The sequence below is a fragment of the Arthrobacter sp. Y3221114 genome (assembly GCF_059092625.1).
Genome location: NZ_JBNHHW010000009.1, coordinates 1 through 112,010, shown reverse-complemented (window position 1 = coordinate 112,010; position 112,010 = coordinate 1). Strand labels below are relative to the sequence as shown.

Genomic DNA, 112,010 nt, shown 5'->3' with positions numbered 1-112,010 from the left:
CGGCTGGCTTGCCAGGCGGCCAGCCGGAGTATCGACGCCGGAACCGGTGCAGGGGGCAGCCCGGACCTCCACTCTCTCGCTGCCGTCTCCACCAGGGCCCTCGACAAACCGGCGATCAACACGGTGTCGGCGGCCTGAAGGCAGACATCGGCGACCCGGATCTCGACCGTCGGGTGCTTGTGGGACAGCCGTGCGTCGAGATAAAGCATGGCGTGATCGAGTACGACGCCGCTGTCCAGGGCCTGCCTGAGCGAGCGGTGATAGGCGGCCGCCGAGCCGAATACTTCCGTTGGTCCGGTGCCCGGCCAGCGCAGCCAAGCCTGGGTTCTGTAACCGGCGTACCCCGTGTCGCGGCCGTGCCAGAACGGGGAGTTGCTGCTGAGGGCGGCGAGGACGGGAAGCCAAATCCGGATGCGGTCCAGCACAGCCACCCCTTCCTCCTCGGAATCCACACTGACGTGGACGTGGCAACTGGAAGTCAAGGATTCTTCGGCGGTCAGCCCGAACTGTGCCCTCAGCGTCTGGACGCGGGCATCAGGCGCTGGATGCGGTGCGGCCGGGGACGGCGATGTGGCCAGCGCGACGGCCCTGGCTCCGGAGGCGCGGGCACAGGCGTCGGCCAAGGCTCTTCCGGCCAAAATTTCCGCTGCCAGATCGGACAAGGTGGAGCGCGGCGGGCCGATAACCTCGATCTGTTCCTGTTGTAGTTCGGTCGCGAGCGTCGGGCCGGTGGAGGGAGCGGCAGCGGCGGCGCCCGTATGTCCGGGTTCCTGGCCTTCTGCCGTAGTGCGGCGGTACCGGTCCATCACGGCTGCAGCGCGCGGCACCGACAGACCGGTGGCGGGGTCGACCAGCAGTAACTCCTCTTCGACACCGAATGTGCGCATGCAACCACCTTTCGCAGGGTCTCTCGCCGTGGAAACGGCCGGGATGTCTCTGCAAGCCCGGCCCCACCAAAAGAGTACGGGCGGGAACCATGGTGGTCCACAGCGGCAACCGTCACGGCCCCACCGTGCTACCTACCGACCATCAACAGCGATAACCCTGCGGCGGGCGTCCAGGCCGCGTCGTGGGGGAAGGCCTCGAACATTCGGAGTTGCGGTCCGGCGCGGTTGCCCCTATGGCAGGTCTTCCCGGGTGATCGCCGCCCCAGTCTGCCGGGCGTCGACTTCCGGAGCCCCTGCTGGCCGTGGAGTGCGCTGTTGTTCCATGCGGCCCTTGGAACGTGCGGCGAGTTCGTCATGCCGGATCATGAACCGGATGATGCTCGGGCGAAGCGCACGGAGATTGACCAGACCGCTGCCGCAAAGCCAGCAGACCAGGCGGTAGCTGTGGTTCACCTGAACCAACCGGTCCGTGCCGTGGTCCATTAGCCAATCGGGCGACAAGAACTCATGCATCGGTGGCAGCAGATATTCGGCAGGCAGTAGCCGTGCGAAGGAACCTCGCGGCTCAAAGCACCGTTCCAACTGGAGCATCATCCACCATTCTTCGGAGAGGTAGGCAGGACCACAGGTTTCCAGAAAGCACCGCAAGTGAGCCTCCAACCTGAGTGAACGGTCGGCTCGAATCGGTCTTACCTGACGTTGTTGGGCGAAGAAATCCCGGAGCGCGTCGTCAATTCTTGCCTTGGGCCTCGCGTATCTTGTCACTGTCGGTCCTCTTGATGTGTGTTTCGCTTCCGATCGGTTAGATCGATGACCGGGTTGCTAAAACGGCGGCGCGGCGTCGTCCCATGGACCGTCCGTGACTCCGTCGCCGCCCCTGTCGCCTGGGGGACTGTTGGCTCCGTCGTCCGGGCTTTCTGTGGCATCTCCTTCGCTCGGCGCCGAGGGGAGCGTGAGTGCCCAGCCGTCGTCGGGGGTGGTGCTGTGGGTGTGTCCAGAGCGGGTGGTGAAGTGGAGGGTGCCGTCCGGGTCTTGGGTGACGGCGGTGCCGGCGTGGTGTTTGGTTTTATGGTCGGGTTTGCATCTGGCGCTGAGGTTTTCGGGAACGGTTTTGCCGCCGTCTTCCCAAGCGATCGTGTGGTCGATGTCGCAGTGGTCGGCGGGGACGGTGCAGCCGTAGTCGCGGCAGTGGCGGTCGCGCAGCCGGACGAGGCGTTTGAGCCATTCGGGCGGGTGGCGCAGGTCTTTCGCGGCGGCGGCTGCCTTGCCGTAATCGTCGGTGAGCACGATCAGCCAGGACTTGGCCAGCGCCGCAAGGTCCCGGGTCATGCCCGGCGGGATGGCCCCGTAGCCAGTAAGTTCACCGGGTTCTTCGGAGAGCCGCAGCAAGGTTGCAAGGGGCGCAGTCACAGCGACGGACGCGGTCACGTTCCCGCCCCCGCAGGTACAGGGCCCCTGCCTTGCGGTCCCGGTCTCTCTGGCCACTCGGGCGGCGCCTGGCGCTGTCCCGAATTCGGCCGCCGTTCCGGAATCGGTGGCCAATCCCGGGCCGGTTGCCGCTTGGTTGGCGACTGCTTCGCCGTTGGCGGCTGCTTCGCCGTTGGCGGTTGTTTCGCCGTTGGCGGTTCCGGTGGTTTTGGTGTCGGTGGCGGGCTGGTAGGCGTGGTCGGGGTAGCGGAGAAGCATGTCGGTGAAGACGTCGGCGCGGAGTTGGCCCAGGGTGCGGGTTTCGTCGACGGTCTGCAGTTTGCGGGCGTGGGCCTGCATCAGGTTGTAGGCGAGCAGGGCTTTGTCGGCGCTGGTGCGGATGTAGAGCTCGGCCATCCCGTCGTCCTGGGGCAGGTACTGGACGGTGCGGCGTTCCATCGCTGCCTGGTGCCGGGTTTCGAGGGGTTCGGGGTGCAGCCGGTCGCGGGCGGTGCGGGCCCGGGCCTGGACGGATTCGAGGGTGATGGTCCCGGCGCCGGGAACGACCTTGGCTTCGTACCCTGCCAAGACCTCGGGCGGCAGGCCGGCGCCTTTGCGGGCGATGGCGGTGGCGCGGTCCAGGTCGAGGTCGCCGTGGTCGAGGGCGGCGAGGGTGGCGGGCAGGCAGGTGGCGATCTGGTGGGCGTCGGCCAGTTCCGCTGCCGCGCGTTGGCAGGGCACGGCCAGGATGGGCGCGAGCTCGTGGGCGGCGTGCCGGCAAATCCCGTCCGGTGCCCCGGCGTCGGCGCCGGTGGCCGGGCGGAGCACCGCCAGGCGGTGCACGGCCCGCAACCGGCGGGACTGGGTCCAGGCCTCGTGTTTGCGCACGGCCTGGAGGTAGTCGAGGGTCGACCAGTCGTCCAGGGTTCCCGGGTCGGTGCCCGCGAGCAGGCCGGCCAGTTCCGCCGGTCCCAGTTCCTGCCAATCCTCCGCCCACCCCTGCCGATCCGGTACCGCAACCGCGGCGGCGACCGGAGAGTTTGTAAGCGCCGCGTCGCCCGTTCCCGGCCGCCCGGTGTCCGCGCAGACGGGTTCCTCAACGTCGTCGGCGGCGCCGTGCGTGGCAGCACCGTGGCCTGAGCCACCGGGCGAAGGGGCACTGACGGGAGAGCTGGAGATCACGTTCTCTGGCGGCCCCAGGGGCTTGTCGAAGTCGTCGGCGGTACCGTCGTCGGGCAGGGCAGGAATGCCGGAGTGTTCCTCCGGCTCCTGCGCCTCGTCCAACGGTTCCGCTGCCATACTTCAACGCTACGCAGCCGAAGCCCGGGGTAGAACGGACATTCGACGAAAGTGCATAACCTGCCGTCGTCCCTTGCCTGTGGAGGAAGAGTCGCCAGGCGAACGGTTCGATGCGGAGCCGTTTAAGGCCTGTGGAGGACAAGTCGCGTGCAGTGTCGGTGATGCGGAGGGCTCAGGAGAAAGGTCGGCGTAGCAGGACTTTCATGGGCGGCGCTGTGCCGAAGGAAGAGATCATCCCAGCCGACAGCAGGAGCCCGCCCCATAGGGGCGGGCTCCACGTGGCACCAAGCTTCAAAGTACCGGGCTCCACAGCACCGGGCTTCTCACACGTTCGGACTCACGGCCTCACGTCACCGCGGCTCCGGGCGCTCAAAGGCCCTCGCCGGCACTCCTGCCGGCAGCAGGTTCTAGAGGTTGCCGGTGGCGATGCGCAGCATGCGGCGCAGCGGTTCTGCGGCACCCCACAAGAGCTGGTCGCCCACGGTGAAGGCGCTGATGTACTCGGGCCCCATTTCCAGCTTGCGGATACGGCCTACCGGGATCTCGAGCGTGCCGCTGGCCGCCACGGGCGTCAGGTGTTCCATGGTGGCTTCCTTGGTGTTGGGAACCACGCGGGACCACTCGTTGTCGGCGTCAATGATCCGTTCGATTTCGGCCACCGGCAGGTCCTCGGTGAGCTTCAAGGTCAGGGCCTGCGAGTGCGACCGCATGGCGCCGATGCGGACACACAGGCCGTCGAACGGGATGCGCTTGTCGTCGCTCAGCCCCAGGATCTTGTTGGTCTCGGCCGGGGCTTTCCATTCTTCCTTGGACTGCCCGTTGCCCAGGTCCTTGTCGATCCACGGGATAACGGAACCGGCCAGCGGAACGCCGAACTGGGAGGAATCCAGTTCGGGGCTGCGCTGCTGGGCCAGGATCTTGCGGTCGATTTCCAAGATGGCAGAGGAGGGCTGAGCCAGTTCATCGGCCACCGCGGCGTTCAGCGTGCCGAACTGGTTCAGCAGCTCGCGCATGTGCCGGGCGCCGCCGCCGGAGGCCGCCTGGTAGGTCATGGACGTGCCCCACTCGACGAGGCCGTTCTTGAACAGGCCGCCCAGGCCCATGAGCATGCAGGAGACGGTGCAGTTGCCGCCGATGAATTCCTTCACGCCCCGCGCCAAACCAGCGTCGATCACATCGCGGTTCACCGGATCCAGCACAATGATGGAGCTGTCCTGCATCCGCAGGGTGGATGCCGCATCAATCCACAGGCCGTCCCAGCCGGCGTCGCGCAGCTTCGGATAGACCTCGGCGGTGTAGTCGCCGCCCTGGGCGGTCACGATGATCGGCAGCTTTGCCAGCGTCTCGATGTCGTACGCGTCCTGCAGTTTGCCGGCACCCGCAGCGAAGGCCGGGGCGTCGCCGCCGGCGTTCGACGTGGAGAAAAACACTGGGTTGATGAGGTCGAAGTCGCCTTCGTCCTGCATGCGCTGCATGAGGACGGAGCCGACCATGCCGCGCCAACCGATCAGGCCGACGGACTGGGCAGATGAAGTGGCTGCAGGGGAAGTCATGCATTCCATTTTACGGACGGGGTCAATTTAAGCGCTGCGAGTTACACGAGGTGGGTGCTGCGGGTTAGAAAGCGCGGGCGCTGGGAGTTACACAGCGCGAGTGGAACGCTGGCGTCACACGTACGACGACGGTGCCCGCCGCCGGCGATTCCCCGGCCAGGCCTTTCGCCGCTCCGGCCGCTACACGTCGGGCCTTATCCGGCCGCGCCTACTCCTGGCCGCGGACCCAGAGCGAGATGCGGTAGCGGGTGCCGTTGGCCGCGGTGTGCCAGTCCTCGGTGGGGGTGACGCCGTCGAACTTCCAGTCCGGGCCGAGCTGCGGGGCGTGCGTGTCGCCGTCCGTCTCCATGTCGATGACCGTCACCGAGGCCGCATTGGCATGCTGCTTGGCGAGGTTGAAGATCTCGCCGCCGCCCAGAAACCAGATTTCGTCGCTGCCCGGGCTGGCCGCCGCCTCCGCCAGGGCGTCTTCGATGGTTTCGACGACGACGGCGCCCTCCGCGGCCAGCTGCGCGCGCAGTTCGAGCCGCCGGCTGACCACGATGTTGGTGCGCCCGGGCAGTGGCCGGTACTTGTCCGGGAAGGACTCCCAGGTCTTGCGTCCCATGATTACGGGATGGTTCAGGGTGGTTCGCTTGAAGTGCGCCAGGTCCTCGGGCAGGTGCCAGGGCATGCCGCCGTCGCGGCCGATGACGCCGTTGCTGGTTTGTGCCCAGATCATGCCGACCACCGGCGCGGCGAACTGTCCGGACTGTCCGGCTCCGAGCACGGCTTCGGCGACGCTGTCCGGGTACGGACGCGCGGCAAGGTGGTCGGCGCTCATACGGCCACCGGTGCCTTAATGGCCGGATGGTGCTGGTAGTCGACCACCTCGAAATCTTCCAGCGAGTAGTCGAAAATGCTCTCCGGCTTCCGCAGGATGTTGAGCGTGGGGTAAGGATACGGGGCGCGCGACAGCTGCTCGCGGACCTGGTCCACGTGGTCGTCGTAGACGTGCACGTCTCCGCCGGTCCACACGAATTCGCCCGGCTCCAGGCCCACCTGCTGGGCCAGCATCAGGGTCAGCAGCGCGTAGGAAGCGATGTTGAAGGGCACGCCGAGGAACATGTCGGCGCTGCGCTGGTACAGCTGGCAGGAGAGCTTGCCGTCCGCCACATAGAACTGGAAGAACGCGTGGCACGGCGGCAAGGCCATGTTCTTGATCTCCGCCACGTTCCACGCGGACACGATGTGCCGGCGCGAATCCGGATTGTTCTTCAGGTCTTCGACCAGTTGGGCGATCTGGTCGATGTGCCCGCCGTCTGGCGTGGGCCAGGACCGCCACTGCACCCCGTAGACCGGGCCGAGCTCGCCGTCGGCGTCCGCCCATTCGTTCCAGATTTTCACGCCGCGTTCCTGCAGCCATTTCACGTTCGAGTCGCCGCGCAGGAACCACAGCAGCTCCAGCGCCACGGACTTGAAGTGCACGCGCTTGGTGGTGATCAGCGGGAACCCCTGGGCCAGGTCATAGCGGAGCTGGCGGCCGAAGACGCTGCGGGTGCCGGTGCCGGTGCGGTCGGATTTGGCCGTGCCGTGGGCCATGACGTCGCGCAGCAGGTCCTCGTACGGGGTGGGAATCGCGTTCACAGCGTCCAGTCTAGTTGAGGTGCCTGGCTCAGCCGGGCGGCGGCAGGGCGCGGCGGCTCACGGCCGGTGCGGCTTCCTGCGGACTGGACCGGCCGTTGCCGTGGCGGCCGTTCCCGTGCCGGCCGTGGGGCGGCGGCACCCTTTGGCCGATGTGGGCGGCGACGGACCGGTGCGGGCGAGACGGGCCGGGCAGCAGCGCCAGCACGATCGCGGCCAGGTACAGTACGGCGGCGGTGATCCGCAACGCGGTATGCGCGCCGGGGGAGAGCTGGTGCAGGTGCAGTACGACACCGCCGTCGAGGAACCAACCCCACGCCGCCGGATGCGAGGTGAGCAGCTGGGCAGTCAGGGCAGTCAGCCCGGCGGCGGTCATCCGGGCCAGCCGAAAGGCCGAGACCCGGCGCAGCAGGTTGTCCGCCTCCGGAGTTGCCTTGAGCAGCGGCGGGCGGCGGTGTACCAGCAGGAGGGCGGCGGCACCGAGCAGGGGGAGCGCCAGCCCGACGACGGCGAAGGCGGCCAGCAGGTCCGGCACGCGGCCGGGCGCAGCCAGGTTGAACCCGACAACAGCCGCCAGCAGCACCGCCCCGGCGGCCACGGCGGTGAGCATCGGCCGCGCCACCAGGCGCACGGTGGGCCACGGCTTGGCGGTTGGAACGGGCCGGACCGCGGGGCCGTGCCCGGCGATGGACGGGGCGGCGGGCCTGGTGTGGCCGCGCCACAGCCGGATCTCTCCGGCGGCAATGGCGCCGAGGAACAGGGCGGCCGGAACGGCTATCGCCAGTGGCAGCAAGGGCAGCGGCGAAGCGGGGGAAACGGCGGGTGCGCCGTCGACCACGGTCACGGGCGCGGCGAAGCTGGCCCAGCTCCCGAAGAGCAGCAGCGCCAGCACCGTCACGATGGTCCCGGCGGTGCGCGCCGTCGTCGTGATGTCCAGGCCCGCGGCGAAGCTGCCGCGGTATATGACAGGCGGGGAGGAAGCATCCCCCGGGGGTCCGGCCTTTGACAGGAGCGGCGGCCGCCAGAGGGCCATGGCGATCATCAGCGCGACGGTCGCTCCGCCGGCAAGCTGCTGGACGGGTTCCCATTCCGTCGCGGCGGGTCCGTCGGGGGATAGGTGGGGCCCTTGCACGTTGGCGAAGCTGACCGCCATGGTGCCGAGCGAGGCGAAAAGCAAGGTAGCGGTGCGGAACAAGCGGTTGATCAGGATCCGTCTCAGGATGGCGTTGTCCTCGCGGCTGAGCGGGTCCAGGGAGCGTCGGCGCACGATGACCGCAGTCGCTGCGGCGACGCCGGCGGCGAGGGTGAGGATGCCGGTCAGCAGGATCGGGGCGAAGTAGCCGCCGGATTGCCGGCCGGTGAAGTCCCCGGAAATTTCGACGGCGTCGAAGGTTCGGGTGCCGCTGAAGCCTTCGATGCCCGGCAGCTCCCGGGTGGCCGCCGCCGCCGCCACGGCCAGCACCGCCGTCGCGGCCATCACCGTGAGCAGCCCCCGCGGGAGGTAGTCGCGGATGCGCCGGGCGGTGATGTCGGCCCGGCGGACGCTGCCGCGGGGCCTCGGCCACGTGTATTGGCCGATGATGTAGATCCCGGGCAGGCTGACCAGCGGCACCAGGAGGATCAGCAGCCCGGCCAGCCAGGACGGTTGCGGGGCGTGGCCCGGGGCGTAGTAGTACGCAGGGATGCGCCCGACCTCCGACGCCGCGGACAGGCCACTGGCGAAGAACGCCACGAGCGCGGTCCAGAACGCGTGCATCCGGGCCGCGTCACGCGCGGAAGCATCGGATGCGCCCGAAGCCCTGGACGGGCCGGTGGCCGGAGCGCGGGCGGCATCGCTGCGGCCCGCGATGAACCGCAACACCGCGTAGATGATGACGGCGCCGATCAGCAACCCGGTAATGGTGCTGGTGAGCGAGTCCACGTTCCCCCTCGTGCTGCATCAATGGATCAACTATTGATACAAACAATCAGGCGGTCAAGAGGCTGTCGCTGTGCCCGTGACGGCGCTTCAGTCGTCGTAGGCCTCGAGGATTTCGAGCGCGACGATCCGCCCGCGCCGGTGCTTGGCGATGTGGCAGACCAGCACGGCTCCCGGCCGCAGGTAGGGGTCGTCCGTGGGCAGCTGCGCGGCGAGCTCGGGATCCATCCGGTCCGCCAGCACGTTGAACAGGTTCGGCAACACCGGCCGGTGGCTGCAGACGGCGGTGGGCTTGCCCTTGTCGAGCATCTGGACAAGGGCGGCCCGGGCCTTCTTCGGGTTGCGCTCGTTGTTGTGCTCGGTGATGGCTTCCACGGTCCGCAGCTTGGTCTGGGTGTGCAGCACGTACGGGGTGACGGTCTGCACGCAGCGCAGCCAGGGGCTCGAGACGATCCGCTTGGGTTTCCACGCGGACAGCATCCGGCACACCGCCAGCGCCTGCCGCCGCCCCGTGGCCACCAGCGGGCGCTCGCCCTCGGCTTGCGACCAGGCGGACCGCGGTTTGGCCTTGGCATGGCGGACGACGACGAACGGATAGGTATCGAGTTCGTCCCGCCGGTGCGCGGCCTCCAACGCGTCCAGCGGCTCCACGTCGGAACGGTTGGTCAGGAGTTCGCGGGCCCGGGCGGGCGGACACCACAGCACGCGGTCCACCTCGTCGCCGTCGGGCACGGGGTCCTGTTTCTCCAGCTTGGCGGCCCAGTACACAACCTGCTTGAGTCCGGCGCTGACGCGGTACCGGATGGTGGGCAGCGGGATGCCCAGCCGCACCTGGACGCCGATTTCCTCGTGGACCTCGCGGACGGCGCACTCGGGTGTGGTTTCGCCCCTGTCCAGCTTGCCCTTGGGCCAGGACCAGTCGTCATAGCGCGGCCGGTGGATCAGCAGCACTTCCAGCCGGCCCTGGCGGACGCGCCAGCACAAGGCACCGGCGGCGGTGATCTTGACGCCCGGGGGAGCGCCGGCGTCGCTGGTCTTGCTCTGCGTCATCAGCGGCGGGTGGCGGTGCGCTGGCGGGAACGGGAGGCGAGCAGCCAGGACTGGATATCGGACAGCGGGTTGCCGTCGTCGTCCTTGTGGTGCCTGGTCCACGTGCCGTCGCTGTCCAGGTGCCAGCTGGCGGTGGCGGGGTCCATGTAGCGGTCCATCAGGGCCAGCAGGTCGTTGATGTCCTCGCGGGAGTTCAGTTGCACCAGCGCCTCCACGCGGCGGTCAAGGTTGCGGTGCATCATGTCGGCGGAACCGATGTAGACCACCGGCTCGCCGCCGTTGGCAAAACCGAACACGCGTGAATGTTCCAGGAACCGGCCGAGGACGGAACGGACACGGATGTTCTCGCTCAGCCCCGGAACGCCCGGGCGCACGGCGCAGATCCCGCGGACAATCACGTCCACCCTCACGCCGGCCTGCGAGGCGCGGTAGAGCGAGTCGATGACGGCCTCGTCCACCATCGAGTTCACCTTGATCACCACGCGGGCGGCGCGGCCGGCCTTGCTGTTGGCAATTTCCTTCTCGATCCGGTCGATCAGTCCGGAGCGCACCGACCGCGGGGCCACCAGCAGGCGCTTGAACGTGGACTTCGGGGCGTAGCCGGAGAGCTGGTTGAACAGCTTGGACAGGTCCTCGCCCACCTGGTAGTTCGACGTCAGCAGGCCAAGGTCCTCGTAATAGCGTGCGGTGCGCGGGTGGTAGTTGCCGGTGCCGATGTGGCAGTAGCGGCGCAGCCCGTCACCTTCCTGGCGGACCACCAGCGAGAGCTTGCAGTGGGTCTTCAGGCCCACGATGCCGTAGACCACGTGGACGCCGGCCTGTTCCAGCTTCCGCGCCCAGTCGATGTTGGCCTGCTCGTCGAACCGGGCCTTGATCTCCACCAGCGCCAGCACCTGCTTGCCCGCTTCGGCGGCGTCGATCAACGCGTCCACGATCGGCGAATCACCCGAGGTCCGGTACAGCGTCTGCTTGATCGCCTGCACCTTCGGGTCGGTGGCGGCCTGCTCCAGGAAGGCCTGCACGGAGGTGGAGAACGAGTCGTACGGATGGTGCAGCAGAATGTCGCGCCGGCGCATGGCCGCGAAGACGTTCGCGGCCTTGGACGTTTCGCTTTCGTTCAGGTGGCGGCTGGTGTGCGCCAGCTGCTTGGGGTATTTCATGTCCGGCCGGTCGATCTGGTAGATCGCCTCCACGCCGCGGAGGTCCAGCGGCGCTGGCAGCGCGTACACCTCGGATTCATCGACGCCGAGTTCGCGCACCAGCAGCTCGCGCACGCTGGGGTTGATGTCCGTGGCCACTTCCAGCCGCACGGGGGGTCCGAACCGGCGGCGCAGCAGTTCCTTTTCCAGCGCCTGGAGCAGGTTCTCGGCGTCGTCCTCTTCGACTTCCAGGTCTTCGTTGCGGGTCACCCGGAAGGTGTGGTGTTCCAGCACCTCCATGCCCTGGAAGAGCAGGTCCAGGTGCTGGGCGATGACGTCTTCCAGCGTGATGAAGCGGGCCGTGCGGCCGGGGACCGAGCCGGCGCGGGGGCCGTCCACGGGGATCAGCCGCGAGAGCTGGTCCGGGACCTTGAGGCGGGCAAAGAGCTCCTTCTCGCTCACCGGGTTGCGCACGACCACGGCCAGGTTCAGGGAGAGCCCGGAGATGTACGGGAAGGGGTGGGCCGGGTCCACGGCCAGCGGCGTCAGGATCGGGAACACCCGCTCCCGGAACATCACGGAGAGTTCGGTGCGCGCCGCCTCATCCAACTCATCCCAGCGCACGATGTGGATGTGCTCGTAGGCCAGCGCCGGGCGGATCTGCTCGGCGAAAATCCGGGCATGGCGCTGCTGCAGCTTGTGCGCGGCGATCTTGATCTGCTCCAGCTGCTCGCTTGGGGAGAGCCCGGCGGCGGACGGCACCGCCAGCCCGGTGGCGATCCGGCGCTTCAAGCCTGCCACGCGGACCATGAAGAACTCGTCCAGGTTGGAGGCGAAGATGGACAGGAAGTTCAGCCGCTCCAGCAGGTAGAGGTCTTCGTCCTCGGCCAGTTCCAAGACCCGTGCGTTGAAGTCCAGCCAGCTGATTTCCCGGTCCAGGAAGCGTTCCAGGGTGAAGTCCCCGTCGGGCGCGAGCGAGGGGGCGAACTCCGGAATGTCGATGCGGTCCTGGGTGGCGCGGGCAGGAACCATCTCGGAGGACCCTAGGCGGGGAATGGCTGCGACTTCGGGTTCGATGACCATGCTCTCTCCTGCGGCGTTGGGGCGGGCCGGACATGCCTCATCGTAGAGGCGCCAGATAGCTATAAGGTTACCGACTATTGCGCGCCGGCCTGCCCCTGCGGTGCGTACATCACATCCGTATCCCAGCGGGTGAAACCAAGCCTGCGGTAGAGCCCCACGGCGGGCTCGTTGTCCGCGTCGACGTAGAGCATGATGGCGTGCTCGCCGGCGTCCTGCAGGTGCTTGATGCCGGCGATGGTCAGCGCCTTGCCCAGCCCGGTGCCCTGCGCCTGCGGCGTCACGCCCACGACGTAGACTTCGCCGATGGACGGGTGGCTGCCCGAGCGCGGGTGCACCTTGGTCCAGTGGAACCCCAGCAGGCCGCCGCCATCCTCGCGCTCGGCCAACAGGAAGCCGGCCGGATCGAACCAGTCCTCGGCCATCCGGGCCTGCAGGTCGGCGAGCGTCATGGCGCCCTGTTCGGGGTGGTCGGCGAAGGCTGCGGCGTTGGCGGCAAGCCATGCCTCCTCGTCCCGGCCGGGCACGAAGGAACGGATGGCGACGCCGGGCGGCAGTTCGGCGGCGGGCAAACCCGTCGGGTGGGTCAGGCGCATCCGCCACAACTCGCGGACCGGGGCGAAACCGAAGCGCGCGGCCAGCCGACCCGCGGCCTCATGGCCGCCGTGCGACCAGGCCTTCAGGTTGGGCAATTCGGTGTGGTGCTGAACGGCCTCGACCAGCCGGGTCCCGACGCCTTCGCCGCGGTAGGAAGGGTGCACCACCAGTTCCAGCACGCTTTCGGCGCCGGGTGCGGTGGCCAGGCTGACGACGGCGACGCCCGCCAGCGCGGTCGCGGTGGCGGGATCCGAGCGCTCCTCGCCGGCATACGTCGCCAGCACCATCACGTCGGCCGACTCGGGGGAACGCAGATTCACCCAGGTCTGTTCGGAGAGCGGGGGATTGCCGTCGGACTCTTCGGCGGCGGCGGTCAGCGCCTTGATGTCCGCGAGGGTCTCGGCGTCGGGGGCGCCCTTGATGGTCAGCACGGGCCAGAGGTCCGAATCCGATGCAGTCATGAGCACAGACTATCCGAGCAGCCTCTTGGCGCGGGAGGGCGCTGCGGTTCAGTGATTCGCCGTCTCCGTCAGCCGCTGACGTCGCTGGGTTCTTCTTCCGCCTCGCGCACCAGGGTGAAGCGGTAGCCGACGTTGCGGACCGTGCCGATTAGTTGCTCGTGGTCCGGGCCCAGCTTGGCCCGCAGCCGCCGGACATGCACGTCCACCGTGCGCGTGCCGCCGTAGTAGTCGTATCCCCAGACCTCGTGCAGCAGCTGGTCGCGGGTGAACACCCGGCCCGGGTGCTGGGCCAGGTACTTGAGCAGTTCGAATTCCTTGTAGGTCAGGTTCAGCGGCTGTCCGCCGACGCGCGCGCTGTAGCTGGCCTCGTCGATCACCACGCCGGAAGCGTGGATCTCCGTCCCGGTGTCCTCTTCGCCGGCATGGGCGCGGGCGATCACCAGCCGCAGCCGCGCCTCGACTTCGGCCGGTCCGGCGGTCACCAGCACCACGTCATCGGCAAGCCAGTTGGCGCTGACGGCGGCCATGCCGCCTTCGGTGAGCACCAGCATCAGCGGTGCCCCCAGCCCGGTGGCCTTCAGCAGCTGGGTGAGCGAGCGCGCCGCGGCCAGGTCCTTGCGGGCGTCCACCATGACCACGTCGGCCGGGTCGGTTTCCAGCAGGGCGGTCGGTTCGGCCGGCAGGATGTGGACCTTATGGTTCAACAGCTCGAGGGCGGGCAGGACGTCGATCGACGAGCCGGAACTGTTGGTCAACAGCAGAATGTGCGGCATGGTTCCTCCAGGGGGTTTTCGCGGCGCACATCATCGGGCTGGGCCCGGTAGGTCCTCAAACGCAGGCGCACCCTGCCGGACGGTGGCATAAGTATAGCGCCGCGCCCTGCGGCGCCGCGGTTTCTCGCCCCGCCCCTGCGTCATAGGGCAGTATGACTAGCGTGAAAACGTGGATCGTCGCCGCAGCCGCTGCCGCCGTACTGTGCGCCGTCATCGGTGCCTCCTACCTGTCCCTCCCGGTGCTGACGGCAGTGGTGTGCGTCGCCGCGGTGGTGATCGGGATCGGCTGGCCGGTGCTGCTGGGCGTGCCGGCCAAAAAGACCCTCGCCGCCGTCATCTCCTTGGCAGGAATTGCGACGGCGGTGCTTGCCGGCCTCGCGCCCGCCGGCATGCCGCTGCTGTGGATGGCGGTGGTGATCGCGCTCGGCGTGATGGCCGTCTTCCTGATCCAGCTGCTCCGCGGCACCGGCCAGCCCCGGCGGCTCGAATCGACCTTCGGCGCCAGTGCCGGCCTGGTGCTCACCTCGCTGGGCGCCGGCTGGGTCGCTGCCGACCGGCTCTCGGCCAATTCCAACAACGGCGGCATGATGCTGGTGACCGGGATCAGCATGCTGGTGGCCATCGGCGTCTGCCTGCTGCCCTGGCCAGACCGGATCGTGGCGCCGCTGGGCGTGGTCCTGGCCCCGCTCGCGGGGGCGTTGGCCGCACCCTTGTTCTCCACCGTCCCGATGCTGCCCGCCGCGGCCGTGGGAGCCGCCGCCGGCATCATCCTGGTCAGTTTCCGCCGGCTCGTCCTGGCCGACGGCGGTCCCACCCGGCTGCTGGCGATGCTCGCCGTCGGCGCCGCTCCGGTCATGGCCGCCGGATCGCTGGTCTACTTCCTGGAGCGGATGCTGCTGCGCTGAATGAGCGAGGTCACAGCGCGGGCGGCGTCTCGAACAGGCATCCTGCGGTCCGGGCCGTTACTATGGAGCCATGTCGTATCTCGGTCTTGAAATTTTCTACCTGTCCCTGCTGGTCCTCGCCGGCCTTGGCATCGCGGCCGTCGCCTCGCTGGTGGTTTACCGCCTGTTCAAGGGCCAGAAGTAAGCGACCCACGCTTAACAATGCCGATTGAACTCCCGACGGAGCTGACCCCGGAGCTGGTGCCGCTGTCCTGGCTGCTGGGCACCTGGGAAGGTGCCGGCCGCTTGGGCGCGGGCGAGGAGGGGGACGAACATTTCGTCCAAAAGGCCACGTTCACGCAGAACGGCCTGCCCTACCTGCAGTACACCGCCGAAAGCTGGCTGACCGACGAGGAGGGCAACCGGTTGCGCCCGCTGTCTGTGGAAACCGGCTTCTGGGCGCTGGACCGCAAGCTCAACGACGCCGACGTCGGCCCGGGCCTGGTCCCCGCCGAAATCGTGCCGGCCTTGAGGTCCGCGGACGAGGTCGAAGAGCTGCGCAACGCCGACGGCGGGTTCGACATCACCGCGACCATCGTTCATCCGGGCGGCATCTCCGAGCTCTACTACGGGCAGATCAAGGGCCCGCGCGTGCAGCTGAGCACCGACATGGTGATGCGCGGCTCGCAGTCCAAGGACTACAGCGCGGCCACCCGCATCTTCGGCCTGGTCAACAACGATCTTTACTGGCGCTGGGACGTGGCCGAGGCGAAGGGCAAGGACCTGGCCCCGCACGCTTCGGCGATCCTCGCCAAGCGCGCCTAGCCGGCCGGGAATTTGGCGCGGCCGCCAGGAGTTGACGCCGGTATGACCTACCGCAGCCCTTTGCTCCTGCAGCACGGCGCCGTCGAAGCCTCCGGGGCCGACGCCGGCGTCGCCGCCCACTACTCAGACCCGCTGCGCGAACAGCGCGCGCTGGCCCGCGGCGAGGCCGTCGCGGACCTTTCGCACCGCGGGGTGGTGACGGTGGCCGGCGAAGACCGGTTGAGCTGGCTGAACACGCTCTCGTCGCAGCTGCTGTTGAATCTGCGCCCGGGGCAGTCCAGCGAAGCGCTGCTGCTCACGGTGCAGGGCCGGATCGAATACGACGCCCGCATCGTCGACGACGGCGAACGCACCTGGCTGATCGTCGAATCCTTCGAGGCGGCGCCGCTGGCCGCATGGCTGGACAGAATGAAGTTCATGCTGCGGGTAGAGGTTGCCGATGTCTCCGCCGACTGGGCCGTGGTGGGGTCGGTCAGGCCGGTCCCGGCCTTCGAGGGCAGCCTCGTGTGGCAGGACCCGTGGCCGCAGATCGGTTCCGGCGGCTATGCCTACACCGGGATCGAGGAACCAAAGCACCCCGGCCTGGAACGGTCCTGGTACGAATACCTGCTGCCGGCGGCCGAACTGGAAACGGCCGTCTCCGGGCTGCAGTTGGCCGGCGTCTGGGCGGCCGAGGCGCTGCGGATCGCCGCCTGGCGGCCGCGCGTCGGGGCGGAGACCGACGAGAAGACCATCCCGCACGAACTGGACCTGATCCGGACCGCCGTGCACCTGGAGAAGGGCTGCTACAAGGGCCAGGAAACGATCGCCCGCGTGCACAACCTGGGCCGGCCGCCGCGCCGGTTGGTGTTCCTGCAGCTGGACGGCTCGCAGCACACGCTGCCGGTTCCGGGCAGCGACGTGATGCTGGGCGACAAACGCGTCGGCGCGGTCACCTCCGCGGCGCAACACTACGAGATGGGACCGATCGCGCTGGCCGTAGTCAAGCGCTCGGTCGATCCGCAGGCGCAGTTGACGGTGCTGGACGCCGGCGAGAGCTACGACGCCGCCCAGGAAGTCATTGTCACTCCCGACGCCGGCCAGGTGGTCGGTCGGCAGACCGGGTTCCTGCGCCCGCCGCGCTGAGCCAGGTTGCAGCCCGGGCCGCCGGGGTCAGGTCCGCTTCTGCAGGATCACCGATGTTTGGGTGCCCGCGTCCCAGAATCCCAGGCTCGCGGCCAGCGCGCGGGAGGCCCTGTTCTCTTCGTGCGAGCGCCACTGCGGAATGAGTCCGGAGGAGAGCGCCTCGTGGCCCGCGATCGCGGCGATCAACGCGCCGGCTCCGCGGCGCCGGTAGGCGGGGGCGGTCAGGACGCCCACGTGGCCGAGGATCTGCTGCCACTCCTGGTAGCCCGCACCCGCCATCGGGGTGCTCGCGTCCAGCAGCACGAACGACTTGTCCATGCCGGCCAGCGCCGCTTCGTGCTTGTCATCGGGCGGGCACATGTCTTCCAGGCGGGCGACGTCGCTGCCCGCGGTTGAAACCAATGCCTCCCGTTCCGGCTGCACCACCGGAAGGTCTTCGGCGTAGGACAGCACGGCCTTGCCCAGCCCGTGCCCGCCGTGCTCCCGGCTCAACTGCATCAGCGTCTGGTGTTCGGCCAGGTCGTCGTCCGAGTACCGGGCTGCCGCCGCAACGGCCCATTCCGGCCCGACCAGCGCCGACCGGCCGAACAACCGCACGAAGGTGAGCGTCCCGGCGTCCTCGTTAATCCGAGTCAGCCGATCGCCGGCAGAGGCGAAGGCGCTGTCGGAAAATCCGAGCAAGCGCGCCCACGCCAGCAGCACAATGTCAGCCGTCCCTGCGTCCAATCGCATACCATTCACACTACTGAACGCTCAGCCGAAGAGAACCCTTGCCTCGTCGTAACGATGCTGCGGGACGGTCTTTAAGTTGTTCAGCGCCGACTCGAAGCCCACGTGCACAACGTCGGTGCCTTTCAGGGCCACCATGCTGCCCCATCGTTTCTCCACCACCGAATCCACCGCCGCCATGCCCAACCGAGTGGCCAGCACGCGGTCGTAGCCGGAGGGGACCCCGCCGCGCTGGATGTGCCCCAGCGTGGTGGCTCGGGTTTCGATCCCGGTGCGTGTTTCCAGCTCGGGGGCCAGCCGTTCGCCGATGCCGCCTAGCCTCGGCCGCCCGAAGCTGTCCACCCCGCGCTCCGCATGCGGGCCCAGTTCGCCGTCGGGCACCCAGCCTTCGGCCACCACCACCAGCGGTGCGCGGCCGCGCTTCTGCGCGTGCAGCACCCAGTCGGACACCTGGTCCATGGTCACACGCTGCTCGGGGATCAGGATGGCGTGCGCGCCGGTGGCCATGCCCGCGTGCAGCGCGATCCAGCCCACGTTGCGGCCCATCACCTCGGCGATCATGCAGCGGTGGTGCGATTCGCCCGTGGTGCGCAGCCGGTCGATCGCCTCGGTGGCAATCTGCACCGCGGTGTCGAAACCGAAGGTGTAGTCAGTGGCTTCCAGGTCGTTGTCGATGGTCTTGGGCACGCCGACGATCTTCAGCCCGGCCTGGGTGAGCCGGTAGGCGCCGGCCAAGGTGCCCTCGCCGCCGATCACGATCACCGCGTGCACGCCCAGCCGGTCCAGCGTCTGCTGGATCTTCTCCGGCCCGCCGTTCGGTCCGTCGAACGGGTTGGTGCGCGAGGTGCCCAGGATCGTGCCGCCCTGCTTGGAAATGCCCCGCACCTGGTGCCGCGGCAGTTCCATGATGTCGCCCTCCACCACGCCGCGCCAGCCGTCGCGGAAGCCCACGAACTCGTGCCCGTGCGCCGTGATGCCCTTGAGCACGATGCCGCGGATCACCGCATTCAGGCCGGGGCAATCCCCGCCGCTGGTCATGATTCCAATCCTCATGGGTACTCCTTCTCGGGTGCTGGCCGGTCGGCGCGAGCACCCCATTGAGCCCGCCTCGATTCTATGCAGGAACCCCGGCCGGAGTCATTCCGGCGGGGAGCGGCGGCCTTGCTGTCGACCGGCCCGGCCCGCGGGACGGCGGCTCAAGCGGGCAGATGCGGGCACGGAACGCCGGCGCCGCCCGGTACGGGTCGACGCCGAGCACGGTGGCGCGGCCAGAGCTTGGCTTCCGGTGGCCCTCCATCATTTCGATGGTGGTGGACTTGCCGGCGCCGTTGGGTCCGAGCAGCGCGTACGTTTCGCCCGTGCGGATCCGCAGGGTGATGCCGTCCACGGGGCGGAAGATACCGCCCCGGGACGGCGGTACTCCTTCACCAACCGGTCGAGGACGACGGCGGTGCCCGGCCCGGCAGGATCGGCGCCGATGGGAGTGGGTTCGGCAGGTTCCGGCACGGAAGGCCCGAGTACGGCGGGATGTCCGGGGGCGGCGTGCCCCTGGCGTCCCGTGCGGCGCGGGCGGTGGCTGGTGTTCTCATGCTTCCAGCATGCCCGGGCGGCGTGCGTTGCCGGCACGTCCGTCCTGCCGATCCCGCTGTCCTCCGTGCGGTGGACAGCGGGTCAGGACTTGCTGGCGAGCAACTTCTCCAGCGCGATGCTGCCGTCGTACTTCGGCAGCAGCAGCCACAACACCAGGTAGGTGCCGACGCCGACGCCGGGGAACAGGAAGACCAGCAGGGTGGCTATCCGCACCCACGTCACGTCCCAGCCGAATTTTGCGGCGATGCCGCCGCAAATGCCGGCTACCCAGCGGTCGGGGCCGCGGCGGACGGGGCTGGAGCGGAGCACTCGGTAAAAGGTATCCATGGAACCATGCTTTCGTGTTCGGGAGCTGTTGTCACTGGCGGACCGTCGTCGGCGGCCCGCGCGGGTGGCGCGGGCCGCCGGGTTGTCGATCCTTGGCTGCCGGTGCTTGGCCGGCGATGATTGGCTGTCGGTCCTGGGCTAGCGGTCCCGGTTGCGGGTGGCGCTCAGGACGCCGGCGACCACCAGGGCGATCCCGGAGCCGATCAACAGGGCGATCATGACGTAGGCCCAGTTGAAGCTGATGTCCCACCAGGTTCCGGCGAGCACCAGCAGGCCGACGGCCACGGCGATCAGCCCCCAGATGATGGTGCCTGCGCGGGGACGGCGATCCTGGTCGTGGTTCAGTTGGCTGCTCATCGGATTTCCTCCAGTTCGCTGACGGTCATGATGTCGACGTTGCTGGCCACGCCCCGGACGGCCAGGATGATCTCCGGCGCCCCGCCGTCGTCGTTGATGATGTAGCTTCCCGGCTGCCAGACGCCGGACTGCCGTCCGCTGTCCGCGCCGGTGACGTATTCGACGTTGCCCAGCGCCATCTGCGTTTCCACCTTCACCGGGACGTCGTCGGGGATGATGACGGTGAGGGAGGAGGCCACGGCGTTGACCGGGACGACGGCGGGGCCGCCGAAACGGGAACCGGAGACGGCCCGCAGGTCCACGGTGCCGTCGCCCGCCACTACGCTGTAGCCGTCACCCTGGGCCGGCGCCGTGGCCGAGGTCCAGGTGCGGCTGGAGGCGATGGCGAAGTTGGAGGCGGTCCACTGCGTTCCCGCGGAGAAGGCCAGCGCCAGGACCAGACCCACGGCAGCCAGGAAACCGAGGACGCCGGAGGTGCGGCCGACGGCGCCCATCACGACGACGCCGCTGCCGATCACGATCAGCGCCGCGGCGATCGCGGTCGGTACGACGTTCCGGCCCAGGTCAATGAACTCCAGCGCGTTGAGTCCCAGGACCACGCCGGCGGCCAGCATGGCCGCGCCCAGAGTCAGGGCGATGGCCGCGCCCGAGGGACCGCGGGGGGCGGGTTTGTACGGCCGAGGCGCGGGCTGGGGATACGGGCGCGGCTGCGGGTAGGCCTGCCGCGGCGGGCCCGGGGGGCCGCCGCGGCCCGCGTCGCCGTACCCGGCCGCGGACGCCGGCATCGAACCGTAGGCGGCGCCGGCGGTGTGGGCCGGGCCGGCATGGCTGCCCGGGGCCGGTGCCGCGGGTGCGGCGAAGCCGGGGGAGCCGGCGGCAGTCTTGTTGCGCGTGGCGAGCCAGTAGATGAAGAACCCCACCGCCCCGAGCCAGAGGACGGCCCAGAGGAAGCCGCCGAAGCCCCAGCCGCCGTCGTTGTCGAACCCGAATATCCAGCTGAACGGGCGGCTGAACACGCCCAGGGCCGTGAAGATCACCGCGCCGGTCATGCCTGCCGTCCAGTTGCTGCGGCCGGCTTCTTCCGCATGGATCCGGCCGTCCGGCTCGGGCAGCAGGGCCCAGGCCACGCCGTAGAGCAGCACGCCGATGCCGCCGAAGACGGCCAGCAGGATGAACAGGCCGCGGACCAGGATAGGGTCCAGCCCGATCCGGTGCGCGACGCCGGAGGCTACGCCGCCGATCCAGCGGTCCTGCCCGCGGGCAACGCCCAGGTTGCGGAACCAGGTGAAGAACGCGTTGCTCTGCGCCGGGAAGCCGCCGCCGGTCGGCGGCGGGTAAGCGCCGGCGCTGTCCGACGGAGGCGGCGGGAAGCCCCCGCCGCCTCCGTCGCGGCCGGGGTGACCGGGCCCGTCGCCCCCGGCCGCGTCGGCATGGGCCGCATCGGTGTAGCCCGCGCCCAGCGGCATGGTGGGGTTGGTGCGCGGGAGGATGGGTTCGGTCGGATTGGCAGGCCCGTCGTCGTAGCGTGCCGCGTCGTCGGGCCGCGGGGCATCCGCGGGCTGTGCCCCGGCCCCATACCGCGAAGCGTCGTCGGGCCGCGGGGCAGCGCCGTCGTCGGCGCGGTCATCGGTCCCTGCGTCCCCTGCTTCGCCGGTTTCCGGCTGGACGGTCTCGCGCTCGCCGGGAGCCGGTGACTGGTTCGCTGCCGGGGCGGATTCCTGTGCGGCCGGTTGCTGGTCCGGTTCGTCTGTTCGGTCGGTGCCGTCGTTATCCGAGGGAATCGGTGCGTGTGAGGTCATGGTTTGATCATTCCAACCGGCAGCCGTCTCCTCTATGGGGTGCCACCCTGACCCTTCCCTGACCGGTTGGCCGGGGTTCCCCTGAATAAGCCCCCCACGGTAGGCCGGGTGCTCCCGCGCGTGCTTGGATTGACCCATGAGAGAACCGCTCGTCCGCTCCACCGAGGACCGCATCATTGCGGGCGTGTGTACGGGTTTGGCCCGGCACCTGAACACCTCGGTCGCGATCGTCCGGGTCGGCATGGTGGTCCTGGCGCTCGCCGGGGGAGCGGGTGTGCTGCTCTACGTCTGGCTCTGGCTGCTGGTGCCGACCGCGGCGGATAAGGCCCTGGCCGCCGAGCGCGCCTTCAAACCCCGCGACATCGCGGAGAACTTCGCGCGGGGATGCGGCGCGCCGCGTCCCGGCCAGGAGCCCAGGGGCCGGCCCGGCGGGCAGCCGGGCCACCCCCTCGGGATCCCCGCTTACTCCGACGGTCTGCCGGCCCCGCACGTCGGCCGCCCCGGCGGGCAGCCCGGAGCGCTTCCGCAGGGCCCCGGAGGGACGGGCGCCCCGCGGCTGATGCAGCGCGGCGGCAAGGAAATCCTGATCGGCGCGGCCCTGGTCCTCGCAGGCGGTGCCGTCGTCGCCCAGCTCGCGGGCATCAATTTGCCGTGGGGCACCTGGCTGCCCGTCCTCGCCATCGCGGCCGGCGCGGTGATCGCGTGGATGCAGCTGGACGATTCCCGGCGCAGCGGACTGATGGACCGCGCCGGCGCAACCGGGGCGCAGGGCGCCGTCCGGTTGCTGGCCGGGCTGGTCCTGGTGGTGGCCGGCATCGTCACCATGGTGTCCGGGTCGATTACCTGGGAGGCCATGTGGCCCACGCTGTTCGCCTCGCTGGCCGTGCTGGCCGGGGTCCTGTTGGTTTTGGCACCGTGGGTGCTGAAGTACTGGCGGGACCTGGAGACCGAACGCTCCGGCCGCATCCGGGAAACCGAACGCGCGGAAATCGCCGCGCACCTGCACGATTCGGTGCTGCAGACCTTGGCCCTGATCCAAAACCGCGCCGGTTCGGAACACGACGTCACCCGGTTGGCCCGCGCCCAGGAACGGGAACTGCGCGAATGGCTCTACCGGGACAAGCGGCAGGAAGAGGGCAACCTGGTGGACCGCGTGAAGGCGGTGGCCGCGGAAATCGAAGACGCCTACGGGCACCCCGTGGACGTCGTGGCCGTGGGCGACAGCGCCATGACCGACCGGCACGAGGTCCTGGTGCATGCCACCCGGGAAGCGGTGCAGAACGCGGCCAAACATGCGGGCGGCGGCATCTCCGTATACGTTGAATGCACACCGGGCAGCAGCGAAATCTTCGTCCGCGACCGCGGTCCCGGGTTCGAGCTAGCCGCCGTGCCGCCGGACCGGATGGGCGTGCGCGAATCGCTCATCGGCCGGATGGAGCGCCACGGCGGCCAGGCAAAAATCCGCAACACCGGCAGCGGCACCGAAGTCCACCTCAGCCTGCAGCACCCCCAGGAAGGAACCGCATCGTGACCGAACCCATCCGCGTGGTCGTCGTGGACGACCACGCCATCTTCCGTTCCGGCTTGAAAGCGGACCTGGACGGGCGGATCGAGGTGGTCGCCGAGGCCGCGACCGTGGAGCAGGCGATCGCGGCCATCCACGAGCAGCGGCCCGCGGTAGTGCTCCTGGACGTGCACCTGCCCGGAGGCAGGGGCGGCGGCGGGGCCGAGGTGGTGGCGGGCTGCGCGGATCTGCTGGGAGAGACCAGGTTCCTGGCCCTGAGCGTGTCCGACGCCGCCGAAGACGTAGTCACCGTCATCCGGGCCGGCGCCCGCGGGTACGTCACCAAGACAATCTCCGGCGCCGAAATCTCCGACGCCGTGGAGCGGGTGGCCGGCGGCGACGCTGCCTTCTCGCCGCGGCTGGCCGGGTTCGTCCTGGATGCCTTCGGCACGGCGGCCGTTGCCAATGTCGACGACGAACTGGACAAGCTCTCCGCGCGTGAACTGGAGGTCATGCGGCTGATCGCCCGCGGCTACCAGTACAAGGAGGTGGCCAAGGAACTGTTCATCTCCATTAAGACCGTCGAAACGCACGTCTCGTCCGTGCTGCGCAAGCTCCAGCTGTCCTCCCGGCACGAGCTGACCCGCTGGGCCGTTGACCGCCGGATCCTGTAGCCGGGGAGCCGGACCCTGTTGCAGGGGACGCAGGGGCACCGGACCCTGTTGTGCCTCAGGCGCCGGTGGTAGCTTGGTGGCACTGTCAGGACGACCGCGCAGGAGGATCCATGACCGACTCCCCGCAGCACGACGAACTGCCGCTGCCGGACTACGACCACATACCCCTGGGCACTCTTCCGTCCCGGATCACGGGGCTGGACGAGCAGGGAATGACGGAGCTTCTGGCCTACGAACGTGAGCACGGGAACCGGCTCCCGGTCGTCCAAGTCCTCGAGCGCCGGCTAGAGGAGTTGCGCGCCGGAGCAGAGCCGAGCGGCACCACCACTCCGGACATGCCCGAGGTCGGCCAAACCCAGGGCGGCTCCGCGGCGCGGCCGGAAACCTCGGGCCCGCAGGTCGTGCCGCCGTTCCACGGCAATCCGGCCCATCAATCGCAGCCGGAAAAGTAGCAGGCACGCCGCGGCCGGGCTGCCCGTCGGCAGCCCGGCCGGCACGGAGCCCGGCCGGCACTGTTTCCGGCGGCTACTTGGCCTTCGCCAGGAAGTCCTGCAGCCGGCCGACGCCGGTGGCGAGGTCTTCGTCGCCGAGGGCGTAGGACAGCCGCACGAAGCCGGACGGCCCGAAGGCCTCGCCGGGAACGACGGCGACCTCGACCTCGTCGAGGATCAGCGAGGCAAGCTCCGCGGAGGTCGCCGGACGGACGGTGCCGTCCGCCGTCGTGAATTCCTTGCCCAGCAGCCCGCGGACGTCGGCGTAGGCGTAGAACGCGCCCTCCGGCGTCGGGCATTCGACGCCGGCGATGGCGTTCAGGCCCTCGACCATGGCCTTGCGGCGGCGGTCGAAGGCCACCTTCATCTCGTCCACCGCGGTCAGCGGTCCGGACACGGCGGCCAGCGCTGCCATCTGGGACACGTTGGCCACGTTGGAGGTGGCGTGCGACTGCATATTGGTGGCGGCCTTGACCACGTCGCTCGGGCCGATCATCCAGCCCACCCGCCAGCCGGTCATGGCGTAGGTCTTGGCGACGCCGTTCAGGATGACGACCTTGTCGCCCAGCTCCGGCGCGGCCGTCGCGATGGAGGTGAAGGGCACGCCGTCGTACGTGAGGTGCTCGTAGATCTCGTCGGTGATGACCCACAAGCCCTTGGACGCGGCCCACCGGCCGATTTCGGCGACCTGTTCCGGCTGGTAGACGGCCCCGGTCGGGTTGGACGGGGAGACGAAGAGCAGCACCTTGGTGTTTTCGGTCAGCGAGCCTTCGAGCTGGTCGACGGTGACCAGGTAGCCCTGCTCCGGCCCGGCGAAGACCTCCACCGGGACGCCGCCGGCCAGCCGGATCGCCTCCGGGTAGGTGGTCCAGAACGGCGTGGGGACCAGGACCTCGTCGCCCGGATCCAACAAGGTGGCGAAGGATTCGTACACGGCCTGCTTGCCGCCATTGGTCACCAGCACCTGGGCGGGATCCACCCGGTAGCCGGAATCGCGCAGCGTCTTGTCCGCGATGGCCTGCTTCAGTTCGGGGAGGCCGCCGGCGGGGGAGTAGCGGTGGAAACGCGGCTGGCGTGCGGCCTGGATGGCGGCCTCCACAATGTAATCCGGGGTCGGAAAGTCCGGTTCGCCCGCCCCGAAGCCAATCACCGGGCGCCCGGCGGCCTTCAGCGCCTTCGCCTTGGCGTCGACGGCGAGGGTGGCGGATTCGGCGATGGACGCAATGCGCCGGGAGACGCGGGCGTTGGCAGGCATGGGGTTCCCGTCTTCAGTAGCGTGTAGGACTGTTCCATAGTCTAGGTGCAGCCCGTCGGGGATGTCCTGCCGGCGGCGCCGCGGCCCCCTGGCGCGCCCTCGGTTGGCGCCCGCGGGTCCTGTTGGCGGTCCTGTTGGTCAGCGGGCCGGCGGAAATGTTGCATAATGGATCAGTCGCCTTTTGGGCGGCAAACGGGGTTCGGTTCGACGTCGGCGCATCGCTGGCGTAAACTGGATCTTCGGTGTTGAAAACGCCATGATGTTCCATGCCCGCACGGCGGGGGGCATCCGGCGGTATTCGGCTCCATAGGGTAGTGGCGCAATTGGTAGCGCAGCGGTCTCCAAAACCGCAGGTTGCAGGTTCGAGTCCTGTCTGCCCTGCGCAGAACAGCCGCAGGCATAACTGCAGCAGTTCAGCATCCCAGCACGAAGCAGCGGTCCAGGCCGGCCGAGGCCGTCCGGGGGCCGGACACCGGACAGAATGAGTGAGGCCAGGTTGACCGATACGTCTGCCAGCAGTCCCCAGGGGCGCCCCACCGGACGAAAGACCGAGAAGCGCGGTCTCATCGCCCGGATCATTCTGTTTGTCCGCCAGATCATTGCCGAACTCAAAAAGGTCGTCACGCCGACCCGCAAGGAATTGCTGAACTACACGCTTGTAGTGATCGCTTTTGTGGCCGTCATGATGTTGATCGTCACGGCACTGGATCTGGTTTTCGGCCAGGCCGCGTTCTTCGTCTTCGGAGACGGCATACCCGAACAGTAACGTCCGCGTTGCGGCAGCCGTACGGATGGATACGACGACGGCGCAAAGCCGCCGCGAGTCAAGTGAGCTGAAGAAGAAAGCAGGAAGCTAAGTGTCCGACCAGGAACTCGAAGCCCAGAACTCCGAAGAGAACGCGGAGCTGGAAGCCGACGAGCAGGTTACCGAGACCGGCACCGACGAGGTGCCGGCTTCTGGCGTTGACGCCGCAGACGAGGCTGCCGGTACCGATCTGGCGAGCGAGCTTGACCAGGCCGCCGAAGACGCCCCCGTCCTCGACGAGGCCGCCGAAGCCGCCGCCGAGGCGGACATGACCGAAGCCGAAGCCGCCGACGAGGCCCCGGAAGGGACCGGGCAGGCCGAAGAGGTCGAGCAGACCGAAGAGGAAGCCCTCGAAGCATTCCGCGCCAAGCTGCGCCGCCAGCCCGGTGACTGGTACGTCATCCACTCCTACGCCGGCTACGAAAACCGTGTGAAGGTCAACCTGGAGACCCGCATCCAGACCCTGAACATGGAAGACTTCATCTACGAGATCCAGGTCCCGATGGAAGAGGTCGTGGAGATCAAGAACACCACGCGCAAACTGGTCAAGCGCGTGCGCATCCCGGGTTACGTGCTGGTCCGGATGGACCTGACCGACGCCTCGTGGGGCGCCGTCCGCCACACTCCGGGCGTGACCGGATTCGTCGGCAACGCCCACAACCCGGTGCCGCTGAGCCTGAAGGAAGTTGCTTCCATGCTGGAGCACACCATCACCGGCACCAAGACGGAAGCCGGCGGCAAGGCTGCCGGCAAGTCGGCTGCCGCGAGCACGCCGATCACCGTCAACTTCGAGGTCGGCGAGTCCGTCACGGTCAACGACGGGCCGTTCGAGACGCTGCCGGCAACGATTTCCGAAATCAAGCCGGAATCCCAGCAGCTGGTGGTGCTGGTGACCATCTTTGAGCGCGAAACCCCGGTGACGCTCTCGTTCAGCCAGGTCACCAAGATCCACTAACCAAGACTTCGTGCGGACCAGGACCCGCTTTGTCCGAATCCGCACGGCCGGCCGCCACGCCATGGCGGCCAACCACCGCCGGCACGCTCCTGTGCCGCCGGTACGTAATGTGAGAGAAGGACCCGATATGGCCCCCAAGAAAAAGGTCACCGGCCTCATCAAGCTCCAGATCCAGGCAGGCGCCGCCAACCCGGCCCCGCCGATCGGTCCGGCGCTTGGTCAGCACGGTGTCAACATCATGGAATTCTGCAAGGCGTACAACGCCGCCACGGAATCCCAGCGCGGAAACGTGATCCCGGTTGAAATCACGGTCTACGAAGACCGTTCCTTCACCTTCATCACCAAGACCCCGCCGGCCGCAGAGCTGATCAAGAAGGCTGCAGGCGTGCAGAAGGGCTCGGCTACCCCGCACACCAACAAGGTTGCGAAGCTGACCCAGGCGCAGGTCGATGAGATCGCCGGCACCAAGATGGAAGACCTCAACGCCAACGACATCAAGGCTGCGGCCAAGATCATCGCCGGCACCGCCCGCTCCATGGGCATCGAGGTCGAGGGCTAAGCACCTCGACCCCGGGTGGTCGTGCCAGGACGTTCGTCCTGCAGGACCCCACCAAGACAATTCAAAAAACGACGGCGACCCAGCTCGCCAGGGGTGGGAACACCGCCGTCGTTGTGGCAGGGCCGAGCGCGGTCCGCAGACCACAACTGCACAAGGAGAAAAAGCAGATGGCAAAGCGCAGCAAAGCATATGAGGCAGCTGTAGCCAAGATCGAGGCGGACAAGGTTTACGCTCCGGTCGAGGCAATCACTCTCGCCAAGGAGACCAACCCGTCCAAGTTCGACGCGACCGTTGAGGTGGCTTTCCGCCTCAGCGTCGACCCGCGCAAGGCGGACCAGATGGTCCGCGGCACGGTCAACCTGCCCCACGGCACCGGCAAGACCGCCCGCGTGCTGGTCTTCGCCACCGGCGACAAGGCCGAGGCCGCTATCGCCGCCGGCGCCGACTTCGTTGGCTCCGACGACCTGATCGAGAAGATCCAGGGCGGCTGGACCGACTTCGACGCCGCCGTGGCGACCCCGGAACTGATGGGCAAGGTCGGCCGCCTGGGCAAGGTCCTCGGTCCCCGCAACCTGATGCCGAACCCGAAGACCGGTACGGTGACCCCGGACGTTACCAAGGCTGTCAACGACATCAAGGGCGGCAAGATCGACTTCCGCGTCGACAAGCACGCCAACCTCCACTTCATCATCGGCAAGGTGTCCTTCGACGCCAACAAGCTGGTGGAGAACTATGCCGCCGCCCTGGAAGAGGTGCTGCGCCTGAAGCCGTCCGCTTCCAAGGGCCGGTACATCGCGAAGGCCACCGTCACCACCACCTTCGGCCCCGGCATCGCCGTGGACCCGAACGTCACCAAGGTGGCCGTGGAGGCCTAGCCAGGACTTCAGGTTCGCCGGCAACGGCGACCGCTTAGACTATGGCCGCAGCATGAAGCTGCGGCCATAGTCCGTTTAAGCGGGGAATGGTGCCGTCCGGCGGAATGCAGTAAAGTGATTGGCACTGCCCAATCACTTGTCTCACTGCCGAGGAGCACGCATGCCCGCCACCTCGATCACGATCGCCCCGCTGCGGATCCCGCCTACCCTGGAGGGCCCCGGCGGTGCGGACTTCGTCGCATCCGCCGAGCTGGCCAACCTGGTCAACGGGCTGATCTGGGGAAACAACGATTTTTGGGTGAGCCCGGCGGTCAGGCTCGAGGGATCGCGGGCGAGCGACTACTCGGTAACGCATCTCTGGGCGGCCAAGGACGGCGAGCGGCACGTCGGGCGTGCCGTGCTCGAACTGTCGCTGCGGGACAACGAACGGAACGGGTACGTCTTTGTGGCTGTCCACCCCGAGTACCGCCGTCGTGGCGTGGGAAGCAGGCTGCTGGCGGAGGCCGAGGCCTGCGCGGTCAGCCAGGGCCGGACCACGCTGCAGGCCTGGAGCGAGCATCCTGCCGGTTTCGATCCCGGGGGGCCGGACATGCTCCGGCCCGGGACCGGGGCCGGGGCCCTGCCGGCGTCCGCGCCGGCCGTGCGCTTTGCGCTGGCCGGCGGCTTCCGGCTCGAACAGGTGGAGCGCTGCAGCAGGATGCCGCTTCCCGTCGACCAGGACAGACTGGCAACCCAGGTGGCAGCAGCCGCCGGGAAGGCCGGCGGGGACTACCGGCTGCTGGAGTGGGCCGACAGCTGCCCGCCCGACCACGTGGACCAGTATGCGGCGCTGCGGCAGCGGATGAGCACGGACGTCCCGCTGGGTGAACTGGACTACGAGGAAGAAGCGTGGGACGCGGCACGGGTCCGCCACCATGAGGAAGAGCTGCGGCGCAAGGGCGGACGCTGCCTGGTGGTCACGGCCCGACATGTGCCCAGCGGCCAGTTGGTGGGTCATACCGTGCTGGAATTTTTCCCGGAGCAGCCCGAGGTGGTCTTCCAGGAGGACACGCTGGTGTTGCGTGCCCACCGTGGCCACAGCCTGGGTATCTGGATCAAGGCCCGCAACCTGCAGCGGGTGGCGGAAGCGTGGCCGCAGGGGCGCCGTCTCTACACCTGGAACGCCGACGAAAACAGCCACATGCTGGACATCAACACCGCACTCGGCTTCGCTCCGGCGGGGTACGAGGCCGCCTGGCAGAAGAAGCTGCGTCCGGGGCAGCAGGCCGGGTAACCCCCCCCCCCCCCGGCCGTGCCGTATGACACCGTAAGTCCGGGCATGGCGCCCGCCCGTAATGCTACGCGTCGGTAACCACCAGGGCGGTTACGATGACAGCGCACCGGCACGCTGCCGGGTGTGGCGGGAGGGCCGATGGAACGCAGGACGCTGGTTGACACGGTGGCGGAAGACCTGCTGGAACAGATCATCGCCGGCCGGATGGCGCCCGGAGACGCGCTGCCGACGGAAGCCGAGATCGCCGCCCGGTCGCAGGTCAGCCGGCTGACTGTCCGGGAGGCCCTCACCATGCTGCGGGCCATGAACGTGATCAGCATCCAGCGGGGACGCGGCACCTTCATCAACCCCGCGGAGAAATGGACCTCGGTCGAAGCCATCGTCCGCGCCGCGGCGTACAGCATGAGCGACTCCGCCGCCTCACGGCAACTGCTCGAAGTGCGGCGCCTGGTCGAATCCGGCGCCGCTGCGCTGGCTGCCCTCCGCCGCACTGCCGCCGACCTGGAGCTGCTGCGCGGGGAGCTGGAGTCGATGGCTGCGGCGGATGCCGCGGATGACCCGGGTGCCTTCGTCGAAGCCGACCGGTTGTTTCACACTGCGATCCTCAAAGCGTCCGGCAACATCCTCTTTCCGGCGGTCTTCGTGCCGATGGCCCGGGTGCTGGCGGACGCGCGGCGGGAAGCCTTTGTGGCGCAGGCCGTCCGTACCCGCACGCTGGCCATGCACCGCAGGGTGCTCGCCGCCGTCGAAAGCGGGGACTCCCCGAAAGCACGCCAGGCCATGGAGGACCACGTCAACCAGGTCCAGGACGACCTCGAGGGCAGTGCCGCGGGCCCGGGGAAAGCCTCTCCCGTCCGTCGGCCGCCGTCTGACGCGTCCCGGCGGGCCAATTAGCGCCCCTTGCCTGCCGCCGATTTGGAGTCCGGCGGCAGGATCCCGTAACCTTGAAGAACCAAAGACCGTCGGTCGTTGAAATCCTCCACGTTTTCAACCGAAAGTCCCATGCGTGGGACGGCCTGCGCAGGTGAACGAAGCATTGCCCCGCTGCCGGAACGTCGGTGCGGGAACGAAGCCCCGTGCATCTGCATGGGGCGTTTTTTATGCGTGCGACCCGAACCACCGGCACTATTCCCCGGAAGGAGGGTTATGGCAACGCCAACCAAGGTGGCAGCCGTTGAAGAAATCACCACCGATTTCAAGGAATCCAGCGCTGCAGTCCTAACCGAATACCGCGGGCTTACCGTTGCACAGCTCAAGGAGCTGCGTGTTTCTCTCGGCCAGGACACCAAGTTCGCGGTCGTAAAGAACACCCTGACTGGCATTGCAGCCAAGGAAGCCGGCATCGACGCGTTCGACGGCCAGCTGTCCGGACCCACTGCTATCGCCTTCATCAAGGGTGACGCCGTTGCAGCCGCCAAGTCCCTGACGGATTTCGCAAAGTCCAACCCGCAGCTCATCATCAAGACCGGTGTCTTCGAGGGCAAGGCCCTGGACGCAACCGCCGTTGCTGCGCTGGCCGCTCTCGAGTCCCGCGAGCACCAGCTGGCCCGCGTCGCCGGCGTCCTCAAGGCGCCGATGTCCGCACTGGCCCGCACCCTCGATGCGCTGCGCATCAAGCAGGAGGAGAACGGCGGCGCCGCTGCCGAAGCTCCGGCCGAAGCTGCCGAAGCCGAAGCTCCCGCTGCCGAAGCAACCGAGGCTCCGGCCGAGGCTGCCGCCGAAGAGCAGTAAGACTCTTCACCAACCAACTCTTGGTGCGGACACACCAGCCGCATCACCTATCAGGAAGGACGCCAACCATGGCGAAGCTCACCAACGAAGAGCTCATTGAAGCTTTCAAGGAACTGACCATCATCGAGCTCTCCGAGTTCGTCAAGCTGTTCGAGGAGACCTTCGAGGTCACCGCTGCTGCTGTTGCCGTTGCAGGCCCCGCCGCCGGCGGCGGCGAAGCCGCTGCCGAGGAGCAGACCGAATTCGACGTCGTCCTCGAAGCTGCCGGCGACAAGAAGATCGCAGTGATCAAGGAAGTCCGTGCCCTGACCTCCCTGGGCCTCAAGGAAGCCAAGGACCTGGTCGACAGCGCTCCGAAGGCCGTCCTCGAAGGCGCCACCAAGGAAGCTGCCGAGAAGGCCAAGGAAGTTCTCGAGGCTGCCGGCGCGACCGTCACCCTCAAGTAAGCTTTTTCAGCTTCTTCAAAGCCCCGCCGCCCTCACCGGGCGGCGGGGCTTTGTGCTGGTTGCGCCCGGGCACGCAGCCGGTGGGCCGCGCCAGGCTCAGGTCGGGTCGGAGATGTCGGCCACGGTGGCGCCGAGCGCGGACGTCAGCGCATCGGCGTCGACAAAGGCGGAGTAACCGTGCTCCCCGGCGCCCAGCGAAATCCGCCGGCCGCGGATGGACTCGTCGGCGTAGACCGGCCACGCCGTGCTGCTGCCCAGCGGGGTGATGGTGCCGCGCCGGTAGCCCGTCGCCGTAAACGCCACATCGGCGTGCGGCAACGACAGTTTGTTGACCCCCAGCAGCGACCGGAGCTTGGGCCAGGAGATCTGCCGGTCCCCGGGGATGAGGGCGAACAGGAACGAGCCGTCCTTGTGCTTGATGACCAGGGTCTTGACGATGTCGGCCTCGGCAATGCCCAACAGCTGCGCCGCCTCCGCGAGGCTGCGGGCGCCGGAACGTTCGGCGACCTCGACCTTCAGCGAGTGGGCTTCCGCGCCGGCCAGGAAACGTTGCAGGCCGGCCGGCGGGGCAGGGGCACCGGATTCGTTGTTCATGTCCGGTTCAAGCCCCGGCGCCGGGCCGGTATTCCCGGCCGGGCCGCCGGGGCCGGGCCGGGTCCTAGTCCCGGTAGAGCAGCAGCGCCTCGCCCTGGCCGCCGCCGCCGCACAGGGAGACAGCGGCCTTGCCGGTTCCGCGCCGGCGCAACTCGCAGGCGGCCGTCAGCGCCAGCCGGGCACCGGAGGCGCCGATCGGATGGCCGAGGGCAATGGCCCCGCCGTGGATGTTGCACTTCTCCAGCGGCAGGTCCAGGTCCTGCAACGACTGCACGGCGACGGCGCCGAAGGCTTCGTTAATTTCGATGAAATCCAGGTCGGCGGTGGTCCAGCCGGCGCGCTTGAGGGCCTGCGAGATGGCGTTGGAGGGCTGGGACTGCAGCGAGGTGTCCGGTCCCGCCACCTGCCCGGGGCGGCCGACGACGGCGAGCCAGTCCAGGCCGTTGTCCTCGGCGAAACCGCGGCTCGCCACCACGACGGCGGCCGCGCCGTCGGACAGCGGGGACGAGTTTCCAGCCGTGATGGTGCCGTCCTTGGCGAAGGCCGGGCGCAGCGGGGCCAGGCTCTCCACGGTGGTTTGCGGCCGGACGCCCTCGTCGCGGTCGACCACCAGGTCCCCGCCCTTGCGCTGCGGCACGGTAACCGGAACGATCTCGTCGTCGAAGACCCCGCTTTCCGCCGCCGCGGCGGCGCGCTGGTGGGACGCGGCGGCCACTGCATCCTGCGCTTCGCGGCCGATGCCCAGCTCGCTGTTCCGGCGCTCGGTGGAGGCGCCCATGGACTCGTGGTCGAAGGCATCGGTGAGCCCGTCGTGGGCCGTGGCATCCAGGGCGGTCAGGCTGCCGTAGGTCCAGCCTTGGCGGGAACCGGGCAGCAGGTGCGGGCCGTTGGTCATCGACTCCTGCCCGCCGGCCACCACCACCTGCGCCTCGCCGCAACGGATCAGCCGGGCGGCGTCGGTGATGGCCGCCAGCCCGGAGAGGCACACCTTGTTGATCGTTACGGTGGGGACGTTCCAGCCGAGCCCGCCGGCGACCGCTGCCTGCCGGGCGGGGTTCTGGCCGGCTCCGGCCTGGATGACGTGGCCCATGATGACCGCGTCCACCTGTTCGGCCGCGACGCCGGAGCGCTCCAGCGCGGCCGCGATGGCTTTGCCTCCGAGCTCGACCGCGGTGAATGATGCGAGCTGGCCGTTCAGTCGTCCATTGGGCGTCCGCGCGCCGTTCAGGATGACGACGTCGTCTCGGCTGCTGTTGTTCTCGGCCATGGTGTCGATGCCTCTTTCCGTGCCGTCCTGCCCGGCTGACCCGGGCCGCCGGCTGCTGCCGTCGGTGTGATCTGGTTCACAGATTACCCGCGTTTGGGCAACTCGCCTGACGCGCAGGCCGGAAAAAGCCGGGCACGGGGTATATGCTGATGGCGTTGTCCGGGGGAGGACAACCGCGAAGACGCTCTTTTGCACCGCGCACCCGGTGCGCCGCCCCGGCCCGGGGATGGGCGCAGCGGTGAACTGCGCCTGCCTGCACGCTGGACATTCCGCCGCGCGGTGCCGTACACTTGGTATTTGCGTCTTCCCTCAAAACCTTTGGCCTTCATATAGCGGTGGGCTTCGCCACGCCCTATCTGTGTTTAACTGCAGATCGTGCGGCGGGCAAGGATCATATAGCGGATCCAGGTGATGTCCGGGCCCCATTCGGGGTGCCGGCGGTGCGGAAGCGCAGGACAAGCCTGAAGGTCTGTGGAAGGATCCCTCTTGGTCGCCTCGAGCACCTCTAATACCGATACCGCTAACAGCCTGCTGGACGCCTCGTCGAACGACGGAGCAACCCGCCGGCTCTCATTCGCCAAGATTCACGAACCTCTTGACGTTCCCAATCTGCTCGCCCTTCAGACCGACAGCTTCGACTGGCTGGTCGGCAACGAACGCTGGAAGGCGCGCGTAGCCAAGGCCCAGGAAGAAGGCCGCCAGGGCGTGGCCACCACCTCCGGCCTCGCCGACATCTTCGAAGAGATCTCCCCGATCGAGGACTTCCAGGGCACCATGTCCCTGAGCTTCTCGGAGCCGGAGTTCGCCGATCCGAAGTACACCATGGCCGAGTGCAAGGACCGCGACGCCACGTTCTCCGCGCCGCTGTACGTCAAGGCCGAGTTCATGAACAACAACACGGGCGAGATCAAGCAGCAGACCGTGTTCATGGGCGACTTCCCGCTGATGACCGACAAGGGCACCTTCGTCATCAACGGCACCGAGCGCGTCGTCGTCTCCCAGCTGGTCCGCTCGCCGGGCGCCTACTTCGAGAAGACCGCCGACAAGACCAGCGACAAGGACATCTTCACCGCGAAGATCATCCCGTCCCGCGGCGCCTGGTTCGAGCTGGAAATCGACAAGCGCGACCAGGTCGGCGTGCGCCTTGACCGCAAGCGCAAGCAGTCCGTGACCGTGCTGCTCAAGGCCCTGGGCTGGACCGAAGGCCAGATCCTGGAGACCTTCGGCGAGTACGACTCCATCCGCGCCACGCTGGAGAAGGACGCCACCCAGACCCAGGAGGAAGCCCTCCTGGACATCTACCGCAAGCTGCGTCCGGGCGAGCCGCCGACAGTCGAGGCTGCCCAGTCCCTGCTGGACAACCTGTACTTCAACCCCAAGCGCTACGATCTGGCCAAGGTTGGCCGCTACAAGATCAACCGCAAGCTGGGCATCGACAAGCCGCTGACGGATCCGGACGCCTCGGTCCTGAACAATGACGATATCGTCGCCATGATCAAGTTCCTGGTGGCGCTGCACGCCGGCGAGACCACCATCCCGGGCAAGCGCGACGGCGCCGACCACGACCTCCGCGTCGAGATCGACGACATCGACCACTTCGGCAACCGCCGCATCCGTGCGGTCGGCGAACTGATCGAGAACCAGGTCCGCACCGGCCTCTCCCGCATGGAGCGCGTGGTCCGCGAACGCATGACCACCCAGGACGTCGAAGCGATCACACCGCAGACCCTGATCAACATCCGCCCCGTGGTGGCAGCGATCAAGGAGTTCTTCGGCACTTCGCAGCTGTCCCAGTTCATGGACCAGAACAACCCGCTGGCCGGCCTGACGCACAAGCGCCGCCTGTCCGCGCTGGGCCCGGGCGGCCTGTCCCGCGACCGTGCCGGCATGGAAGTCCGTGACGTGCACCCCTCGCACTACGGCCGCATGTGCCCGATCGAGACCCCTGAAGGCCCGAACATCGGCCTGATCGGTTCGCTGGCCTCCTACGGCCGGATCAACGCGTTCGGTTTCATCGAGACCCCCTACCGCAAGGTGGTCAACGGCCAGGTCACCGACCAGGTCGACTACCTGACGGCCGACGACGAGATCGAGTGCGTGATCGCCCAGGCGAACGCTCCGCTCACCGAGGACCTGCACTTCGAAGAGGACCTGGTCCTCAGCCGTGAGCGCGGCGGCGGCGGCGAGCCGGTACTCGTGCCGGCCACCGAAGTCGACTACATGGACGTTTCCCCGCGCCAGATGGTGTCGGTGGCGACCGCCCTGATTCCGTTCCTGGAGCACGACGATGCCAACCGCGCGCTGATGGGCGCGAACATGCAGCGCCAGGCCGTGCCGCTGCTGCGTTCGGAAGCCCCGCTGGTCGGCACCGGCATGGAGCGCTACGCGGCTGTCGACGCCGGCGACTCCGTGGTTGCCGCGAAGCCGGGCGTGGTCACCGAGGTCTCCGCCGACCTGGTCACCGCCCTGAACGACGACGGCACCGAGACCCGGTACCCGATCATGAAGTTCGCCCGCTCCAACCAGGGCAACGCGTACAACCAGCGCGTCCTCGTCTCCGAGGGCCAGCGGCTGGAAACCGGCAGCATCATCGCCGACGGCCCGTCCACCGACCAGGGCGAACTGGCGCTGGGCAAGAACCTGCTCGTGGCGTTCATGTCCTGGGAAGGCCACAACTTCGAGGACGCGATCATCCTCTCGCAGCGCGTGGTCTCCGACGACGTGCTGACCTCCATCCACATCGAGGAGCACGAGGTTGATGCCCGCGACACCAAGCTCGGTGCCGAGGAAATCACCCGTGACATCCCGAACGTGTCGGAGGAAGTGCTCTCCCAGCTGGACGAGCGCGGCATCATCCACATCGGTGCCGAGGTCGATGCCGGCGACATCCTCGTCGGCCGCGTGACCCCGAAGGGCGAGACGGAGCTGACCCCGGAAGAGCGTTTGCTGCGCGCGATCTTCGGCGAGAAGTCCCGCGAAGTGCGCGACACCTCCCTGAAGGTCCCGCACGGCGAGTCCGGCACCGTGATCGGCGTGCGGATCTTCGACCGCGACAACGACGACGAGCTGCCCCCGGGCGTGAACCAGCTGGTGCGCGTGTACGTGGCGCAGAAGCGCAAGATCACGGACGGCGACAAGCTCGCCGGCCGCCACGGCAACAAGGGCGTCATCTCCAAGATCCTGCCGGTCGAGGACATGCCGTTCCTGGAAGACGGCACCCCGGTCGACGTCGTGCTGAACCCGCTGGGTGTTCCCGGGCGCATGAACGTGGGCCAGGTGCTGGAAATCCACCTCGGCTGGGCCGCGAAGCAGGGCTGGAACATCGCGGGCAACCCGGACTGGGCCAAGGACCTGCCGAACCTGCCGCGCCAGACGGGTCCGACGACGGTGGCCACGCCGGTGTTCGACGGTGCCAGCGAGTTCGAGATCACCGGGCTGCTGGATTCGACGAATCCGACCCGCGACGGCGACCGCCTGATTGGCGCTTCCGGCAAGGCGCGCCTGTTCGACGGCCGCTCCGGCCAGCCGTTCCCGGATCCGGTGTCCGTGGGCTACATGTACATCCTGAAGCTGCACCACCTGGTGGACGACAAGATCCACGCGCGTTCCACCGGCCCGTACTCGATGATCACCCAGCAGCCGCTGGGCGGTAAGGCGCAGTTCGGCGGCCAGCGCTTCGGTGAAATGGAAGTGTGGGCCCTGGAGGCCTACGGTGCCGCGTACACCCTGCAGGAACTGCTGACCATCAAGTCCGACGACATCCACGGCCGCGTCAAGGTCTACGAGGCGATCGTCAAGGGTGAGAACATCCCGGAGCCGGGTGTTCCCGAATCCTTCAAGGTGTTGATCAAGGAAATGCAGTCGCTCTGCCTGAACGTGGAAGTACTCTCCACCGACGGCACCGCGATCGAAATGCGTGACTCGGATGAAGAAGTCTTCCGGGCCGCGGAAGAACTGGGCATCGACCTTTCCCGGGCCGAGCCGAGTTCCGTCGAAGAGGTCTAGCCGCGCCGGCCGGCCGCAGGTGCCTTCCGCACCGCGGCCGGCCCGCCGCACGGCGTCCTCTTTCCGTAACCCGACAGACTTTCAGATTTAGAGAACAAGAGAGAACAGGGACCATATGTCCAGCGAATCCTCCTTCGGCCTCATGCGCATCGGCCTTGCCACCGCGGACGACATCCGCGACTGGAGCTACGGCGAGGTCAAGAAGCCGGAAACCATCAACTACCGCACCCTGAAGCCCGAGAAGGACGGCCTCTTCTGCGAGAAGATCTTCGGACCTTCCCGCGACTGGGAGTGCTACTGCGGCAAGTACAAGCGGGTGCGCTTCAAGGGCATCATCTGTGAGCGCTGCGGCGTCGAGGTCACCCGTGCCAAGGTCCGCCGCGAGCGGATGGGCCACATCGAACTGGCCGCCCCGGTCACCCACATCTGGTACTTCAAGGGTGTCCCCTCCCGCCTGGGCTACCTGCTCGACCTGGCGCCGAAGGACCTGGAGAAGGTCATCTACTTCGCCGCCTACATGATCACCAGCGTGGACGAGCAGCGCCGCCACGAGGAACTGCCCAACCTGCAGGCCGAGCACGACCTGGAGAAGAAGCAGCTGGCCGATACCCGCGACTCCGACATCGCGGCGATCGCCAAGGACCTCGAGGACGAGCTGACCCGCTTGGAGGGCGAGGGCGCCAAGGCCGCCGAGAAGAAGAAGGCGCGCGACTCCGCCGACCGCCAGATGGCCAACGTGCGCAAGCGTGCCGACGCCGAGATCGAGCGCCTCGACATGGTCTGGGATCGCTTCAAAAACCTCAAGGTCGCCGACCTCGAGGGCGACGAGGGGCTGTACCGCGAGCTGCGCGACCGCTACGGCCTCTACTTCGAAGGCGCCATGGGTGCCGAAGCCATCAAGAACCGCCTTGAGAACTTCGACATGGCCGCCGAGGCCGAGTCCCTGCGCGACATCATCAAGAACGGCAAGGGCCAGCGCAAGACCCGCGCCCTGAAGCGGTTGAAGGTGGTCAACGCTTTCCTGACCACCACCAACTCGCCGCTGGGCATGGTGCTGGACGCCGTTCCGGTGATCCCGCCGGAGCTTCGCCCGATGGTCCAGCTGGACGGCGGCCGCTTTGCGACCTCCGACCTGAACGACCTGTACCGCCGCGTGATCAACCGCAACAACCGCCTGAAGCGACTGCTCGATCTGGGCGCGCCGGAAATCATCGTCAACAACGAAAAGCGGATGCTGCAGGAAGCAGTGGACTCGCTGTTCGACAACGGCCGCCGCGGCCGCCCGGTCACCGGACCGGGCAACCGTCCGCTGAAGTCGCTGTCCGACATGCTCAAGGGCAAGCAGGGCCGCTTCCGGCAGAACCTGCTGGGCAAGCGCGTTGACTACTCCGGCCGTTCCGTGATCGTGGTCGGCCCGCAGCTGAAGCTGCACCAGTGCGGCCTGCCCAAGCAGATGGCGCTGGAGCTGTTCAAGCCGTTCGTGATGAAGCGCCTGGTGGACCTGAACCACGCGCAGAACATCAAGAGCGCCAAGCGGATGGTGGAGCGCTTCCGCCCGCAGGTGTGGGACGTGCTCGAAGAGATCATCACCGAACACCCGGTGCTGCTCAACCGTGCACCAACCCTGCACCGCCTGGGCATCCAGGCGTTCGAGCCGCAGCTGGTGGAAGGCAAGGCGCTGCAGCTTCACCCGCTGGTCTGCGCCGCGTTCAACGCCGACTTCGACGGCGACCAGATGGCTGTGCACCTGCCGCTGAGCCCCGAGGCCCAGGCCGAGGCGCGCATCCTGATGCTCTCCTCGAACAACATCCTCAAGCCGTCGGACGGCCGTCCGGTGACCCTGCCCTCCCAGGACATGATCATCGGCCTGCACCACCTGACCACCAAGCGCGAAGGCGGAACCGGCGAAGGCCGTGTCTTCGCCAGCCCGGCGGAGGCCATCATGGCCCACGACGCCGGCGAGCTGCACCTGAACTCCGTGGTCAAGATCCGCGTGCCCGGCTTCGTGCCCAGCGCGGACCAGCCGGCACCGGAGAACTGGGAAGAGGGCCAGGAAGCGCTGATCGAAACCTCGCTCGGCCAGGTCATCTTCAACGACACCCTGCCCGATGACTACCCCTGGGTGGCACGCGTGGCGGACAAGGGCCAGCTCTCGGCGATCGTGAACGATCTGGCCGAGCGCTACCCGAAGGTCGTCACCGCGGCGACGCTGGACAACCTCAAGGACGCCGGGTTCTACTGGGCGACCCGTTCCGGTGTGACCGTGGCGATCTCCGACATCGCCGCGCCCGCCGAAAAGGCCGCCATCATGGAGGGCTACGAAACCCAGGCTGCCCGCGTCGAGACCCAGTACAACAAGGGGCTGATTGCCGACGACGAGCGGCGCCAGGAACTGATCGACATCTGGAACAAGGCGACCAACGAGGTTGCCGACGCGATGCGGAAGAACCTGACCAAGGAGAACACCATCAACCGCATGGTGTCCTCCGGTGCCCGTGGCAACTGGCTGCAGGTCCGCCAGATCGCAGGTATCCGCGGCCTGGTGGCCAACCCGAAGGGCGAGATCATCCCGCGTCCGATCAAGTCCTCCTACCGTGAGGGCCTGTCGGTGCTGGAGTACTTCATCGCCACGCACGGTGCCCGTAAGGGCCTGGCCGACACCGCGCTGCGTACCGCCAACTCGGGTTACCTGACCCGCCGTCTGGTGGACGTGTCGCAGGACGTGATCGTGCGCGAGATGGACTGCGGCACCGAGCGTGGCCTGAACACGATCATCGCCGAGGCCGACCACAACGGTGAACTGCGCCGGGCGGAGGAAGTGGAGAACTCCGCTTACGCCCGTACGCTGGCCACCGACGTGGTGAACTCCGAGGGCACCGTGGTGGCGCCGGGCGGCTCCGACGTCGGCGACGTGCTGATTCAGGAACTGATCGACGCCGGGATCACCGAGATCAAGGTGCGCTCCGTGCTCACCTGTGAGTCGGCCGTCGGTACCTGTGCGCTGTGCTACGGACGCTCGCTGGCCACCGGCAAGACCGTGGACATCGGCGAGGCCGTGGGCATCATTGCCGCACAGTCGATCGGTGAGCCCGGTACCCAGCTGACCATGCGTACCTTCCACACCGGTGGCGTGGCCTCCGCGGAAGACATCACCCAGGGTCTGCCCCGTATCCAGGAGCTCTTCGAAGCCCGTACCCCCAAGGGTGTCGCGCCGATGGCCGAAGTGGCCGGACGCGTGTCCATCGAGGACGGCGAGCGCCAGATGCGCGTCATCGTCACCCCCGATGACGGCTCGGAAGAGATCGCCTACCCGGTGCTGCGCCGTGCACGCCTGCTGGTCGAAGACGGCCAGCACGTGGACGTCGGCCAGCAGCTCGTCACCGGTGCCAAGGACCCGAAGCAGGTGCTGCGTATCCTCGGCCCGCGCCAGGCGCAGAAGTTCCTGGTGGACGAGGTCCAGAGCGTGTACCGCAGCCAGGGTGTTGGCATCCACGACAAGCACGTGGAAGTCATCGTCCGCCAGATGCTGCGCCGCATCACGGTGATCGAGTCCGGCGAGACCGACCTGCTGCCGGGCGAGCTGGCCGAGCGGAGCCGCTTCCAGGCGGAGAACCGCAAGGCGGTGTCCGAGGGCAAGCAGCCGGCCAACGGCCGTGACGAGCTGATGGGCATCACCAAGGCCTCGCTCGCCACCGAGTCGTGGCTGTCGGCCGCGTCCTTCCAGGAGACCACCCGCGTCCTGACGCAGGCGGCCATGGAAGGCAAGTCCGACCCGCTGCTGGGCCTGAAGGAGAACGTCATCATCGGTAAGCTGATCCCGGCCGGCACCGGCCTGGACCGGTACACCCAGGTGTCGGTGGAGCCCACGGAGGAAGCGAAGGCCAACCTGTTCACCGGCCCGAGCGCCTTCGGCGACTTCGACTACGCCGGCGCCGATGGTTCGCTGACGCCCGAGTTCCATGCCATCCCGCTGGATGACTACGACCTGGGCAGCGACTACCGCTAGCCAATAGGGTGCTGCGGCCCCCGCACCCCACCGGTGCGGGGCGCCAGCGCCCTAACGTAAAGCACTAAACCGCCTCCTGCTCCCCGATTCCGGGGCAGCGGGAGGCGGTTTTTTTGCGTCTGTCACCGGGTGGGAGGAGACGGGAGCGCAACGCCCCGGAGGCTCCCGTCTGCTGGCCCACATGAATGCGCACTCGACCCCGTGGCGCCGGCGGACGAGGCACACATGAGATTCTAGGGGCATGGCCAATTCCCCGTCCGGTGACTCGATGCTGGACCGGCTGGTGCGCATCCTGTCTGCGTTCGAGCCGGACAAGCCTGCGATGAACGTCGCCACGCTCTCCCGCCGGGCGGATGTGCCGCTGGCTACGACCTACCGGCTGGTGGATGAACTGTCCCGCCACGATCTGCTGACGAAGGAAGGCCCCGGCGAGATCCGGCTGGGGCTCCGGCTGTGGGAGCTGGCCAACCGGAGTTCGCCGGCCGTCGACCTGCGGCAGGCCGCCATGCCGTTCATGGAGGACATCCAGTCCGTGGTGCGCCAACACACCCAGCTGGCGGTGCTGCGCGATGACGAAGTCCTGGTGATCGAGCGGCTCTCCAGCCGCGGCTCGGTGGTGAACCAGGCCCAGATAGCCGGCCGCATGCCGGTGCACCGGACCTCGATGGGAATGGTGCTGCTGGCCTACTCACCCAACCACGTCCAGGAGTCCTACCTGACCCGGCACCCGGAGGCCGTGACATCGGCTGACCCGGTTTCCTTTGACCTGCGCCGCCACCTGGCCGACATCCGCAAGCGGGGCTACGCCGCGTTCGACGGGCGCATCGACGTGGACACCACCGGCATCGCCGTCCCCGTGCTCGGTCCGGCCGGCCGCCCGTTGGCTGCCCTCGGCGTGGTGGTGCCGCTGGGCTTCGAGAACTTCCACGCCGTGGTCCCGGCGCTGATGACTGCGGCACGCGGCATCTCGCGCGCCATGGGCGTGGCGCTGCCGTGACCGAGACGGCGGGCGGCGCACGGCATCTCCGCCCTGGGCCTGGCGCTGCCGTAAGCGGAGCAGCGGCAACCATCGCCGTCGTAATTCTCATTCAATAAGAACACCTGGGCGGAACGCGTGTCGCGGGGCTCACACTGGAGGAAGACATGGCTTCCTCTTTGACTCCAGGAGACTCACCTATGGCGCAAGCGCAGATCATCAAGACCAAGGTTGGAATCGTCGGCGGGGGACCGGCCGGCCTGATGCTCAGCCACCTGCTGGCCCAGCAGGGAATCGACAACCTCGTGGTGGAATCCCGTGACCACGACACCATCCACAACACCCACCGGGCCGGCATCCTGGAGGCGGGCTCGGTCAAGATGCTCACCGACACCGGCGTCGACGGCCGGGTGCTGACCGAGGGCGACGAGCACGCCGGCATCGATCTGCGCTTCAACGGAGAATCGCATCCCCTGGACTTCAAGGACCTGGTGGACGCCACCGTGACGCTGTACGCGCAGAACGAGGTCTTCCTGGACCTGGCCGCTGCCCGCCGGCGCGACGGCGGCGACGTGCGCTACGAGGCTCAGGTCACCGAGGTGCTGGACCTGGAGACCACCACGCCCAAGTTCCGGTTCACGGACAAGGACGGCGCCGCCTTCGAGGTGCACTGCGACATCCTGGTTGGAGCCGATGGCTCCCGCAGCTTCTGCCGCCGCGCGGTGAAGGGGGAGCAGGACTACAAGATCGAGTACCCGTTCGCGTGGTTCGGGATCCTGACCGAGGCCCCGAAGAGCGCCCCGGAACTGATCTACGCGAACTCGCCGCACGGCTTCGCGCTGATCTCCCAGCGCAGCGAGACGGTCCAGCGCATGTACTTCCAGTGCGATCCGGCCGAGAACGTGGACGACTGGAGCGACGACCGGATCTGGGCGGAACTGCAGAAGCGGGTCGACGGACCGGACGGCTTCCAGCTGAAGCAGGGACCGATCTTCGACAAGACCGTGCTGGCCTTCCGCTCCTTCGTGCGGGAACCGCTGTCCCACGGGCGCATGTTCCTGGCCGGCGACGCCGGACACACGGTGCCGCCCACCGGCGCCAAGGGCCTGAACCTGGCCTTCGCGGACGTCAAGGTGCTCTTCGAGGCCATCGACTCGTTCTACTCCACCGGCAGCGACGCGCTGCTGGAGGGCTACTCCGACCTGGCGCTGGAGCGGGTCTGGAAGGCGCAGAACTTCTCCTACTGGATGACCAGCATGCTGCACACCCGCGAGGATGCCTCGCCGTTCGAGACCAAGCGCGCGCTGGGCGAACTGGCCACCGTGACCGGTTCCCGCTTCGGGCAGCAGTACCTGGCCGAGTCCTACACGGGCTGGCCGCACAAGTAGCCGCTCCGCCCGCACCACCCCGGGGCGCAAACCCTGAACCATTCACAGCCACAACGGAAAGGAGTCCCGATGAGCGACGCTAAAGCTCAGGACGAGGCTTTCGAGGACGAGACGTTTGACGACAGCCACCTGCTGGATCCCGCCGCCACCGCGGATTCGCAGGAGAAGATCAGCCAGGAAATCGCCGACAGCCACGAGGCGTACCGGAAGGCCGTGGAGGCCGGGGGCGCCGAGGAAACGCAGCCGCGCATCGACTTTGCGCCGTACCGCTCCTCGCTGCTGCGCCACCCCACCAAGGACCTGCACCACGCGGACCCGGAGACCATCGAGCTGTGGAGCCCGGCCTTCGGCGAGCGGGACGTGCACATCCTGGAGTCGGACCTGACCATCCAGCACAACGGCGAGCCGCTCGGCGAGCGGATCGTCGTGCAGGGCCGTGTCCTGGACGGCGACGGACGCCCGGTGCGCAACCAGCTGGTGGAAGTCTGGCAGGCCAACGCCGCCGGACGTTACGTGCACAAGCGCGACCAGCACCCGGCCCCGATCGACCCGAACTTCACCGGCGTGGGCCGCTGCATCACCGGGCCCAACGGCGAGTACAAGTTCACCACCATCAAGCCGGCCCCGTACCCGTGGAAGAACCACCACAACGCCTGGCGCCCGGCCCACATCCACTTCTCGCTGTTCGGCACGGACTTCACCCAGCGCATGATCACCCAGATGTACTTCCCGGGCGACCCGCTGTTCCCGCTGGATCCGATCTACCAGTCGATCACCGACGAGTCGGCCCGCGACCGCCTGGTCGCCACCTACGACCACTCGATCACCAGCCACGAGTGGAACACCGGCTACCGCTGGGACATCGTCCTTTCCGGCAGCAACCGCACATGGATGGAAGAAGGCGAGGAGCACTGATGAGCGAGTCCACCACCAAACTGGTGCCCACCCCGGGCCAGACCATCGGCCCGTTCTACGGCTTCGCGCTGCCCTACGAGAAGGACAGCCAGCTGGTCCACCGCGCGCACGCCGGAGCCATCCGGCTGCACGGCGTGGTCTACGACGGCAACGGCGCCGTGATCCCCGACTCCATGCTGGAGATCTGGCAGGCCGACGAGCACGGCAAGATCTCCCGCGAAACCGGGTCCCTGGTCCGCGACAACCACACCTTCACCGGCTTCGGCCGGGTGGCCGTGGACAACGTGGGCCACTACACCTTCACCACGGTCAACCCGGGTGCCACCGAGCCGGGCAAGGCCCCGTTCATCTCCATGGTGGTCTTCGCCCGCGGCCTGCTGAACCGGCTGTTCACCCGGATCTACCTGCCGGAGGACACCGAGGCGCTGGCAAACGACCCGCTGCTGTCCTCGCTGCCGGAAGAGCGGCGGAACACGCTGATCGCCGAGCGCGAGCCCAACGGCGACCTCCGCTTCGACATCCGGCTGCAGGGCGAAGGCGAGACCGTCTTCCTGAGCTACCCGGGAATTTAGGAACACATGAACCCAGCGGACCACGCTGATTTCGGGCTGCTGTCCCCGGCTTCGGCCGGGACAGCAGCGTCCCGTTTAACCAGCGACTACCAATTCATCCAGGTCATGCTCGACGTCGAGCTCGAATGGACCCGCGTGCTGGCCGACGCGGGCAGGGTCCCGGCGGAAGCCGTCCCGGCCGTCGAGCAGGCCGCGCATGCGGACCTGTACGACGCCGCGGGGCTGGCCGAGCGGGCACAGGGCGGCGGCAATCCGGTCATCCCGCTGCTGGCCGACCTGCGGGCGGAGATCAAAAAGCACGACCCGGCTTCCGTTCCGGCGATCCACCAGGGCGCCACCAGCCAGGACATCCTGGACAGCGCCCTGATGCTGATGGCCCGCCGCGCGCTGGCCGGAATCGTCACCGACCTCAAGTCAGCCGCCGCGGCCCTCGGACGGTTGGCGGACGAACACCGCGCCACCGTCACCGTGGCCCGCACGCTGACCCAGCATTCGCTGCCGTCGACGTTCGGGCTCAAGGCCGCCAACTGGCTCTCCGGCGTGGCCCAGGCCGGTATCCGGTTGGAGCAGGTGGCCGGCGGGCTGCCGCTGCAGTGGGGCGGTGCGGCCGGCACCATGGCGGCGCTCACCGACCTGGCCAACCGGCCCGCCAACCCGCCGGCGGAGGGCACCGGGCAGGACGACGACGGCGGTGCGCTGGCCCTGGCGGCCCGCCTCGCCGGGCGGCTGGGGCTGGCCGATCCGGTGGCGCCGTGGCAGACCAACCGGCTGCCGGTTACGGCGCTTGCCGCCGCGCTGGCCGACGTGCTGGCGGCCGCCGGGAAGGTCGCCAACGACGTGCTGCTGCTGAGCCGGCCCGAGCTCGGCGAGGTCTCCGAGCCCGCCGCAGACGGCCGCGGCGGCTCCTCGGCCATGCCGCAGAAACAGAATCCGGTGCTGTCCGTGCTGATCCGCAGCGCCGCCCTCGCCGCTCCCGGACACCTGGCCCAGGTCCAGGCCGCGGCGGCCGGGGCCATCGACGAGCGGCCGGACGGTTCCTGGCACGTGGAGTGGCAGGCGCTGCGCCAGCTGCTCCGGCTGGCCGGGGGGGCGGCGGCCAAGCTGGCCGAACTCTCCGACGGGCTGGTGGTCCGCCCGGAGACGATGCGCCGGAACCTGCAGATCACCGGCGACCTGGTGGTCAGCGAACGCGTCATGGCCACGGTGGCGCCGATGCTGGACGGCGGGACCCCCGGCGCCGGCAAGTCCAAGGTCCAGAGCCTGGTCAACCAGTCGCTCGCCGGCCAGGGCAGCCTGGCGCAACTGCTGCGCGAAGCTGTGCCGGGCGAGGTCCTGTCCGACCCGGCGCTTGCCGAACTGCTGGATCCGGCCGGGTACACCGGCCAAAGCAGCGAACTGATCGACCGAATCACGTCCCACTACGCAGAATGGAGCCATTCGTGACCGTTCCCGACATCACCCCCACCCTGCTGTCCGACGGCAAAGGCAGGCCGGTGCTGCTGGCCGGCGCCGGACTGGGCACCGGCGCCAAGGCGCTCTGGTCCGACGCCGTGGAGCACCTGCAGGACTTTCAGGTAGTGGGCGTTGACCTGCCCGGCCACGGGGCGAGCCCCGCCTCGACCGGACCGTTCACCATGGCCGAACTGGCCCAAGGAGTCGTGGCGATGCTGGACAAGCTGCGCGAAGCCGGCGACATCGACGCCGCGGCCAAGGTGTACTTCGCCGGCGTCTCGTTGGCCGGTGAACTGGCCCTGCAGCTGGGCCTGGACTACCCGGACCGCTTCGCCGGCCTGGGCGTGGTGTGCTCCGGCGCCAAGATCGGCGAGCCGGAGGCGTGGCTGGAGCGCGCGGAAACCGTGCGCACCGCGGGCACGCCCACGATGGTGACCGGCTCGGCGCAGCGCTGGTTCGCGCCGGGCTTCATCGAGAAGCACCCCGAGCGCACCACCCGGCTGCTGCACACCCTGCAGAACGCCGACCGCTTCTCCTACGCCCACGCCTGCGAGGCCCTGGCCGGCTTCGACGTCCGCGAACGGCTCGGTGAAATCGGGACCCCGGTGATCGCCATCGCCGGGGCGGTGGACCAGGTGTGCCCGCCCGGGTTCGCCGAAGCAGTGGCCGCGGGCGTGCAGAAGGGGAGCTCCGCCGTCGTCGACGGGGTGGCCCACCAGGCACCCGCCGAAGCACCGGGGGAAACCGCGGCGCTGCTGCGCGATTTCTTCCTGGCCGCCTGAACGGCAGCCGGACCCATGACTGAACTACCCAAGGAGTACACGCCGTGAGCGACAACCGCAGCTTCGATCCTGCCAAGACACAGCAGGAGGTTTACGACGAGGGCATGGCCGTGCGCCGGCAGGTCCTCGGCGATGCCCACGTGGACCGCGCGAACAGCTCGATCGATGACTTCACCCAGGACTTCCAGGAACTGATCACCCGTTACGCCTGGGGGACCATCTGGACCAGGGAGGGGTTGCCCCGCACCACGCGCAGCGCCATCACGCTGACCGCCATGATCGCCAGGAACCACTGGGAGGAATTCGCCATGCATGTCCGGGCGGCGCTGACCAATGGCATGACCCGGGACGAGATCAAGGAAGTGGTGCTGCAGTCGGCCATCTACTGCGGCGTTCCGGACGCCAACGTCGCGTTCAAGGTGGCCAAGGGCGTCTTTGCCAGCCTTGACGAGGATCACAAGGGCTCGATATAGTTCATATGACGTACATGCGTTCGTAAAGCGAACACCTCGGCGAAGACCGGAAGCCGCCCCCGCGGCGGTCCCGCGCCGAACGGCAAGTTGCTGCGCGGACCCCCGTGTCGACGGAGCGGTCCGGTCCAGCCTGAGCGCTGGACCGGGCCGTTTGCTGTAACCGAAAAGCGCACGCCCCAAGTGCGCCGCGAAGGAGCCTCGAATGAACCAGGCATATTTGTATGACGCCGTCCGCACCCCCTTCGGCAAGTTCGGCGGTGCGCTCGCAGGTGTCCGACCGGACGACCTGGCGGCCGAAGTCGTCAAGGCGGAAGTTTCCCGGGCCCCCGGCCTGGACCCGGAGCGCATCGACGAGGTGATCTTCGGCAACGCCAACGGCGCCGGCGAAGAGAACCGGAACGTCGCGCGGATGGCCACGCTGCTGGCGGGCCTGCCCACCTCCATCCCGGGCACCACCGTGAACCGGCTGTGCGGCTCCAGCCTGGACGCCGCGATCATCGCCTCCCGGCAGATCAATGCCGGCGAAGGCGACCTGGTGCTGATCGGCGGCGTCGAGTCGATGAGCCGGGCGCCGTGGGTGCTGCCAAAGACCGAGAAGCCCTACCCGGCCGGCAACATGACGCTGGCGTCCACCACGCTGGGCTGGCGCCTGGTGAACAAGAAGATGCCCCAGGAATGGACCGTCTCCCTGGGCGAGGCCACCGAACAGTTGCGCGAGCGTCACGGCATCACCCGCGAACGGCAGGACGAGTTTGCCGCCGCCTCGCACCGGCTGGCCGACGAGGCCTGGAACGCGGGCAAGTACGACTCGATGGTGGTGCAGGTTCCGGGCACCGACCTGGCCCGCGACGAGTCCATCCGCCCCACCAGCACCGTTGACGTCCTGGCCGGGCTGAAGACCGTCTTCCGGCCGGTGGGCGACGGCCCCGAGGGCGGCACGGTCACGGCCGGCAACGCTTCGCCGCTGAACGACGGCGCTTCCGCGGCCTGGCTGGGCAGCGAGGCCGCCGCCGGGCTGCTGGGCACCGAACCGCTGGCCCGGATCGCCGGCCGCGGCGCGTCCGCCCTGGACCCGCAGTTCTTCGGGTTCGCGCCGGTGGAGGCCGCCAACCAGGCCGTCAAGCGGGCCGGCATCAACTGGTCCGATGTCGCCGCCGTCGAGCTTAATGAGGCCTTCGCCGCGCAGTCCCTGGCCTGCATCGACAACTGGGACATCGACCCGGCGATCGTGAACGCCTGGGGCGGTGCCGTGGCCATCGGCCACCCGCTGGGCGCCTCGGGCATCCGCATCCTCGGCACGCTGGCCCGCCGCCTGCAGGAATCGGGCGACCGCTGGGGCGTGGCCGCCATCTGCATCGGCGTCGGCCAGGGCCTCGCCGTCGTGCTGGAAAACGTCAACTCAACCAAGAACTAAGGAGGTAAGCGAGTGGCTACATTCGCTGCTACTGCCCAGGACGCCGTGGCCGGCATCCAGGACGGCGCCACCGTGCTGATCGGCGGCTTCGGCAACGCCGGCCAGCCGATGGAGCTGATCGACGCGCTCATGGACTGCGGCGCCACCGACCTGACCGTGGTGAACAACAACGCCGGGCAGGCGGACGCCGGCCTGGCGCTGCTGATCAAGGAGCGCAGGGTCAAGAAGATCATCTGCTCCTTCCCGCGCCAGTCCGACTCCTGGCACTTCGACACGGCCTACCGCGCCGGCGAGATCGAACTGGAGCTGGTGCCGCAGGGCAACCTGGCCGAACGTATCCGCGCCGCCGGCGCCGGGATCGGCGGCTTCTTCACGCCCACGGGCTACGGCACCATGCTGGCCGAAGGCAAGGAAACCCGCATGATCGACGGCAAGGGCTACGTGCTCGAGACCCCGATCCACGGCGACGTCGCGCTGATCAAGGCGCTGACCTCCGACAAGAAGGGCAACCTGGTCTACCGCAAGACCGCCCGCAACTTCGGACCGATCATGGCCGCCGCCGCCAAGAAGAGCATCGTCCAGGTCTCCGGCATCGTGGAGACCGGCCAACTGGATCCCGAGGTCATCGTGACTCCGGGCATCTACGTGGACACCGTCGTCGAAATTGCGCCGCAGGTCGCAGAGGGAGAGGCAAACCAGTGAGCGAGAAACTCAGCCGCGAAGACCTGGCCAAGCTGGTGGCCCAAGACATCAAGCCCGGTTCCTTCGTCAACCTCGGCATCGGCCAGCCGACGTCCGTCTCCAATTACCTGACCGCGGAGCAGGACATCACCCTGCACACGGAGAACGGCATGCTGGGCATGGGCCCGGAGGCGCAGGGCGACGAGATCGACCAGGACCTGATCAACGCGGGCAAGGTCCCGGTCACCGAGGTGCCGGGGGCTTCCTACTTCCACCACGCCGACTCCTTCGCCATGATGCGCGGCGGCCACTTGGACGTCTGCGTGCTCGGCGCGTTCCAGGTCTCCGCCACCGGCGACCTGGCGAACTGGCATACCGGCGCACCCGATGCCATCCCCGCCGTTGGCGGTGCGATGGACCTGGCGACCGGGGCCAAGGATGTCTACGTGATGATGTCCCTGTTCACCAAGGACGGCAAGCCGAAGCTGGTTCCGGAATGCACCTACCCGCTCACGGGCGTGGGCTGCGTCACCCGCATATACACTAATGACGCGGTCTTCCTGATTACGGAGGAAGGCGTGCGCGTGCGCGAAACGTTCGGAACCACGCTTGACGAACTGCAGTCCAAGATGGACATCAAGCTGCTTCCGCCCACCGAGTAACTGCAAAAAGGAACCATGACCGAGACCAAGACGCCGGGCGACCAGTTCGTCCAGTCGCTGGCCCGCGGATTGACCGTGATCAGGGCCTTCGACGCCGACAACGTCACCATGACGCTCAGCGAGGTCTCCAAGAGGACCGGCCTGACCCGTGCCACGGCGCGGAGGTTCCTGCACACCCTGGTCGACCTGGGCTATGTGCGCACGGACGGCCGTGTCTTCGAACTCACCGCTCTGGTGCTCCAGCTGGGGTATTCCTACCTCGCCGGGCAGAGTCTGCCCCAGCTGGTGCAGCCATTGCTGGAGGAGCTTTCCGCGGAGCTGCATGAATCCACCTCCGCGTCGATTCTCGACGGCGATGAGATCGTCTACATCGCCCGCATCCATACCCGGCGGATCATGACCGTGGGCATCATGGTGGGCACACGCTTCCCCGCCTACGCGACGTCGATGGGCCGCGTGCTGCTCGCCGGCCTGCCCGCCGGCCAGCTGGAGGACTATCTGGCCTCCGCCGACCTGAAGCCGCTGACGTCACGGACCATCGCCGACCCGGACAAGCTCCGGGCGGAGCTGGACAAGGTGCGGCGCCAAGGATGGGCCCTGGTGGACCAGGAGCTGGAGATCGGGCTGCGCTCCGTGGCGGTGCCGGTGCTGCATCCGGACGGTTCCGTGGCCGCCGCGTTGAACATGTCCATGCAGGCATCGCTGGCAGACGGCACCCGGGACGTGGACGCCGTCGTCGCGGAAGCCCTGCCGAAGCTCCAGGCCGCCGCCGCCAAGATCACCGACGCGCTGCGCGCCCAGCAGTAGGCCCGCCCGGGCGTTGGCCACGCGGCCATCAGGAATTTAGTTCCCCCCAGGGAGGATCGCTTACATGGGAACACGCAGAACCGCCGGTCCGCTCCGAACTGCCGCCGGCCTGGCGGGCGAACTGCTCGTGACCATCGGGGGCATCCTCCTCCTCTACGTCATCTGGCAGCTGTGGTGGACCAACGTGGACGCCCAGGCGGCGCAGCAGGGCGCAGTCACCAGCCTGTCCCGGCAGTTCGCAGGTCCCACCAAGCCCGCCGCTGCCGCGGACTTCGGGCCGCCGCAGCCAGGCGAGCCGCCCGGGGACGGGGAGACCTTCGGCATCGTCTACATCCCGCGCTTCGGCGACGACTTCTCCGTGCCGGTCTCCGGGGGAGTGGGTCCCGAAGTCCTCGATTCGCTGGGCCTGGGCATGTACGCCGGGGCAGCGATGCCGGGGGAGGTCGGGAATTTCGCGGTGGCCGGCCACCGGCAGACCTACGGCAAGGTCCTGGACAGAATCGATGCGCTCCGCCCCGGGGACCGCATCCATGTGCGTACTGCCGACGGGTACTTCAGCTACGTCTTCGAGGAGTACACCATCGTGACGCCGGACCGGACAGACGTGCTGCTGCCCGTACCGGAACAACCCGGGGCCGAACCGGTCAGAGCGATGATGACGTTGACAACCTGTCATCCGAGGTTCGGCGACAAGGAGCGTTACATCGCCTACGCCGCGCTGGACTCCTGGCGCCCCGCCGACGCCGGACCGCCCGCCGACATCGCCGGTCTGGTCGCCGCGCAGTCAGGAGCCTGAGGTGTACGCCTGGATCTTCCGGAACCTGCCCGGCCCGCTCGCCGTGCGGCTCCTGCTGTCGCTGATGCTGCTGGCGGCGGCCGTCCTGGTGCTCTTGGAGTTCGTCTTCCCGTGGATCAGTTCCCTCGGGCTGCTGGAGGGCGAGGCAACACTCAGCCCGGACCGGGATAAGACGGGCTTGGGTCGGACGGGGCGGGACCATCGCGGTTGCCGGCGGAACCCGTACACGACGTGTCGGTTAGCAGAATGTGTCCTGGATCATTTATATTTCTGCCAGGGCCGGTAGATGCCGGCCGATGCAGGGCGCCTAAGCAATCGGATCGGCGCGATATCCGCCCTGCCAGGTCAGCCGAGTTGGGGACAGGACATTCACGTGACATCACGACTGCGCGCTGCGCTGCTCACCGGCACCGTTGCCGCCGCCCTCGCCCTGGGCAGCGTTCCCGCCCACGCTGGCACCCAGGATCCGGCCGGACAGCAGGCCCCCGGCTCCGGAGAATACGCGCCGGCGCCCGGCGCGGACACTGGTGCGGTCGGGACAGCCGCGTCGGAGGCGGCCCCGGCGGCCGCGACCACTCCGGCCGAAGATACTCCCGCTCCCGCGCCGGTTTCGGCGGAGCCGGAAGAAGCCCTGGCAGGCACCGTGGTTACCCTGCTGGTCGAGGCCCCCGCAGCGGATAACGAGGGCGGGCCGTTGGACGGCGCCGACGGCACCGCCGGGGCCGTGGGCCCGATCGATGCCGGCGCGGGTGGGGAAGCGGCGGCCTCCGCGGAAGATGCCTCGGCCGAGGAATCAACTCCGACATCGGCCCCGGAACCCATGCCCAATACTCCCGCCGCCGATACTCCCGCCGCCGAGCCGGCTGCCACTGCAGCGGAGCCGGCCACGGAGGTTGCGCCCGCTCCTCCAACGACGAAACCCGCTCTGGTCGAGCCCATAGTGGTGGGCGGACGCACCCTGACCCACAGCGACTTCAACATCCCGGATGACATCGCCGCCGCGGACGAAGAGACCGTCATGCGCTGGATGGAGGAGAACATCGACCTCGTGCTCGAGTCCGAGGGCATGCAGTACCTGATGGACCTCATGCTGGACTACCTGATGGCGGGCGACCTGGACGGCCTGGCCGCCATGATCCGCGAAATGAGCGCCTCCGATCCCGCTGCGGGGGAGGAACTCATCCTGTGGATGTACGAGATGTTCGAAGGCATCGGAGAATGGCCCGGGGACTTCGGCGAGTGGCCGGTTGTCGACGAGCCCGCATCGGGTCAACCGGCCAAGGAAACAGTCGTCAGCCCGGCCAGCCCGATCGTGGCTCCGGCCGCGCTGCCCCTGCCGGCAGCACAGTCGGACGTGCCGCCGGTGACCGTCCCGGCCAGTGCACTGGCAGAAACCGGTGCCGCCGGCACCGTCTGGCTGGCCGCGGGTGGAATGGGCCTGTTGCTGCTAGGCTCCGCCCTCATCTCCTGGCGGCGCCGAAGCGCCTGAGGTAGCCGTCCCGGTCCTGCCCCCGGACGTTCACCCCGCCGCCAACTGTCGTTGACCTTGGCATGGATGAATGTCCTGCGATGGATCCTGAGACACAGCGGCGGAAATTCCTGCCCGAAATTCAAGCCCTGCGCGCCCTTGCGGTGCTGTTGGTGGTGGCCTACCACCTGGAGCCGCGCTGGCTGCCCGGCGGGTTCGTCGGAGTGGACGTTTTCTTCGTCATCTCCGGCTTCCTGATCACCGGCCATATGCTCCGCGAGGCGGCGGCCACCGGCACGCTGTCCCTGCGCTCATTCTGGGCGGCCCGCATCCGGCGCATCCTGCCCGCGGCGCTGCTGACCATCGCCGTCGTACTGGCGGCCACGCTGGTGCTGCTGCCCATGAGCCAGTGGGAGCGCATCGGGGGCCAGGCGCTGGCCTCCACCCTTTATGTCCAAAACTGGGTCCTGGCCGCCGGATCCGTCGACTACCTGGCGGCGACCGAGACGCCGACACCGCTTCAGCACTTCTGGTCCCTGGCCGTCGAGGAACAGTTCTATCTGCTGTGGCCGCTGCTGGTCTTGCTGGCCGTCTTCGCGGTGCGCCGCAGGCGGCAGCGCCGCCCGGTAACGGCGCGCCGCCCGGGGGAGGAGCCGGTGGCACGGACGGCCGCCGCGATCTTCGCCGTCGTCGTCGCAGCGTCGCTGGCGTACGGCATCTGGGCCACCGCCGGCGGCAGCCCGGCCGCCTACTTCATCACCCCCACCCGGATATGGGAGCTTGGGCTGGGCGGGCTGCTGGCCGCCCTGCACCAGGACCCGCGGCGCTGGCCCTACTTGCGCAGCATCCTGGCGGCAGCCGGACTGGCCGCCATCGTGGCCTCGGCGTTCCTCTTCAACGGCAGCACGCCGTTCCCCGGGGCGGCGGCACTGCTGCCGGTGCTGGGCACCGTCGCCGTCATCGCTGCCGGACGGACCAGCGGCCCGCTGTCCCTGCACCGCCTGGTGGACTGGCGGCCTGTCCAATGGACGGGGAACGTCTCCTACTCGCTCTACCTCTGGCACTGGCCCCTGATCGTGTTTTTCACGGCCCTGGCCGATAAAGAACCCGGGCCGGCCACGAGCCCGCTGCTGCTGGCCTGTTCCTTTGGCCTGGCCGCCCTGAGCTATTACTTCGTGGAAACACCGGTGCGTCGCTTTGGCTGGTTCAGTGCCAGCGCCTGGCGGCCGCTCGCCGCGGGTGCCGCGGCCACCGCGCTGGTCTGCACGCTAGCCTTCGTGCCGGCCAACCAGCAGGAACGGATCCTGGCCCAACGCGCTGAGGCGACGTCCGCGCTGCTGGCGGCCCCGCCGCCGGGCTTCGGGGTTGCCTCGATGTCGGAGGAGGGCCACCGCGCCTTCGCCACCGAGACACCGTTGGTGGTCCCGGATCCCGCCCGGGCCGGAGCCGACCAGTCCGGCCTCGGCGATTGCGCCGTCAAGTCGATGGCGACCGAGACCAAGGAATGCACCTTCGGGGACCCGGAGGGTGACTTCACCCTGGCGCTGGTGGGGGACTCGCACGCGGGCCACTGGTTCAAGGCCCTGGAGCCTGTTGCCCGGGAACGGGGGTGGCGCCTGCTCACGTATATCCATAATTCCTGCCCGTTTAGCGCGGAGCAGCGCAAGCTGGAAGCCAAGGGGGAATCCGTCTGCCAGGGGCCCAACGAACAGACCATGGAACGGCTGACGTCCCGCGGCGACGTGGACGCGGTCCTCACCTCGTACTATGCGGAGTCTTCCTTCGTCGACTCCGGCACGGGACAGCGGCCCGGCGCGGCGGGCTTCGCCGAGTACTGGAACGAGCTCGCCGACGCCGGCGTCGACGTGTACGCGTTGAAGGACACGCCCCGCCCGCGTGAGGGCGCCATCGCCCGGGACTGCGTGGCGGTGAACTACGAGGACCCGGCCGAATGCGGCCAGCCCCGGAGCGACGGGCTCGACGGCAAGGACCTCACCGAAGATGCCGCCAGGCTGGCGCCGCGGACGCAGGTCATCGACATGTCGGCACACTTCTGCGACCGGGAGACCTGCCCCGCGGTGATCGGCAACGTCCTGGTGTACCGGGACCTCAACCATGTCTCGGGCACCTACATGAAGACGCTGGCCAAGCCGCTGGAAGCCGCCCTGCTGCTGGCCATGGAACGGTCATGACGCCGCGGACAGGCCGCTGTGCAGCGGCCGGGCAGCCGCCGGGCCACCCCGTCGTCCGCGGGCCGCATTCTCTGATAGACTTTTCTTCGATTGTTTTTGTGTGGCAGTGGATGAAGGCCGTTCCGTATAAAACCGGGACGGGGCCTGTTTCCGGTCCGCGGGGTTCTTGCGCGGAGAATGCCACACTTTTGCACGCCTACGGTCGCTTCAATTCGGCAGCGGGTGCGAAGACGACCGACAGTGCCTGGCCCTGCAAGTGAGGCGGGGCAAAGCCCGAGAAAAACGGAGAACACGAAAGTGCCTACGATTAACCAGCTGGTCCGCAAGGGCCGCTCACCCAAGGTCAATAAGACCAAGGCGCCTGCCCTCAAGGGCAGCCCGATGAAGCGCGGCGTTTGCACCCGCGTTTACACCACCACCCCGAAGAAGCCGAACTCTGCGCTCCGCAAGGTAGCCCGCGTCAAGCTCGCCGGCGGCATCGAAGTGACTGCCTACATCCCCGGTGTGGGCCACAACCTGCAGGAACACTCCATCGTGCTGGTGCGCGGCGGCCGTGTGAAGGACCTGCCCGGTGTCCGCTACAAGATCGTCCGCGGCGCCCTCGACACCCAGGGTGTCAAGAACCGCAAGCAGGCTCGCAGCCGCTACGGCGCGAAGATGGAGAAGAAGTAATATGCCTCGCAAGGGTCCGGCCCCCAAGCGGCCGCTAGTTGTAGATCCCGTCCACGGTTCCCCGTTGGTGACCCAGCTGATCAACAAGGTTCTTGTTGACGGCAAGAAGTCCACCGCAGAGCGCATCGTTTACGGTGCCCTCGACGGTGTGAAGGCCAAGTCCGGCGGCGATCCCGTTGCCGCCCTGAAGAAGGCCATGGACAACGTCCGCCCGACCCTGGAGGTCCGCTCCCGCCGCGTCGGCGGCGCCACCTACCAGGTTCCGGTTGAGGTCAAGCCGGGCCGTGCCACGGCCCTGGCCCTGCGCTGGCTGGTCGGCTACTCGAAGGCCCGCCGCGAGAAGACGATGACCGAGCGTCTCATGAACGAGATTCTGGATGCGTCGAACGGTCTCGGTGCCGCTGTGAAGCGTCGCGAAGACACCCACAAGATGGCCGAGTCCAACAAGGCCTTCGCCCACTACCGCTGGTAAAGAGCAGGTACGACGACGGCGCTAACCGCCGTCGTCGTACCCCTCACCTACAAAGGGAGACATTGTGGCACTGGACGTGCTAACCGACCTCACGAAGGTCCGCAATATCGGCATCATGGCCCACATCGATGCCGGCAAGACCACCACTACGGAACGCATCCTGTTCTACACGGGTGTGAACCACAAGCTCGGCGAAACTCACGACGGTGCGTCGACGACCGACTGGATGGAACAAGAAAAGGAACGCGGCATCACCATCACCTCCGCCGCGGTGACCTGCTTCTGGAACCAGAACCAGATCAACATCATCGACACCCCGGGCCACGTGGACTTCACGGTGGAGGTTGAGCGTTCGCTGCGCGTCCTCGACGGTGCTGTCGCTGTCTTCGACGGCAAGGAAGGCGTGGAGCCGCAGTCCGAGACTGTGTGGCGCCAGGCCGACAAGTACGAGGTTCCCCGCATCTGCTTCGTCAACAAGATGGACAAGCTGGGCGCCGACTTCTACTTCACGGTGGACACCATCATCAAGCGCCTCGGCGCCAAGCCGCTGGTCATGCAGCTGCCGATCGGTTCCGAGAACGACTTCATCGGCGTCGTCGACCTGCTGACCATGAAGGCCATGGTCTGGGAGGGTGACGCCAAGGGCGACGTTTCCATGGGTGCTGCCTACGAGACCCGGGAGATCCCCGAGGATCTGCAGGCCAAGGCCGAGGAATACCGCGCGCAGCTGGTGGAAGCCGTTGCCGAGGCATCCGAGGAACTCATGGAGAAGTACCTCGAAGGCGAAGAGATCTCCATCGACGAGCTGAAGGCCGGCATCCGCAAGATGGTCGTCAACTCGGAGATCTACCCGGTCTTCTGTGGTTCTGCCTTCAAGAACCGCGGGGTGCAGCCGATGCTGGACGCCGTCATCGATTACCTGCCGTCCCCGGTCGACGTTCCGTCGATGATCGGGCACGACCCCAAGAACGAGGAAATCGAGCTGACCCGCAAGCCGAACGAGGACGAGCCGTTCTCGGCCCTGGCGTTCAAGGTTGCGGCGCACCCGTTCTTCGGCCAACTGACCTTCATCCGGGTGTACTCGGGCAAGGCCACCTCCGGAACCCAGCTGCTGAACTCCACCAAGGGCAAGAAGGAGCGCATCGGCAAGCTGTTCCAGATGCACGCCAACAAGGAGAACCCGGTGGATGAGGTGCACGCAGGCCACATCTACGCGGTGATCGGCCTGAAGGACACCACCACCGGCGACACCCTGTGCGCCGTCGACGCCCCGATCGTCCTCGAGTCGATGTCCTTCCCGGAGCCGGTGATCTTCGTGGCCATCGAGCCGAAGACCAAGGGCGACCAGGAGAAGCTTTCCACCGCTATCCAGAAGCTCTCCGCTGAGGACCCGACGTTCACCGTTTCGCTGAACGAAGAGACCGGCCAGACCGAAATCGGCGGCATGGGCGAGCTGCACCTGGACATCCTGGTGGACCGCATGCGCCGCGAGTTCAAGGTCGAGGCCAACGTGGGCAAGCCCCAGGTGGCCTACCGTGAAACCATCAAGAAGGCTGTCGAGAAGGTCGACTTCACCCACAAGAAGCAGACGGGTGGATCCGGCCAGTTCGCGAAGGTCCAGGTTTCCTTCGAGCCGCTGGACACCACCGACGGCACCTTCTACGAGTTCGAGAACAAGGTCACCGGCGGCCGTATTCCGCGCGAATACATCCCCTCGGTCGACGCTGGCATCCAGGATGCCATGCAGCTCGGCATCCTGGCCGGCTACCCGCTGGTCGGCGTCAAGGCCATCCTGCTCGACGGCGCATACCACGACGTCGACTCTTCGGAAATGGCCTTCAAGATCGCTGGTTCCCAGGTCTTCAAGGAAGGCGCACGCCGCGCCAACCCGGTCCTGCTCGAGCCGCTGATGGCCGTCGAAGTACGTACCCCCGAGGAATACATGGGCGACGTCATCGGCGACCTGAACTCCCGCCGTGGACAGATCCAGTCCATGGAGGACGCTAGCGGCGTGAAGGTTGTGCGCGCTAACGTTCCGCTTTCCGAGATGTTCGGCTACATCGGCGACCTGCGTTCCAAGACGCAGGGCCGCGCGGTGTACTCGATGCAGTTCGAAAGCTACTCTGAGGTCCCGAAGGCTGTTGCCGACGAGATCATCCAGAAGACGCGCGGCGAGTAAAACCAATGGTGGCGGGTCCTTATCCGTAGGGACCCGGCACCCCGTGCGGGCGGCCGGTCGGCTCACGCAGCCGGCAGCCCGCACAACCCACTGACGGAACCGCGCAAGTTTTTGCCGGTACCTGACGGAACCAGTAATTTCACCAAACACAAAAGCCCGAAGTAGACTTGTTCAAGTTTCGGCCGTGACAATCGCGTCCGAAGAGCAAATCTTCTCAACACGTTCTAGGAGGAACCCGTGGCGAAGGCAAAGTTCGAGCGGACTAAGCCGCACGTCAACATTGGCACCATCGGTCACGTTGACCACGGTAAGACCACGTTGACCGCTGCCATTTCCAAGGTGCTTGCTGACAAGTACCCCGATCTCAACGAGCAGCGTGACTTCGCAGCTATCGACTCTGCCCCGGAAGAGCGCCAGCGCGGTATCACCATCAACATCTCGCACGTCGAGTACCAGACCGAGAAGCGCCACTACGCACACGTGGACGCCCCCGGCCACGCTGACTACATCAAGAACATGATCACCGGTGCCGCCCAGATGGACGGCGCAATCCTGGTGGTTGCCGCGACTGACGGCCCGATGGCCCAGACCCGCGAGCACGTTCTGCTGGCCCGCCAGGTTGGCGTTCCGACGCTGCTGGTGGCCCTGAACAAGTCGGACATGGTTGAGGACGAGGAACTGCTCGACCTGGTCGAAATGGAAGTCCGTGAGCTGCTCAGCTCGCAGGAGTTCGACGGCGACAACGCACCGGTCATCCGCACTTCCGGCCTGAAGGCCCTGGAAGGCGACGCCCAGTGGGTTAAGTCCGTCGAGGACCTGATGGACGCCGTTGATGAGTACATCCCGGACCCGGTCCGCGACAAGGACAAGCCGTTCCTGATGCCGGTTGAAGACGTCTTCACCATCACCGGCCGCGGCACCGTGGTGACCGGCCGCGCCGAGCGCGGTACCCTCGCCATCAACTCCGAGGTCGAGATCGTCGGCATCCGTCCGGTGCAGAAGACCACCGTTACCGGTATCGAGATGTTCCACAAGCAGCTCGACGAAGCATGGGCAGGCGAGAACTGTGGCCTGCTGCTGCGCGGTATCAAGCGCGAAGATGTGGAGCGCGGCCAGGTTATTGTGAAGCCGGGTTCGATCACCCCGCACACCGACTTCGAGGCCAACGTCTACATCCTGTCCAAGGATGAAGGCGGCCGCCACAACCCGTTCTACTCGAACTACCGTCCGCAGTTCTACTTCCGCACCACCGACGTGACCGGCGTTATCACCCTGCCGGAAGGCACCGAAATGGTCATGCCGGGCGACAACACTGAGATGACCGTTGAGCTCATCCAGCCGATCGCCATGGAAGAGGGCCTCGGCTTCGCTATCCGTGAAGGCGGCCGCACCGTTGGTTCGGGCCGCGTCACCAAGATCACCAAGTAACTCTGTGATCTGCTGACCGGAGATTTCCGGTCGGAGGCAAGAGAACCCCCGCCGTCCCAGGACGGCGGGGGTTCTCTCTTTTAACTTTGCGGGCCGAGGGCGAAGCGGAGGGCCCCGTCAACCGCGGTGGTGTACCTCCGGTGAGGGTGGCCGGGACGCGCCGGCCGCCCTGTTCGGGCCGGGTTCAGATGTTTTGGTGCAGGCAGAGGATGTTGCCCTCCGAGTCCGGGAACCAGGCGCAGCGCTGGTGGCCGGTGACAGCGATGTGGTTGACGGTTTTGAGGCCCGGCAGGTCGTAGTCCGCGAAGTCGACGCCGCGGCTGGCCAGTTCGGACATCTCGGTCTCCAAGTCGGCAACCTCGAAGCTGATCGAGGTGTGGTCCGACGTGTCCGCGTCCGGTCGGACGATGAGTTCTACCGCGGTGGAGCCGTCGCTGGAGAACAGGAACGAGTCCTCTCCGAGCGGGCCGGCAGGCTGCAAGCCGAGGGAATTTTGGTAGAACGCGCGCGCCCGGTCCATGTCCTTCACGGGCAGGACCGTCGTCATGGTGTGGGTGCTGAGCATGGTTGTCCGGCTTTCTGGGAGCGTCTGCGGTGGACACTCCCAGAATAGTCGTGGCCGCGGTCCCGGGGATTGGGGGACGACCACGAATTTTGACCGGCAACCAGTAGGATCGGAACCATGGAATGGCTTATCGTGTGGATCGTCCTGGGCCTGGTCGCCGCGGTGGTCGGAGCGGTGTCCTGGGGCAGGCGGTACTTCCGGCATGAACTCGACCGTGCCCGCCGGATCCGGCGCGCCAACGGCGGGCGGTAGCCCAAGACGCCTGCGGTATCGAAGGCACCGGCGGGACGTCAGGCCTGACTCGGTGCGGCCACCGCCGTCGCAGATTGCCCGGACGCCGTGCCTGCGCCGGCACGACGACGCCGCGCTGCCACATCCTTCAGCCAGTGGAAGGAGGCCTTGCGGATCCGCTGCTGGGTGGCGAAGTCCACGTACACGAGGCCGAAGCGCTGGCTGTACCCTGCCGCCCATTCGAAGTTGTCCATCAGGGTCCAGACGAAGTAGCCGCGCAGGTCGATGCCGGCCGCGGGCCCGTCCGGTGCCGTCGCGGTGAGCGCGGCCTCCAGATGCGTGGCCAGGTAGTCGATCCGCCGCACGTCGGCAACGGACGGCTCCTTGGTCAGCGCATCGCGGACCACCACATCCTTGAAGCTGGCGCCGCCCTCGGTGATGTAGACCGGCGGCAGGTTGGGGTAGCGCTCCGCCATTTGGGCCAAGGCAACCTGCAGGTAGTCGGGTGCCACGGGCCAGCCGAATTCTGTCCGTTCATAACCCGGCCACGCGGCCAGATGGAACGGCAGGTCGCCGCCCTGCTCCCAGAGCAACTCGGGCAGGCCCTCGGGGATTGCCTCCGGACCGGTCAGCGGCCCCGGTCCGATGCCTATCCTGGTGGGGAAGTAGTAGTTCAGCCCGTAGAAATCCAGCGGCTGGCTCATTACCGCCAGGTCTTCGTCCGGAATCTCGCGCAGGTACTGGAGCGCGGGTTTGAGCACCGGGTTAAAAGTCGGGTAGCGGCCCAGCAGGACGGGGTCCGAAAACATGCCGTTGTGCAGCACATCGAACAGTTCCACGAGCACGTCGTGGGCCAGGCCTTCCTTGGCGCCGACCACGGGGGAGTAGACGTTGGTGATGCCGGCCTCGCCCGCGATCCCGCCGGCCCGCAGGGCCGAGAGGCTGAGCCCGTGCGCGAGGATGAGATGGTGCGCGGCGGGCAGGGCGTCGAACAGCCCGGCCTGGCCGGGCGCATGGACTCCGAGGCCGTAGCCGTTGAGGGTGACGGTGGTCGGCTCGTTGATCGTCACCCAGCGGTCCACCCGGTCGCCGAACTTGTCCGCCGCGATGGCCGCGAAGTCGGCCAGCCGGTAGGCCGTATCCCGGTTCAGCCAGCCACCCGCATGCTCCAGCGGCAGCGGGGTGTCCCAGTGGTAAAGCGTGCACATCGGTGAGATGCCCCGCGCCAGCAGTTCATCCAGCAGGCGGTCGTAGAAATCGATGCCCTGCTGGTTGACTGGCCCCTGTCCGCCGGGCTGGATCCGCGGCCAGGACAGCGAGAACCGGTACGAGTCCACGCCGAGCTCCGCCATCAGCCCGACGTCCTCCGGCATCCGGTGGTAGTGGTCGCAGGCAGCATCCGCCGTCGCGCCGCCGGCTATCCGCCCGGGCTCATGCGAGAACGCGTCCCAGCCGGACGGCCCGCGGCCGTCTTCGGCCACGGCGCCTTCGATCTGGAACGCCGCCGTCGCCACGCCCAGGGTAAAGTCGGACGGGATCAATGCCGCCAGGCGCCCGCTGTCCATTGCCATTCGCTGTCGTCCTCCATAAAACCTGGTCCTCCCGCATTGCGGGGCCCGCTGGAGCGGGCTGGCACCAGCATCGCACTGCCGGCAGGTCCGCGCCATAGCGGCGCAGCCGCCGCGCGTCCGGATGGAAGCCCGACGGCGGGGAGCAGCTGCCGACGGAGGGGTGCAGCTGCCGACGACGGCGGCGGGAACCTGCCGCCCGTCGGCGGGGTGCGGCGCCCGCGGCAGGGCCGCGGCTCCCTGGTTGATCCTTGGGTCCGAAGGCACGGGGCCGGGGGCCGATTCGCAATCAGGGCCAAAGTCTGCCACACTAGATGAGTTGTTCAAGCGCTTTTGCATGTCTTCGTGCGAAGCTGGGTCCCGCCCGGGATAATGCCCGGGGCAGGGTCAGGCTCCACAGATTTCAAAGCCCAAATATAACCCACCCTCCATTTTGAGCGGGCGGAGTGCGCAGAATGTTCGCGACACGCCCGACCGCGGGGGTCGGAGCCTCAGCAGGGTGAGGAACCCGGATTCATCCGGATTCAGTCTGCCGGAGGAGCGCCAGGCCAGGAGCGATCCAGCCATCGGGGCGCATCAGGAGAAAGTCAACAGAGCAGCACTGAGAAAGAGAGCGGAGACGCCATGGCGGGACAGAAAATCCGCATCCGTCTGAAGTCATATGACCATGAGGTCATTGATGTTTCAGCACGGAAGATCGTCGAGACGGTCACGCGTGCAGGCGCAACGGTAGTGGGCCCCGTGCCGCTGCCCACCGAGAAGAACGTGTACTGCGTTATCCGGTCGCCGCACAAGTACAAGGACAGCCGGGAGCACTTTGAAATGCGCACCCACAAGCGGCTGATCGACATTATCGATCCCACGCCCAAGGCCGTCGATTCGCTGATGCGGCTCGACCTGCCGGCGGACGTGAACATCGAAATCAAGCTGTAGGGGAGTGAGTAATTTGTCTACCACTACACGCCAAGTAAAGGGACTGCTGGGCACCAAGCTCGGCATGACCCAGGTCTGGGACGAGAACAACCGGCTCATCCCGGTCACCGTCGTCAAGGCCGACTCCAACGTCATCACCCAGCTGCGCTCTGCGGACGTCGACGGCTACACCGCCGTCCAGATCGGCTACGGCCAGATCGACCCGCGCAAGGTGACCAAGCCGCTGGCCGGCCACTTCGAGAAGGCCGGGGTTACCCCGCGCCGCCACGTGGTTGAGCTGCGCACCGCCGATGCCGGCTCCTACGAGCTGGGCCAGGAACTCTCCGTGGAACTGTTCGAGACCGGCCAGAAGGTCGACGTCGTCGGAACCACCAAGGGCAAGGGCTTCGCCGGTGTCATGAAGCGTCACGGCTTCGCCGGTGTGGGTGCCTCGCACGGCGCGCACAAGAACCACCGCAAGCCCGGTTCCATTGGTGGCGCGTCCACTCCGGGCCGCGTTTTCAAGGGCATGCGCATGTCCGGCCGCATGGGTGCCGTCCGCCAGACCACGCTGAACCTGACCGTTCACGCTGTGGACACTGAGAACTCGCTGCTCTTGATCAAGGGTGCCGTTCCCGGTGCCCGCGGCTCGGTCGTTCTCGTCCGTTCCGCTGTGAAGGGAGCCTAGTTCAATGGCTAACACGATCAAGGTTGACCTGCCTGCAGAGATCTTCGACGTCCAGACCAACGTGCCGCTGCTGCACCAGGTCGTCGTCGCACAGCTCGCTGCTGCCCGGCAGGGAACCCACAAGACCAAGACCCGCGCCGAGGTTTCCGGTGCCGGCCGCAAGCCGTTCAAGCAGAAGGGCACCGGCCGCGCCCGCCAGGGTTCGATCCGCGCCCCGCACATGACCGGCGGCGGCGTCGTGCACGGCCCGACCCCGCGCGACTACAGCCAGCGCACCCCCAAGAAGATGAAGGCCGCTGCCCTGCGCGGCGCCCTCTCCGACCGGGCACGCAACGGCCGCATCCACGTCGTGGAGGCACTGGTTGCCGGCGACAAGCCGTCCACCAAGGCCGCTACCGATGCCCTGCGCGCCATCACCGATCGCAAGAACCTGCTCGTAGTCATCGAGCGCGCCAACGATGTGGCGGCCCTGAGCCTGCGCAACATCGAGGCTGTTCACACCATTTACGTGGATCAGCTGAACACCTACGACGTGCTGGTTTCCGACGACGTGGTCTTCACCCAGGCCGCCTACGAGGCGTTCATCGCAGCTAAAGCAACTGCCAAGGAGGACGCCAAGTGAGCGCGACCACCACAAAAGATCCCCGCGACGTGATCCTTGCTCCCGTCGTTTCGGAGAAGAGCTACGGCCTGATCGACGAAGGTAAGTACACCTTCCTGGTCGACCCCCGCTCGAACAAGACCGAGATCAAGCTGGCCGTGGAGAAGATTTTCTCCGTCAAGGTCGACTCGATCAACACCATCAACCGTGCCGGTAAGCGCAAGCGGACCAAGTTCGGATGGGGACAGCGCAAGGACACCAAGCGCGCAATTGTCACCCTGAAGGAAGGCACAATCGACATCTTCGGCGGTCCGCTTTCTTAAGCGGAGACCACTTTAACGAGGAATTGAACTATGGGAATCCGTAAATACAAGCCGACTACACCGGGCCGTCGCGGCTCGAGCGTGGCCGACTTCGCTGAAATCACGCGATCGACGCCGGAAAAGTCGTTGCTGCGCCCGCTGACCAAGTCAGGTGGACGTAACAACTCCGGCAAGATCACTACCCGCCACAAGGGCGGCGGACACAAGCGCCAGTACCGTCTGATCGACTTCCGTCGTCATGACAAGGACGGCGTGCCCGCCAAGGTCGCTCACATCGAGTACGACCCGAACCGCACCGCGCGGATCGCCCTGCTGCACTACGTTGATGGCACCAAGCGCTACATCCTGGCTCCGGCCAAGCTGAAGCAGGGAGACACGGTCGAGGCCGGCGCCAGCGCCGACATCAAGCCGGGCAACAACCTGCCGCTGCGCAACATCCCCGTCGGTACGGTCATCCACGCTGTGGAGCTGCGTCCGGGCGGCGGTGCCAAGATGGCCCGCTCCGCCGGTGCCTCCGTCCAGTTGGTGGCCAAGGAAGGCAAGTACGGCCAGCTCCGCCTGCCTTCCGGCGAAATCCGCAACGTCGATGTGCGCTGCCGCGCAACCATCGGCGAGGTGGGCAACGCCGAGCAGTCCAACATCAGCTGGGGCAAGGCCGGCCGCATGCGCTGGAAGGGCGTCCGCCCGACCGTCCGCGGTGTGGCCATGAACCCGATCGACCACCCGCACGGTGGTGGCGAGGGCAAGACCTCCGGTGGCCGCCACCCGGTCAACCCGAACGGCAAGCCCGAGGGCCGCACCCGCCGCCCGAACAAGGAAAGCGACCGCCTGATTGTGCGTCGCCGTCGTACTGGCAAGAACAAGCGATAGGAGCCTGGGAACATGCCACGCAGCCTGAAGAAAGGCCCCTTCGTCGATCAGCACCTCTTCGTGAAGGTAGCTGCAGAGAACGAAAAGGGCACCAAGAACGTCATCAAGACGTGGTCCCGCCGTTCGATGATCGTGCCCGACATGCTCGGACACACGATCGCCGTACACGACGGACGCAAGCACATTCCGGTGTTTGTCACTGAGTCGATGGTCGGGCACAAGCTCGGCGAATTCGCCCCGACGCGGACCTTCCGCGGCCATGTGAAGGACGACCGCAAGGGCAAGCGCCGCTAGGCGCTGCTCTTACGGCAGAAGACGAGAGAAGGAAAGCAATGGAAGCCAAGGCTATTGCGCGCCATATTCGCGTGACGCCTATGAAGGCCCGGCGCGTCGTCAACCTTGTTCGTGGCAAGCAGGCGAATGAGGCTCTGGCAATTCTGAAGTTTGCCCCGCAGGCAGCTTCGGAGCCGGTCAGCAAGGTACTCGCGTCGGCAGTCGCCAACGCCCGCGTTATCGCGGACCGTGACGGCGTCGCCTTTGACGAGAGCGACCTGTACATCAGCGAAGCATTCGTAGATGAAGGCCCCACCATGAAGCGGTTCCAGCCGCGCGCCCAGGGGCGCGCCTACCGCATCAAGAAGCGGACCAGCCACATCACGCTTGTTGTCGCTACCCCGGAGAAAGAGGAGGACCAGTAAGTGGGACAGAAAGTAAACCCGCACGGATTCCGACTCGGTATCACCACCGACCATGTCTCCCACTGGTTCGCTGACAGCAACAAGGCCGGCCAGCGCTACAAGGACTTTGTCCGCGAGGACGTGAAGATCCGCCAGCTGATGTCCACGGGCATGGACCGCGCGGGCATCGCGAAGGTTGAGATCGAGCGTACCCGTGACCGCGTGCGTGTGGACATCCACACAGCCCGCCCCGGCATCGTTATCGGCCGCCGCGGCGCCGAAGCAGACCGCATCCGCGGCGAGCTGGAGAAGCTCACCGGCAAGCAGGTGCAGCTGAACATCCTCGAGGTCAAGAACCCGGAGATCGAAGCGCAGCTGGTTGCCCAGGGCATCGCCGAGCAGCTGACCTCCCGCGTGGCCTTCCGCCGCGCCATGAAGAAGGCCATGCAGTCCGCCACCCGCGCCGGCGCCAAGGGCATCCGTGTCCAGTGCTCCGGTCGCCTCGGCGGCGCCGAAATGAGCCGTTCGGAGTTCTACCGCGAAGGCCGTGTGCCCCTGCACACCCTGCGGGCGAACATCGACTACGGCTTCTTCGAGGCCAAGACCACGTTCGGCCGCATCGGCGTCAAGGTCTGGATCTACAAGGGCGACGTGACCGCGAAGGAACTGGCGGCCCAGCAGGCTGCTGCTCCGTCCTCGCGTGGTCGTGGCGACCGTCCGGGCCGCCCCGCCGGTGGCGAGCGCCGTCGTCGTAATGACCGTGCTGCCGCTCCCGCCGCAGGCGAGGGTGCAGCCAAGGCCGAGGCACCTGCCGCTGAGGCAGCAGCGCCGGCAGCAGAAGGAGGAGAAGCTTAAATGCTTATCCCACGTCGAGTTAAGTTCCGTAAGCAGCACCACCCGGGTCGTTCCGGCGCTGCTTCCGGCGGCACCGAGGTCAGCTTCGGCGAGTGGGGTATCCAGGCTCTGACGCCGGCATACGTCACCAACCGCCAGATCGAAGCGGCCCGTATTGCGATGACCCGCCACATCAAGCGTGGCGGCAAGGTCTGGATCAACATTTATCCGGACCGCCCGCTGACCAAGAAGCCGGCCGAAACCCGCATGGGTTCCGGTAAGGGTTCGCCGGAATGGTGGGTCGCAAACGTCAAGCCGGGACGGGTTCTGTTCGAACTGTCCGGTGTCAATGAAGAGGTAGCTCGCGAGGCCCTGCGCCTGGCGATCCACAAGCTGCCGTTGAAGGCACGCATTGTGCGTCGCGAAGGTGGTGAATAGAAATGGCAGTTGGTTCAAAGGAACTGGCAACCGATCAGCTCGAGACTTTCGATAAGGACCGTCTCGCAGAGGAGCTGCGCAAGGCCAAGGAGGAGCTGTTCAACCTCCGTTTCCAGTCCGCCACCGGTCAGCTGGAAAACCACGGCCGCCTGAAGGCCGTGAAGCGGGACATCGCGCGCATCTACACCGTGCTGCGTGAGCGCGAGCTGGGCATTCGTCCCGAGGTCGAGGCTTCTGCGGAAGCTCCGGTCGAGGAAAAGAAGGCCAAGAAGGCTAAGAAGTCCGAAAAGGCCGCCGAAGCCGAAACCGCCGAGACCGAAACCCCCGCTTCGGAGGATGAGGCCAAGTGAGCGAAAACACGAACAAGGATGCAACTGTGGAAGAAGCCACTCAGGCTCGCGGTTACCGTAAGACCGCCCGCGGCTACGTCGTCTCGGACAAGATGGAAAAGACCATCGTGGTCGAGGTTGAGGACCGCGTGAAGCACGCGCTGTACGGCAAGGTGATCCGCCGGACCGAGAAGCGCAAGGCCCACGACGAGCAGAACGCCGCCGGCATCGGCGACCTGGTTCTGATCGCCGAGACCCGGCCGCTGTCCGCCACCAAGCGGTGGCGCCTGGTCGAGATCATCGAAAAGGCCAAGTAGGACTTACGTCCTGCGTGCGGGGCCCGCCTGCCGAGCGGGCGGGCCCCGCACCCTTAAGTTTCCCTTCCGGCACGAACTGGATCCCGGTCCGCCGGAGCAGCCGGAAGGGTTTGGAAGGACTGTGGTTTCGGCCGCAGACCCTTTGAAAAGTACAAGCCCCTGGCCGTGATTTCACGTCCGGGGTGTCTTGGTCATAAACTAGTAATCTTGCCTGTGCCGTTTGGAAAGACCATCCATCCTTCCGCATGGACAGAATAGGCAAATTCCCGCAACCGCCTTCGGACCGCACACGCGTGTGGTCAGGGGGAGTTACGGTGCGGGCTACCCATATCCGTTCCGCAAGGCTCAGCAATGAGAACCGGCGCGACGACAGGAGTAATAAGTGATTCAGCAGGAGTCGCGACTGAAGGTCGCCGACAACACGGGTGCCAAGGAAATCTTGACCATCCGCGTTCTCGGTGGATCCGGCCGTCGCTACGCAGGCATTGGCGACACCATTGTTGCCACCGTCAAGGATGCAATTCCGGGCGGCAACGTCAAGAAGGGTGACATCGTCAAGGCTGTCATCGTTCGCACCAAGAAGGAACGCCGCCGTGCGGACGGTTCCTACATCAAGTTCGATGAGAACGCAGCCGTGATCCTCAAGAACGACGGAGACCCCCGCGGTACCCGTATCTTCGGCCCGGTCGGCCGTGAGCTTCGCGACAAGAAGTTCATGAAGATCATCTCGTTGGCTCCGGAGGTGCTGTAGTCCATGGCTAAGTACAAGATCAAGAAGGGTGACCTCGTTCAGGTCATCACCGGTGCCAAGGCTGAGCGCGGCGGCGACCGCGGCAAGCAGGGCAAGGTCCTGAAGGTGTTCACGGAGTCCAACCGTGTGCTGGTCGAAGGCGTCAACCGCGTCACCAAGCACACCAAGGCCGGGCAGTCGGAACGCGGCACGAAGACCGGTGGCATCGAGACCGTCGAGGCCCCGATCCACATCTCGAACGTGGCGATCGTCGATCCCGAGACCAAGAAGCCGACCCGCGTTGGCTACCGCACCGAAACCGTCGAGCGTGATGGCCGTGAGCGCACTGTGCGTATCCGCGTGTCCAAGGCCTCCGGGAAGGACCTCTAATGACTGAGACTGTCACCAAGATCGTCCCCCGTCTGAAGACTCGCTACGCCGGCGAGATCAAGCAGGCTCTGCGGGATGAGTTCAAGTACGAGAACGTGAACCAGGTTCCCCGCCTGGTCAAGGTCGTTGTCAACATGGGTGTCGGAGATGCCGCCAAGGACTCCAAGCTCATCGACGGCGCCGTGCGCGACCTGACCCAGATCACCGGTCAGAAGCCGCAGGTCACCAAGGCCCGCAAGTCCATCGCCCAGTTCAAGCTGCGCGAAGGCATGCCGATCGGCGCCCACGCGACGCTGCGCGGCGACCGCATGTGGGAATTCGTGGACCGCCTGGTCACCCTGGCCCTGCCTCGTATCCGCGACTTCCGCGGCCTCAACGGCAAGCAGTTTGACGGCAACGGCAACTACACCTTCGGTCTGACCGAACAGTCCATGTTCCACGAGATCGATCAGGACAGGATCGACCGCGTGCGCGGTATGGATATCACCGTAGTGACCACTGCAAAGACCGATGACGAGGGCCGCGCGCTGCTGAAGGCGCTGGGCTTCCCGTTCAAGACCGAAGATTAATTAGCTACGTGAAAGGTCCCGCCCCGGCGCCAAGTGCTGACCGGAGCGAGGAAACCGTTACGAGGAAGGGCAAGAGCCCACAATGACTATGACAGATCCTGTCGCAGACATGCTCACGCGTCTGCGCAACGCCAACTCGGCATACCACGACTCAGTGTCGATGCCGTACAGCAAGCTCAAAGCTCGCGTCGCCGACATCCTGAAGGCCGAAGGCTACATCGCCGGCTGGAAGGAAGAAGAGGCCGAGGTTGGCAAGAAGCTGACCCTGGAACTCAAGTTCGGTCCGAACCGCGAGCGTTCCATCGCCGGCATCCGCCGCATCTCCAAGCCCGGTCTGCGCGTTTACGCGAAGTCCACCAACCTGCCGCATGTACTCGGTGGCCTGGGCATCGCAATCCTGTCCACCTCTTCCGGACTGATGACTGATCGTCAGGCCGGCAAGAAGGGCGTGGGCGGCGAAGTCCTCGCTTACGTCTGGTAACGGAAAGGAAGAGATTAAATGTCACGTATTGGACGTCTCCCCATCACCGTTCCCGCAGGCGTTGAGGTCAAGGTCGACGGCAACGTCGTCTCCGTCAAGGGCGCCAAGGGCGAGCTGAGCCACACTCTGGCTTCGCCCATCACGGCTTCCCTGGAAGAGAACACCATCACCGTCTCCCGCCCGAACGACGAGCGCGAATCCCGGTCCCTGCACGGCCTGACCCGCACGCTGATCAACAACATGATCGTCGGCGTCACCGAAGGCTACAAGAAGGACCTCGAGATCGTCGGCACCGGTTACCGTGTGCAGGCCAAGGGCTCGGACCTCGAGTTCGCCCTGGGCTTCAGCCACCCGGTGATCGTCAACGCACCCGAGGGAATCACCTTCGCCGTGGAGGGCGCCACCAAGCTCTCCGTCTCCGGTATCAACAAGCAGCAGGTCGGCGAAGTTGCTGCCAACATCCGCAAGCTGCGCAAGCCCGACCCCTACAAGGGCAAGGGCGTTCGCTACGCCGGCGAGCAAATCCGCCGCAAGGTCGGAAAGGCTGGTAAGTAAACCATGGCGATCAGCATTAATAAGAAGCGGACCTCGAAGTCCAAGTCCGCAGCACGCGGCCGCCGCCACCTGCGCGTCCGCAAGCGCATCACCGGTACCGCGGTCCGTCCGCGCCTGGTGGTCAACCGCTCCGCACGCCACATCTTTGTCCAGGTTGTCGATGACAGCAAGGGCATCACCGTGGCTTCCGCTTCCACCATGGAAGCCGACCTGCGGGCCCTGGAGGGCGACAAGTCCGCCAAGGCAAAGCGCGTCGGTGAGCTCGTTGCCGAGCGTGCCAAGGCTGCCGGTGTTGAGGCCGTGGTCTTCGACCGCGGCGGCAACCGGTACCACGGCCGTATCGCAGCGGTTGCCGACGGCGCACGTGAAGGTGGGCTGGCACTGTGACCGCTGAGAACAACGAAAAGGAAACTCAGGTGACTGAAGCAACTGAGACCGCTGCCGCGGGATCCGCTGAAACCACCGCTGCTTCCGGCCAGGAGGACCGCCGCGGCGGCCGTCGTGGCGAACGCGGTGGCAGCGATCGTGGTGGCAACGACCGTGGCGGCCGCGGCCGTGGCCGAGACAACGCACGCGATGCCGAGAAGGACAAGTTCCTCGAGCGCGTCGTCACCATCAACCGCGTGTCCAAGGTCGTCAAGGGCGGCCGCCGCTTTAGCTTCACGGCTCTGGTAGTTGTCGGCGACGGCAACGGCATGGTCGGCGTGGGCTACGGCAAGGCCAAGGAAGTTCCGGCAGCGATCGCCAAGGGCGTGGAAGAGGCCAAGAAGTCCTTCTTCCGCGTGCCGATCATCGCCGGAACCGTCCCGCACCAGGTGCAGGGCGAAGCCGCTGCAGGCGTTGTCATGCTGCGTCCGGCTGCTGCCGGTACCGGTGTGATCGCCGGTGGTCCGGTCCGCGCCGTACTCGAGTGCGCCGGTATCCACGACGTGCTCTCCAAGTCGCTTGGCTCCGCCAACGCGATCAACATTGTGCACGCTACGGTCGATGCGCTGCGTCGCCTGGAGGAGCCCCGCTCCGTGGCCGCCCGCCGTGGCCTGCCCCTGGACGAGGTTGCTCCGGCTATCCTGCTGCGCAACATGCAGAAGGCAGGTGCGTAATGACCACACCCAAGAATCTGACTCCGTCGGATGCGCAGTTGGAAATCACGCAGATCAAGTCCGTCATTGGCGGCAAGCAGAACCAGCGCGACACGCTGCGTTCACTGGGCCTGAAGCGCATCGGACACACCGTTGTCCGCAGCGCCGATGCAGTGACCGTCGGCATGGTCAACACTGTTTCTCACCTGGTGAAGGTTGAGGAGGCGAAGTAAAGATGGCAGAAGAGAACAAAACTCTGAAGGTCCACCACCTGCGTCCTGCCCCCGGTGCCAAGACCGCCAAGACCCGTGTCGGTCGTGGTGAAGGCTCCAAGGGCAAGACCGCCGGTCGCGGTACCAAGGGCACGAAGGCCCGCTACCAGGTTAAGGCTGGCTTTGCCGGCGGCCAGCTGCCGCTGCACATGCGCCTGCCGAAGCTGCGCGGCTTCAAGAACCCGTTCAAGGTGGAGTTCCAGGTTGTAAACCTGGACAAGCTCAGCGAGCTGTTCCCCGAGGGCGGCGACGTGACCGTGGAGGCCCTGGTGGCCAAGGGCGCGGTTCGCAAGAACCAGCCCGTGAAGGTCCTGGGCACCGGCGACATCACCGTCAAGGTCGATGTGAAGGTTGACGCCTTCTCCGCCAGTGCCGCTGAAAAGATCGCCGCCGCCGGCGGCACCGTGACGGCGCTCTAGCAGCCCGTGACAGGTGGCGTCTTTTAGCAGCCTCTGACTGAACTCGTGGTGGCCGGTTTACGCCGGCCGCCACGAGTTCAGCCGCTTTAAAGGCACACCCCGTATTCTTAACCCGTTTAATGCGAACGGGCCGAGCCGATAGACTCGGATCTTGTGACTTGCCGCGCAGCGGCATCAGAAACTTCTTGGGAGGACGCTTGCTTAGCGCAATTGGCCGGGCATTCCGGACGCCGGACCTGCGGCGCAAGTTGCTGTTCACGCTCGGCATTATGACGGTCTACCGCATGGGCGTCTTCATCCCCGCCCCCGGTGTGGACTACGGCAACGTGCAGCAGTGCCTGGCGCTGGGCAACACCAGCGGCGGGCTGTACCAGTTCGTCAACCTCTTCAGCGGCGGTGCGCTGCTGCAGGTGTCCATCTTCGCCCTCGGCATCATGCCGTACATCACCGCCAGCATCATCGTGCAGCTGCTGCGCGTCGTCATCCCCCGGTTCCAGGAGCTGCACCAGGAAGGCCCGCAGGGCCAGTCCAAGCTCACGCAGTACACCCGTTACCTGACCATCGCGCTGGGCCTGCTCAACGCCACGACACTGGTGTCGCTGGCGCGGACCGGCGCCCTCCTGGGGGACTGTCCCGTTCCGATCATCCCCGAGGACAACCTGGTCACGGTTTCGCTGATCATCCTGACCCTGACCGCAGGCACCGGCCTGATCATGTGGATGGGCGAGCTGATCACCGAGAAGGGCGTCGGCAACGGCATGTCCCTGCTGATCTTCATCTCCATCGCCGCCGGCTTCCCGAGCTCGCTGGGCGAGATCTGGAACACACAGGGCGTGAACGTCTTCCTGGGCGTGCTGATCGTCGGCCTGCTGACCGTCGCCGCGGTGGTCTTCGTGGAACAGTCGCAGCGCCGCATCCCTGTGCAGTACGCCAAGCGCATGGTGGGACGCCGCACCGTCGGCGGCACCAGCACCTACATCCCGATCAAGGTGAACATGGCCGGTGTCATCCCGGTGATCTTCGCGTCGTCGATGCTGTACCTGCCGTCGCTGATCGCCCAGTTCAACACCCCGGCCGACGGCACCACCGCGCCGCCGGAGTGGGTCAACTGGATCAACACCTACCTGGTCAGCGGGGACTCGCCGTTCTACATGGCGGTCTACTTCGCCCTGATCGTCTTCTTCACCTACTTCTACGTGGCCATCACTTTCAACCCCGAGGAAGTGGCCGAGAACATGAAGAAGTACGGCGGCTTCATCCCGGGCATCCGGGCCGGCCGCCCGACGGCGGAGTACCTGCAGTACGTGCTGGCCAGGATCACGCTGCCCGGCGCGCTCTATCTGGGCATCGTCTCGCTCATCCCGCTGATCGCCCTCGTGCTGATCAACGCCAACCAAAACTTCCCGTTCGGCGGCGTCTCCATCCTCATCATGGTCGGTGTGGGCCTGGAGACCGTCAAACAAATCAACGCACAACTACAGCAACGGCACTACGAAGGACTTCTGCGATGACCCAAATGCTCATTATTGGCCCGCCCGGATCGGGCAAAGGCACCCAGGCCTCCCGCATTTCCGACCGGCTGGGCATCGTCGCGATCTCCACCGGAGACATCTTCCGCGCCAACGTGAAGGAAGAGACTCCGCTTGGCATTGAGGCCAAGAAGTACATCGACAAGGGCGAGTTCGTGCCGGACAGCGTCACCAACAACATGGTGCGCGACCGGTTGAAGCAGCCCGACGCAGTCGACGGCTTCCTGCTGGACGGCTACCCCCGCACCAGCGGGCAAGTCGACGAGCTGGACAGCATCCTGGCCGAGGCCGGTTCGAAGCTGGACATCGTGCTGCAGCTGACCGCCGACGACGAGGAGCTGGTCAAACGCCTGCTGGGCCGCGCCGCCCAGGAAGGCCGCAGCGATGACAACGAAACGGTGATCCGGCGCCGGCTGTCCCTGTACCACGAGCAGACGGAGGCCGTCGTGAGCCGTTACGCGGACCGCGGGATCGTCGCGACCGTTGACGGCATCGGCGACATCGACGAGGTCACCGAGCGCATCGTATCCGCGCTCAAGTCCGTCACGGCCTGACACCCGCCAGAAAGTTAGAGGCAGCCCATGGCCTTCGGCCAGCCCAGCATCGAATACAAGACCAAGGACCAGATCCGGAAAATGCGGACCGCCGGCCTGGTGGTCAGCCGCGCCCTGGACGCTGCGGTTGCCGCCGCCGTCCCGGGCGCCACGACGGCGGATGTGGACGCGGCCTTCGAGGCGGTGCTGGACGAGGCAGGCGCCAAGAGCAATTTCAAGGGCTACCACGGCTTCCCCGCAACGGTCTGCGTGTCCGTCAACGAAGAAGTGGTTCATGGAATCCCGGGCGGCAAGGTGCTCCGGGACGGGGACATCATCTCGATCGACGGGGGCTGCAGCGTCGACGGCTGGCACGGTGACTCCGCCCGCGGCGTCATCGTGGGCACCGCCGATCCGGAAGACCAGCGGCTGTCCGACGTCACCGAAGAAGCCATGTGGCACGGCATTGCCGCCCTCGCCACCGGCCACCGCGTGGGCGACATCGGCAACGCCATCGACGACTACGTATCCTCCGTGCCGGGCAAGCCGTTGGGCATCCTGGAGGACTACGTGGGCCACGGCATCGGCACCGCCATGCACCAGGCCCCGGACGTGCTGAACTACCGGACGAACCACCGCGGCCCGAAGATCCGCCCCGGTCTCTGCCTGGCCATTGAACCCATGCTGGTGCGCGGGGACATCGAGACCAAAGTGTTGGACGACGACTGGACCGTGGTGACCACGGACGGCTCGCGGTCCTGCCAGTGGGAGCACACCGTGGCAGTGCACGACGGCGGCATCTGGGTCTTGACTGCCGAAGACGGAGGCGCGGCCAGGCTGGCTCCGCTGGGGGTCACCCCGGTGCCACTGGACTAAGCGCCCGCCGCCACTTTCTTGGCCCGACGTCACCGAAAGGCCGGACCCGCTGGATCCATCGTCCAGCCGGCCCGGCCTTTCGAGGTTAATCCGGAGCCCGCACCGCCGATCCCGCCGCGGCCAGCCGAAGGCAGGCGCCCGGACACCGCACTCCCCGAAAGGACCTTGCCCACCATGATGGGAGCCCACCACGCCCTCTCCGGCGCAGCCGCCTGGATCGCCGTCACCAGCCAGGTCCACGTGCCGCTGGATGCCCTGACGACGCCGCTGGGCTGGGGCGGGCAGAGCCTCACCCTCGGCTGGGGGTTGCTGGACGTGGGGCCGCTGGGCCTGATCACCGGGGCCATGGTGACCGCCGGTGCCGCACTCGTCCCGGATGCCGACCACCGCCACGCCACCGTCGCCCGCTCGCTGCCGCCACTCTCCAACGTGGTCTGCGCGGGCATTGGCGCCGTGGCCGGCGGGCACCGCAGGGGCACGCACTCGCTGATCGGTTTGGCGGCGTTCGTCGGGATCGCGTGGGTGGCCGGGCTCTGGACCGCCGAGACCGAGCGGTTCGGCACGGTCTACCCGGGCGCGGGGCTGCTGTGCGTGTTGCTGGTGGCCTTTGCCGCCAAGGCCCTGAAGTTCCTGCCCGACGGGCTACAGAAAATTCCGTGGGCCGTGGGCCTCTCAGTCGCGGCGTTCATCGCCCTGTACGCCCCGGAACAGCACAACTGGTTCCCGCTGGCCATGGGCATCGGCGTCGTCATGCATGTGCTCGGCGACATGCTGACCACCGGGGGAGTGAACCTGCTGTGGCCCCTGCGGATCAAGCCCCCGAAGGTGTGGCGGAGGATACCGCTGCTCAACGCCATCTGGCGGCGGAACGGATACTTCGCCTTGCCGCTGCTGGGAAATGCAGGGTCGGCGCGCGAGTGGGCGTTGCTGGTGCCGGTCAGCGTCTATGTGGTGGTCCTGCTCCTCGGGGCGTGCCTCGACGTCGGACAGCAGAGCCTGCTGGCCTTCGGCACCGGCTAGAGATCCCGGCTTCCCTTGCCCGGGCCGCCGGAGGCCAGCGAAGATGAGGCCATGGCTACTTCCATTACCGACGTGCCCGGCATCCGCGTGGGACAGGTCCAGAAGAGCGGCGACGGCTGGCTGACCGGCGTCACCGTGGTGCTGCCGCCGCCGGGGACAGTCGGTGCCGTGGACGTCCGCGGGGGCGGGCCGGCCACGCACGAGACCGATGCGCTGGATCCCACCACTCTGGTGCCCACCGTGGATGCCGTGGTGCTCGCCGGCGGCAGCGCCTTCGGCTTGGTGGCCGCGCACGGTGCGCAGCGCTGGCTGGAGGAACAGGGGCTCGGCTTCCGCACGCACAATGCCGTGGTGCCGATTGTTCCGGCCGCGGCCATCTACGACCTGGGCCGGGGCGGCGACATCACGGCGCGCCCGGATGAACAGATGGGCTACGACGCCGCTGCCTCCGCCGGCGCGATGCAGGACTTTGGCGAGGTACGGCGGGGCAACGTGGGCGCCGGCACCGGCGCGGCCATGGGCTTCCAGCAGTACAAAGGGGGAGTGGGGACTGCCTCGCTGCGGATGGGCGGCGCCAACGACGGCATCGTTGTCGGCGTGCTTGCGGTGGCCAATGCCGCCGGCGCGCCGTTCACGGGGACGTTCCCAGGGCATGGCGGCAATGCGGCGGGCCGTGACATGAGGTCCGATGGCCTTGGCGCGGTGCCGGCAGCAACCGGCGGCCTGGGCCGGCGGGCCGGGGAACCGGGACTGACCGAGCAGCGGCCGGCGTCCCCGTTGAACACAACCCTGTGCGTCGTCGCAACCAACGCCGTGTTGGATCCGGCGCAGGCCAAGCGGACGGCCTCGGCCGCGCACGCCGGACTGGCCCGTGCGTTGAGCCCGTCGCACACCCTGATGGACGGAGACGTGGTCTTCGCCCTGGCTACCGGGGCGCAGCAGCTGGTGCAGGACGGGCCCATCGACCCCCGGGCGGAACTGCACACTCTGGCCGCGGAAGCGGTCACCGCGGCCATTTGGGACGCCGTGGTGAGCGCCGAACGGGTGGAGGCGGCCGGCGTCGTACTGGAAAAGTATCCGCACCCGGACTGAGGGCTGCCGCGCGCGGGGGCCCCAGGCGTTACCCGGATTTAACTTTATCCGGCTTCCGGAGTACAGTTGTCTGTTGGTTGTCTCTACTTTCATGCCCATCTTCGGGTGCATGGCGCCCGCGAAAGCCTGCCGGAACGTACGGCTCAGTGGGGGTGTAGCGGCAAGCAAAACCCAAAAACTAGCCACCGCTTCGGCGATGGTTACTGACGTTAGCGGAGGATATGGCTAAGAAAGACGGTGTCATTGAGATTGAAGGCACTGTGCAGGAGGCTCTGCCCAATGCGATGTTCCGCGTTGAGCTGACCAACGGGCACGTTGTGCTGGCTCATATCTCGGGAAAGATGCGTCAGCACTACATCAGGATCCTCCCCGAGGACCGCGTTGTGGTGGAACTCAGCCCGTACGACCTCTCACGGGGCCGTATCGTCTACCGCTACAAGTAAAGACTTATGCCGCAGGCAACTGCGGAAAACCGTAAGTAGTTACAAGGCAGCATCAGCTAACAACGCAAAGGAAAACCATGAAGGTCCAGCCGAGCGTCAAGCGGATTTGTGACAAGTGCCAGGTGATTCGTCGCAAGGGCAACGTCATTGTGATCTGCGAGAACCCGCGCCACAAGCAGCGCCAGGGCTAAGACTCCTGCTTCAGCAGGGGCAGCACGCCCACGCGTAGTAACTCAATATAGGCAGCGCAGCAGGGCAACCTGCATACCCCCGGCACGGAGGCCGGGGACCCGAACAACGGGGACGCGCTGCTTCAGACCTCCGGATACAACAAGGAGAACCGCCACTATGGCTCGTCTCGCTGGCGTAGATATTCCCCGCGAAAAGCGGGTAATTATCGCCCTGACTTACATCTACGGCGTGGGTAAGACCCGTGCAGAGCAGGTTATCGCGGAGACCGGCATCAGCCCGGAAACCCGCGTCAAGGACCTCACCGACGCTGAGCTCGTGCAGCTGCGTGACTTCATCGAGGGCAACTACAAGGTAGAAGGCGACCTCCGCCGCGAAGTTGCAGCCGACATCCGCCGCAAGGTTGAGATCGGCAGCTACGAAGGCATCCGCCACCGCCGTGGCCTGCCCGTCCGCGGACAGCGCACCAAGACCAACGCTCGTACCCGCAAGGGCCCGAAGCGCACCGTCGCCGGTAAGAAGAAGACCCGCTGATTCCCAGCCGGTCAGATAGCTACCAACCAACTTTGTAGGAGAAGCAATGCCCCCCAAGACTCGTGGAGCGGTACGCAAGCCGCGTCGCAAGGACAAGAAGAACATCGCGCTGGGCCAGGCGCACATCAAGAGCACCTTCAACAACACCATCGTGTCCATCACGGACCCGTCCGGTGCCGTCATCTCGTGGGCCTCGGCCGGCGAGGTTGGCTTCAAGGGCTCCCGCAAGTCCACCCCGTTCGCCGCGCAGATGGCTGCCGAATCGGCCGCCAAGCGCGCCCAGGAGCACGGCCTGAAGAAGGTCGACGTCTTCGTGAAGGGCCCGGGGTCGGGACGCGAGACCGCAATCCGTTCGCTGCAGGCCGCTGGCCTCGAGGTTGGCTCCATCCAGGACGTCACTCCCAGCGCGCACAACGGTTGCCGTCCGCCGAAGCGCCGCCGCGTCTAAGCAGCCCAAGGATACTTTTGGCCGCCGCACAGATTCCTCCCACTTTTGCGGGAGAGCCTGTCGGCGGCCGAAAGTTCCACGCTGGAGGCTGACCAGCCGCCCTTTTCCACCAATTCGTGCTGCGTCATATAGCGGATGCTCGCTGAAAGGAAATCTAAGTGCTCATTGCACAGCGCCCCACCCTTACTGAAGAAGTAGTGGCCGATAACCGCTCCCGGTTCGTCATCGAACCGCTGGAGCCGGGCTTTGGCTACACCCTCGGAAACTCCCTCCGCCGCACGCTGCTGTCCTCGATTCCGGGGGCTGCCGTAACCAGCATCCGCATCGACGGCGTGCTGCATGAGTTCACCACCGTGCCGGGTGTGAAGGAAGACGTCACCGAGATCATCCTGAACATCAAGAACCTGGCTGTCTCCTCCGAGCACGACGAGCCCGTGGTTGCCTACCTGCGCAAGCAGGGACCCGGTGTTGTCACCGCCGCGGACATCGCGCCGCCGGCCGGCGTGGAATTCCACAACCCGGACCTGCACATCGCCACGCTGAACGAGAAGGGCAAGTTCGAGCTCGAACTGACCATCGAACGCGGCCGTGGCTACGTGTCGGCAGCCCAGAACAAGTCCGGCGACCAGGAAATCGGCCGCATCCCGGTCGACTCCATCTACTCGCCGGTGCTGAAGGTGACCTTCAAGGTTGAGGCAACCCGTGTTGAGCAGCGCACCGACTTCGACCGCCTGATTGTCGACGTCGAAACCAAGGCTTCCATTGCACCGCGCGACGCCGTCGCCTCTGCCGGAACCACCCTGGTTGAACTGTTCGGCCTGGCCCGCGAGTTGAACACCGCCGCCGAAGGCATCGAGATCGGCCCGAGCCCCACGGACGCCGCCCTGGCTGCCGACATGGCCCTGCCGATCGAGGACCTGGAACTGACCGTCCGTTCCTACAACTGCCTTAAGCGTGAGGGCATCCACACCGTGGGTGAACTCGTTGCCCGCTCCGAGGCCGACCTGATGGACATCCGCAACTTTGGTGCCAAGTCCATCGACGAGGTCAAGGCAAAGCTGGTGGAACTGGGTCTGTCGCTGAAGGATTCGCCCCCTGGGTTCGATCTGGCTGCCCGCGCCGCAGCCATCGACGAGGACGAAACCTTCGAGGACGAACTCTAAAACGCAAGAATTCTGCCGCCACGGCGCTCGGGAGCGCACAGCGGCACCATTGAGGAGAAAACATAATGCCTACCCCCGCTAAGGGTCCGCGCCTCGGAGGCGGTCCTGCCCACGAGCGCCTGATGCTCGCCAACCTGTCCGCCGCGCTCTTCGAGCACAAGCGGATCACCACCACGGTCACCAAGGCCAAGCGCCTGCGCCCGTTCGCCGAGCGCCTGATCACCTTCGCCAAGCGCGGCGACCTGGCCTCGCGCCGCCGCGTGCTGGCAGTGATCAGCAACAAGGGCATCGTGCACGAGCTGTTCACCGACATCGCGCCGGTGATGACCAACCGCGACGGCGGCTACACCCGCATCACCAAGATCGGCAACCGCAAGGGCGACAACGCCCCCATGGCCGTCATCGAACTGGTGATGGAGCCGGTGTCCCCGAAGCAGGCCGTCGTGAACGAGGCCGAGAAGGCCACTGCCAAGGCCGCCCCGGCTCCGGTCGAGGAAGAGACCGCTTCGGCCGAGTCCGCTGACTCGCCCGAGTCCGCGCAGTCCGGCGATTCCGCTGACTCGCCCGAGTCCGCAGACTCTGCTCCGTCGGCGGAGTCCGCCGAGGAAGCTGCCGAAGAGAAGAAGTAGTTCTTCGCCTTCACTGCTTGAAGCCCGCTGTTCCCTTCGGGGGATGGCGGGCTTTTGCGTGTCCGGGAAGGCTCACAGCGCGTATCCGGGAAGGCTCATATGACGACGGCGGTGCCCGGCTTGGGGGAGCGCGCTTTGTGCCCGTCGCGGCCGGGTCCGCGCCTAGGGCCGGGACCGGAATTGCGGCGGGGCCGCCACGTCGACACCAGCGCGAAGGCCAGCAGCAGCTCGGCGATGTCCCCGCCGTAGTACATCAGTTCACCGGCGAGCCTCAGCTCACCGGGGTGCGCCGGGACCTGGACGAACAGCCCCGCGTAGAGCAGCTGGGACAGGACCGCATGGCCGGCGATGGCGACGCCCAGCACCACCAGCCGCGCCGGCACGGAGGGCCTGCCCGGTGCCGGGTCGGGCCCGGCGATCACCCAGGCGAAGAGACAGCCGGCGGCCAGGAAGTGCAGGTGGATGGCGTGGTGCAGCACCGGGTTGTCCGCCGCGAGGTTGTACAGCGGCGTGAAGTACAGGCCGGCCAGTCCGCCGAGGTTGAGGATCAGCGCGGTCGCGGGGCTGGCCACCAGATGGAGCGGCCGTGAGCGCAGGACCCTTCCGATCGCCTTGCCGTGACGGGGCGGCACCGACCTCAGCAGCAGGGTCACCGGCGCACCAAGCACCAGCCCGATCGGCGCATACATGCCAAGCAGCAGGTGCTGGACCATGTGGGCCGGCAGCCCGCCCGGCGGCAGCGGCATCAGCTGCGGCGCGAAGCCCAAGGCCAGCAGCAGTGCGCCGGCGAGGAAGGACACGGTTCGCCAGCGGCTCCAGCCACGGTCCTCCCGGCTCCGCAGCCACGCCAGAACCGCGTAACCGCAGGCCAGCACCGCAACCAGGGCCAGCGGCAGCACGGCGTCGAACGCGGCTGGCTGGTGGTTGTGGGCAGAGTGGGCGCCGATCATGCCGGGTCCCTCCCCAGGCGGCGGGCGTCGTTGTCCCTCCCCATATCCCTCAAGTCCACCATCCGGCCGGACCGTTGCAGCAGCCAGCCGCCGACCACCAGCAACGCCCCGAACAACAGAAAGAGAATGTCGGCCAGCATCTGGTAATCGCCACTGATGACATGGTGGATGGCAAGGATGTGGTGGTCGATAACCCCCTCTACGAGATTGAAGAGTCCCCAGCCGAACAGCATCCAGCCCCAGAGGGTACGGGATGCCCACACCCGTCCGCGCGAGGACGTCACCCGTGAGTACAACAGCCCCAGCCCGATCAGCACGGCCAGCCAGGTCACCGTATGGAACAGCCCGTCCCACAGCGTATTCATCTCCAAACCGTGGACGGTGTTTGGCGGATACGAACCGACGTCGATGTTTGCGGTTTCCGCGCTGGTGAGCATGTGGTGCCACTGCAGGATCTGGTGCAGCAGGATCCCGTCCACGAAGCCGCCCAGCCCCACTCCGAGGATGATGCCGGGCATAGCGATCCGGCGGTTGTGATCCGTTGATGTTGCGGTTCCAGGGCTTCCTGCCATCGCTCCTCCGAACCTGGCGGTCCCGCCCGCGGTTCGGGCGCTGTCCCAGCAACATAGACCGAATGCCCGCGAGCGTCGACAGTCCACTGGCGCCCGGCCGGTGACCGGCCCACAACCAGCCGCGGGCGCTGGCGCCATCCGAAACTTTCACAGGGCCCCGGTAGCATGGAATCCATGCCACCGACTACCTCCCCCGTCCCTGACCGGGACGGCGGGCTCTTGCGTGTCCGCCTGGATCTTGCGTACGACGGCGGACCCTTCAGCGGGTGGGCCGTGCAGCCCGGCCGGCTGACCGTGCAGGGCGCGGTCGAGGAAGCGCTGGAAATCATGATCCGCCGGCCGATCCGGCTGACGGTTGCCGGCCGTACCGACGCCGGCGTGCACGCCCGGGGGCAGGTGGTGCATTTCGACCTGGAACCGGGGGAGTGGCACGGACTGGCCCGAGGCCGAGAGGTCGATCCCGCCGAAGCCCTGGTCCGGCGTTTGCGCGGGGTGCTGGCCAAGGTGCTCGGTGGCCGCGTCGGCGCCCCGGTACCCTATCGTGACCTTGCCGGGGCAATCGAGGTTAAGCGGGCCGTCGTCGCCCCCGACGGATTCGACGCCCGGTTTTCCGCTCTCTGGCGCCGCTACAGCTACCGCATCGCCGACCGGGCGGAGCTCTGGGATCCGCTGTCACGCAACACCACGCTGTGGCACAAGCACGCTGTCGACGTCGATCTCCTGAACCAGGCAGCCGCCAAGCTCCTGGGCATTGGCGACTTCCTGGCCTTCTGCAAGCCCAGGGAAGGCGCCACCACTGTCCGGGAACTGCAGAAGTTCGACTTCGCCCGCGGCGCCGACGGCGTGGTGGTGGCCACGGTGCAAGCCGACGCGTTCTGCCACAACATGGTGCGTGCCCTGATCGGCGCATCGTTGATGGTCGGCGGCGGCGAGCAGGCACCGGAGTGGCTGCGCGACCGGATGCTGGCGAAGGTGCGGGATTCGAAGAGCAAACTGGCTCCGCCGCATCCGTTGGTGCTGGAAGAAGTGCTCTATCCCGACGGCGGCGATCTGCTGCGCCGGGCGGAGCTGACGCGGGCAAAACGCGCCGATCCGGACGAGGGCTAGGGTCGGAAGCTCACGCCGGCGCCTCAGATTCATCCCTATCTGTACAGATGGACGGCTCCGGAAGGAAATTCAGGGCAACAACCGGAGCCGTCCGGACTAACCCACGCCGTGCCCTGCGGCATGGGAGTCTATTGGCACCGTCAGCCGAACGCGCCCATCAAGCGGATGGCGGCCGGGCCCATGATCACGATGAACAGCACCGGGAAAATGAACAGAATCAGCGGGAAGATTACCTTAACCGGGATCTTCATCGCCTTCTCTTCCGCACGCTGCCGGCGCTTCACGCGCATCTGGTTTGCCTGTGTCCGCAGCACCGTGGCCAAACCGATTCCATACTTGTCCGCTTGGACGACGGCGCGGACAAAGGACTTCAGGTCCTGAACCGTGGAGCGGTTCGCCAAGTCCTGGTAAGCCTCGCCCCTGGACCTTCCGACCTGGATGTCCTGCAGCGTGCGCAGGAACTCCTCGGCCAGCGGTCCCTTGCCGCTTTCGGCAATTCGGGCCATCGACGCTTCGAAGCCCAGGCCGGCTTCCACCCCGATGAGCATCTGGTCCAAGGTATTCGCGAGTTCGAGTTCGATTGTTTGCTGCCGTTTGATGCCCCGGTTGTAAATCATCAGATCGGGGGCGAAGTAACCCAGCAGCGTCAGACCCACGGTAAAGAACGCCATTCCCGCTGAAGGGCTCTTGCTGAAGACGAAGACGCCGAAGCCAAAACCGGCAAGCGCCAGCAGCGGCTTCGCGACGATCATTTTCTCCAGTGGCAATGACATCGGTCTGCCGGCTATCGCCAGGAGTTTGTCCAGGCGGGCTTCGTAGCTGCCCGGGGTGAGTTTGCGAGCCAGCCCCAGGAGAATCGGCGGCCGGCCAGCCGGCCGTCCATCCGGTGTGTGGGAAATGCGCCCCAAGTTGGTGTGAATGGCGATGACCGCTCCTCGGTCGAGGGCCAGGAGCGACCAGACCAAGAACGTTGCGGGTAGAACGACCAGTGCTATGAGACCCCAGGCCATGAGTGTCATGATTTCTTCCCCCCTAGAACTTGATCTTGACCGTGCGGCTGAGCCAGAAACTGCCGATTGCCAGCAGGACGACGCCGGCGCCGATCATGACGAACCCGATAACGTCTTGAACCAGCAAGGACAGGTAACCGGGGTTAATGACGGCGAGCACGAGTGCCATCACGATCGGCAAGGCGATGAGGATCAGTGCTGAGAGTTTCCCTTCGGCGCTCAGAGCCCGGACCTGTCCTTTGATCTGCAAGCGTTCCCTGATGGTGTGGCCCACCTGATCCAGGACGTTGGCTAAGTCTCCGCCCACCTCACGATGGATTTGGATTGCCTGTGCGACCCACGCGAAATCTTCGCTGTCTACTCGTGCCGCCGACTCTTCCATGGCGACGGAAACATCGCGGCCGATGCGGGCTTCATTCAAGACCCTGCCGATTTCTTCCGACGTCGGCGATTCGGACTCGCGCGCCACTGCCTCCAGCGATCGCAAGACACTATGTCCGGCACGAAGGCCGCCGGTGAGCATCATCAGCGTGTCTCCCAGTTGCGCCTCGAAGCGTGCGCGGCGCCGGCCGGTCCTGAGGACCAGAAAAATCTTGGCCGCGATGGGTGCCGAGACAGCCAGCAGCAAGCCCCAGAAGATGTTGGCGAGGAAGGCGCCGAACAGGCCGCCCACCACGGACCCGCAGATCACCATGACGGTGAAGTCGGCCGGTGACATCTTGATGCCCGCGAGCCCCAGGACGATGTGGTTGAAGGGCCCGGACGTCCGCCCCACGACCCCGTCAACGGCATGGACGGTCGAGTCCGTGAACCGGGTCAGCAGGGAGGCCTCCCCGGCGGCGAGGATGTCTTTGCGGATGGTGGAGACTGACTGATACCGGGGCTTGAATACCACAAAGAACATCAGGCCCAGCGCCGCGAAACACATCCCGAGGGCCCCGAATAGCCATACGGTTTCACCGTTCATCGCCGCACTCCCTGAACTTGTACTGCACCGAAGACGGCGGGCGAGACCGCGATGCCCTGCTCTGCGAACTTGTCCATGAAACGGGGCCTCACTCCTGTCGGCACCGGCCGTCCCAGGAATCTGCCGTGCGGGTCGATGCCTGCAGCGAAGTCAAAGACGAACGCATCCTGGAGCGTGACCACATCGCCCTCCATGCCCTGGACCTCCGTGACATGGGTGACCCGCCGGGTGCCGTCCCGCAGCCGTGACAAGTGGACGATCACATCGACAGCCGAGGAAATCTGCTCCCGGACAGCACGCAGTGGCAACTCCATGCCGGCCATGAGCACCAAGGTTTCGAGACGGGCAATGGCGTCGCGGGGCGAATTGGCATGGACCGTTGACAGAGACCCGTCGTGGCCGGTGTTCATCGCCTGCAGCATGTCCAGGGATTCTCCGCCCCGAACCTCGCCCACCACGATGCGGTCCGGCCGCATGCGCAACGAGTTGCGCACCAAGTCACGAATGGCGACCTCGCCTCGTCCCTCAATATTGGCCGGGCGGCTCTCCAGCCGGACCACATGCGGTTGTTGCAGTTGCAGCTCCACCGCATCCTCGATCGTCACGATCCGGTCGCTGGCCGGAATGAAGGATGAAAGGACATTCAGCAGAGTGGTCTTTCCGGTACCGGTTCCCCCGGCGACCAAGATGTTCAGCCTTGCCCGCACACAGGCGCTCAACAGTTCCGCCATCTCGGGAGTCAGGCTGCCAAAGTCAATGAGCCGCTGAACGCTCAAGGCCTCCTTGGAGAATTTCCGGATCGTCAAGGCCGGACCGTTGACGGCCAGCGGCGGGATGATCGCGTTGACGCGCGATCCGTCTTCCAACCGCGCGTCGACCAGCGGCGACGATTCATCGATCCGTCGGCCGACCCGCGACACGATGCGTTCGATGACCTTGCGCAGATGCTCGTCCGAGCTGAACCGGAGGCCGGTCAGGAACAGCTGTCCCGCCCGTTCGATATAAATCTGGTCGTACCGGTTTGCCATGATTTCGGTGACCGAGGGATCTTCGAGCAAGGCCTGAAGCGGACCGTATCCCAGTACCTCGTCGCCGATCTGACGGATCAGCCGGCGTCGCTCCTCGGAAGACAACGGGACGTTTTCGGCATCGATGACTGCCGAGAGCTCTTCACGGGCGATCCTGCCCAGTTCTTCTTCCGAGACCGACATGTCGCTGAAGCGCGAGCCCATGCGCTCGAAGAGGGCCTGACCCACCCGATGCTTGAGGCCGGCGAGCCCATCAACGGCAGGACCGGCGGGCGGCTGCTCCTGGGATGGTGCCCACGCCGGCGGCGCGCTGGCCTCATCTGTGGGGAGCTGCTCGTGGACCGGGACGCTTGCGGCTGCCGCCCGTTCAAGCGCCGCGGCCTGGCTGATCTCCGCGTTGCGCGCGACATTGAGCCTGTCGGAGAGTCTCATGAGACAACCACCCTTCGGTGGAGCTTGGATTGTGGCGCCTTCGCCCACTGCGGGTCGAACCGCTGGACCAGCTTCCGCAGCCCCTTCATGGCCGCATCACGGGCACCCTCCTGAAGGACGGGCACTCCGCGGTTCGTGGAGTAGGGCAGCGTCTTGGACCGTGGAATGACGACGTCGACCGGCACGCCGATGGTGGACTCAACATCCTGGACGGTCAAACCGCTGCGCCGATCCGCGAAATTCAACGCGACGTGGCGGCCCTCCGGCACCAGATGCAGCTCGCGAAGCACATCGAAGGACGCACTCAAGCCGCGGACGCTGGGAATGTCCATGCCGCAAACCCAGACCGCATCGGTAGCCATCTCCAGGGTGGCAAGGTTGTGCTCGCCGAGCCCCGGCGCCGTATCCACGACGACATACTTGAACTCGTGCGACAGCTGGCGCAGCAACCTGCTGACGTGGTCGGCCGTCACGTAGTCCGCCTCATTGGGCCTCCGCGGCGCACACAGAGCGTACAAGCCGCTGGGATGGGCCGTCAGGAACGCTTTGAGCACCATGGTGTCCTGCGCGGCAGGGCCGTGCACCGCCTCCGTGATGGAATGCTCGGGATCAAGCAGGAGCCCGGAAGCAACGTCACCAAACTGGACATCGAGATCGACGATGACGACGCCCAGCGGAGCGATCTTTGCCAGCCCGATGGCCAGATTGGTCGCCACCGTCGTCTTGCCGACACCGCCCTTGGGCGACATGACGGCGACGACCCGCCCCTGCTCCTGACCCTCATCTCCGGGGGACAGGCCGCGACGCCTGCTGGCGGAAGCCAGGCAGGCCCGCTCCAGCAGCCCGCGCAGGCAATCCACAGCCACGTCCGGACCCACCACGTCGCGGATTCCTGCCTGCATGGCAGCCAGCATCAGTTGAGGATCAGGTTCCGCCACCAACACCAGGCTGATCTCCGGGTGCTGGAGGTCGAAGACGGTCGCCAGCTTCAGCGCTGCGGCTCCGGACACGCCCGGCCCGAAGAGGAGCACCTCCGGCGGCCCTCCCACGAGTCGCCGGAAGATATCCTCAGTCCCGCCGCTGAGTACCTCGGGCGGCATCGCTTGCACTTCTCCATGCATGGACCCCGTAACGGCCGACCGAATGCGCCGTTCGAAGTCCGGGACGGAGGTAATGACCAGGAAACGGCTCACCGGTACACCTCTTCCTTGGTGAAGACCAGCGGGTCGGACTCTTTCGCCTCGGCGGGTTCCTTGGAGAGCCAGATCTTGCCGAACTCGGCGGCGTAGACGATCTTGGCTGCCTCGCGATCCGTGCCGGCAAGCGTAACAAGCAACGCCCCCTGGGGAACCGTGGTTGCCTCATCTCCCCCTACGTCTTTCCCTGCGGCGGGTGCCCGCTGGATTCCGGTCACCAGGACCTTGTGCTTGACGAGCTTGGTCGTGCTGCCCTCGTCTTCGGTGCTGCCGCCAAAAGATATAAAGAATCCGACAGTGTCCCCGGCCTTGACCTTGCCGCCGATTACTCGCTGCGGTTCAAGCTGAATAGTGACCTCCTGCAGCCCCTCTGGGACCGGAACGGTGCCCGGAACCAACTCGTCGGGTGCCACCAACCGCGTCGACAGCAACTGCTCGCCGGGCTGGAGTTCCACCGACGTAACCGTTCCCTTATGGTCGGCCAGGCTGTTGACGGCGCTGGCCGGAACGGCCGAGGACGGAACTGCTTCCAACTCGACCACGTTTGTCAGGCTTTCGACCGGTGTTCCCGCCGGCACTTTTTTCTGGACGATTAATACATTTGTGGGTTGTAGCCCTTGTGCCGCTCGACGGTCCGCGTTCTGTACATACGTAACTAGCAGTACAGTGCCGATGACCGCGAGTAGCAGCGCCGCTATGCCCCCCAGCAGGCGTGCTTTCACTTCTGTTGCCCCCAATATTGTTGATAATTGTGTGGTGTTACTCCGTCAGTCGAACAACGTAGGCTCCCGCGTCAGGCCCGACACCGCTGTAGCCGGGTATGGATGTAACGTATTCAACAAACGTCCCGCGGATCGCCTTACAATCGCCGGGACCAGAACACGAGACAGCATTGGGGCCGGTCGGGTACTTTCCGCCGGCTGGGAAATTCCAGCCGGTAATCTCAAACGCGGCAAACTTTTCGATCAAATAGGCCCCGCCGCTGCCGGGGACGCCGTTGACATCATTGAATATTGGCAGGTAGATGGTGACGGTCAGGCCGTTCTGCAGATCCTGTTTCCATTGATCGAGCAGGGCGGCGCAGGCGCCGCCTCCTCCACCAGGGATGCTGGCCCCTGTACTGCTGGGTGCGTATTCGCCTACCGTGACGTCGGCTGCGCAGGTTCCCCCATCAGGGAGGAGCCATCCGAACCCTCCGGGCATCTCCAGACCGGAGGGACCGGTAGCCGCGCATGTCTCTGTTCCCTGATACTCGATCACCATGTTCGGCGTCGCGGAATCGAATTCACAGCTGGAGAACGCCATCGGAAAGCCCGTGGGCCCCGAGGCGGGAGGAAGCCACGACGCCGTTGCCGTGGCGCTGACTTCTGTGCTGGAGAAGGCCGGGTCCAGGACCTGGGCGAAGAACAGGGAGATGCTGTTCGGAGCCTGTCCCGCTTGGGATGCCCCGGCGACAACCGTTGCCGTGTTCGCGGCCGTGTCGACAGTAGTGCTGATGACGTTGCTGGCCCCATCGCCGGCGTTGGCATTGGTCAGCGGGGCCGCCAGAGGGGACCCGTCAATGCACGCTGCGTCGAGTTCGTCATTACCGCACGTCTTGGCAACAGACAGCGCAGCGGCGTCGGCACCGTTTTGCAGTTGCGCCCGTTCGGCGTACATCGCCCCGACATCTACGGCGAGGGCCGCAAAACCGAGCAGAGCAACCATCAGGATGCCGACGATGATTGCGACGGCCCCGTGCTCGTTGTCATTCGCCGTCGTTATCCTGCGCATCTCATCGCTCCTACTCCGCTTACGGTCCGCGGAAACATGCCGGCAAAATCCAAGAACCCTGTCATCGACCCGACCGTGGCCTGGACGGTGACAGTAATCTGGTCGGTGTCGGCGCAGCCGGCGCCGGGCACCATGGATGGTGTCACCGTCAGCGCCGGAAGGCCAGCCAGCGTTGGCGCCGTTGCGACGGCGTAGCCCAGTGGGGCGACTGTAACGTCGTCCGGGTTGACGGCCAGTTCACGGGCTGTCTCTCTGGCCGCCTGCGACATGGAAATATGCAGGTTGAAAAGATAACCGAATTCCATAATCCCTATAACGAGGAGAAGCAGGACCGGCAGGGTGACCGCCATTTCTACGGCGACGGCGCCCTTTTCGGAATTCCTTGACTTCACGATGCCCCCAACTGAAGTCGATAAAACTGGTTATGGTCTTGTTTTCGAAGTGTCGCGGCGGTTGGTTCTGCAACAGAACCAACCGCCGCGACGAGATCGGTTTTACGGCAATTTACCCTCGACCGTGGTGAACGCGGTGAGAAGATCCTTGCCGATGGTGGCGACAACGGCGATGATCACTGCAACGATCAGAGCCACCATAACGCCGTACTCAACGGCAGTGGCACCCTTCTCCTCGCGGGTCAGGCGATCGGTGATGGTGTGGAACATGGTCTGCATGGTCGCGTAGATAGCAAGCATTGGTTACCCCCCAATAGTTGTGAAAAGACACGGGAATGCCCGGTGTGTAATATCCAAGAATCCCCCTACGTGGTCCGGACTGGACCGCGATGGCAATACTGTGGCATCCAGTTCCGAGGATTTCAAGAGGTGGTTGGTGAAAAGATTTAGCTTAAGCATGTGGGGGCGCTAAACCAGAGAATTGGTGAAAAGTATAACCCGAACTGTTATTTATCGTATAACCAACAGCTCTTACGCCGAATGTGGGTCAGGTTAGAAAAGGTGCCAGGATCGCAGCCCCGACCATGGCGGGACCAAAAGCAGTTTCCGATCTTAAGGTAATCTTGCGCAAGAGCAACAGGATAAGAGCACCCAGAACGTTCAGTAGAAAGGCTCCAAGGAGCACGAAAAGCCAAGTCTGTATTCCCAGGTAGCCTGCGTAAAGTCCGATAACTGCTGCTAGTTTGACGTCGCCCATTCCGATTCCGCCTGGTTTGATGAGCGCCGAAATGAGATACACGGCAAACAGCGCGGCGCCGCCGGCTAACGCCAGCAGCATCCGCATCCAATCACCGTTGGCGATGGTTGCCACCACAAGGAGAACCACGGCTCCAGCCAGCATGGGGCCGATGAGTCGGTTCGGCAGCAAGTGGTGCCTTAGATCGATGGCGGACAACAGCACACCGGCAACGGCAAGCAGCAGGTATGCCGGCAGGGCCCAGCTACCCGCGAAGGCCAAGCCGAGGAGGCCTGCGCACGCGGAGGTGAGCACAGCCGTCGTTATTCGCCATGAGGCGGGGAGGGACGTGCGCTGCTCGAGTTGTGCGAGCGGGAAGGCGCACCAGCCAACAACGAGGCCAACCATGACGCTACCGATGGCGTAGGCGATCTGCAGGTCGTTGGAGTGCACATGCAGAGGCTAACCGCTTCGACTGCGTAGCGCGGGTAAGGGGGAGAGTAGGCGTCGCGTGTCGTTCGCCTGTGCGGAGGGTGGTTGCTTCCGGCGGTTCCCCCATAAGCCGCCGGAAGCATTTAACCGGTGATTCCGGATCCCCCAGCAGGTCCCTTGGACCGTGGGGATAACTCTTGCACGGTAGCCGCCGTCAGCTCAAGAGTTTCAGACGTCTGACTTCTTCAGCCGCTAGCGCGGTGTTACGCGGTCGGAGGGTAGAGCTACGCGGCCAGCGGCGTCAGTTCTGCCCGGAGCGGCCAGTCCTGGCCTTCCAGAATCACTTGGGCGCTGACGCCGGTGTGCACGTTGACCACGATCGGGGCCATCAGGTTCACGGTGGTGCCCGATTCGCCGGGGTTGGCCACCACCAGCACCATGGCGTCCTCCGAGACAGCGAGGTCCAGGGCGGCACGGTCGTCGTCGGAAATCACCGGCGTGTACTGGTTCAGGTAGGTCGCCGCGTCCAGGACGAACAGGCGCTTGCCCGGGTCGGCCACGGGCTGCAGGGAGTACAGGCCGGCCGCTCCCGCGATCTCGTCCAGCGTGAAGTCGACCAGCGGTGCCAGTCCCGGGGGAGGCGCGACGAAGGTCAGTGCGGCGCTCATCGCAGGAAGTCCATCAGCGTCGGCTGCAGTACGCGAGCCGTGACCTGCAGCGCCGCCTGATAGGCCATCTCCTGCATCTTCAGGTCCAGGATCACCTTTCCGATATCCGGATCCTCGATCCCGGAGCGGCGGGCTTCAAGCGAAACAGCTTCGTCCAAGTTCGTCTCCTGGGCTTTCAGGATCTGGGCGTGGCGGGTGCCGACCTCGGCGCGTGCGTTGATCACGGTGTTCAGCCGGGCGTCGATGGCGTTCAAGTCTTCGCTGACGCTGCCAGCGCCGTTGAGCTTTGCGATCATTGAATCAAGCAGCGCGAAAACCGACGGGTCCGTGCCCGTGGAATCGTCGCCGAAGACTGCAGCGGCGCTGGCATCAACGCGTACCGTCTGGTGTGCCCCGGGTCCGATGCGACGCTCCACCCCGGTGGCGCTCGGTTCCGTCACGGTGTACGGCGCGGTTGGGGGATCTCCATATACGTTCGGCTTGTCGGAGTTCCCGGCAAACACATTGCGTCCCAGGTACTGTGTCCGAGTCGCAGCCAAAAGGCTTTCCTTGATGCTTCCAAGCTCCAAGGCGACGGCCTCGCGTGCAGTTTGCGAGATGGAACCATTGGAAGCCTGGATCGTCAGATCGCGGGCCTTGTTGAGCAAATCGGTGACCGTGCCCAGCGCGGAGTCGGTAGTGGTGAGCCAGCCATTGGCGTCGTCGATGTTGTGCTTGTATTGCGCGTTGGCGCGCATATCGGCACGTGTGCGCATGGAATCGGCGGTGCCCGTCGGGTTGTCCGAGGGGCGGGCAATCAGCGACTCGCCAGCGGCCAACTCCTGCAGCTTGGCGATACGCGCCATGTTGTCCTGCAGGTTGCGCTGGGCGAAGCTGCTCATCGTTTGGTTAGTGACTCGTGAAATCATGGCTACCTCCCGACCAATCCGGTGCGGTTGATCAACGTATCGAGCATTTCATCAATCGCCGTCATCACTCGAGCCGCACCCTGGTAGGCGTGCTGGTATGTCAGCAGGTTGACGTTCTCTTCGTCCATGTCCACCGACGCGTTGGACAGTTGCAAGGTCTTGGCTGACTGGGACGCAATATCCGCGAGGTTGGACTGCTGCAGCTCCGTCTCCGCGGCTACACCGATTGTGGTGACGATGTTCTCCCAAACGCGGTCAGGGGAGCCGGCGCCGATGCCGAGCTGGGACAACTCGTCCGCAACGGAACCATCAAGAACGCCCTTGGCTGGATTGCCCGCATTGAGGGCGCCTACGGTCTTGACGGCAACGGTCAGACCAAGTGCCTTGTTAGGCAGCTCGGCATCGAAACTGAAAAACTCCGGTGCGGGGTCCTCGCCGGGCGCAGTCTTCGCGTAGACGCTGTTCACCGAGTCCTTCAACGTGGTGGCGAAAGTGTCGTAGCTGTTGGCGGCCTGCCGTAGCGGCCCATCTCCCTTAGCGTTGCCCAACATGGACAGTGCGCCCGCGATTTCACCGCCGTCGAGAACCACCGGCATGCCGGTCCGACTCGGACTCGCCCACTCGAGACGCACACCCTTTGTGCCGGAGATGTCCGTATCAGAGTCCCCCGTAACGGCGATTCTCTGGGCGCTGGAACCAGTGACAATCGCATTGCCGCCGATCAGGACATCCACCTGCCCGTCGCTGCCGTGGCGAACGGTGGCTCCGGTGAGGGTTGCCAGCCGTTCGGTCAGCAGGTTGCGGTGGTCCATCAGCTCATTGGCGGAACCGCCGTTGGCGACGGCAAAACGAATCTTCTCGTTCAGATTGGCTACCTGTGATGCAGTGCCGTTGACCTCCGCGGTCATGGTGTTCACGTCGGAGCGCAGGCGGGAGAACTGCTCGCGCACCTCTTGGTAACCGCGCTTGATCATGTTGGCCAGGATGTTCGCCTCTTCCAGCACCACCCCGCCGGCAGCGGCGTCATCCGGCCGGTTGGACAAGGCCTGCCAAGAGGCCCAGAACTCCTGAAGCTGCGTGGAGATGCCGTATTGGCCCGGCTCGCGCAAGGACACTTCCAGGCCGGACATCGTATCGGCGCGCACTGCAGAATACCCAGCGACACCGGCCGAGAACCGGACGCGGGTATCCAGGTGCATGTCGCCCAGCCGAGCAATCGCGTCCACCGAAACGCCCTGGCCGATCTGCACGCCGCCGGTCAGCAGTCCGGTGCGGTCGAGGGCCCCGATGGACGACGTACTGACCCGCTGACGGGTGTAGCCCTCGGTATTGGCGTTGGCGATGTTCTGGCCCACCACGTTCAAACCTTGACGGGCGGCCACCAGACCGGTGTACGCGGTGTTCAGGCCGCTGAAGGTACTCACTGCGAAAACCTCAGATCGTTGTGTCGAACAGCTGGGACCGGTTGCCCGAAAGCCCTGCCGTCCCATGCGAGTCGTAGGTCCCGGCATCGGGATTGAAATTGGCGAGCGTTTCCTGGGTGGACCGGGCAGCCGCACGCAGGAACTTCTCGTTCACGTCGCGCAGTTCACGGATCTGCAGGGTCAACTGTGTCAGTGCCTGCAGATGTCCCTTGAAGATCTCGCCCCACGGCCCCACCGGGGCCTGTTCGGTCAGCTCGCGTAGCGTGGCGCCTTCCGGCGTACCCCACTCCCGGGCCAGTGCGGTTACCTCCACCGTGCGGGCCAGGCCGGCGTCGCGGAGTCGCTCCAGAACCTGTTCCACCTCGCGGGTGGCGTGCTGCAGCCAGCGGGACTTGCCCGCCGTCAGGAGCAGCTGCTCCTCCTCGAGCTTGAAGACCAGTAATTCAAGAAGTTCACGTTCGTGCCACAGCATGGCGGACAGTTCATGGGCTCCCATGTCAGGCACCTCCCCTGGTTGATTCTGCGGACACAACCCCCGCGGGTCCGCGTCAAAAAGCCGCACTGGATGAACAAAAAGTAACGGCATGGCTACATCTCTATCTATCGGCCGCACAACCCCTTGCGTTAGGAGCGATTGATGATAGGTTTCACCAAGAGATGAATCGTTCTTTCGAGGCCGCACCCCTCGAATCATAAGGAAGGTTCGTCCGTATCTTTGGGCACGGAGGGGGACATGTCAGTGAATCGTGCTGACCGTAATGCGCTGGTGGTGGAAAACCTCCCGCTCGTCGGATATCTGGTCTCCGAAGTGTGTGCCAAAGCCACCCACCTCTCCCGCGACGACCTCGCCTCTGCCGGCTCGGTAGCGCTCATCACCGCCGCCGACGCCTTCAATCCGGATCTCGGCGTTCCTTTCGGCGCCTTTGCCCGCCGTCGCATCATCGGAGCCTTTGCCGACGAAATGCGGGCCATCGACTGGGCGCCCCGCTCCGTGCGCAAACGTATCAAGGAAACGCTGTCCGTCCGCGAGACCCTTACTGCCGAACTTGGCCGCTACCCGAGCGTTGACGAGCTTGCTGCCGCCCTCGGGGTTGACCGCGAGACCGCGGAGGCCGCCATGGACGATGCCTCCCGCACTGTCTCCACCCTGGATGACACAACGGCCGAATTCCTGGTCTCCGAGACGGCGTCGCCCGAAGGCTCACTCCTCACCGAGGAGCGGCTCGCATTCCTGAAGGCCGCAGTGCACCACCTTCCCGAGAAGATGCGGTACATCGTGGAGCAGATCTACTTCGAGGACCGCTCTGTCAAGGAAATCGCCGAAGAGCTCGGCGCTACCCATTCGGCCGTCTCCCAGCAGCGCTCCGAGGCTATCCGCCTCCTCCGGGATGGCCTGCATACTCACTATTCCGACGACGGCGGTGCCGGCTATGTGCCCGAGTCTCGGATTGCTCCTTTCCGCCGGAAGGCGTACCTGACCGCGCTGGCCGATCAGACCATAGGCGGGATTACACGTTTCGCCGCCACGCAGCCAAGGGCCGCGGTTTCTTGACCTGTTCGCAGTAGCCGGCCAATCGCGGCCCGCACCGCGAAAAATCCTTTGCACTTCTCCTAACGGATCCCCGTATTCCTCCGATAGCTACAAGTGCCAGCCCATGGACGGGCCGGTGAATTTGTACCATCTCATGGAGGAGTTTCATCATGGCTTTCGCCATTAACACCAACGTTGCGGCCCTGAACTCGTACCGCAACCTGTCGAACACCCAGAACGACATTTCCAAGTCCCTGGAGAAGCTGTCCACCGGCCTGCGCATCAACCGCGCTGCCGATGACGCAGCCGGCCTGTCCATCTCCGAGGGCCTGCGTTCACAGGTCAACGGCCTGAACGTTGCAGCCCGCAACGCCCAGGACGGCATCTCCGTCATCCAGACCGCTGAAGGTGCACTCACCGAGGTCCACTCCATCCTGCAGCGCATGCGCGACCTGGCTGTCCAGGCCGGTAACGATTCAAACAACCCTGCCGCCCGTGATGCGATCAAGACGGAAGTTTCCGGATTGACGGAAGAGCTGACTCGAATCGCAGGTTCCACCAACTTCAATGGCATCAACCTGCTCAATCGTGTAGATAGTGCTGGCGATGCGACGGCCACGCCGCCGGTACCTGCCACTAGCGCTACCCTCACGTTCCAAGTAGGCGCTGGTTCTACGACCGGGACTGATTCCGTTGATCAGATTGAAGTTGATCTGACTGCGGCGAATATCGATACGGTTGTGACGGCGTTGGAAAGCGCGTTCAAACTGACTGACACCGATCACGGTTTCTCCTCGGCAACACTGGCCGCCGGATCGATTAAGGCACTGGACGATCAGATCGCCGCAGTTTCCAACGCTCGTTCTGAGCTCGGTGCTGTACAGAACCGGTTCGAACACACAATCAAGCACCTAAATATTTCTGCTGAAAACTTGGCCGCATCCGAATCTCGTATTCGCGACACAGATATGGCCAAGGAGATGGCTAGCTTCACCAAGAGCCAGATCATGTCCCAGGCCGGCACCGCGATGCTGGCTCAGGCCAACCAGATTAACCAAGGTGTGCTGCAGCTCCTCGGCTAATCCCGGTAGCTAACGGCTGAATGCGGCCCGGCAGCGAGGCGAACGAATTGGACCTCACACTCTTCGCTGCCGGGCGTCAGCATCTCTTCCAGTAAACAGGCTTCTTTCAGGAGGAACTGGCGTGGCGTTTTCGATTGGCGGCATGGTCAGCGGTTTGGATACCGCAACCATGATTAACCAGCTCATGCAGCTGGAAGCGCGTCCGCAAGCACTCCTGAAAAACAAGGTTTCCAGCACCCAGACGCTGGTCAGCGCACTTCAAGCGCTGAACACGAGGATCTCCGACCTCGGGAAAATTGCCGGGGACACCGGCAAGGCGAACGCGCTAAGTATCTACTCTGCGACAAGCAGCTCTGAGAAGCTCAGTGTCTCCGTGAGCGAAGGCGCCACCGGCGGTTCGATGGATCTGGATATAGTCCAGGTAGCGCAAGCACAGACTTCAGTTTCCGCGCTCAAAAGTGAGTGGCCCGAGGACGCGAATGTCCTGACCATCGCCTTGAAAGATGGACAGGTCGACGTCCCTATCGCGAGCATGACACTTGCTCAAGTAGTGAAGGCGGTGAATGAATCGGGTTCCGGGGTCACGGCCATGAAGGTGGCGGCCGGAAGAAATCCGGATACCGGCGAGGAGCAGTTCCGGCTGCAGTTCTCGGCAACGGACTCCGGCACCGAAAAGACGTTCGGAATAGCTCTCAAACGAGCAGACGGCTCTATCACGGACCTCTTGGCGGAGCCTGGGTCGGCAACAATTCGTGAGGCCAGGGACGCTCAAGTAAAGCTATGGGCCGGAACAGAGGCAGAACAAAACATCTTCTCGTCGTCCAACACGTTCACAAACCTTCTGCCAGGTGTAAACGTCACTTTGGGCGCTAACTCGGTCCTCGGCGATAAGTCAACCATCACGATCACCCGGGACGACGAGGCCGTCAGCGCCAAATCCAAGGCGCTGGTTGACGGCTTGAAGGACCTGTTCGCCTTCATCTCCAAGAACTCCTCCGTGAACGTCTCCACGTCCACCGGGTCAACGACGACCAAGGGCGGGATCTTCACCGGGGACAGCAGCGTCCGTGACATTCAGCAGCGCATGATGACCGCTGCCATTAGTCCGATCGAGGGACGGTCGCCGTCGGAAATCGGCATCAGCGTCACCAAGGACGGCTCGATTGAGTTTGATGCCGACAAGTTCGGCAAGGCGATGAAGGAAGACTCCGCGTGGGTCGAGAAGGTGGTCCAGACGATCGCCGGTCGCGTGGCTACTGCTGCGACGGATGCCTCGGACAAGTACGACGGCGCCATCACCAAGCGAATTCAAGGCCAGGAATCACTGGTACGCAGTCTGAACGACCAGGTAAGCAGCTGGGACACCCGGCTCGCATCACGCCGCTCCACACTCGAACGTACCTGGGCCCAACTTGAAGTAACACTGAACGGCCTGCAGTCGCAGGGGGACTGGCTCAACTCGCAGCTGGCCACCCTGCCCTCATGGGGGAGCACGAAGAAATGACACTGACATACGGGCCGGGCTTCGGTGCCCAAGCCAAGCGCAACCAGTTCCAGCGTGACGCGATCATGTCGGCCACGCCGGCCCGGTTGCTGACCATGCTCTATGACCGGCTGCTGCTGGACCTGAACCGGGCAGAGGCCGCACAGCAGAACCAGCACTGGTCGGTGGCGTCCGAGAACCTGATCCATGCGCAGGCCATCGTGTCCGAGCTGATGTCCTCGCTGAAGACGGACGTGTGGGATGGGGGAGAGGGCCTGAAAGCGCTCTACACCTACACGCTGACCGCAATGATGAACGCGAACATCCACCGCGATGCTGCCCGGACCCGCGAATGCATTGAACTGCTGGAGCCGCTGCGCGAGGCCTGGCACGAGGCCGCCGGGCAGCTCCCGGCACAGCCCGCCCGTGGCGCCGGCCTCGGCGGCGAACTTGGCATCGCCTGACATGCCGGAGGACGAAGTTTCCGCGCTGGAGCGCTGGACAGCCGTGCTGGACCAACTCGAACTGGCTCTCGCCGAGGCGGCCGAGACCCGTGGCCACGCCAGCGGACTCACCGAAACGGCCGACACCGGGAGCCACGCCAGCGGACTCACCGAAACGGCCAACATCGGGAGCCACGCCAGCGGACTCACCGAAACTGCCGGCACCGAAGGCCAGGGCAGCAGCGCGCCAGCCGACGTTGCCGCACCCGGGGACAAGACCGATGAAGCTGCGGTGAGCAGCCCGCGCACCGCCGTCGCGCAGTGGAAGGCCCCGCAGGGGCTGGGACCGATTCCGGACGAGCTGGTGGAGCGGGCCACGAAACTGGCCGCGGCGCAGCAGGAAGTCATTCGTGAATTGCGCGCCGACATGCGACAAAACCGGCAGGAATCGGCGCTCTTGGACGCCGTCCCCACCCCCGGAACATCAGGGCGTTCCGTCTACCTAGACGTAAACGGTTAACCAATCTCAGGATTCACCTAACGCGCTCCCGTCTGCTGCCGATAACTGGATAGTGAGCACGGATCGCTCACCGAACAGGCCATGGATCGGCCGCCCACATGCCAGTAGTAAGACGGGTCTTTGCTGTGTTCGAATCTGTGACGGGGGCTGCCATGCAGAGCGCCCTGGACGGCCTCGCCATGCGCCAGCGTGCCATCGCCAACAACATCGCGAACGTCAATACCCCCGGCTACCATGCACAGCGCGTCCAATTCGAGGATGCACTGGCCAAATCGGTGGCCCGCGGGAACGGCAGCGCCAGCGCCACGATGGAACGCTCGCTGGAGCCCACCCGGTTGGACGGCAGCAACGTCAACCTGGACACCGAGACGCTCTCCAACATTGAAACAGTGCTGCGCTACCAGTTTGCAGCCCGTGCCGCGGAAAGTCCCTTCAGCGGCGTCCGCACGGCGATGAGGACCAACTGATGACTTTCGACGCCATTGGAATCGCCGGCACCGGCCTGACCGTCCACCGCAAGTGGCTGGACGCAGTCTCCGACAACCTTGCCAACGCGAACAACGCCGCCAGCACCGACGGCGCGGCCTTCCAGGCCCGCTACGTGATCGCCCAGGAAGGCCAGGACGTCTCCGGCGTGTACGTGGCCGGGGCCGAATTCGGCGAGGCCGAGGGCCGCATGGTCCATGAGCCCGACCACCCGCTGGCGGACGAGGACGGCTACGTCCGCTACCCGGACATCGACCTGTCCCAGCAGATGGGCAACCTGATCCTGGCCCAGCGCGGCTACCAGGCCAACGCGGCCGTGGTGGACCGGGCGAAGACGACCTACGAGGCCGCCCTCCAGATTGGACGCAACTGATGCCGCTGTCATCCATTCCGCCAATCCAGGGCGTGACCGGCACCGGCTATCTGCCGGCCGCCGAAGCTCCACAGGCCACCGACGGCGTCGGCTTCGCCACCTCCCTGACCGGTGCCATCGACAACCTGCAGCAGCTGCAGTCCACGTCCAATGAGCTGGCCATCCAGGCCGTCACCGGCGACCTGAACGACATCCACAACGCGACCCTGGCCTCCACCCGCGCCGCCGTGACGCTGGAACTCGTGGCCGCCGTCCGGAACAAGGGCGTTGACGCCTTCAACGAGATCATGAGGATGCAGGCCTGATGCCCGGCAAGGTCTCCTCCTGGTTCTCCAAGCTGGGCAAAACCGTCAGCGAGTTCACCGTCGCCCAGCGCACCATCGCGATCATCGGCATCGCCGTCGTCGTGCTCGGCATTGCCGCCCTGACGACGTGGGCGTCCAAGCCCTCCTACACCCCGCTGTTCTCCGGGCTGGCCGCGGCCGACGCCAACACCATCGTGGAGCAGCTGCGCACCGACGGCGTGCCGTACGAATTGACCAACGGCGGCGGGACCATCCTGGTGCCGGAGGAGAACGTCTACGACCAGCGGCTCAAGGCCGCCTCGGCCGGCCTGCCGAGCTCGTCCACCGGCGGCTACTCGCTGCTGGACGACATGGGCGTGACCTCCTCCGAGTTCCAGCAGTCCGTCACCTACAAGCGGGCCCTGGAAGGCGAACTGGCGTCCACCATCGAGGCACTCGACGGCGTCAAGACCGCTTCCGTACGCCTGGCCATCCCGGAGGAGACGGTCTTCGTCGCCGAGAAGGGCGAGGCTACCGCCTCCGTGTTCGTGGACACGGAAAAGACCACCCTGTCCGCCGACCACGTGCAGGCCATCGTCCACCTGACGTCCGCCTCGATCGACGGCATGAAGCCGGAGAACGTCGCCGTCATCGACGCCGCCGGCACCGTGCTCTCCGCCGTGGGCGTGGGCGCCACGGGTTCCGCGGACAAGCAGGCCTCCGACTACGAAGAGCGTGTCCGCGCCTCGGTGCAGAGCATGCTGGACCGCGTGGTCGGGCCCGGAAATTCCTCCGTGGTGGTTGCCGCGGACATGAACTACGAGTCCGCCGAGCGCGTGGAAGAGACGTTCACGACGCCGGACGGCGCACCGGCCCTGAACGAGTCCACGCAGACGGAAGAGTACGAGGGAACCGGCGGGGGAGCGGCCGGCGTGCTGGGCCCGGACAACATCGCCGTACCGGGCGACACGGCCGGCGACGGGACCTTCACCTCCGAGTCGGAGACCAAGAACAACGCGCTGAACAAGGTGACCGAGACCCGCGCGATCCCGGCCGGGGCGATCAATCGCCAGACCGTGTCCGTGGCCTTGGACGCCGACGCCGCCGGTGCCCTGAACGTCGCCAACATCGAGGGCCTGGTGACCACGGCCGCCGGCATCAACGCCGACCGCGGGGACGAGGTCACGGTCGAACTCGTGCCGTTCAACACCGCCGGGGCGCAGGAGGCCGCCGAGGCGCTGGCCGCAGCGCAGGCCGCCGAGGAAGCCGCGCGCCAGGCCGAGCTGATCCGCACCGCCATCATCACCGCCGGCATCATCCTGCTGGTGATCATCGCCCTGCTGGTCTACGCCCGCTGGTCCCGCCGGCAGAACCGCGAGCCGGTGGACCTGGGCGAGCTGCAGGATTTCCAGCCCGAGATTGAGGCCCCCCAGGACCTGCAGCTTCCCGCGAAGCCCATCATCGTTCCGGAACCGATCCCCGTGGTCACCGGCCCGAACACCACCGCGCTGGAGCTCGCCGGCCCGCCGGAGCTGTCTGACGAGCAGAAGGAAATGAACCGCAAGCGGGCGGAAATCGACGCCCTGGCCGCCCAGGAACCGGACAAGACCGCCGACTTCCTGCGCTCCCTGATGGATGACAAGCAGAACGCATGAGCGAGTTACTGACCACGTTGACCGGCACCCAGAAGGTGGCGGTTGTGCTGATGCAGATGGAACAGGCCCGGGCCGCCGAGGTCATGAAGCGCTTCAGCGAGGCCGAGGCCGAGCTGATCACGGCCGAGCTCGTGAGCATGGGCCGGGTGGATCCCGAGGCTGCCGAGGAGGCGTTCAAGGAATTCCACGACATGACGGTCAAGGGCCGGCGCCGGCCCCGCGGCGGCAGGGAGTTCGCCGCCGGGCTGCTGGCCGCCTCCTTCGGCGCGGAAAAGGCCGCCGGCGTGCTCGACCGGCTGGCCACGTCCATGGCCGGGAAACCCTTCGAGTTCCTGGATGACGCCGACCCCAGCCAGCTGATCACGCTGCTGAGCGGCGAGATCCCGCAGACCATCGCGCTGGTGCTCGCGCACGTGCGCCCGGAGCAGGCGTCCGCGGTGATCGCCGGGCTGGAGGATTCGGTGCGGCCGGAGGTAGCGCAGTGCATCGCAACCATGGGAACCGCGACCCCCGAAGCCGTGTCGATTGTGGCGGACACGCTCAAGGTGAGGGCCGGCGCCGTCGTACCCCGTCAACAGGTGGAGGTCGTGGGCGGCGTCCAGCCGCTGGTGGACATCATCAACCGCGCGGATATTGCCACCGAACGCGCGCTGCTGGAAGCGTTGGACGAACGCGACCCGGAGCTGGCGGAGGAAGTCCGCTCCCGGATGCTCACCTTCGAAGACATCACCAAGCTGGAACCGCGCGACGTGCAGCAGGTGCTGCGCGGCATCGAGATCGCGGTGCTCGCGGTGGCCATGAAGGGCGCCAGCGAACCGGTCACCGAGTTGATCCGCAAAAACGTTTCCGAACGCAACCGCGACATCCTCGACGACGAGATCAAGGCCACCGGCCCGCTGCGCATGTCGCAGATCGAAGAGGCGCGGGCGGACATCGTCCGCTCGATCCGCGAGCTCGAGGCCAGCGGCATCATCACGGTGCAGCGCGCAGCGGAGGAGGACGAATATGTCTACTGACGCCGCGTTCTCCAGGGTGAGTTTCCCCGAGCTGAACACCGGGGGCGGGGCCTTCGCCAAGCTGCGCTACACGGAGCTGCGCAGCGACGACTCGCAGGAAAAGGCGCTCGAACAAGCCAGGGTCCGCGGCCATGCCGCCGGATACGCTGCCGGCATGCGCGAAGGCTCCGAACTGATGCGCGAACGCCAGCTGGCGATGGAGCAGGACCACGCCGCCGCAATGGCGGACGCCCGCGCCCGCGTGCAGCAGGCAGTGGCCGCGTTGGGTGCGGCCACCCGTGCCCTGGAAGAACGCGCGGCACCCGTGCTGGCCGCCGCGCAGGACACCCTGGCCGCCGCGGCCATGGAACTGGCTGAAGCCATCCTGGGCCATGAATTGTCCGACGGCGCAGCCTCCGCCCGTTCGGCCCTCACCCGGGCAATGGCCGGGGTGGATGCCTCCCGCGTGCACACCGTCCGGATGAACCCGACCGACCTGACCATGCTGGCGCCGGAAATGCGCGAGCAGGCCGGCGTGGGCTTCAGCCCCGATTCGTCACTCGCGCCGGGGGACGCCGTCACCGAGTTTGCCGACGGCTTTCTGGACGCGCGGATCAGCACCGCGCTGGCCCGCGCCAAGGCTGCGCTGCTGGAGGCCCGGCAGTGACCGCCGTCGCCTGGCGCCCCCGCGCCGACCGGTTCACCGACGCGCTGGCAGCAGCCCGGCCCCAGCGCTATGGGATGGTGTCCTCGGTAGTGGGCCTCGGCGTCGAGATCATTGGGCTTGATTGCGCCATCGGCGACCTGGTGCTCATTGGCGACGGCCAGGGTGTCGAGGCCGAGGTCGTGGCCACCGGCCGGGACAGCATCCGCTGCATGCCGCTGGGCCGGCTCACCGGAATCAATACCGGCACCCCGGCCAAGGCCAAGGGAGCACCGGTGCTGGTGCCCACCGGCAACGGGCTGTTTGGCCGGGTGCTGGACGGGATGGGCCGGCCGATCGACGGCAAGGGGCCGCTGGTTTTCGACTCGCTGGTCCCGCTGGACAACGACACCCCGTCCGCCATGCACCGCGCGCGGATCGACACGCCCCTGCAGCTGGGCGTGCGCGTGCTGGACACGCTCACCACCGTGGGCAAGGGCCAGCGTATGGGCCTGTTTGCCGGCTCCGGCGTGGGCAAGTCCTCGCTGTTGTCCATGATCGCCCGCGGCACCGACGCCGAGGTCTCCGTGATCGCGCTGGTCGGGGAGCGCGGGCGTGAAGTCCGCGAGTTCCTCGAAGACGACCTCGGCGAGGCCGGGTTGGCCCGGTCCATCGTGGTGGTATCCACCTCCGACGAACCGGCCTTGATGCGGCTGCGCGCCGCCTTTACGGCCACCCGGATTGCCGAATCGTTCCGCGACCGCGGGGCGGACGTGATGCTGATGATGGACTCGCTGACCCGCGTGGCGATGGCCCAGCGCGAGATCGGCCTCTCCGTCGGCGAGCCGCCGGCCACCCGCGGCTATCCGCCGTCGACCTTCTCCCTGCTGGCCCGGCTGCTGGAACGCGCCGGCACCGCCGAAACCGGTTCGGTGACCGGGATGTACACGGTGCTGGTGGACGGCGACGACCACAACGAACCGATCGCCGACTCCGCGCGCTCCATCCTGGACGGGCACGTGGTGCTGGACCGCAAGCTGGCCGTCTCCGGGCACTACCCGTCCGTGGACCCGCTCGGCTCGATCTCCCGCGTGGCATCCAAGGTCAACAGCCCGGAGAACTCCCGCGCCGCGGGCGCAGTGCGCAAGGTGCTGGCGGCCCGCAAGGCCGCTCAGGACCTGCTGGACGTGGGCGCTTATCAGCCCGGTTCCAACCCGCTGGTGGACGCGGCCGTGCAGCACGAAGACGACATCAACCTGTTTCTGCAGCAGCGGATGGATGACCAGACGCCTGCCGCGCAGTCGTGGGAGCAACTGAACCGCCTTGCCCGCACCCTTGGAGGTATGTAGAGATGGCACGATCCTTCCCCCTGGCCGGGCTGCTGCGGCTGCGCCAGCTTCAGCAGGACCAGGCCGCCGGAAACCTCGCCGCCGCGAATCACCGTGCCCGCGAGTCCGGCGCCCGGGTGGTGGTTGCCCGCGACGAGTTGGGCGAGATCATGAGCGAAGTTTCCGATGCGGCCACGCTGCACGCCGTGGCCGCCGCCCGCTCCGCCTCGCGCAGCATGCTGGCCGATCTGGAAAACCTGGACCGGGCCCGGCAGAACGAGGCGCAGCAGGCACAGCAGGAGTTCCTCGCCGTGCGCAAGCAGTCCGTCGGCCTGGAGAAGCTCGAGACCCGGCACCTCGCGGCCGAGGCGTTCGAAGAGCTGCGGCGCGAGCAGCTGGTGCTGGACGAGCTGTCCACCGGCGCTCGGGGCGGCGACGGACGATGAGCATGACCGATACCCTCGGGCGGATCCAGCAGATCCAGTCCACGCTGACCCAGCTCGCCCAGCCTCCCGCCGCCGCGGACGCCGCGTCCCGCGCGACCGCGGGCAGCAGCACGGGCGGCACCACGGCAAGCGCGTTTGCCGACGCGCTGACGGCAGCAGCCCAGACCCCCGCGACCGGCGCCGCGTCCGGGACCGCCGCGACCGGGACCGCCGCCGAGCTGATCAAGGCCACGGAGAAGTACGTGGGCCTGCCCTACGTCTGGGGCGGCAACGACGCGTCCGTCGGCCTCGACTGCTCGTCCTTCGTGCAGCACGCCTTCCGCGACATCGGCATCGACCTGCCGCGCGTCACCTGGGACCAGATGAAGGAAGGCACTCCGGTGGCTTCCATGGCCGACGCCAAGCCCGGCGACCTGCTCTTCTCGTTCGACGGCGGCCACGTCTCCATCTACCTGGGCAACGGCAAGGCCATCGACGCCCCGCAGCCCGGCGACACCATTAAGGTCCGCGACGCCTGGGAGAACGACTCCAACCTCACCACCATCCGCCGCATCCTGCCCGAGGAGTCCTCTGTCCAGGCTACCGGCGCCGGCTCGGCTGTCAGCCCCGCCGGGTTGAGCGCCGACCAGCAGACCGCGCTGACCGACCTGATCGCCGCCGCGCAGCTCTCCACGTCCACCGGGTTGACCTCGATGCTCACCGGGCAGAACGGCACGTCCGGCGCGATCACCGCCATGCTCTCCGGCCAGACCGGCAACACCGGACTGGCCTCGATGCTCCCCGGCGGCCAGGGCACCAACGGTGCCGGACAGTTGACCGATCTGCTGGCCACCGCCCAGGCGGCCATGGCGAAGGGACGCACCGCATGAGCCTGCCCGTGAACTCCCTGCCCGTCACCCCGGCGGCCTCCGCCCGTTCCGGCGGGCCGTCCGCCCCGCGCTCCTCTTCTCCCCGTTTCGATGCCGCCATGCAGGATGCGCTGCAGCAAGGTTCCGTGGCTTCCGCCAAGCGCTCCAAGCACGACGGCGCTCCCTCCGCCGGGGGCACAACGACTCACGCGGGCGCCGCCGGGGCAGCCGGAGCCGCACGGAACGACACCGCCCGGGGTGCAGCATCGCTGCAGGGCACCGGCACGGCCGAGTCCGCCGCCGGTCCTTCCCGCGACGCTGCAGCGACTGATCCGGCAGCGGCAGTTGCTGGTCTCGGCGGCGTTCCGTCAACCTGGCCGCTCGCTGCCGGCCAGGGCCTCACCGCCGGCGATGCGACCAGCGCCGGAACTGCGATCGCCGAAGAAGGTGGCGAGCCAGGCCGGTCCCCGGTGCCAGATGGCGCCGCGACCGGAAGCCAGCAGGCCGCCGGAGCGGGCACTGCAATGGGCACCGGCATTACCGGCGGCTGGCCCGCCTCGGCCACCGGTGCCGCAGGCGGCGCCGGAGCATCCGCGGGGACCCTTAGCCCGGTTGGCCTGGCCGCCCCCCGCGCTGGAGCAGCCGCAACCTTGGCTGATGCCGCGGCCACCCCCGCGACCGGAGCCGGCGTCGCGCCGGCGGCCGCGACAGGCGACGCAGCGCAGAACCAGGCGGCGGGCCCACTCGCGCCAGCGGTTCCCACCCAGCCCGCAGCCCAGGCAACCGTTCCCACGCAGCCGCCCAGCGGCGTCGTGCTCCCCGCCCAACCAGCGCCGGGCGCTCCGGCCCAAGGCGGAGCCGCAGCGGCGCCGGCCGCGGCAGCCGCGGCCAGCGCGGTGCGCGGCGAGACCGAGCAGCTGCAGCAGGGCATTCAGGTACCGGTCGCCGCACAGCCGGTCCCGGTGTCCCAGCCCGCGGCCGCCGCTCCCGCCACAGCGCCCGCTCCCGTCCCGCCGCACCAGCAGTTGCCGTTCACCGCCCAGGTGGCACGCCCGCTCTTTACGCTCGCGCAGGCCAAGCCCGGCGAGCACGTGATGACCATCAGCGTGACGCCGGACAACCTGGGCCCGGTCACCATCCGCGCCCACGTGACGGGGGAGGGCGTCCGCGTGGAGCTCTTCGCGCCGAACGACGCCGGCCGCGACGCCTTGCGCGCCGTCATGGCCGACCTGAAGCGCGATCTTGCCGCCACCGGCCTGAACGCCAACCTGGACCTGTCCAACCAGAACCGCCCGAACGATGCGCGCCCCGGCATGCAGTTCGGTCCCGACGGCCGGCCCTCCGGCGGCCCGCAGGGACAGGAAGGCCGCCCCGGCGCAGCCACCGGAACCGCCGCCGATGCGGCCCCGGACACCACCGACCCATCCGCCCTGAGACGTCCCTACGGGATTTCGACCAGCCTCGACGTGCTGGCCTGAGACAAGGAGAACCATGCCCACCGACTCCGTCCCACCCGTTGGCTCAGTCGCCCCGACGTACACCACCCCGCCGGTCCGAGCACCGAAACAGACCATGGACGGCGAGATGTTCATGCACCTGCTGGTCACCCAGTTGCAGAACCAGGACCCCAGCTCGCCGATGGACACCAACCAGATGATCTCCCAGTCCACGCAGCTGGCCATGATGGAAAGCATCGCCACCATGACAACCACCAGCGAGGAGAACTTCTCCCTGCAGATGCGCGGCGTAGCCGCGGCGCTGGTGGGCCGCGAGGTCAGCTACTACGGCGCGGACGGATCCCTGGTCACAGGCACCGCCACCTCTGTGTCCTATGCCGGCCCGGTCCCGCAGGTGATCGTGGACGGCCGGGAGATCCCGCTGGATCTGGTTGCCGGCATTACCGCCGCCGGCACGCCAAGGGAGTCGGGTCCGGGTGAAGCGACTAACGACGTCGGTGCCTCCGCGGGCGATCCTGCCGCCAACGCCGCAGCCGGCGCCACCGGTACCACCGGGGGTGCCGCCGCCTAAGATGCTGCCCCCTAAGCCGGCTTGTGCCGCCACCGAAATTTCCCAATCACTGAATTACCCGTCCGTTCCACGATCCGAAAGGCGCTGATCATGCTCCGCTCGCTCTACTCCGGAATCTCCGGACTCCGCTCCCACCAGACCATGCTTGATGTCACCGGCAACAACATCGCCAACGTCAACACCACCGGCTTCAAGGCCTCCTCCGTCCAGTTCCAGGACACCCTGTCCCAGATGACCCAGGGCGCAGGCGGCCCGCAGGCCCAGGCTGGCGGCACCAACCCGGCACAGGTGGGCCTCGGTGTGCAGGTGGCCGGCATCTCCACCAACTTCACCCAGGGCTCCTCGCAGGCCACGGGCAAGGCCACCGACATGATGATCTCCGGCGACGGCTTCTTCGTCACCACCAAGGGCGGCGAGCAGCTTTACACCCGCGCCGGCGCCTTCGAACTCGATTCCATGGGGCGCCTCGTCTCCCCGGACGGGGCCATCTTGCAGGGCTGGATGGCCACCGGTGGAGCGGTAACCACGGGAGGTCCGGTCACCGCGATTGACCTCTCCCCGGACGCCATCTCACCAGCCAAGCAGACGACCGCAGCGGTGATGGCTGGCAACTTGCCCTCCGACGCTGCCGACAGGACCGAGCTGTTCCGCGACGTGGAGGTCTTTTCCGAAGACGGCACGAAGAGTACTTTGCAGCTGAAGTTCACCAAGGTAGTCGCTTCATCGGACTGGACTGTGACCGACGGGACTGCCACCGCGACCCTTAGCTTCGGAGCGGATGGCAAGCCCACGGCGGCTTCAGCTACCTCGTTGGCAGGCGGTATCCCGGTCAATCTGGCCACCATCACCGGTTACGCCGGACTGAGCACGGTGGCCTTCGACAGCCAGAACGGCCATGGGGCGGGTTCCTTGGAGTCCTTCACTATGTCTCCCAATGGGACACTGATGGGTTCGTTCAGCAACGGGACGCAGGCCGTCGTTGCCCAGGTCGCCTTGGCGAACTTCACTAATTCGGGGGGCCTCGAAAAGGCTGGCTCGTCGTCGTACCGTGTTACGGCCAACTCCGGCCAGGTCGAGCTGGGTACCGCCGGCACTGGTGGCCTTGGAACGTTGGCCGGTGGCTCGCTGGAAATGTCCAACGTGGACCTGTCCCAGGAGTTCACCAACCTGATCGTTGCGCAGCGCGGCTTCCAGGCCAACGCCCGCATCATCACCACATCCGATGAAGTGCTGCAGGAACTGACCAACCTGAAGCGCTAAACCGAAGGGTTATAACCATCAGTGAAGTGCAGCTGCCCGACCGTTCGCGGGCAGCTGCAGCGGCCGCCTGCACCGTTCACAGGCGGCCGCTTTTTCATTGCCAGTGGTTTCAAACCACGGTTTACGAGTTGTTTGAGTGGCGTGGCACTACTCCTACACAATGGCGCCTTTCGATGGCTATCGAATGTGTGTACGAATAAAATTGTGGTATGGCTCTTGCACCGTTGGACCGCACCGGGGAGATGGGAACATCCCTGGCCCAGGCGTTTGTCCTGCTGCAGGATGTCGCTGACCGCTTTCCCGCCGAGTCGGCATCTTTGTGCACCCGGGACCTGGCCAATACGGTAGCGGCGGTCGAGGACGTTTCGAAGCTGGTGGAGTTCCTGCAGGCCGCCGGCGCCCAGGCCGTGGAGCGGGCGGACATCGCCGCCAACGGGGAACACGCGACGGCGCCCAGACCCGGACCCGGCGCCGGCACAGGCGCCGATGCCGGAGCCTGTGCCGGGGCGGGGGA

The 112,010-nt window shown here is 66.6% G+C and carries 122 protein-coding genes and 1 tRNA gene (1 of these 123 running past the window's edge); 86 read left to right on the top strand and 37 right to left on the bottom strand.

Annotated elements, in window-relative coordinates:
- From AC5RV3_RS17025 to AC5RV3_RS16975, 11 genes are all read right to left on the bottom strand, one after another.
- Window positions 1-887, bottom strand: partial view of a carboxylate-amine ligase gene (locus AC5RV3_RS17025; protein ID WP_494123096.1) — the 5' portion only. The gene continues 307 nt to the left of window position 1, outside the view; only the first 887 of its 1,194 coding nucleotides appear in the window; its start codon is at window positions 885-887; its stop codon lies beyond the left edge, outside the window.
- Window positions 888-1,118: 231 nt separating this feature from the next.
- A complete protein-coding gene (locus tag AC5RV3_RS17020; protein ID WP_494123095.1) occupies window positions 1,119-1,478 on the bottom strand; it encodes a hypothetical protein in 360 nt (119 codons plus the stop codon).
- A 231-nt stretch (window positions 1,479-1,709) separates the two neighbouring features.
- Window positions 1,710-3,593 (bottom strand): HNH endonuclease signature motif containing protein, encoded by a 1,884-nt coding sequence (locus tag AC5RV3_RS17015; protein WP_494123094.1) that lies wholly within the window; start codon window positions 3,591-3,593, stop codon window positions 1,710-1,712.
- Between the two features lie 407 nt (window positions 3,594-4,000).
- Entirely contained in the window at window positions 4,001-5,146 is a 1,146-nt protein-coding gene (gene asd / locus AC5RV3_RS17010; protein ID WP_493989406.1) for an aspartate-semialdehyde dehydrogenase, read from the bottom strand.
- A gap of 208 nt (window positions 5,147-5,354) precedes the next feature.
- Window positions 5,355-5,969 (bottom strand): dihydrofolate reductase, encoded by a 615-nt coding sequence (locus tag AC5RV3_RS17005; RefSeq protein WP_494123093.1) that lies wholly within the window; start codon window positions 5,967-5,969, stop codon window positions 5,355-5,357.
- Window positions 5,966-6,727: a thymidylate synthase gene (locus AC5RV3_RS17000; RefSeq protein WP_494123147.1), complete on the bottom strand. Its 762-nt coding sequence runs from the start codon at window positions 6,725-6,727 to the stop codon at window positions 5,966-5,968. Before AC5RV3_RS17000 ends, AC5RV3_RS17005 begins: the two co-directional genes overlap by 4 nt.
- Window positions 6,728-6,800: 73 nt before the next feature.
- A complete protein-coding gene (locus AC5RV3_RS16995; RefSeq protein WP_494123092.1) occupies window positions 6,801-8,690 on the bottom strand; it encodes a hypothetical protein in 1,890 nt (629 codons plus the stop codon).
- An 87-nt stretch (window positions 8,691-8,777) separates the two neighbouring features.
- Entirely contained in the window at window positions 8,778-9,737 is a 960-nt protein-coding gene (locus tag AC5RV3_RS16990; RefSeq protein ID WP_494123091.1) for an NUDIX hydrolase, read from the bottom strand.
- A complete protein-coding gene (locus tag AC5RV3_RS16985; RefSeq protein ID WP_494123090.1) occupies window positions 9,737-11,959 on the bottom strand; it encodes an RNA degradosome polyphosphate kinase in 2,223 nt (740 codons plus the stop codon). Before AC5RV3_RS16985 ends, AC5RV3_RS16990 begins: the two co-directional genes overlap by 1 nt.
- Before the next feature lie 74 nt (window positions 11,960-12,033).
- Window positions 12,034-13,014 carry a mycothiol synthase gene (gene mshD / locus AC5RV3_RS16980; RefSeq protein ID WP_494123089.1) on the bottom strand — a complete coding sequence of 327 codons (981 nt, stop codon included), beginning with the start codon at window positions 13,012-13,014 and terminating at the stop codon, window positions 12,034-12,036.
- Between the two features lie 68 nt (window positions 13,015-13,082).
- A complete protein-coding gene (locus AC5RV3_RS16975; protein ID WP_494123088.1) occupies window positions 13,083-13,787 on the bottom strand; it encodes a winged helix-turn-helix transcriptional regulator in 705 nt (234 codons plus the stop codon).
- A gap of 152 nt (window positions 13,788-13,939) precedes the next feature.
- On the opposite strand from AC5RV3_RS16975, the gene AC5RV3_RS16970 reads away from it, so the two are divergent.
- From AC5RV3_RS16970 to ygfZ, 3 genes are all read left to right on the top strand, one after another.
- Window positions 13,940-14,692, top strand: a complete 753-nt coding sequence (locus AC5RV3_RS16970) for a hypothetical protein (protein ID WP_494113747.1) — start codon at window positions 13,940-13,942, stop codon at window positions 14,690-14,692.
- A gap of 201 nt (window positions 14,693-14,893) precedes the next feature.
- Window positions 14,894-15,496: a nitrobindin family protein gene (locus tag AC5RV3_RS16965; RefSeq protein ID WP_494113746.1), complete on the top strand. Its 603-nt coding sequence runs from the start codon at window positions 14,894-14,896 to the stop codon at window positions 15,494-15,496.
- 42 nt (window positions 15,497-15,538) lie between these two features.
- Entirely contained in the window at window positions 15,539-16,621 is a 1,083-nt protein-coding gene (gene ygfZ, locus AC5RV3_RS16960; protein WP_494123087.1) for a CAF17-like 4Fe-4S cluster assembly/insertion protein YgfZ, read from the top strand.
- A gap of 27 nt (window positions 16,622-16,648) precedes the next feature.
- On the opposite strand, the gene AC5RV3_RS16955 is transcribed toward ygfZ, so the two are convergent.
- The 6 genes from AC5RV3_RS16955 to AC5RV3_RS16930 all read right to left on the bottom strand — a co-directional run bounded on the left by AC5RV3_RS16955 (window position 16,649) and on the right by AC5RV3_RS16930 (window position 21,423).
- Entirely contained in the window at window positions 16,649-17,353 is a 705-nt protein-coding gene (locus AC5RV3_RS16955; RefSeq protein ID WP_494123086.1) for a GNAT family N-acetyltransferase, read from the bottom strand.
- 21 nt (window positions 17,354-17,374) lie between these two features.
- Window positions 17,375-18,403, bottom strand: coding sequence for a 6-phosphofructokinase (locus AC5RV3_RS16950; RefSeq protein WP_494123085.1), 1,029 nt, complete (start codon window positions 18,401-18,403; stop codon window positions 17,375-17,377).
- A gap of 61 nt (window positions 18,404-18,464) precedes the next feature.
- Window positions 18,465-18,737 carry an ATP-binding cassette domain-containing protein gene (locus AC5RV3_RS16945; protein WP_494123084.1) on the bottom strand — a complete coding sequence of 91 codons (273 nt, stop codon included), beginning with the start codon at window positions 18,735-18,737 and terminating at the stop codon, window positions 18,465-18,467.
- 284 nt (window positions 18,738-19,021) lie between these two features.
- Window positions 19,022-19,267, bottom strand: a complete 246-nt coding sequence (locus AC5RV3_RS16940) for a PspC domain-containing protein (RefSeq protein ID WP_493989391.1) — start codon at window positions 19,265-19,267, stop codon at window positions 19,022-19,024.
- Window positions 19,268-19,405: 138 nt separating this feature from the next.
- Complete coding sequence (locus AC5RV3_RS16935) at window positions 19,406-19,624, bottom strand: hypothetical protein (RefSeq protein ID WP_494113742.1); 219 nt, start codon at window positions 19,622-19,624, stop codon at window positions 19,406-19,408.
- Complete coding sequence (locus AC5RV3_RS16930) at window positions 19,621-21,423, bottom strand: PspC domain-containing protein (protein WP_494123083.1); 1,803 nt, start codon at window positions 21,421-21,423, stop codon at window positions 19,621-19,623. Before AC5RV3_RS16930 ends, AC5RV3_RS16935 begins: the two co-directional genes overlap by 4 nt.
- Window positions 21,424-21,559: 136 nt before the next feature.
- Between AC5RV3_RS16930 and AC5RV3_RS16925 the strand changes: the two genes are divergently transcribed.
- From AC5RV3_RS16925 to AC5RV3_RS16915, 3 genes are all read left to right on the top strand, one after another.
- On the top strand, window positions 21,560-22,954 hold the full coding sequence (locus AC5RV3_RS16925) for an ATP-binding protein (protein WP_494123082.1): 1,395 nt from the start codon (window positions 21,560-21,562) through the stop codon (window positions 22,952-22,954).
- The gene (locus AC5RV3_RS16920) at window positions 22,951-23,601 is read left to right on the top strand and encodes a LuxR C-terminal-related transcriptional regulator (protein ID WP_493989387.1); all 651 of its coding nucleotides are present in this window, start codon (window positions 22,951-22,953) and stop codon (window positions 23,599-23,601) included. Before AC5RV3_RS16925 ends, AC5RV3_RS16920 begins: the two co-directional genes overlap by 4 nt.
- A gap of 110 nt (window positions 23,602-23,711) precedes the next feature.
- Window positions 23,712-24,053: a DUF8129 domain-containing protein gene (locus AC5RV3_RS16915; RefSeq protein ID WP_494123081.1), complete on the top strand. Its 342-nt coding sequence runs from the start codon at window positions 23,712-23,714 to the stop codon at window positions 24,051-24,053.
- 73 nt (window positions 24,054-24,126) lie between these two features.
- Here AC5RV3_RS16915 and AC5RV3_RS16910 read toward each other — a convergent pair whose 3' ends face one another.
- Window positions 24,127-25,347 carry a pyridoxal phosphate-dependent aminotransferase gene (locus AC5RV3_RS16910; RefSeq protein ID WP_494123080.1) on the bottom strand — a complete coding sequence of 407 codons (1,221 nt, stop codon included), beginning with the start codon at window positions 25,345-25,347 and terminating at the stop codon, window positions 24,127-24,129.
- Window positions 25,348-25,655: 308 nt separating this feature from the next.
- On the opposite strand from AC5RV3_RS16910, the gene AC5RV3_RS16905 reads away from it, so the two are divergent.
- The 9 genes from AC5RV3_RS16905 (at window position 25,656) to rplL (ending at window position 31,991) form a co-directional block, all read left to right on the top strand.
- Window positions 25,656-25,728: transfer RNA gene (locus tag AC5RV3_RS16905), tRNA-Trp, on the top strand.
- A 100-nt stretch (window positions 25,729-25,828) separates the two neighbouring features.
- A complete protein-coding gene (secE, locus tag AC5RV3_RS16900; protein ID WP_494113010.1) occupies window positions 25,829-26,113 on the top strand; it encodes a preprotein translocase subunit SecE in 285 nt (94 codons plus the stop codon).
- 91 nt (window positions 26,114-26,204) lie between these two features.
- A complete protein-coding gene (nusG, locus tag AC5RV3_RS16895) occupies window positions 26,205-27,107 on the top strand; it encodes a transcription termination/antitermination protein NusG (protein WP_494123079.1) in 903 nt (300 codons plus the stop codon).
- A 127-nt stretch (window positions 27,108-27,234) separates the two neighbouring features.
- Window positions 27,235-27,666, top strand: a complete 432-nt coding sequence (gene rplK / locus AC5RV3_RS16890) for a 50S ribosomal protein L11 (protein WP_493989382.1) — start codon at window positions 27,235-27,237, stop codon at window positions 27,664-27,666.
- A gap of 167 nt (window positions 27,667-27,833) precedes the next feature.
- Complete coding sequence (gene rplA / locus AC5RV3_RS16885) at window positions 27,834-28,541, top strand: 50S ribosomal protein L1 (RefSeq protein ID WP_493989381.1); 708 nt, start codon at window positions 27,834-27,836, stop codon at window positions 28,539-28,541.
- A 160-nt stretch (window positions 28,542-28,701) separates the two neighbouring features.
- Window positions 28,702-29,814, top strand: a complete 1,113-nt coding sequence (locus AC5RV3_RS16880; protein WP_494123078.1) for a GNAT family N-acetyltransferase — start codon at window positions 28,702-28,704, stop codon at window positions 29,812-29,814.
- A 138-nt stretch (window positions 29,815-29,952) separates the two neighbouring features.
- Window positions 29,953-30,708, top strand: coding sequence for a FadR/GntR family transcriptional regulator (locus AC5RV3_RS16875; RefSeq protein WP_494123077.1), 756 nt, complete (start codon window positions 29,953-29,955; stop codon window positions 30,706-30,708).
- Window positions 30,709-30,960: 252 nt separating this feature from the next.
- Window positions 30,961-31,545 (top strand): 50S ribosomal protein L10, encoded by a 585-nt coding sequence (gene rplJ / locus AC5RV3_RS16870; RefSeq protein WP_493989378.1) that lies wholly within the window; start codon window positions 30,961-30,963, stop codon window positions 31,543-31,545.
- A gap of 68 nt (window positions 31,546-31,613) precedes the next feature.
- A complete protein-coding gene (rplL, locus tag AC5RV3_RS16865) occupies window positions 31,614-31,991 on the top strand; it encodes a 50S ribosomal protein L7/L12 (RefSeq protein WP_494113014.1) in 378 nt (125 codons plus the stop codon).
- Window positions 31,992-32,087: 96 nt separating this feature from the next.
- Here the strand turns inward: rplL and AC5RV3_RS16860 are convergent, their stop codons facing one another.
- Window positions 32,088-32,585 carry an aminoacyl-tRNA deacylase gene (locus AC5RV3_RS16860; protein ID WP_494123076.1) on the bottom strand — a complete coding sequence of 166 codons (498 nt, stop codon included), beginning with the start codon at window positions 32,583-32,585 and terminating at the stop codon, window positions 32,088-32,090.
- A 64-nt stretch (window positions 32,586-32,649) separates the two neighbouring features.
- Window positions 32,650-33,852 (bottom strand): acetyl-CoA C-acetyltransferase, encoded by a 1,203-nt coding sequence (locus AC5RV3_RS16855; RefSeq protein WP_494123075.1) that lies wholly within the window; start codon window positions 33,850-33,852, stop codon window positions 32,650-32,652.
- Window positions 33,853-34,338: 486 nt separating this feature from the next.
- On the opposite strand from AC5RV3_RS16855, the gene rpoB reads away from it, so the two are divergent.
- From rpoB to tuf, 20 genes are all read left to right on the top strand, one after another.
- Window positions 34,339-37,857, top strand: a complete 3,519-nt coding sequence (gene rpoB, locus AC5RV3_RS16850; protein WP_494113017.1) for a DNA-directed RNA polymerase subunit beta — start codon at window positions 34,339-34,341, stop codon at window positions 37,855-37,857.
- Window positions 37,858-37,972: 115 nt separating this feature from the next.
- Entirely contained in the window at window positions 37,973-41,863 is a 3,891-nt protein-coding gene (locus tag AC5RV3_RS16845) for a DNA-directed RNA polymerase subunit beta' (RefSeq protein WP_494123074.1), read from the top strand.
- Window positions 41,864-42,104: 241 nt separating this feature from the next.
- Window positions 42,105-42,860, top strand: coding sequence for an IclR family transcriptional regulator (locus AC5RV3_RS16840; RefSeq protein ID WP_494123073.1), 756 nt, complete (start codon window positions 42,105-42,107; stop codon window positions 42,858-42,860).
- A gap of 179 nt (window positions 42,861-43,039) precedes the next feature.
- On the top strand, window positions 43,040-44,227 hold the full coding sequence (locus AC5RV3_RS16835) for a 4-hydroxybenzoate 3-monooxygenase (protein WP_494113020.1): 1,188 nt from the start codon (window positions 43,040-43,042) through the stop codon (window positions 44,225-44,227).
- Between the two features lie 69 nt (window positions 44,228-44,296).
- The gene (gene pcaH / locus AC5RV3_RS16830) at window positions 44,297-45,142 is read left to right on the top strand and encodes a protocatechuate 3,4-dioxygenase subunit beta (protein ID WP_494123072.1); all 846 of its coding nucleotides are present in this window, start codon (window positions 44,297-44,299) and stop codon (window positions 45,140-45,142) included.
- Window positions 45,142-45,714, top strand: coding sequence for a protocatechuate 3,4-dioxygenase subunit alpha (gene pcaG, locus AC5RV3_RS16825; RefSeq protein WP_494123071.1), 573 nt, complete (start codon window positions 45,142-45,144; stop codon window positions 45,712-45,714). Before pcaH ends, pcaG begins: the two co-directional genes overlap by 1 nt.
- 6 nt (window positions 45,715-45,720) lie before the next feature.
- Window positions 45,721-47,157, top strand: coding sequence for a lyase family protein (locus tag AC5RV3_RS16820; RefSeq protein ID WP_494123070.1), 1,437 nt, complete (start codon window positions 45,721-45,723; stop codon window positions 47,155-47,157).
- The gene (locus AC5RV3_RS16815; RefSeq protein WP_494123069.1) at window positions 47,154-47,948 is read left to right on the top strand and encodes an alpha/beta fold hydrolase; all 795 of its coding nucleotides are present in this window, start codon (window positions 47,154-47,156) and stop codon (window positions 47,946-47,948) included. The genes AC5RV3_RS16820 and AC5RV3_RS16815 overlap by 4 nt, the downstream gene beginning before the upstream one ends.
- A 44-nt stretch (window positions 47,949-47,992) precedes the next feature.
- Complete coding sequence (pcaC, locus tag AC5RV3_RS16810) at window positions 47,993-48,421, top strand: 4-carboxymuconolactone decarboxylase (protein ID WP_494123068.1); 429 nt, start codon at window positions 47,993-47,995, stop codon at window positions 48,419-48,421.
- 202 nt (window positions 48,422-48,623) lie between these two features.
- Complete coding sequence (locus AC5RV3_RS16805; protein ID WP_494123067.1) at window positions 48,624-49,835, top strand: thiolase family protein; 1,212 nt, start codon at window positions 48,624-48,626, stop codon at window positions 49,833-49,835.
- Window positions 49,836-49,847: 12 nt separating this feature from the next.
- Window positions 49,848-50,537, top strand: coding sequence for a 3-oxoacid CoA-transferase subunit A (locus tag AC5RV3_RS16800; protein ID WP_494113026.1), 690 nt, complete (start codon window positions 49,848-49,850; stop codon window positions 50,535-50,537).
- Window positions 50,534-51,178 carry a 3-oxoacid CoA-transferase subunit B gene (locus AC5RV3_RS16795; protein ID WP_494123066.1) on the top strand — a complete coding sequence of 215 codons (645 nt, stop codon included), beginning with the start codon at window positions 50,534-50,536 and terminating at the stop codon, window positions 51,176-51,178. The genes AC5RV3_RS16800 and AC5RV3_RS16795 overlap by 4 nt, the downstream gene beginning before the upstream one ends.
- Before the next feature lie 15 nt (window positions 51,179-51,193).
- A complete protein-coding gene (locus AC5RV3_RS16790) occupies window positions 51,194-51,985 on the top strand; it encodes an IclR family transcriptional regulator domain-containing protein (RefSeq protein WP_494113028.1) in 792 nt (263 codons plus the stop codon).
- A 64-nt stretch (window positions 51,986-52,049) separates the two neighbouring features.
- The gene (locus AC5RV3_RS16785; protein ID WP_494123065.1) at window positions 52,050-52,781 is read left to right on the top strand and encodes a class E sortase; all 732 of its coding nucleotides are present in this window, start codon (window positions 52,050-52,052) and stop codon (window positions 52,779-52,781) included.
- 373 nt (window positions 52,782-53,154) lie between these two features.
- Window positions 53,155-54,270, top strand: a complete 1,116-nt coding sequence (locus AC5RV3_RS16780) for an LPXTG cell wall anchor domain-containing protein (protein WP_494123064.1) — start codon at window positions 53,155-53,157, stop codon at window positions 54,268-54,270.
- Window positions 54,271-54,350: 80 nt separating this feature from the next.
- Window positions 54,351-56,441: an acyltransferase family protein gene (locus AC5RV3_RS16775; protein WP_494123063.1), complete on the top strand. Its 2,091-nt coding sequence runs from the start codon at window positions 54,351-54,353 to the stop codon at window positions 56,439-56,441.
- A gap of 297 nt (window positions 56,442-56,738) precedes the next feature.
- On the top strand, window positions 56,739-57,113 hold the full coding sequence (rpsL, locus tag AC5RV3_RS16770; protein ID WP_127511055.1) for a 30S ribosomal protein S12: 375 nt from the start codon (window positions 56,739-56,741) through the stop codon (window positions 57,111-57,113).
- 1 nt (window position 57,114) lies between these two features.
- Window positions 57,115-57,585 carry a 30S ribosomal protein S7 gene (gene rpsG / locus AC5RV3_RS16765; protein ID WP_127511056.1) on the top strand — a complete coding sequence of 157 codons (471 nt, stop codon included), beginning with the start codon at window positions 57,115-57,117 and terminating at the stop codon, window positions 57,583-57,585.
- 64 nt (window positions 57,586-57,649) lie between these two features.
- On the top strand, window positions 57,650-59,764 hold the full coding sequence (gene fusA / locus AC5RV3_RS16760) for an elongation factor G (protein ID WP_494113033.1): 2,115 nt from the start codon (window positions 57,650-57,652) through the stop codon (window positions 59,762-59,764).
- A gap of 237 nt (window positions 59,765-60,001) precedes the next feature.
- Window positions 60,002-61,192 carry an elongation factor Tu gene (gene tuf / locus AC5RV3_RS16755; protein WP_493940539.1) on the top strand — a complete coding sequence of 397 codons (1,191 nt, stop codon included), beginning with the start codon at window positions 60,002-60,004 and terminating at the stop codon, window positions 61,190-61,192.
- Between the two features lie 184 nt (window positions 61,193-61,376).
- Here the strand turns inward: tuf and AC5RV3_RS16750 are convergent, their stop codons facing one another.
- Window positions 61,377-61,757, bottom strand: a complete 381-nt coding sequence (locus tag AC5RV3_RS16750; RefSeq protein WP_494123062.1) for a VOC family protein — start codon at window positions 61,755-61,757, stop codon at window positions 61,377-61,379.
- A 117-nt stretch (window positions 61,758-61,874) separates the two neighbouring features.
- Between AC5RV3_RS16750 and AC5RV3_RS16745 the strand changes: the two genes are divergently transcribed.
- A complete protein-coding gene (locus tag AC5RV3_RS16745; protein WP_493989355.1) occupies window positions 61,875-62,009 on the top strand; it encodes a hypothetical protein in 135 nt (44 codons plus the stop codon).
- 38 nt (window positions 62,010-62,047) lie between these two features.
- Here AC5RV3_RS16745 and AC5RV3_RS16740 read toward each other — a convergent pair whose 3' ends face one another.
- Window positions 62,048-63,559, bottom strand: a complete 1,512-nt coding sequence (locus tag AC5RV3_RS16740; protein ID WP_494123061.1) for a GH1 family beta-glucosidase — start codon at window positions 63,557-63,559, stop codon at window positions 62,048-62,050.
- Window positions 63,560-64,180: 621 nt separating this feature from the next.
- Between AC5RV3_RS16740 and rpsJ the strand changes: the two genes are divergently transcribed.
- The 31 genes from rpsJ (at window position 64,181) to rplQ (ending at window position 82,496) form a co-directional block, all read left to right on the top strand.
- On the top strand, window positions 64,181-64,489 hold the full coding sequence (gene rpsJ / locus AC5RV3_RS16735; protein ID WP_003803825.1) for a 30S ribosomal protein S10: 309 nt from the start codon (window positions 64,181-64,183) through the stop codon (window positions 64,487-64,489).
- 13 nt (window positions 64,490-64,502) lie between these two features.
- Window positions 64,503-65,156, top strand: coding sequence for a 50S ribosomal protein L3 (rplC, locus tag AC5RV3_RS16730; RefSeq protein ID WP_493979219.1), 654 nt, complete (start codon window positions 64,503-64,505; stop codon window positions 65,154-65,156).
- A 4-nt stretch (window positions 65,157-65,160) separates the two neighbouring features.
- Window positions 65,161-65,778 carry a 50S ribosomal protein L4 gene (gene rplD, locus AC5RV3_RS16725; RefSeq protein WP_493979218.1) on the top strand — a complete coding sequence of 206 codons (618 nt, stop codon included), beginning with the start codon at window positions 65,161-65,163 and terminating at the stop codon, window positions 65,776-65,778.
- Window positions 65,775-66,080: a 50S ribosomal protein L23 gene (gene rplW, locus AC5RV3_RS16720; protein ID WP_493941555.1), complete on the top strand. Its 306-nt coding sequence runs from the start codon at window positions 65,775-65,777 to the stop codon at window positions 66,078-66,080. Before rplD ends, rplW begins: the two co-directional genes overlap by 4 nt.
- A 30-nt stretch (window positions 66,081-66,110) precedes the next feature.
- On the top strand, window positions 66,111-66,950 hold the full coding sequence (gene rplB / locus AC5RV3_RS16715; protein WP_493979217.1) for a 50S ribosomal protein L2: 840 nt from the start codon (window positions 66,111-66,113) through the stop codon (window positions 66,948-66,950).
- A 12-nt stretch (window positions 66,951-66,962) separates the two neighbouring features.
- Complete coding sequence (gene rpsS, locus AC5RV3_RS16710; protein WP_074701289.1) at window positions 66,963-67,244, top strand: 30S ribosomal protein S19; 282 nt, start codon at window positions 66,963-66,965, stop codon at window positions 67,242-67,244.
- Between the two features lie 38 nt (window positions 67,245-67,282).
- A complete protein-coding gene (gene rplV / locus AC5RV3_RS16705) occupies window positions 67,283-67,648 on the top strand; it encodes a 50S ribosomal protein L22 (protein ID WP_136784918.1) in 366 nt (121 codons plus the stop codon).
- Window positions 67,649-68,482, top strand: coding sequence for a 30S ribosomal protein S3 (gene rpsC, locus AC5RV3_RS16700; protein ID WP_494000477.1), 834 nt, complete (start codon window positions 67,649-67,651; stop codon window positions 68,480-68,482). It abuts the gene before it with no gap.
- Window positions 68,483-68,899 carry a 50S ribosomal protein L16 gene (gene rplP, locus AC5RV3_RS16695; protein ID WP_493979215.1) on the top strand — a complete coding sequence of 139 codons (417 nt, stop codon included), beginning with the start codon at window positions 68,483-68,485 and terminating at the stop codon, window positions 68,897-68,899.
- Window positions 68,900-68,901: 2 nt separating this feature from the next.
- Complete coding sequence (gene rpmC, locus AC5RV3_RS16690; RefSeq protein ID WP_493989350.1) at window positions 68,902-69,249, top strand: 50S ribosomal protein L29; 348 nt, start codon at window positions 68,902-68,904, stop codon at window positions 69,247-69,249.
- Window positions 69,246-69,545, top strand: coding sequence for a 30S ribosomal protein S17 (gene rpsQ / locus AC5RV3_RS16685; RefSeq protein WP_493989349.1), 300 nt, complete (start codon window positions 69,246-69,248; stop codon window positions 69,543-69,545). The genes rpmC and rpsQ overlap by 4 nt, the downstream gene beginning before the upstream one ends.
- A 382-nt stretch (window positions 69,546-69,927) precedes the next feature.
- Entirely contained in the window at window positions 69,928-70,296 is a 369-nt protein-coding gene (gene rplN, locus AC5RV3_RS16680) for a 50S ribosomal protein L14 (protein ID WP_127511069.1), read from the top strand.
- 3 nt (window positions 70,297-70,299) lie between these two features.
- A complete protein-coding gene (rplX, locus tag AC5RV3_RS16675) occupies window positions 70,300-70,665 on the top strand; it encodes a 50S ribosomal protein L24 (protein ID WP_493979212.1) in 366 nt (121 codons plus the stop codon).
- Complete coding sequence (gene rplE / locus AC5RV3_RS16670; protein WP_494113037.1) at window positions 70,665-71,234, top strand: 50S ribosomal protein L5; 570 nt, start codon at window positions 70,665-70,667, stop codon at window positions 71,232-71,234. The genes rplX and rplE overlap by 1 nt, the downstream gene beginning before the upstream one ends.
- Window positions 71,235-71,316: 82 nt before the next feature.
- Window positions 71,317-71,715, top strand: a complete 399-nt coding sequence (rpsH, locus tag AC5RV3_RS16665; protein ID WP_136784914.1) for a 30S ribosomal protein S8 — start codon at window positions 71,317-71,319, stop codon at window positions 71,713-71,715.
- An 18-nt stretch (window positions 71,716-71,733) separates the two neighbouring features.
- Window positions 71,734-72,270 (top strand): 50S ribosomal protein L6, encoded by a 537-nt coding sequence (gene rplF / locus AC5RV3_RS16660; RefSeq protein WP_493979210.1) that lies wholly within the window; start codon window positions 71,734-71,736, stop codon window positions 72,268-72,270.
- A gap of 3 nt (window positions 72,271-72,273) precedes the next feature.
- Window positions 72,274-72,657, top strand: coding sequence for a 50S ribosomal protein L18 (gene rplR, locus AC5RV3_RS16655; RefSeq protein ID WP_493941549.1), 384 nt, complete (start codon window positions 72,274-72,276; stop codon window positions 72,655-72,657).
- Window positions 72,654-73,370, top strand: coding sequence for a 30S ribosomal protein S5 (gene rpsE, locus AC5RV3_RS16650; RefSeq protein WP_493989347.1), 717 nt, complete (start codon window positions 72,654-72,656; stop codon window positions 73,368-73,370). The genes rplR and rpsE overlap by 4 nt, the downstream gene beginning before the upstream one ends.
- Window positions 73,370-73,582, top strand: coding sequence for a 50S ribosomal protein L30 (rpmD, locus tag AC5RV3_RS16645; protein WP_127511076.1), 213 nt, complete (start codon window positions 73,370-73,372; stop codon window positions 73,580-73,582). Before rpsE ends, rpmD begins: the two co-directional genes overlap by 1 nt.
- A gap of 2 nt (window positions 73,583-73,584) precedes the next feature.
- On the top strand, window positions 73,585-74,040 hold the full coding sequence (gene rplO, locus AC5RV3_RS16640) for a 50S ribosomal protein L15 (protein ID WP_494113038.1): 456 nt from the start codon (window positions 73,585-73,587) through the stop codon (window positions 74,038-74,040).
- Window positions 74,041-74,237: 197 nt separating this feature from the next.
- Window positions 74,238-75,551: a preprotein translocase subunit SecY gene (secY, locus tag AC5RV3_RS16635; RefSeq protein WP_493989345.1), complete on the top strand. Its 1,314-nt coding sequence runs from the start codon at window positions 74,238-74,240 to the stop codon at window positions 75,549-75,551.
- Window positions 75,548-76,123 (top strand): adenylate kinase, encoded by a 576-nt coding sequence (locus AC5RV3_RS16630; RefSeq protein WP_494123060.1) that lies wholly within the window; start codon window positions 75,548-75,550, stop codon window positions 76,121-76,123. The genes secY and AC5RV3_RS16630 overlap by 4 nt, the downstream gene beginning before the upstream one ends.
- A 27-nt stretch (window positions 76,124-76,150) precedes the next feature.
- Window positions 76,151-76,978, top strand: a complete 828-nt coding sequence (gene map / locus AC5RV3_RS16625) for a type I methionyl aminopeptidase (protein ID WP_494123059.1) — start codon at window positions 76,151-76,153, stop codon at window positions 76,976-76,978.
- A gap of 174 nt (window positions 76,979-77,152) precedes the next feature.
- Window positions 77,153-77,998 carry a metal-dependent hydrolase gene (locus AC5RV3_RS16620; RefSeq protein WP_494123058.1) on the top strand — a complete coding sequence of 282 codons (846 nt, stop codon included), beginning with the start codon at window positions 77,153-77,155 and terminating at the stop codon, window positions 77,996-77,998.
- A 51-nt stretch (window positions 77,999-78,049) separates the two neighbouring features.
- Window positions 78,050-79,090, top strand: coding sequence for a P1 family peptidase (locus tag AC5RV3_RS16615; RefSeq protein ID WP_494123057.1), 1,041 nt, complete (start codon window positions 78,050-78,052; stop codon window positions 79,088-79,090).
- A gap of 221 nt (window positions 79,091-79,311) precedes the next feature.
- Window positions 79,312-79,533: a translation initiation factor IF-1 gene (gene infA / locus AC5RV3_RS16610; protein WP_005267757.1), complete on the top strand. Its 222-nt coding sequence runs from the start codon at window positions 79,312-79,314 to the stop codon at window positions 79,531-79,533.
- A gap of 77 nt (window positions 79,534-79,610) precedes the next feature.
- Window positions 79,611-79,724: a 50S ribosomal protein L36 gene (rpmJ, locus tag AC5RV3_RS16605; protein WP_005267758.1), complete on the top strand. Its 114-nt coding sequence runs from the start codon at window positions 79,611-79,613 to the stop codon at window positions 79,722-79,724.
- 157 nt (window positions 79,725-79,881) lie between these two features.
- Window positions 79,882-80,256: a 30S ribosomal protein S13 gene (gene rpsM / locus AC5RV3_RS16600; RefSeq protein WP_493979201.1), complete on the top strand. Its 375-nt coding sequence runs from the start codon at window positions 79,882-79,884 to the stop codon at window positions 80,254-80,256.
- A gap of 46 nt (window positions 80,257-80,302) precedes the next feature.
- Window positions 80,303-80,704 (top strand): 30S ribosomal protein S11, encoded by a 402-nt coding sequence (gene rpsK / locus AC5RV3_RS16595; protein WP_429594060.1) that lies wholly within the window; start codon window positions 80,303-80,305, stop codon window positions 80,702-80,704.
- A 158-nt stretch (window positions 80,705-80,862) separates the two neighbouring features.
- Window positions 80,863-81,867 (top strand): DNA-directed RNA polymerase subunit alpha, encoded by a 1,005-nt coding sequence (locus AC5RV3_RS16590; RefSeq protein WP_493979200.1) that lies wholly within the window; start codon window positions 80,863-80,865, stop codon window positions 81,865-81,867.
- Between the two features lie 65 nt (window positions 81,868-81,932).
- Complete coding sequence (rplQ, locus tag AC5RV3_RS16585; protein WP_494123056.1) at window positions 81,933-82,496, top strand: 50S ribosomal protein L17; 564 nt, start codon at window positions 81,933-81,935, stop codon at window positions 82,494-82,496.
- Between the two features lie 95 nt (window positions 82,497-82,591).
- Here the strand turns inward: rplQ and AC5RV3_RS16580 are convergent, their stop codons facing one another.
- Window positions 82,592-83,446 (bottom strand): cytochrome c oxidase assembly protein, encoded by an 855-nt coding sequence (locus tag AC5RV3_RS16580; RefSeq protein ID WP_494123055.1) that lies wholly within the window; start codon window positions 83,444-83,446, stop codon window positions 82,592-82,594.
- Window positions 83,443-83,964, bottom strand: coding sequence for a DUF2243 domain-containing protein (locus tag AC5RV3_RS16575; RefSeq protein ID WP_494123054.1), 522 nt, complete (start codon window positions 83,962-83,964; stop codon window positions 83,443-83,445). Before AC5RV3_RS16575 ends, AC5RV3_RS16580 begins: the two co-directional genes overlap by 4 nt.
- A gap of 228 nt (window positions 83,965-84,192) precedes the next feature.
- On the opposite strand from AC5RV3_RS16575, the gene AC5RV3_RS16570 reads away from it, so the two are divergent.
- Window positions 84,193-85,125, top strand: coding sequence for a tRNA pseudouridine synthase A (locus tag AC5RV3_RS16570; protein ID WP_494123053.1), 933 nt, complete (start codon window positions 84,193-84,195; stop codon window positions 85,123-85,125).
- Between the two features lie 140 nt (window positions 85,126-85,265).
- Here the strand turns inward: AC5RV3_RS16570 and AC5RV3_RS16565 are convergent, their stop codons facing one another.
- The 13 genes from AC5RV3_RS16565 to AC5RV3_RS16505 form a co-directional block, all read right to left on the bottom strand.
- Window positions 85,266-86,144, bottom strand: a complete 879-nt coding sequence (locus AC5RV3_RS16565) for a type II secretion system F family protein (protein WP_494123052.1) — start codon at window positions 86,142-86,144, stop codon at window positions 85,266-85,268.
- A 13-nt stretch (window positions 86,145-86,157) separates the two neighbouring features.
- The gene (locus AC5RV3_RS16560) at window positions 86,158-87,102 is read right to left on the bottom strand and encodes a type II secretion system F family protein (protein WP_494123051.1); all 945 of its coding nucleotides are present in this window, start codon (window positions 87,100-87,102) and stop codon (window positions 86,158-86,160) included.
- The gene (locus tag AC5RV3_RS16555) at window positions 87,099-88,562 is read right to left on the bottom strand and encodes a TadA family conjugal transfer-associated ATPase (protein ID WP_494123146.1); all 1,464 of its coding nucleotides are present in this window, start codon (window positions 88,560-88,562) and stop codon (window positions 87,099-87,101) included. Before AC5RV3_RS16555 ends, AC5RV3_RS16560 begins: the two co-directional genes overlap by 4 nt.
- Window positions 88,559-89,755, bottom strand: a complete 1,197-nt coding sequence (locus AC5RV3_RS16550; RefSeq protein WP_494123050.1) for a CpaE/TadZ family protein — start codon at window positions 89,753-89,755, stop codon at window positions 88,559-88,561. The genes AC5RV3_RS16555 and AC5RV3_RS16550 overlap by 4 nt, the downstream gene beginning before the upstream one ends.
- Window positions 89,752-90,300 carry a Flp pilus assembly protein CpaB gene (gene cpaB, locus AC5RV3_RS16545; RefSeq protein WP_494123049.1) on the bottom strand — a complete coding sequence of 183 codons (549 nt, stop codon included), beginning with the start codon at window positions 90,298-90,300 and terminating at the stop codon, window positions 89,752-89,754. Before cpaB ends, AC5RV3_RS16550 begins: the two co-directional genes overlap by 4 nt.
- A gap of 217 nt (window positions 90,301-90,517) precedes the next feature.
- Window positions 90,518-91,531 (bottom strand): pilus assembly protein TadG-related protein, encoded by a 1,014-nt coding sequence (locus tag AC5RV3_RS16540; RefSeq protein ID WP_494123048.1) that lies wholly within the window; start codon window positions 91,529-91,531, stop codon window positions 90,518-90,520.
- Window positions 91,519-91,923 carry a TadE/TadG family type IV pilus assembly protein gene (locus AC5RV3_RS16535; protein WP_494123047.1) on the bottom strand — a complete coding sequence of 135 codons (405 nt, stop codon included), beginning with the start codon at window positions 91,921-91,923 and terminating at the stop codon, window positions 91,519-91,521. Before AC5RV3_RS16535 ends, AC5RV3_RS16540 begins: the two co-directional genes overlap by 13 nt.
- A gap of 102 nt (window positions 91,924-92,025) precedes the next feature.
- Entirely contained in the window at window positions 92,026-92,202 is a 177-nt protein-coding gene (locus AC5RV3_RS16530) for a Flp family type IVb pilin (protein WP_494123046.1), read from the bottom strand.
- A gap of 268 nt (window positions 92,203-92,470) precedes the next feature.
- Window positions 92,471-93,112: a prepilin peptidase gene (locus AC5RV3_RS16525; RefSeq protein WP_494123045.1), complete on the bottom strand. Its 642-nt coding sequence runs from the start codon at window positions 93,110-93,112 to the stop codon at window positions 92,471-92,473.
- A gap of 263 nt (window positions 93,113-93,375) precedes the next feature.
- Entirely contained in the window at window positions 93,376-93,759 is a 384-nt protein-coding gene (fliW, locus tag AC5RV3_RS16520) for a flagellar assembly protein FliW (RefSeq protein ID WP_494123044.1), read from the bottom strand.
- Window positions 93,756-94,640: a flagellin N-terminal helical domain-containing protein gene (locus AC5RV3_RS16515; RefSeq protein WP_494123043.1), complete on the bottom strand. Its 885-nt coding sequence runs from the start codon at window positions 94,638-94,640 to the stop codon at window positions 93,756-93,758. The genes fliW and AC5RV3_RS16515 overlap by 4 nt, the downstream gene beginning before the upstream one ends.
- A 29-nt stretch (window positions 94,641-94,669) precedes the next feature.
- The gene (gene flgK / locus AC5RV3_RS16510; protein WP_494123042.1) at window positions 94,670-96,091 is read right to left on the bottom strand and encodes a flagellar hook-associated protein FlgK; all 1,422 of its coding nucleotides are present in this window, start codon (window positions 96,089-96,091) and stop codon (window positions 94,670-94,672) included.
- 10 nt (window positions 96,092-96,101) lie between these two features.
- Window positions 96,102-96,587 carry a flagellar protein FlgN gene (locus AC5RV3_RS16505; protein ID WP_494123041.1) on the bottom strand — a complete coding sequence of 162 codons (486 nt, stop codon included), beginning with the start codon at window positions 96,585-96,587 and terminating at the stop codon, window positions 96,102-96,104.
- 243 nt (window positions 96,588-96,830) lie between these two features.
- Between AC5RV3_RS16505 and AC5RV3_RS16500 the strand changes: the two genes are divergently transcribed.
- The 18 genes from AC5RV3_RS16500 to AC5RV3_RS16415 all read left to right on the top strand — a co-directional run.
- Complete coding sequence (locus AC5RV3_RS16500) at window positions 96,831-97,643, top strand: sigma-70 family RNA polymerase sigma factor (protein ID WP_494123145.1); 813 nt, start codon at window positions 96,831-96,833, stop codon at window positions 97,641-97,643.
- Between the two features lie 149 nt (window positions 97,644-97,792).
- Window positions 97,793-98,704 (top strand): flagellin N-terminal helical domain-containing protein, encoded by a 912-nt coding sequence (locus AC5RV3_RS16495; protein ID WP_494123040.1) that lies wholly within the window; start codon window positions 97,793-97,795, stop codon window positions 98,702-98,704.
- Between the two features lie 121 nt (window positions 98,705-98,825).
- Entirely contained in the window at window positions 98,826-100,208 is a 1,383-nt protein-coding gene (fliD, locus tag AC5RV3_RS16490) for a flagellar filament capping protein FliD (protein WP_494123039.1), read from the top strand.
- The gene (gene fliS / locus AC5RV3_RS16485; protein WP_494012703.1) at window positions 100,205-100,651 is read left to right on the top strand and encodes a flagellar export chaperone FliS; all 447 of its coding nucleotides are present in this window, start codon (window positions 100,205-100,207) and stop codon (window positions 100,649-100,651) included. Before fliD ends, fliS begins: the two co-directional genes overlap by 4 nt.
- Window position 100,652: 1 nt before the next feature.
- Window positions 100,653-101,150, top strand: a complete 498-nt coding sequence (locus tag AC5RV3_RS16480; protein WP_494123038.1) for a hypothetical protein — start codon at window positions 100,653-100,655, stop codon at window positions 101,148-101,150.
- A 125-nt stretch (window positions 101,151-101,275) separates the two neighbouring features.
- Window positions 101,276-101,617 (top strand): flagellar basal body rod protein FlgB, encoded by a 342-nt coding sequence (locus tag AC5RV3_RS16475; protein ID WP_493967254.1) that lies wholly within the window; start codon window positions 101,276-101,278, stop codon window positions 101,615-101,617.
- Complete coding sequence (locus tag AC5RV3_RS16470; RefSeq protein ID WP_494123037.1) at window positions 101,617-102,009, top strand: flagellar basal body rod protein FlgC; 393 nt, start codon at window positions 101,617-101,619, stop codon at window positions 102,007-102,009. The genes AC5RV3_RS16475 and AC5RV3_RS16470 overlap by 1 nt, the downstream gene beginning before the upstream one ends.
- Window positions 102,009-102,314: a flagellar hook-basal body complex protein FliE gene (gene fliE, locus AC5RV3_RS16465; protein WP_494123036.1), complete on the top strand. Its 306-nt coding sequence runs from the start codon at window positions 102,009-102,011 to the stop codon at window positions 102,312-102,314. Before AC5RV3_RS16470 ends, fliE begins: the two co-directional genes overlap by 1 nt.
- Entirely contained in the window at window positions 102,314-103,948 is a 1,635-nt protein-coding gene (gene fliF, locus AC5RV3_RS16460; protein WP_494123035.1) for a flagellar basal-body MS-ring/collar protein FliF, read from the top strand. The genes fliE and fliF overlap by 1 nt, the downstream gene beginning before the upstream one ends.
- The gene (fliG, locus tag AC5RV3_RS16455; protein WP_494123034.1) at window positions 103,945-104,964 is read left to right on the top strand and encodes a flagellar motor switch protein FliG; all 1,020 of its coding nucleotides are present in this window, start codon (window positions 103,945-103,947) and stop codon (window positions 104,962-104,964) included. The genes fliF and fliG overlap by 4 nt, the downstream gene beginning before the upstream one ends.
- Window positions 104,954-105,610: a FliH/SctL family protein gene (locus tag AC5RV3_RS16450; RefSeq protein ID WP_494123033.1), complete on the top strand. Its 657-nt coding sequence runs from the start codon at window positions 104,954-104,956 to the stop codon at window positions 105,608-105,610. The genes fliG and AC5RV3_RS16450 overlap by 11 nt, the downstream gene beginning before the upstream one ends.
- Entirely contained in the window at window positions 105,607-106,935 is a 1,329-nt protein-coding gene (locus AC5RV3_RS16445) for a FliI/YscN family ATPase (protein WP_494123032.1), read from the top strand. Before AC5RV3_RS16450 ends, AC5RV3_RS16445 begins: the two co-directional genes overlap by 4 nt.
- Window positions 106,936-106,937: 2 nt before the next feature.
- Window positions 106,938-107,360, top strand: coding sequence for a flagellar FliJ family protein (locus AC5RV3_RS16440; protein WP_494123031.1), 423 nt, complete (start codon window positions 106,938-106,940; stop codon window positions 107,358-107,360).
- 2 nt (window positions 107,361-107,362) lie between these two features.
- Window positions 107,363-108,229 carry a C40 family peptidase gene (locus tag AC5RV3_RS16435; RefSeq protein WP_494123030.1) on the top strand — a complete coding sequence of 289 codons (867 nt, stop codon included), beginning with the start codon at window positions 107,363-107,365 and terminating at the stop codon, window positions 108,227-108,229.
- A complete protein-coding gene (locus AC5RV3_RS16430; protein ID WP_494123029.1) occupies window positions 108,226-109,686 on the top strand; it encodes a flagellar hook-length control protein FliK in 1,461 nt (486 codons plus the stop codon). The genes AC5RV3_RS16435 and AC5RV3_RS16430 overlap by 4 nt, the downstream gene beginning before the upstream one ends.
- Window positions 109,687-109,699: 13 nt before the next feature.
- A complete protein-coding gene (locus tag AC5RV3_RS16425; protein ID WP_494123028.1) occupies window positions 109,700-110,236 on the top strand; it encodes a flagellar hook assembly protein FlgD in 537 nt (178 codons plus the stop codon).
- A 90-nt stretch (window positions 110,237-110,326) separates the two neighbouring features.
- Window positions 110,327-111,496, top strand: coding sequence for a flagellar hook protein FlgE (locus AC5RV3_RS16420; RefSeq protein ID WP_494123027.1), 1,170 nt, complete (start codon window positions 110,327-110,329; stop codon window positions 111,494-111,496).
- A gap of 209 nt (window positions 111,497-111,705) precedes the next feature.
- On the top strand, window positions 111,706-112,010 hold a 305-nt coding region (locus AC5RV3_RS16415; protein WP_494123026.1), incomplete at its 3' end, for a hypothetical protein.

Coding starts and splice junctions, on each gene's coding strand:
- AC5RV3_RS17000 (WP_494123147.1), bottom strand. CDS start 6,727: ATGGCCCACGGCACGGCCAAATCCGACCGCACCGGCACCGGCACCCGC.
- rpsS (WP_074701289.1), top strand. CDS start 66,963: ATGCCACGCAGCCTGAAGAAAGGCCCCTTCGTCGATCAGCACCTCTTC.
- AC5RV3_RS16975 (WP_494123088.1), bottom strand. CDS start 13,787: ATGCCGCACATTCTGCTGTTGACCAACAGTTCCGGCTCGTCGATCGAC.
- rplD (WP_493979218.1), top strand. CDS start 65,161: ATGGCTAACACGATCAAGGTTGACCTGCCTGCAGAGATCTTCGACGTC.
- AC5RV3_RS16745 (WP_493989355.1), top strand. CDS start 61,875: ATGGAATGGCTTATCGTGTGGATCGTCCTGGGCCTGGTCGCCGCGGTG.
- rplK (WP_493989382.1), top strand. CDS start 27,235: ATGGCCCCCAAGAAAAAGGTCACCGGCCTCATCAAGCTCCAGATCCAG.
- rplX (WP_493979212.1), top strand. CDS start 70,300: ATGGCTAAGTACAAGATCAAGAAGGGTGACCTCGTTCAGGTCATCACC.
- rplP (WP_493979215.1), top strand. CDS start 68,483: ATGCTTATCCCACGTCGAGTTAAGTTCCGTAAGCAGCACCACCCGGGT.
- AC5RV3_RS16575 (WP_494123054.1), bottom strand. CDS start 83,964: ATGCCCGGCATCATCCTCGGAGTGGGGCTGGGCGGCTTCGTGGACGGG.
- AC5RV3_RS16930 (WP_494123083.1), bottom strand. CDS start 21,423: ATGACCTCACACGCACCGATTCCCTCGGATAACGACGGCACCGACCGA.
- fliE (WP_494123036.1), top strand. CDS start 102,009: ATGCCGCTGTCATCCATTCCGCCAATCCAGGGCGTGACCGGCACCGGC.
- pcaG (WP_494123071.1), top strand. CDS start 45,142: ATGAGCGAGTCCACCACCAAACTGGTGCCCACCCCGGGCCAGACCATC.
- AC5RV3_RS16515 (WP_494123043.1), bottom strand. CDS start 94,640: ATGAGCAGCTTCGCCCAGCGCAACCTGCAGGACAACATGGCGCGTATC.
- AC5RV3_RS16450 (WP_494123033.1), top strand. CDS start 104,954: ATGTCTACTGACGCCGCGTTCTCCAGGGTGAGTTTCCCCGAGCTGAAC.
- AC5RV3_RS16840 (WP_494123073.1), top strand. CDS start 42,105: ATGGCCAATTCCCCGTCCGGTGACTCGATGCTGGACCGGCTGGTGCGC.
- rpsG (WP_127511056.1), top strand. CDS start 57,115: ATGCCTCGCAAGGGTCCGGCCCCCAAGCGGCCGCTAGTTGTAGATCCC.
- rplO (WP_494113038.1), top strand. CDS start 73,585: ATGGCAGAAGAGAACAAAACTCTGAAGGTCCACCACCTGCGTCCTGCC.
- rpsK (WP_429594060.1), top strand. CDS start 80,303: ATGCCCCCCAAGACTCGTGGAGCGGTACGCAAGCCGCGTCGCAAGGAC.
- AC5RV3_RS16430 (WP_494123029.1), top strand. CDS start 108,226: ATGAGCCTGCCCGTGAACTCCCTGCCCGTCACCCCGGCGGCCTCCGCC.
- rpmC (WP_493989350.1), top strand. CDS start 68,902: ATGGCAGTTGGTTCAAAGGAACTGGCAACCGATCAGCTCGAGACTTTC.
- rplE (WP_494113037.1), top strand. CDS start 70,665: ATGACTGAGACTGTCACCAAGATCGTCCCCCGTCTGAAGACTCGCTAC.
- AC5RV3_RS17015 (WP_494123094.1), bottom strand. CDS start 3,593: ATGGCAGCGGAACCGTTGGACGAGGCGCAGGAGCCGGAGGAACACTCC.
- AC5RV3_RS16740 (WP_494123061.1), bottom strand. CDS start 63,559: ATGGCAATGGACAGCGGGCGCCTGGCGGCATTGATCCCGTCCGACTTT.
- rplJ (WP_493989378.1), top strand. CDS start 30,961: ATGGCAACGCCAACCAAGGTGGCAGCCGTTGAAGAAATCACCACCGAT.
- AC5RV3_RS16935 (WP_494113742.1), bottom strand. CDS start 19,624: ATGAGCAGCCAACTGAACCACGACCAGGATCGCCGTCCCCGCGCAGGC.
- AC5RV3_RS16990 (WP_494123091.1), bottom strand. CDS start 9,737: ATGACGCAGAGCAAGACCAGCGACGCCGGCGCTCCCCCGGGCGTCAAG.
- rplL (WP_494113014.1), top strand. CDS start 31,614: ATGGCGAAGCTCACCAACGAAGAGCTCATTGAAGCTTTCAAGGAACTG.
- AC5RV3_RS16565 (WP_494123052.1), bottom strand. CDS start 86,144: ATGACACTCATGGCCTGGGGTCTCATAGCACTGGTCGTTCTACCCGCA.
- AC5RV3_RS16425 (WP_494123028.1), top strand. CDS start 109,700: ATGCCCACCGACTCCGTCCCACCCGTTGGCTCAGTCGCCCCGACGTAC.
- AC5RV3_RS17020 (WP_494123095.1), bottom strand. CDS start 1,478: ATGCTCCAGTTGGAACGGTGCTTTGAGCCGCGAGGTTCCTTCGCACGG.
- asd (WP_493989406.1), bottom strand. CDS start 5,146: ATGACTTCCCCTGCAGCCACTTCATCTGCCCAGTCCGTCGGCCTGATC.
- AC5RV3_RS16540 (WP_494123048.1), bottom strand. CDS start 91,531: ATGCGCAGGATAACGACGGCGAATGACAACGAGCACGGGGCCGTCGCA.
- rplR (WP_493941549.1), top strand. CDS start 72,274: ATGGCGATCAGCATTAATAAGAAGCGGACCTCGAAGTCCAAGTCCGCA.
- AC5RV3_RS16435 (WP_494123030.1), top strand. CDS start 107,363: ATGACCGATACCCTCGGGCGGATCCAGCAGATCCAGTCCACGCTGACC.
- rpsM (WP_493979201.1), top strand. CDS start 79,882: ATGGCTCGTCTCGCTGGCGTAGATATTCCCCGCGAAAAGCGGGTAATT.
- AC5RV3_RS16940 (WP_493989391.1), bottom strand. CDS start 19,267: ATGGATACCTTTTACCGAGTGCTCCGCTCCAGCCCCGTCCGCCGCGGC.
- AC5RV3_RS16620 (WP_494123058.1), top strand. CDS start 77,153: ATGATGGGAGCCCACCACGCCCTCTCCGGCGCAGCCGCCTGGATCGCC.
- AC5RV3_RS16775 (WP_494123063.1), top strand. CDS start 54,351: ATGGATCCTGAGACACAGCGGCGGAAATTCCTGCCCGAAATTCAAGCC.
- AC5RV3_RS16835 (WP_494113020.1), top strand. CDS start 43,040: ATGGCGCAAGCGCAGATCATCAAGACCAAGGTTGGAATCGTCGGCGGG.
- AC5RV3_RS16555 (WP_494123146.1), bottom strand. CDS start 88,562: ATGAGACTCTCCGACAGGCTCAATGTCGCGCGCAACGCGGAGATCAGC.
- AC5RV3_RS16790 (WP_494113028.1), top strand. CDS start 51,194: ATGACCGAGACCAAGACGCCGGGCGACCAGTTCGTCCAGTCGCTGGCC.
- AC5RV3_RS16970 (WP_494113747.1), top strand. CDS start 13,940: ATGACTAGCGTGAAAACGTGGATCGTCGCCGCAGCCGCTGCCGCCGTA.
- AC5RV3_RS16820 (WP_494123070.1), top strand. CDS start 45,721: ATGAACCCAGCGGACCACGCTGATTTCGGGCTGCTGTCCCCGGCTTCG.
- AC5RV3_RS16910 (WP_494123080.1), bottom strand. CDS start 25,347: ATGCCTGCCAACGCCCGCGTCTCCCGGCGCATTGCGTCCATCGCCGAA.
- fliS (WP_494012703.1), top strand. CDS start 100,205: ATGACACTGACATACGGGCCGGGCTTCGGTGCCCAAGCCAAGCGCAAC.
- AC5RV3_RS16530 (WP_494123046.1), bottom strand. CDS start 92,202: ATGCAGACCATGTTCCACACCATCACCGATCGCCTGACCCGCGAGGAG.
- AC5RV3_RS16570 (WP_494123053.1), top strand. CDS start 84,193: ATGCCACCGACTACCTCCCCCGTCCCTGACCGGGACGGCGGGCTCTTG.
- rpmD (WP_127511076.1), top strand. CDS start 73,370: ATGACCACACCCAAGAATCTGACTCCGTCGGATGCGCAGTTGGAAATC.
- AC5RV3_RS16630 (WP_494123060.1), top strand. CDS start 75,548: ATGACCCAAATGCTCATTATTGGCCCGCCCGGATCGGGCAAAGGCACC.
- AC5RV3_RS16805 (WP_494123067.1), top strand. CDS start 48,624: ATGAACCAGGCATATTTGTATGACGCCGTCCGCACCCCCTTCGGCAAG.
- fliW (WP_494123044.1), bottom strand. CDS start 93,759: ATGAGCGCCGCACTGACCTTCGTCGCGCCTCCCCCGGGACTGGCACCG.
- infA (WP_005267757.1), top strand. CDS start 79,312: ATGGCTAAGAAAGACGGTGTCATTGAGATTGAAGGCACTGTGCAGGAG.
- AC5RV3_RS16845 (WP_494123074.1), top strand. CDS start 37,973: ATGTCCAGCGAATCCTCCTTCGGCCTCATGCGCATCGGCCTTGCCACC.
- rplB (WP_493979217.1), top strand. CDS start 66,111: ATGGGAATCCGTAAATACAAGCCGACTACACCGGGCCGTCGCGGCTCG.
- AC5RV3_RS16440 (WP_494123031.1), top strand. CDS start 106,938: ATGGCACGATCCTTCCCCCTGGCCGGGCTGCTGCGGCTGCGCCAGCTT.
- AC5RV3_RS16955 (WP_494123086.1), bottom strand. CDS start 17,353: ATGCGATTGGACGCAGGGACGGCTGACATTGTGCTGCTGGCGTGGGCG.
- AC5RV3_RS16750 (WP_494123062.1), bottom strand. CDS start 61,757: ATGCTCAGCACCCACACCATGACGACGGTCCTGCCCGTGAAGGACATG.
- AC5RV3_RS16615 (WP_494123057.1), top strand. CDS start 78,050: ATGGCTACTTCCATTACCGACGTGCCCGGCATCCGCGTGGGACAGGTC.
- AC5RV3_RS16875 (WP_494123077.1), top strand. CDS start 29,953: ATGGAACGCAGGACGCTGGTTGACACGGTGGCGGAAGACCTGCTGGAA.
- AC5RV3_RS16480 (WP_494123038.1), top strand. CDS start 100,653: ATGCCGGAGGACGAAGTTTCCGCGCTGGAGCGCTGGACAGCCGTGCTG.
- AC5RV3_RS16420 (WP_494123027.1), top strand. CDS start 110,327: ATGCTCCGCTCGCTCTACTCCGGAATCTCCGGACTCCGCTCCCACCAG.
- rpsJ (WP_003803825.1), top strand. CDS start 64,181: ATGGCGGGACAGAAAATCCGCATCCGTCTGAAGTCATATGACCATGAG.
- map (WP_494123059.1), top strand. CDS start 76,151: ATGGCCTTCGGCCAGCCCAGCATCGAATACAAGACCAAGGACCAGATC.
- AC5RV3_RS16915 (WP_494123081.1), top strand. CDS start 23,712: ATGACCGACTCCCCGCAGCACGACGAACTGCCGCTGCCGGACTACGAC.
- AC5RV3_RS16925 (WP_494123082.1), top strand. CDS start 21,560: ATGAGAGAACCGCTCGTCCGCTCCACCGAGGACCGCATCATTGCGGGC.
- AC5RV3_RS16950 (WP_494123085.1), bottom strand. CDS start 18,403: ATGAGGATTGGAATCATGACCAGCGGCGGGGATTGCCCCGGCCTGAAT.
- AC5RV3_RS16470 (WP_494123037.1), top strand. CDS start 101,617: ATGACTTTCGACGCCATTGGAATCGCCGGCACCGGCCTGACCGTCCAC.
- AC5RV3_RS16965 (WP_494113746.1), top strand. CDS start 14,894: ATGCCGATTGAACTCCCGACGGAGCTGACCCCGGAGCTGGTGCCGCTG.
- AC5RV3_RS17005 (WP_494123093.1), bottom strand. CDS start 5,969: ATGAGCGCCGACCACCTTGCCGCGCGTCCGTACCCGGACAGCGTCGCC.
- fliG (WP_494123034.1), top strand. CDS start 103,945: ATGAGCGAGTTACTGACCACGTTGACCGGCACCCAGAAGGTGGCGGTT.
- AC5RV3_RS16505 (WP_494123041.1), bottom strand. CDS start 96,587: ATGGGAGCCCATGAACTGTCCGCCATGCTGTGGCACGAACGTGAACTT.
- AC5RV3_RS16860 (WP_494123076.1), bottom strand. CDS start 32,585: ATGAACAACGAATCCGGTGCCCCTGCCCCGCCGGCCGGCCTGCAACGT.
- secE (WP_494113010.1), top strand. CDS start 25,829: ATGAGTGAGGCCAGGTTGACCGATACGTCTGCCAGCAGTCCCCAGGGG.
- rplQ (WP_494123056.1), top strand. CDS start 81,933: ATGCCTACCCCCGCTAAGGGTCCGCGCCTCGGAGGCGGTCCTGCCCAC.
- rplF (WP_493979210.1), top strand. CDS start 71,734: ATGTCACGTATTGGACGTCTCCCCATCACCGTTCCCGCAGGCGTTGAG.
- AC5RV3_RS16985 (WP_494123090.1), bottom strand. CDS start 11,959: ATGGTCATCGAACCCGAAGTCGCAGCCATTCCCCGCCTAGGGTCCTCC.
- AC5RV3_RS16880 (WP_494123078.1), top strand. CDS start 28,702: ATGCCCGCCACCTCGATCACGATCGCCCCGCTGCGGATCCCGCCTACC.
- fliF (WP_494123035.1), top strand. CDS start 102,314: ATGCCCGGCAAGGTCTCCTCCTGGTTCTCCAAGCTGGGCAAAACCGTC.
- rplV (WP_136784918.1), top strand. CDS start 67,283: ATGGAAGCCAAGGCTATTGCGCGCCATATTCGCGTGACGCCTATGAAG.
- pcaH (WP_494123072.1), top strand. CDS start 44,297: ATGAGCGACGCTAAAGCTCAGGACGAGGCTTTCGAGGACGAGACGTTT.
- AC5RV3_RS16560 (WP_494123051.1), bottom strand. CDS start 87,102: ATGAACGGTGAAACCGTATGGCTATTCGGGGCCCTCGGGATGTGTTTC.
- AC5RV3_RS16855 (WP_494123075.1), bottom strand. CDS start 33,852: ATGGCCGAGAACAACAGCAGCCGAGACGACGTCGTCATCCTGAACGGC.
- mshD (WP_494123089.1), bottom strand. CDS start 13,014: ATGACTGCATCGGATTCGGACCTCTGGCCCGTGCTGACCATCAAGGGC.
- rplA (WP_493989381.1), top strand. CDS start 27,834: ATGGCAAAGCGCAGCAAAGCATATGAGGCAGCTGTAGCCAAGATCGAG.
- AC5RV3_RS16785 (WP_494123065.1), top strand. CDS start 52,050: ATGGGAACACGCAGAACCGCCGGTCCGCTCCGAACTGCCGCCGGCCTG.
- ygfZ (WP_494123087.1), top strand. CDS start 15,539: ATGACCTACCGCAGCCCTTTGCTCCTGCAGCACGGCGCCGTCGAAGCC.
- rpmJ (WP_005267758.1), top strand. CDS start 79,611: ATGAAGGTCCAGCCGAGCGTCAAGCGGATTTGTGACAAGTGCCAGGTG.
- rpsH (WP_136784914.1), top strand. CDS start 71,317: ATGACTATGACAGATCCTGTCGCAGACATGCTCACGCGTCTGCGCAAC.
- AC5RV3_RS16580 (WP_494123055.1), bottom strand. CDS start 83,446: ATGATCGGCGCCCACTCTGCCCACAACCACCAGCCAGCCGCGTTCGAC.
- AC5RV3_RS16495 (WP_494123040.1), top strand. CDS start 97,793: ATGGCTTTCGCCATTAACACCAACGTTGCGGCCCTGAACTCGTACCGC.